Below are 97,991 nucleotides of genomic sequence, written 5' to 3'. Positions count from 1 at the left end.
GCTTGTCTTTGTATGCCAATACTCTCTTTCGAAAATCTAAGCTGTAACCCATCTCATTTTATGCCTTGTCATCTTAGGTTTAGATATTATGTCATATTAATATGATTTAGCTATATGGCTTGCCGGAAAACAAGCGTGAAACGCTAAATCGTACTCAAAAATCGCTTTATAAAGGTATCAACAGTTCACTCATCAATGAAATTTTCGATTTGATGTACACCAAACGATTGAATGGAGAATTGGATGTTGCGTTGTACACCAATAGCGAATTACGGCAAGTACGTCATGTAGCAAAAGAGCCAGATGCGGCTGGGGTACTGGTACTGGATTTAATCCAGAAAGAGCAGGAAGCTGAGTTTTCCCTGACAACAGAAGGTGTAGTGCTTGCTACAGGCTATCAGTATCAACTTCCTGGTTTTATCGAGGGTATACAGCATCTTATCCGTTGGGATAAGCAAGGACGCTATGATGTTCAGCGTAATTACAGTATCGATCAGAACAATGAAATCTTCGTACAGAATGTTGAGCTTCATACCCACGGTTTTGTCACACCTGATTTGGGAATGGCAAGCTACCGTAACTCATGTTTGATTCAAGAAATCACGGGAATTGAACATTATGAAATAGAAAAAAGCATTGCGTTCCAACAATTTGGTGTTGCTAGTGAAGAGGTTATCTAATGTCTACTGTGGCCACTGTATTATTTGAAAAAAAATTTCCTGAACTGGGAACATTTTCCTTGCGTCCACTGAACCTGACAGAAGATATTGTGATTGTTACTGATTGGGTTAATCGGGATTATGCCTATTATTGGGGTATGCAGGGGCAGACTGCACAGCAGGTGAGCGAGTTTTATCAAGACCTGCTGAATCGTCAACCGAATTCTGTCTTTATCGGGATATACCAAGGGCAACCTGCTTTTCTGCTGGAATGCTATCACGCACAAGCGGATCTGATAGGAAAATATTATACGGCTCGCCCAGATGACATGGGAATGCATATCCTGGTTGCCCCGCCAGAACAGAAAATCAGGCAATTCACTTGGGGAATTTTCCAAACAGTGATTGGGTTCATTTTTAGTAATCCGGCTGTCAATCGAATTGTCGTTGAGCCAGATATCAGAAATGAAAAAATTCACCGTCTTAACTTACGGGCGGGTTTTGTTTACGAAAAAACAGTGCAGTTACCACATAAAACTGCAGGGTTGGCCTTCTGTACAAGGGAACAATACCAAATGGCATTAGATACAGATGTATTATCGGGGTTAACTAACCAGAATCACCCTTTTGTTAGCCATTTACATCCAGTTACTTGGCAGAAAATTAACCGTTTGCATTTGCGGAAAGCTATTTCGGAATTTGCCCATGAGTGTTTATTGGCTCCTGAACAATTGACAGAACAGGCTGATCAAAAGGGATATCACAGCTATCGCTTAGATAACCATGATTATTCCGTTAATTACTATTTTCGGGCGCGTAGATTGGCGTTGGATCACTGGTTGATTGATACTGATTCGTTACGGAAAATGCAGGCTGGGGATTGGGTCGAACCAGATCTCATTGCTTTTGTCATTGAATTTAAAAAGCAACTGGGCATTAGTGATAGTGTGATGCCAACTTATTTGGAAGAATTGACCAGTACGCTCCATAGTAGCGCGTTTAAGTATCACCGCAGTGGTATCAATGTGGAAGATTTGGTCAATGCTGATTTCCAGACAATCGAAGCAGAAATGATGGAAGGACATCCCATTTTTGTTGCCAACAATGGGCGTATTGGCTTTGATGCGGAAGACTTCCAGAGATTTAGCCCGGAATCCGCCTCTGATATGCGTTTGGTATGGTTGGCTGCACATAAGAGCAAAGCACATTTTGCTTGCATTGAACAACTCAGTTACCAACAACTATTAGAGCAAGAGTTGGGGCGCTCTGAGGTTGATAAATTTACTCACCAACTTATTCTTTTGGGGCTGGATCCGGAAGAATATCTATTGATGCCTTTCCATCCTTGGCAGTGGCAGAATAAATTACCTTCTGTGTTTGCCCATGATCTTGCCAGCCGTAAGCTGGTGTATTTGGGCAAAGGAACTGATGTCTATCAGGCGCAGCAGTCAATACGAACCTTGTTTAATCGTAGCCATCCTCAACGTTATTATGTCAAAACTGCTCTTTCGATCCTTAATATGGGTTTTATGCGGGGATTATCGCCTTATTATATGGCGACAACGCCTGGTATTAACGATTGGCTATTTGATTTGGTACAAAAAGATGATGTCTTACAGGGATGTGGTTTCAGGATTTTGCGTGAAGTGGCCAGCATCGGGTTCAGAAATAGTTATTATGAGCAAGCCATTCAGGGGGATACACCTTATAAGAAAATGATGGCGGCTTTGTGGAGAGAAAATCCATTACAGTTGATTGGATCAAACCAAAATGTAATGACAATGGCCGCGTTGTTACATCACGATCAACGTGGGAAAGCTTTTTTACCTGCATTGATATCAGCATCAGGATTACAACTTGAGGAATGGATACGCCGTTATCTAAATTGCTATTTCGTACCATTATTACATTGCCTATATGCTTATGATCTGATGTTTATGCCTCACGGCGAAAATATCATTATGGTGCTGGAAAATCACGTTCCACAATATGTCTTTATGAAAGATTTGGCAGAAGAGATTCTGGTCATGAACCCTGAAGCAGAATTGCCGGAAAAAGCCAGCCGAGTGAAGGTCAATATGCCTGAGGAAATGAAAACATTGACGATTTTGTCCGATGTATTCGATGGTGTATTTCGTTATCTGGCGGCAATTCTTGATGAACAGGCAGGATATGCGCAGGAACAATTTTGGCAAATGGTGGCGGATTGTATTTTGAGCTACCAATCCCTTCACCCAGAGTTTAGCCAACAATTTGAACGTTATAATCTGTTTACCCCAGAAATTAAACGGTGTTGTTTAAATCGATTGCAAATTGCCAACAATCGTCAGATGCTCGACCTATCTGATCCCGCCCAGAGTTTTAAGTTTGCGGACAATTTAGTGAACCCAATTGCTCAGTTTGCTAACAAGCCTGAAAGTATTATGTAATTGAGCAATTGCGTTTCTTTGAAATCTCACTGGCAGAGAAGTTTTCTTGAATTTAGACACAAGAAGTGACCTTTGAAGTGAGAAGCCTCGGCCGATAGAGGGTATCGTAAAAGCTCATGTTACCCATTAAGATCTGCGCTCTTCCTTTAAGCGCAGATCTTTTATAAATATCAGGGTAAAATTCCATACTTCTGGAATGATTACTTACATTAAACCTCAAATCACTGCCGAATATTACCGTACAAAGAGTTTTACCCTGAGAAAATTCAGCAATAGAAACAGGCTCTTTTGTAGATGCCTGCCCGCGATGATAAGGCGGTTCTGAAACAGAGCCAAAAAGAAAATAACCAACTGAAACGTGAACTGGCCCACAAGGACAAGATGCTAGCAGAGGCGGCAGCGATACTGGTTCTGCGAAAGATGTTACAGGCACATTTGTAAGGAATACTCTGCGATGACGAGAGAGTATTGTTTCCGACAATATTTTTCGTAACGGGAGCAAACACTCCCGTTAAGATCACTAGATTCAATGTAACAAGTTTAATGCGCTCCTCCAGGATCTTTGCCTTCGGCAGAAAAAGGCGGTTTTGCCAGCCAGATCAATAACGTCAAAACAAGAAATATACCTGCTGAAAGCCAAAAGATCTCATTGGCAGATATAATTAACCCTTGATGAGTGATCTGTTTTGCCAGATAAGCGGATATTTGTTCATCATCCATACCCAACTGAGCCAATTGCTGGTGTATTTGCTGGTAATTAGGATTATATGGATTGATGTACTCCGTAAGGTTTGAGTGATGCATAGATTCACGCTGTGTCCACATTGTGGTTGTGAGGGATGTCCCGATTGAACCCGACAATATACGGGTAAAATTTGACAGGCTAGAAGCTGAGGCCATTCGTTCTGGCCCTAGCCCTGATAATGTGATGGTTGTCAATGGCATAAAGAAACATGCCATGGCAAGCCCTTGAACAAATTGAGGCCAAGCAGTCGCAGAGAAATCCATGTCTGGTTCAAAGGTATATGCCCGCCAATAGAAGCAAATAGCATAAGTGATGAAACTAAATGTCACGATATAGCGCATGTCTATTTTATGGCCAAACTTGCCAATGACGGGTGACAGTAACAGTGGCAACAATCCTATAGGTGCGGCCGCAAAGCCAGCCCAAGTTGCGGTATAACCATAAACTTCTTGCAATAGTTGTGGCAGTAAAACAATCGAACCGAAATACATCATGAAGCCGAGACTAATACTCAGTGTACCAATGGAAAAGTTGCGTAGCTTGAACAGGGATAGATCGATTATCGGATGATCATCAGTCAGTTCCCATATTATCAGGAAAATAAGCGCGATAATGGCAGTAATAGTAAGGACAATAATCTCGGTGGAATTAAACCAATCAAGTTCCTTGCCTTGGTCAAGCATAACTTGCAAGCTGCCTACACCGATCACCAGTAAAAACAGCCCAATAATGTCAATAGGGCGGATTTCTGTTTTCGTTTCCCGACCACGCAATAGCTGCATAATGATAAAAATAATTGCGATACCAAGAGGGATATTGATGTAAAAGATCCATCCCCAGTGGTAGTTATCACTGATATAGCCGCCAAGAATAGGTCCGCAAATGGGAGCAACAACGATCATTATCGACCACAGTGCCAATGCCATGTTGCGTTTCGCGGGTGGATAGTTATTTAACAACAAACTTTGGCAAAGGGGGAGTACGGGGCCTGCGGCCAACCCTTGCATAACACGGAAGAAAATTAACATACTAAGACTGTTGGAAAGGCCGCACAACCACGATGAAAGAGTAAAAATCGCGGTAGACCAGAGGAACAGTTTCACTTCACCAAAGCGTTTCGCTAGCCAACCGGTAATTGGAATGGAAATTGCATTTGCGACACCGAAGGAGGTAATCACCCATGTTCCCTGTGAGCTTGACGCACCCAGATTACCAGCAATCGTCGGTATGGCGACGTTGGCAATGGTAGAGTCGAGAACAAGCATGAACGTCGCCATTGAAAGAGTAATGGTCAAAAGGGCGAGTTTCGCACCTGTAAACGGTTCTCTTGTTACCATGACTCCCCCTTAAATTTGGTTTCCTGCATTACTATTAATAATGTCAGTAACTATTTTGTTTGCAGGAGCCATATCTATCGTCAAGGCTTTGGTCTGATAGGCTGGAAGGGTACGTCCGGTGGTTGCCAGTACAGTTCCATCGGTGTTCGCTGTGTCCACGGTGACTTTTGTTGATAACCCAATTCGCAATGGATGTTGTTTTAATTGTTCAGGATCAAGTTCAATACGGACTGGCAAGCGTTGTACGACCTTAATCCAGTTTCCGCTGGCATTTTGCGCTGGCAATAGAGAAAAGGCACTACCGGTTCCCATATCGATACCTGCAATCTTGCCAGTATAAACAATATCGTCACCATAGAAATCGCTGACGATTGTAGTCGGCTGTCCAATCCGCATATTTGCCAGTTGGGTTTCTTTGAAATTGGCCTCAATCCACATATTGTTGGCGGGTACAATCGCCATCAATGGTGTTCCTGAATTGATACGAGAACCTACCTGAACGCTGCGACGAGCGACATAACCATCAACAGGGCTGACAATATTAGTTCTCTGCAAGGCGAGCCAAGCATCACGGACGCCGGAGGCCGCTTTTTCGATAGCTGGCTGTTTTTCCAGCGGAGTATCCAAAATAATGGCCTGATTGCTTTTATATTGAGCTATTGCAACATCCAGATCAGCTTGGGCAGCAGAAACAGTTTCGCGCATATGTTGCAACTCTTCTTTACCAATCAAATCCTGAGTACCTAATATTTCCCTTCGGCTGAGATCATTTTGAGCTTTTCTGAGAGCAATTTTTTTCAGCTCAATGATGGCTTGATATCTTTTACTGTCAATCAGGTGTTGATGAGTGATTCGGACAGTATTGGCTAATTCATTTTTGGTTCTTTCCAGGGCCAATTCGGCGTCACGGGGATCGAGTTGAATGAGAGGCTGGCCACTTTTCACAAAATCAGTATTGTCAAAATTGACAGTCACGACGCTGCCCGCAATTTGCGACATGACTTGTATCTGATTACCTGTAACATAGGCATTATCGGTTTCTTGGTGGTGACGTAAAATGAGAAACCAGTAAATGGTATAACCTGCCCCAAGCAGAAGGAAAAATAACGTCAATAACGTAATGATATGGCGACGTTTCTGTTTCTTAGTATTATTTTTTGTTTTTACCTTTGCAGGAGATTGTATTTCGCTTGAGGATAGCGTTTTTTCGCTAGACGGAAGCAGTGTTTTCTCACTAGTACTCATGGAGAGTCTCCGTATTTTTTCTTAACTTATTATTAATTGTGTGGCCGCAACAGGACGCAATACATCTCCAGTAGTGTGCGTTTACACTACTGGAAAGGACGAACGATATGGATTTAAGTATTATCTGAAGATAATAGTCAGCCATACGAAGTATCTGATGATACAGGCTAGTAGAAAAGTTTTTTTAGATCATATTGCTATAACATGTTTTCTTGGTTCAAAGCCGTTTAGAAAGAAGGGGAATCACTTACTTAAACAATCCCCAATATTATCTAATTGCCCCAAAATTTTTCTCATCAATTTTTCTAACTGTTTTTTCTCCTCGGAATCCAGAATAGACCAAAGTTTGATCAGGCATTCGTGCTGTGGTGGAAGTAAACTGTTCAAAAAGTTTGAACCTTTTTCTGTGAGATGGAGATGGAGGCAACGACGATCGTTATGGCTCTCTTTTCTCTCTATCCAGCCTTGCTTTTCTAATTCATCTGCAATTCGGGTTGCATTTGTACGGGAAGAGCCCAATGCAGCACTAAGTTCTGATGGCTGAATGCTACGACTTTCTTTGGTATCCAGAATCATCAGAGCCATAAACAAGGTTTCATTGATTCCTTGTGCTTTCAGCATGTTGTTGCGATTTTCCAGAAGCTTGCTCTGGACATGCATGGATAAGCGAGTCAGTAATATCTCTTGATAGGGTAAACTTTTTTGCTGTGCTACACGGCAATTAAGTAACTCTTCTGTGGGAGTGAATGAACTTTCCATTGTTTAGATACCTTATTAGTTTCAACCGGTAAAGTAACTTTTGTTAAAAACCATACAAATACTATATTAAAAGTTAAATTTAGCAATTATAGTTATTTATTATCATCATATTTCTTTAAATATTGATACCTAATTCATAAATACTTTGAATATTATTCCAAAAACTACAGCCCCAGACAGTGTTGAAATAATGATGCTTCGAGTTTTGTAGAAAAACAGACAGATGGTTAGGTAGCCAATTAGAGTCGGAAAAAGTTTGCTGTGCTCCTTCATGACGTCAGGAATGCTGGAGACGATAAGGAGTGAGCAAATTGATGCAATACCAATGCTGTCGAGTATGACGCCCATTTTGCCTTTTTTTTCTGTCGGTGAGTGATTGACACCCAGGCGCAGAGGAAGATAACGGAATAAAAAGTTGGCAGCACCTACAATAAGTCCGATAAGAAGTATTTTATTATCAATCATATAATGAGCTAGTTATGTAATATATTAATTATGTAAGGTACTAATCATGCATTTTTAGTTTGCAGAAGTGCCGCTAAACATCCACTCATGATCCCCGCAAGAATGGCGATAGGAATTGAAAAAAATATGATTCCCATTAATGCGCCCAATAAAGCAGCGGTAACACAGTAGGTATTTTGTTTTTTGAAAGATGCTAACAAAAAACTTAAGAATAGAGCCGGAAGCATAAATATCATGGCAGCTTCAATGGCTGGATAAGAGCTCAAATAACCATTACCTAATATGGCTCCAGATACTGTACCCAACACCCAAGAGAGCCAAGAACATATTGCAATGGCGACCATCCAGTTTTCACTCCAGCTCCGTTGGTCTTTAATTAATTTAGTTGTTGCTGCGGCAAAAACTTCATCAGTCAGGCCAAAGGCCCAAATTACGGTTTTCTTTTCCGATAATTTTTGTTTGATGCGATAACGTAAGGCAGGGCCATATAAAATATGGCGGATATCCATTGCCATTACAGTTAGCGCAGAAAACCACAATGACATTCCTGCACTCAGTAAAGCCGTGATGACAAACTGGCTGGCACCAGCATAAATGACACATGAAAAAAATATGGCTTCTATGGGAGTAAATCCCAGTTTAGTGGCGCTTAAGCCAAATGCAAAAGAGACGGGAATATAGCCAATGGCGATTGGGAGACTATCCCAAATACCGTCTTTAAATGAAGAAGTCTTACTTGGTAGAGGATTTTCGGATTCTGATGTATCAGATATTGGTATATCAAGTGCAGACTTATCAGGCATTGGCATGGAATATTTTATTTTTTTGTTAACAGATAAAGTAACATTAACAAAATATGGTGAAAGTGAAAATATAAAATATATAAATTATTTAAATAATTTCTTTGAGAACAAAGGAGTTGATCGTGATAGAAGAGGTGTGTACTGGATAGCCGTGATTTTGTTAATATCTTTGCGACTACCCAGGTACAGAATGAAAGAAAGATGAATTTATGCTTTGTGAGCGACTTTTTTGGCTGCTTTTAGCCAGCCATCTACCGTTTTCCGATGTGTTTTGATCCAGTCTTCAGCTTGACGTTCAATATCAGCTTCTGAAATTTTGGCGTTATGCATGAGCTGATTTTGAGCACTGATATCAGCAATAGGTAAGGCCATAACAGCAAAAAGTTTCGCAGCAGCAGGGTTCTTTTCTGCCCACGTTTTGTTTGCCACGATATGCATGGAACTGGGAGGGAAGCCATAGTTACGACCGTTAGGCAACTGAGTATTGATGGTTTCTCCCTCACCGATAGCAGAAAAGGGGACTTGAAGCCAGACGACATCTTTTCCGGGTTTTAGTACATCACTCACCCAGTAAGGTGTCCAAGTATAATAGAGGATAGGTTTACCTTCCCGATAACGGGCAATAGTGTCAGCCATCATAGCTGCATAATTGCCTTGGTTTTGCTCCACGGTATTCTCTAATCCATAAGCAGCTAAGTGATGATTGATCGCTCTTTCACACCCCCATCCAGGGTTACAGCCTGTCAAGTCTGCTTTTCCATCTCCATTACTATCAAACAGCTTGGCAAGTTTAGGATCTTTCAATTGAGCGATATTGGTAATGTGATATTTTTCTGCGGTTTTTTTATCAATAAGATACCCTTGAGCCGCATTTACAACATAACTTCCCTTGCGATAGAAGATATTATCTCCTCCGGCAGCTTTGTATGGGGCATCATGGAGTGGTACCCAATTGACGGCCATAAATGTGGCATCACCAGAAGCAATGGAGGTGTAAGCGACGTTATAATCAACTTCTTTGATCGGTTTGACGTCATAGCCGAGTTTTTCCAAGGCTTTGCAGACAATCAAAGTCTGAAATGTTTCTTCACTGATTGTACTTTGTAGCGGTTGTACACTGATACCTTTGCCGGGAAGGTCAGTGGCAGATGCTATTGAGGATAATGAGAGGCTTATGAATGCCATGAGAAGCGTTGCAAAAATTATCCCCTTATTCATGATCTTTTTGCATAAGGTGATTATGTGCATGGTTGTTTCCTCCTTTTGTTACCAGGTCGGATATCGTTTTGGGCGTATTATTTTTACTGGCATGATTTTGATGGGCGGCTTTTTTCTTAATTGAGCGAATTGAGAGAAAAAGCAGGTGCAGTAATCCTATTGGCCCAGAGTGATACCAGCGTCCTCCTTTGGTTCGATGATTTTTGCCCAAAGATTGAGTCAGGCGATCAAGGATAATGGCAAGAATGACAATTCCTGTACCGCCAACGGCTGCCAATCCTATATCAAGACGGCCAATACCACGTAATACCATCAGTCCCAAGCCGCCAACCGCAATCATGGAAGCGATAACGACCATAGAAAGTGCTAACATCAATGTTTGATTCACACCCGCCATAATTGTAGGCATCGCCAACGGTAATTGAACTTTGAACAGCATTTGCCGTGGGCTTGCCCCAAATGATCTGGCGGCTTCAATTAAATCTGATGGAACTTGTTTTATTCCCAAAATTGTCAGGCGAATAATGGGAGGTAACGCAAAAATGATGGTGACGATGACACCGGGTACATTCCCTATGCCAAATAGCATTACGATGGGAACGAGATAAACGAAAGCAGGAGTGGTTTGCATGGCATCTAGCAAGGGGCGAACAATTTTGGCTAGCCGTTCATTGCGAGCCAATCCGATCCCAAGAGGAAGTCCAATTATAAGGCAGAACAGTAGGGCAGTTAGCACTAGAGCCATGGTTATCATAGCTTCTGACCATGCCCCAATTGCACCGATCATGATCAACGAAATTAAAGAAATAACGCCTATTCCTGCACCAGCAACTTGCCAGGCCAGTAATGCAAAAAACAAAATGGTGATGGGAGGGGGCAGTGTGGTCAGAAACTGTTCAAAACCATTGAGGACAAAATCGACTGGAACGCGGATTACTTGAAAAACAGGCCGGAAGTGTACGACAGCCCAATCGATGATATTAGTCACCCATGAGTCAAACGGAATTAGCTTATGTTGAAAAGGTGACATGAAATTAAAGTGTTCTGGAGGAATATTGGTTGCAGAAGTATTCAGCCAATCGTGGTTTGATGAAGGAGCAGCGGTGCCACTATCCATCCAAGGATCACTGCTGTTGGTGGGATCAGTGACTGTCTGTGGAGAGTTATTGTCCATTGGGTGCTTCCTTATCTAAGGCCTGTAGCAATATTCCTTTGGAAATGACACCTAAATAACGATTATTGTCATCTATGACAGGAACGGCACAGGGAGATTGCGCGACGGTGGATATCAATTCATTCAACGGAATATCTGCCGAAACGGCGGTTGGTTTTTCCAATACAGCATGTTCAATGGATTTTTTCTCTGCCAATGCTTGTTGCAGGGAATTGACAGATACCACGCCAATAAACTTCTGACCTTTTTCGATTAAATAGCCATAGTTTCTGTCTTCATTATCCAGCACTTTCAATGCAGAACGGGGACCAAAACCTGCTGCGGCATGAAGCAATGTTTCTGGCCGACGGCGAGCAATGTCTTTGGCTGAGAAAACATGCCCAACATCCACACCACGGAAGAATGTTTTAACATAATCATTAGCGGGGCTATTCATGATTTCATCAGGCGTGCCGACTTGTACGACAATGCCATCTTGCATGATGGCAATGCGATCACCGATACGCATTGCTTCATCCAGATCGTGGGAAATAAAAACAACTGTACGTTGGTGTTCCCCTTGCAGGCGCAGTAATTCATCTTGCATTTCGGCACGGATTAAAGGATCAAGGGCTGAGAAGGCTTCGTCCATTAACAGAATATCGGGATTGTTAGCCAAAGCCCTGGCTAACCCAATACGTTGCTGCATACCACCGGAAAGTTCATTGGGATAGGATAGAGCGTAGCTTTCGAGATTGACTTGTTGCAGTGTTTCAAGGGCTTTTTGATGACGTTCTTCTTTGGGGACGCCCGCAAGCTCCATACCAAACGCCGTATTTTCCAGAATATTCAAATGTGGCATAAGTGCAAATGATTGGAAAACCATGCTGATCTTACTGCGGCGAACATCCCGTAGCTGAGTTTCTGTGATGGTGGAAATATCTTCGCCGTCAATAAGTACATGGCCTTTGGTAGGCTCTATCAGACGATTGAGAAGACGTACTAGTGTGGATTTACCTGAACCAGATAATCCCATGATCACAAATATTTCGCCTTCTTCAATGGCCAGATTGACATCTTGAACACCGACGGTGAGACCTATTTTTTCAAGTATTTGTTCTTTACTGAGACCAGACGCTAATAACTTAAATGCTGGCCCAGGATTATTGCCAAATATTTTATAGAGATTCTTAACTTCAAGTTTAACAGTCATGGAATAATATTTTCCTGTTGTTGATGATATATTGCGTTCAATTACTCCGCTGATATTTTACCAACATATACCCTAACATATTAAAATGCACTGACAACCCTTTATTTAATATCATTAATAAAAAATTATGTTTTGCTATGACATAATATTGGAGATGGTAAGGTGAGTTTTTTTTGGTATTGATTTGGTTTTTTGGAGCATTATATTGAATTTTATGATTTTTTGTTTTTTTATGCTTGTTTTTGATGTTGATGGTGGAACATATTCTAACTATGAAAAATTGATGAGTTTACATTATCATCATAATATATTTGAGAGATTAGTGAATGTAATTCTATTTTCAAGGTGTCAAATTGAATTTCCCGGTATATAAATAATGCTATAACAATAGCATATGTCATTTATATTTGTTGCTTTTTATAATTGATTCACTGCATGGTATTGAGTTGAAATTTAGTGTCCGATATTTACTTTATGCATTTTCTATGTTTTGAATTTTTTAGATCATTTTTCAGTGAGTTTTTATATTGAACAGAGTATTAATAGATATATAATTTAATATCTAATAATTGGTGAAATAACGAATTGAAATACATTGTGTCTGGTTCATCATTTCACCGCTTTAAGGATGGAAAATAGTCATTGTCGAAAAAAAGAATCAGAGTCTTGAATGCCTGAGAGATGCTTTTCACACAGTTTGTGAGTGAACGCTGTTAATACTTGGATATAACTAGCTTTTTCGCACCATTGAGTTGATTGGTAGCAGTGTAGTGTATCTCTTGGGGAATTAGCCCCCCGATTGTTGTTTTCTAAATGTAGAACCAACCGATGACATACCACTGTGTTTGCCATAAATGATAACACTTCTAGTAAAATTTCTGGGTGTTATATTATTTAATAATAATAAATGCTAACATATGTGTATTATATTGAGATAATTTAATTGTGAAAATTATACTATATATGGTGTTTTATTTAATTATTTTATCTATATATAGTGTTTTGATCTTTTTTAAATAGGTGACATTAAAAATAAAGTGTTATAACTTATTGGCAGAGCCATAATTTTAATTGTCAGAGGGCGCGATGATTTCTTTATCAAATTGTCAGATGTGTAACCGAATTCATCATTGCAAATTGATGGATGAGAGATTTAGGCTAGTACTGAAATTTTTAATAATAAATTAAATGGAGGTAGTTTATGTATCATCATTACCTGAATACTCCAGAAGGATTTCCCAAGCCTTATGTACATATCACTGCGGACGATGAAGGAGTAACCAGTATCTATTTCGTCAACGAAAAGAAAGAATTAGAATCGAAGAGTGTGATAACCAAGCAGTGCACGAAAGAGTTGCAGGAATATTTTAAAGGGAAACGATTAACGTTTACCGTTCCTTTGAGTATGCAGGGAACTGAATTCCAACAACGTGTTTGGCAGCAACTTTGTAAAATTCCTTATGGCGAAATGTGGAGTTATAAACAATTGGCACTAACGTTGGGATCGGTAAATTATTGTCGTGCAGTCGGTATGGCAAATTCACGCAACCCTATTTCATTAATTGTGCCTTGTCATCGCGTGATTGGACATGATGGTAAATTGGTTGGCTATACCGGTGGGCTGGATATCAAAAGGTGGCTACTTAATCATGAAAAGAATAGAAAGGTGAAAAGTAAACAGAATTAAAATAAAACGCTAATTTATTTGTGAAATCACCATTGGCGTATAAAATCAATCAGTGTAATTAAACAAAAAGTATGTTTTTTTACATTCGGTTATATGTTTCGTGATCTATGTTGCAGACAGTGGACTATATTATTTGCTGTACTGTACGTGACACAGAGTTCGTGTCTTTTTTATTAAAGGTAAGTTTTAATGTCAAAAATTAAAGGTAACGTTAAGTGGTTTAATGAATCCAAAGGATTTGGTTTTATCACTCCAGAAGATGGTAGTAAAGATGTTTTTGTACACTTTTCCGCCATTCAGTCTAGCGGATTCAAGACTCTGGCTGAAGGCCAAAAAGTAGAGTTTGAAATTACTGAGGGTGCGAAAGGTCCATCTGCTGCAAACGTTGTCGCAATCTAATTTCGAATCCCGTATTCTGAAAACCCGTTTTGATAACGGGTTTTTTTATCTCATTAGCTTTTAGACATTTATAAGATCTTTATTTATTACCGCAAAAGCAAATGCTGTCATCAACAATGAACCGGTCACATTCGCCAAAATGCTGAACAGTGCCCAACCTATTTTTCCTGCTTGCAATAGATAAACCACTTCAGCAGAAAAGGTGGAAAAGGTCGTTAGCCCACCGCAAAACCCTGTCGTTAGCATAAGTTTCCAAATCGGATCGAGATGTGTGGCTTTGTTAAAATAGGCCAATCCCAATCCAATGATAAATGCGCCAACACAATTAGCCATCAGCGTACCAACGGCAATCGGGGAAGAAGGAGTGTTCAAGCGGAGGCTGATGACCCAGCGTAATACGCTACCCAGGCCACCACCAATAAATACAGCAAATATAATATATATCATGATGGTGGCAATAGATTATTTGACTTCTATGCCTTTGGCCTGTAAGTCAGCATGGTACGAAGAGCGAACAAACGGACCACAGGCAGCATGGGTAAAGCCCATTTCTAATGCGGCCTCTTTCATTTCATCGAATTCAGCCGGGCTGACATAACGTTGTACTGGCAGGTGATGGCGGCTTGGTTGTAAATATTGCCCCAATGTCAGCATGGTGACACCGTGGCTACGCAAATCACGCATAACTTCTAAAATTTCTTCGTTGGTTTCGCCTAATCCCACCATTAAGCCTGATTTAGTCGGGATATCTGGATGTGCTTCTTTGAATTTTTCCAGCAATTTCAATGACCAGTCATAGTTAGCACCGGGACGAACCTGACGATAAACCCGTGGCACGTTTTCCAAATTGTGGTTGAACACATCAGGGGGAGTTGCAGTCAGAATTTCCAGCGCACGATCCATACGACCTCGGAAATCTGGTACTAAAGTTTCAATTCTAATTGATGGGCTTTTTTCACGAATAGCCGTGATACAGTCAGCAAAATGCTGTGCACCACCATCACGCAAATCGTCACGGTCAACAGATGTAATAACGACATACCGCAGCCCCATATCCTGGATAGTCTGCGCGAGCTTGATAGGTTCATTTGCATCGGGTGCATTTGGGCGACCATGGGCTACGTCACAAAATGGACAGCGACGAGTACAGATGGCGCCAAGGATCATAAAAGTGGCGGTTCCGTGGTTGAAGCACTCAGCAAGGTTAGGGCAGGAGGCTTCTTCACAGACAGAATGCAACCCATTTTTGCGCATTGCTGCTTTGATACCCTGAATGCGGCTGGAATCCGCAGGAAGTTTGATTTTCATCCACTCAGGTTTACGCAAGAGTACTTCACGTTCTGTGGCGATTGTCTTCACAGGGATCAACGCCATCTTGTCTGCGTCGCGGTATTTGACACCACGTTCCATCTGAATTGGTTTACTCATAATCGTGCTGGTTCCAGTTATTATATTCTTCAGATTTCGACTTACTGCCTGATAGTTATGAGAAAAATATCGAGGCAAATAAATCCATTCAAATTTTTTTGAAAAATGTTAAAAAATTATATCATCTTTCGTCGATGAGTTGGAATCCCAAGATCTGACAGAATTTTTCCACCAGAATGGGTTGTACATCTTCAATGGTCACTCCGGTGACGAAGTCACTGAGTTGGATCATTTGCATTCCTGCATAACCACAAGGGTTTATGCGTAAAAATGGTTGTAAGTCCATTGCAATATTCAGTGCCAGACCATGGAAAGAGCATCCTTTTCGGATACGCAATCCAAGGGAACATATTTTGTTACCTGCGACATAAACTCCGGGAGCATCTGGGCGGGCAGAGGATCCCACGCCAAAATGCGCTAACGTTTCGATTACGGTATTTTCGATTGAAGTGACCAATTGGCGTACTCCAATTTTTGACCGTTTCAAATCAATCAAAACATACATGACCTGCTGCCCGGGGCCATGATAAGTGATTTGTCCCCCTCTATCTGACTGGATGATAGGGATATCACCAGGTGCAAGTATATGCTCAGCTTTGCCGGCCTGACCTTGAGTAAATACTTTTTCGTGTTGGACAAGCCAGATTTCATCAGGTGTTTCCGCTGTACGTTGCTCGGTGAACTGGTGCATGGCATCAGAAACCGGTTCGTAGGGCTGAATGCCTAACTGGCGTAAAATAACGGTGTTATGTTGCAATGGAAATTTCATCATTCATTAACAAAAAGTGCCCGCCAGTATAACGCTGTAAGATGATTCCCACCAGTTTGAGAATGCCTTAATACAATAATATTGTTAATTAGACGAATATATTTTTATTTTATATTATCATAGTTATATGTTTTGATGATTTACCTTTTAATCCCCTTTTGAGCTAACAAATGGTCAAAAAAAACCAATTTCTGATTGTTGGGCATCTTTGTAGTTTTCTGGTGCTCCTTTATAGCCTCTCAATGCTGATACCGACTTTTGTGGCTCTGTTTTATAAAGAAAAAAGTGTTTTTGCTTTTTTTGAGACATTTGCCATTGGCTTGGTTACAGGTGGAATAGGCTGGTACTTTACCCGTAAAATCAAGGCGCAGCCCAGTACGCAAGATGGATTTCTTATCATTGTGCTTTTCTGGTTGTTGTTCTCATTGCTAAGTGCCTTGCCTTTTGTGCTCGATAAAAGTTTAAACATCAATCTGGTGGATGCAATGTTTGAAGGGATATCTGGCATTACGACCACCGGAGCCACGGTATTGAATGATGTTTCAGCCTTGCCCAAGTCAGTGCTCTATTATCGCGCTCAGCTCAATTTTATTGGTGGTTTGGGTGTCATCGTCCTTGCCGTTGCCATCTTGCCTTTATTGGGGATTGGTGGTGCCAAATTATATCAATCAGAAATGCCTGGTCCTTTCAAAGAAGAACGGTTGACTCCACGGCTTGCGGACAGTGCCAAGAGTTTATGGGTAGTATATTTGTTGCTGGGTGGGTTTTGTTCGGCCAGTTTCTGGGGCGCGGGAATGTCATGGTTTGATGCTATCTGTCATGGTATCTCAACTGTTTCTTTGGGGGGATTTTCTACCCGCAATGAGAGTCTTGGCTATTACGACAGTGCAGCCATTGAAATGGTGGGAGGCATTTTTTCAGTTCTGTCAGCAGTCAACTTTACGCTTTATTTTGTTGCCCTGACGCGTAGGAGCTTAAAACCGTTGCTAAAAAATGCTGAACTACAATTTTTCTTACTGGTACTGGCGGCGATAGTTGTCATTATCTGGTTAGAATTATACCGTTCAGGCATGTATGGTGTGACAGAAGCATTTGTTCACGGTTTTTTCATGACCAGTTCCATGATGACGGATAATGGTTTGGCGACTTCTGATTACGCTCAATGGCCTCCCCATACAATATTGCTATTGCTGGCAGTGAGTTTTTTTGGTGGCTGTGTGGGCTCAACATGTGGAGGCATTAAAGCCCTCCGTTTTATGATCCTGGCAAAACAGAGTGTGAGTGAGATTAATCAGCTCATTCATCCAAATGCCATCTCAACGATTAAAATTGGCAAAGCTGTGGTTCAGGAAAGAGTACTGCGCTCTGTCTGGGGGTTCTTCTTCCTCTATGTTTTTTTTAGTTGTTTCTTTATCTGGGCATTGAACTTGCTCGGTTATGATTTGATGACTTCATTTGCCACTGCTGCTGCTTGTATTAATAACATGGGGATAGGATATGGCGCGACGGCGCAAGGCTTCGGTGATCTTGATCCTATAGCGAAATGGATGATGTGTGCGGCTATGTTGTTGGGACGGTTGGAAATTTACCCAATACTGATTTTATGTTCAAAAGCGTTTTGGCGTTTTTGAGTGATAATTTCTCCCATTTATCATTTTTAGGGTTCCTGATTTGGAAAATATTGACGGTCGTTTCAGGATATCCCGATTTATTTTAATAGAAATAATTATCATTATTATATTGATTTGAATTATACGCCGGTATCCAATTGGTTGAAGCAGGCTAATCCAGGCGATCCTTTACAGATTGTCGCCCCAAAAGTTGATTCCAATGCTGGCTCAATAAATGGGGCTGATGGCTGTGAATGGAAGCTGTTTTTTTATTGACAATGCGCTGACGTATAAATCAGCGCATTGTGTTTCAGCGAATTATATTTCAGTAAATGGTGATTGCACCATTACAGCACAACGCGAACCAACTCCAGCTCACCTAACTCTTCATATAACGTTTCAACTTGCTCAATATGTGTCGCATTGATGGTAATGGATACGGAATGGTAGTTGCCCTTGCTGCTGGGTTTCACGACTGGAGAGTAATCGCCCGGGGCATGGCGTTGAACCACTTCAATAACATGATCCACCAGCTCAGGTTGAGCCAAACCCATCACTTTGTAGGTGAATGAGCAGGGGAATTCAAGCAGTTCATTTAATTTCGTTTTCATGGGCGCTCCTAAAATATTTGCCACGGCATAATGGTTGATTTGCCGTGGCGTGATAATTTTTTAACGATATCTAATTTAATATAGGCTCAATATCTGGCTTTCAAGAGATCAGCCGAACCAGTGATGAAACATCAGTCGAATATAGTCGATCATGCGACTGAAGAAACCACCTTCTTTGACTTCCTGCATCACAACCAATGGACGTTGTTCAATGGTTTTACCATCAAGCTGGAAGTTGATAGTTCCAACAACTTGATCTTTAGCAAGTGGTGCATGTAATTCGGTATTGTTCAATACATAGCTGGCTTTCAGGTCTTTCAAACGGCCTCGGGGAATAGTCAGATAAACATTTTTGTCAACGCCCAGTTGGATCTTATCAGTATCACCAAACCAGATTGGCTCTGAGGCAAATTCTTTACCGACTTGCAGTGGTGAGACCGTTTCGAAGAAACGGAAGCCCCAGGTCAGTAATTTTTTGCTATCGGTTTCACGTCCTTTGGAGGTTGGGCTACCCATCACCGCAGAAATCAGGCGCATATTGCCTTCGGTAGCAGAAGCAACAAGGTTATATCCTGCACCGTTGGTATGGCCTGTTTTAATGCCATCGACATTCAGGCTCTGATCCCATAGCAAGCCATTACGATTAGGTTGGTGAATGTTGTTGTAAGTAAAGTCTTTTTCTTTGTAGATAGAGTACTCATCCGGAACATCGCGGATTAGTGCCTGGCCAATCAAAGCCATATCATGGGCAGAGCTGTATTGACCATTGGCATCCAAACCATGAACAGTCTGAAAATGGGTATTTTTCAGTCCCAAACTTTGCACATATTGATTCATCAAACTGACGAACGCATCTTGGCTGCCTGCCACATAATCTGCCATAGCAACACATGCATCATTGCCAGATTGCAAGTTGATACCGCGGGAAAGCATAGCGACAGAAACTTGGTCACCAGGTTTTAAGAACATCAAAGATGAGCCTTTAAATACCGGATTACCCGTTGCCCAGGCATCTTTACCTACAGTAACAATATCTTCCGGTTTGATTTTTCCTGATTTGATGGCTTGGCCAATGACGTAGCTGGTCATCATTTTGGTCAGACTTGCGGGATCGCGGCGGATATCTGCATTCTTTTCGGCTAATACCTTTCCTGAGTTGTAATCAATCAGAATATAGGCTTCTGAATCCAGTTCTGGTACACCCGGGATCATGGTCTTGAAATTATCATCCGCGTAGGCAGATGCGGAAACGCTGGCAGCCAGAACAATGCCTAACGTGGCTCTTTTAATAAAACGGGAAGTAACTATGTATTTCATGATTGATTAGATAACATCCGTGAGAGAGGGATTGATAATAAGTGACATAATAACAAATGAAAAAAAAGCTGACATTAAACAAAACTGAGTACAGCAGATTTATCTGCCTGCTGACAGGAAAATATCAGCAGGCGGTGATGCTATTTATCTCGCGTTATCGTGATTGTGGCGCATGGATCAAGGAGCAACAATAAACGAGGATTGATGCATCTGATCTGTCAATTTCTTTTGTAATCCCATTGCTTGCTGGCGGCTATGGAATGGCCCCAACTGGACGCGATAGACATTACCAAATTGGATAATACGCCCTTGAACATTAAAGCGCTGGCTCAATGACTGTTGCCATTCTTTGGCTTTTTGTTCAGCACTAATTGCACCTACTTGCACCATGTAACCGTTTGTTGGTTCAGGCGCAGGTGATGTGGTGGAAGAGGGTGTGACCGGCTGGTTCGTTGTATTTTCAACCGAATTTTGTTCAGCCGGTGGTTGCTTCACTGTATTTTCGTCAGCAGAATCGCTTGTTACAGCAGGAGGTGTTGGTGATTGAGAAATGAGATTAGGTCTTTCAGGTAAAGCAAAGCTCTTTTTAACAATCGTTGATCCTTCTGTTCCAAAACCAGAAAGTGAGCCATCAGGTGAAATGAGGATACCATCCAATTTCACTTTGCTTTGTGGCATCAAATTGAGCCGTTCTGCTGCTGCATGAGATAATTCGATGATTTTTCCAGGTTTATTGTAAGGTCCTCGATCATTGATCCTAACAATCATCATGCGTCCGTTGCTTAAATTGGTGACACGAACATAACTTGGAATAGGCAGTGTTGGGTGTGCTGCCGCTAAAGCATAGGGACTCGCTCTTTCACCAATTGCTGTCAGTTTTCCACTGGTTTCTTCACCGAACCAACTGGCATAGCCTGTCTGGGTAAAGTGAGCAGGATCTTGCACTATGTGATAGGTTTGCCCGTCCCGCTGATAGTCTCGGTTGGCACTTGGATGGTAAGGCTCATATTGAGGCTCAGCGCCCAAAACATCACGAGTTGGAACAGGGGAAAGAGAAGATGTCTGAGTGTTATCTGTTGTGGTACAGCCTGATATCAGTACAGCTACGATGCTAAGTATAAGCCACTGTTGACGCATGAAACTTCTCCCTCATAAGCTTTTGGACAATAATTTACGATGCGTGTGTATCGACATGATAATGCCGAACCCCGCCATTAGGACAATTAATGCTGATCCCCCATAACTAATCAACGGCAGGGGAACACCGACTACCGGCAGGATACCGCTTACCATGCCGATATTGACAAAAACATAGACAAAGAAAATCAGTACCAACCCTCCGACCATGACTCGGCCAAAAGTATTCTGCGCTTTGGTTGCAATAAACAATCCACGCATAATAACCAGCAAGTAGAGTACGAGCAAAACCAGGACGCCAATTAACCCCATCTCTTCCGACAGAACGGCGAAAATAAAGTCGGTATGCCGCTCTGGCAGGAATTCCAACTGCGATTGAGTGCCTTGCAACCAACCTTTTCCAAACATTCCCCCTGAGCCAATAGCAATTTTGGACTGAATGATATGGTAGCCTTTGCCCAATGGATCACTTTCTGGATCTAATAGCATCATAACGCGGGCGCGTTGGTAATCATGCATCAGGAAGAACCACAAAATTGGGATGAAACAGGCAAGCAGTAAAACGGCAATACCAATGAGTTTCCAATTCATTCCTGCTAGAAATAGGATGAATATCCCAGAAGCGGCAATCAGAATAGATGTGCCTAAGTCGGGTTGTGCTGCTACCAGTAGAGTAGGGACAAAGATCAAGAGCAGCGCAATGCCCGTATTTTTCAGCGAAGGTGGACAGAGATCTCGATTCATAAAGCGAGCCACCATCAAAGGTACAGCGATTTTGGCAATTTCTGACGGCTGGAAACGTACAATGCCCAGATCCAACCAGCGCTGCGCTCCCTTACTAATCTGCCCAAAAACATCAACGAAGATGAGTAGAACAACACAGACAATATAGAGATAAGGTGCCCAATTTTCGTACATACGTGGAGGAACCTGAGCCAAGACAAGCATCATTATAAGACCCATGATGACCTGTCCTATCTTTCGCTCCATCATATCAATGTCTTGCCCGCTGGCGCTCCACATAATGAAAAGGCTGTAGACCAGTAATGCCAGAACGCATAGCAGTAGTGGAATATCTATATGTAGTCGGGTCCAGAAAGGAACCTTGTTTGATGAGTCTGTCATGGTGTTACTCAATTAATTAGTTTCTGTTCTGGGTCGCTTGATTTACTCCTGCCTCCGCAGAGGAACTGGCAGGAGAGGTGTTTTTGTTATCCCTGAGTAAAATATGATCCAGAATTTGACGAACAATAGTGCCAACAGGCGGCCCAGAGCCACCATTTTCAAGAATGATGGAAACGGCAACCGTCGGGTTGTCATAGGGCGCAAAGGCAATCATCAGCTTATGGTCACGTAGATGTTCAGCAAGTTTACTCGCATTGTAGGTTTCATAACTGAAAACCTGAGCAGTACCTGATTTAACGGCCGCTTTATATGGTGTACCGGCAAAGGCTCTGCGCGCTGTGCCATTTGGGGCATTGGCAACACCGTACATGCCATCTTTAGCAATTTCCCAATATCCTGAATGAATATCCCCAATAGGTTCGCTGGTTGGCGACTGGTAAGGTTGCATTTCGCCATTTACACGAGTATTCATCAAGAAATGGGGTGTTTTCACTACGCCATCGTTAATCAAGATCATTAAGGCTTTTACCATCTGCATAGGCGTTGCAGTCCAGTATCCTTGACCGATTCCAACTGAAATCGTATCGCCTTGATACCACGGTTTTTTATAGCGTTTGAGTTTCCATTCACGGGTAGGCATATTGCCGGGATTTTCTTCTTTCAGATCGATACCAGTGAATTGACCATAGCCGAATTTTGTCATCCATTCAGACAGTTTATCGATACCCATATCATAGGCGACTTGGTAGAAAAAAGTATCCGCCGATTCAACAATCGATTTATGCACATTCAGCTTGCCATGTCCCCAGCGTTTCCAATCACGGTAACGCTTTTCTGAACCTGGCAGTTGCCACCAACCAGGAGAATTGATTGTTGTATTCTTGGTGATGACATCACTACTGAGGGCTGCAACGGCAATAAAAGGCTTCACTGTTGATGCTGGTGGATAAGCACCTTGTGTGGCACGGTTAATTAAGGGACGATTGGGATCATTGAGCAGAGATTTATAGTCCTGACTCGAAATACCATCGACAAACAGATTCGGATCGTAGCTTGGATTGGACACCATAGCCAAAACCTCCCCTGTACGCGGATCGGTAACAACAACACCAGCGCGGCTGGTCGTCAGTATCTCTTCAATATAGGTTTGTAACTCTAAGTCTATTGACAGGTAAATATCTTTGCCAGCCTGTGGTGGTTGTTCATGTAGCTGGCGGATCACTTTACCGCGGTTGTTGACTTCGACTTCTTCATAACCCGGTTTTCCATGCAGGACAGATTCGTAATAACGTTCAATACCCAGTTTTCCGATATCGTGGGTAGCTGCGTAGTCCGCCAGAATACCTTCTTTTTCTAGTCGTTCTACATCCTTGTCGTTGATTTTAGCGACGTAGCCGATCACATGGGTGAGTGCGGAACCGTAAGGGTAATAGCGGCGTTGGTAGCCTTTGATCTCCAGTCCCGTAAAGCGATATTGATTGACGGAAAATCGAGCAACCTGAACTGGGGTCAATGATGTTTTTAGAGGAATAGAGGTAAAACGGCGTGCGCGTTGACGCTCTTTTTTGAAGGTTTCAATATCTTCATCAGTCAGTCCAACAACGGAGCGCAGCTCATTTAATGTCTTATCAAGGTCAGCGACTTTTTGTGGCACGATTTCTAACTGATAAATAGTTCGGTTAGCCGCCAGCGGTGTACCATTACGGTCATAAATGATGCCCCTGCTCGGGGCTATGGGAACAAGCTTAATACGATTTCCATTCGAGCGGGTCTGGTAATCTTCGTGGCGCGTAATCTGGAGATGATAAAGATTGGCAAATAGGATGCTTGTTAAAATAATAATGCCTATAAACGCCACGAATGCGCGGCGTATGAATAGGGCTGATTCAGCCGAATGATCGCGAAAAGGGGTTCGTTGATTCTTCATCCCATTGCTAGAATTCACGGTGTCAGATTACCCAGTTTATTCCCGATGATAAGGGTGGTTAGTAGTGATGCTCCACGCCCGATAAAGGCTCTCCGCAACCAGAACTCGTACAAGAGGATGCGGCATGGTTAAAGGAGAAAGTGACCAGCTTTGTTCCGCGGCTGCTTTGCAGGCAGGCGCCAATCCTTCAGGGCCTCCAATTAACAGGCTGACATTTCTGCCATCCAGCTTCCAGCGTTCAAGCTGTTGTGCCAATTGTGGGGTATCCCAACGAGAGCCAGGAATATCCAGAGTCACAATACGATTACCTTTACCAACGGCAGCCAGCATCTGTTCACCTTCTTTTTCCAGAATGCGCTTGATGTCAGCATTTTTGCCCCGTTTTCCCGCTGGAATTTCAATAAGCTCAAAAGGCATATCTTTGGGAAAACGATTCAAATAATCCATAAAGCCGGTCTGTATCCAGTCCGGCATTTTTGTTCCTACAGCGACCAGTTGTAACTTCAAACTCAGCTCCAGAGTTTTTCCAGTTCGTACATACGGCGGCTGTCTTCTTGCATTACATGAACCATGATTTCGCCAAGATCGACGACTATCCAGTCTGAAATACCTTGCCCTTCAACGCCTAAAGGCATAATGCCGGCTTGGCGGCAGTCATCCACCAGATTATCTGCCACAGACATCAGATGGCGATTTGATGTTCCGGTGCAGATAACCATGCAGTCAGTAATACTGGATTTTCCACGAACATCTATAGAAACAATATCTTGTGCTTTGGAATCTTCAAGTTTATCAATAACAAATTGTTGTAGTTCTGTGCCTTGCAAAAGGATCACCTTTATTTCATAAAATTGGTTGAGTAACGCAGAATAATAGCATGCCAATCTCTATAAAAGTAAGCGAGTTAGCTGCAAATCACCGCATGGTTTCGTTATTTCTTATATATCCCCTGTGAATCGATATAATTTTGTATCGATGAGGGAAGCAAGTCATCACAGCTTATCCCTTGTAGGTGACGCTGGCGAATATCCGTTGCTGAAATGTTTAACAACGGAGTGGCTGCCAGGTAAATATAACCGTATGGTTTTTGGCTCAGAGGGAGTGGCGAATCAATTTGGTGCTTTTCAAGCCACGATTGCATCCCTGAAGCCGAAAGTTGACTTTGATAACCCGGACGGGAGCAGACCAACAGATGACAAATGTCGAGCAATTCTTCCCACTTATACCAAGTATGAATGGCTTGTAATGAATCCTGACCAATGATGAATGCCAGTGGATGTTGCTCGCCGATCTCCTGACGAAAGGATTTCAGTGTTTCTACTGTGTAAGAGGGAGTTTGTCGCTCTAGTTCACGGGTATCTACGGTAAACAGGGGATTATCCCGCACGGCCAGACGAACCATTTCCAGTCGTTGCTGGGTGGTTGCCTCTGGTTGAGGACGGTGCGGGGGAACATGATTCGGTAATAAGATTACCTGCTTAAGCCCTGCTAATTGAGCCAATGCTTCCACAGGACGCAAATGACCATAATGGATAGGATCGAATGTGCCACCGAATAAAGCCTGAATAACCGGAGAATTCCCATTGGTTGTAGAATCAATGGCATTGATTGGGGTATTGTTTGAGGCAATAGTTGTTGAATCAATATCTTGATCGATATTGATTGGATCAATAGGTTCAAGCATTCAGGAAGCTCTCTGGTAATGGTTTTCCGCATAACAACATGGAAAGCGTTTCCAGGTCAGCCCAAATGGATTGGCTATAATCCTGTTTGACGCGCAGTTCCATCTGGGTCAATAAATGTATGGCAGATTGCAGTTCTCGCTGTGACAGGCGCTGTAGTGCGGTTGACAGCAATGTTCTGCGATTTTGCCAAATCTTGTGTTGATCAAACAACGTTTTCAAAGGAACGGTCGTATATTGGCGCTTAAGTACCAAGAGCAGCATTAACTCCCTCTGTATAGTACGGAGCAAAATAATCGTCTCGGTATCTTCTTGTCGAAGTTGTTTCAGTATATGCCATGCCCGCTTTATTTTTCCTGCCAACAAAGCATCAACCCAATGATAGGGAGAAAAGTGAGCCGCATCGTTGACAGCTTCTTCTACGCGAGGAAGTGTCAATCGATTATCAGGATAGAGCAGGGAAAGGCGTTCTAGGGCCTGGGCCATTGCCAATAGATTTCCTTCATAGCAATAGCAGAGTAATTGATTAGCTTCATTTTCCAGCAATAGCCCCATGTTTTTGGCACGTTGTGCCACCCATTGTGGCAGGCGATTTTGCTCAGGCGTCAAACAACTGACATATACCCCATTTTGCCCAATCGCTTTGAACCACGAGCTATTTTCTTGTGCTTTAGTCAGTTTGTGCCCACGCAATGTCAGCAGAATATCTGAATGCAGTAACCCTGATAACTTGGTCAGCCGCTCTGCCATTGCGGCATTTGGGCCATTTTCTGGCAGTAGCAGGTTGAGAGACTGGCGACTGGCAAACAAGCTAAGTGACTGACACAGGCTGAAGATTTCATCCCAATCGGTATGGTTATCCAATGTAAAGGTGAAATGCTCCATAAAGCCATGTTGTTCAGCCACCTTGCGGATGCTGTCTTGACTTTCCTGTAATAGTAATGGCTCATTGCCCCACAACAGGTAGCTGCCTCGCAGCTCTTCATTGAGCTGCGAAAGAAGTTGTTCAGGATACAGTCGGATCATTGCTTCTGTGTAGCCGCAGCTTTTTGGGTTGCCTCGGCTTTCAGGAGTTCTGCACTATGGACGGTCAGCAATTGGCGCATAAGCTGACGGGCAGCCTGTTCGCGCATTTCCTGCTTAACCAGTTCATCTTCTGCATCTTTTGCCAGTGCTTCCAAAGGGTTATCGAAGAATGAACGATCAACCTTTGCCCGCAATGGATAGATGCTACCATCCGGCATCAGGACTTGCGCATCAACATTCAATACCAACAGGCGTTCAGCCGCTTTACCATCCTGAAAGATAGAAACTGTCTCTTTGTTTTCATTAGAGCCAACCAGTTTCAGGATAGGTACTGAAGCATTACCATTTTCAATAATTTTGACATCATTCAGCCGAAGTTGCTGGCGAACTGCCCGTGCCAGAGGCCCATATGGGTCACCAGAACTTAATTGCAATGTTTGCAGTTCCTTTGGTACCTGTGTTGTGCCCTGAAGATGAAAACCGCAGCCAGCGGTGACTAGCACCGCTAACCCGAGCAACAAGGTGTAAATATGACGTCGTAGATTATTTTCTACCACAAATAGGATCTCCTGTTATCAGCCTACAACCAGATTCAATAACTTACCTGGAACATAGATGACTTTGCGGATACTGACGCCTTCAAGATATTTCTTCACACCGTATTCTTGCATTGCCATCTCTTGGACATACTCTTTTGTTGCATCTGCCGGTACTGTAATGCGACCACGAACCTTACCGTTAATTTGGATAATTACCAGTTTAGTATCGTCTACCATTGCCTGCTCATCAGCTTGTGGCCATGCAGCAATGTCTATGTCATCCTCATTACCAAGCGCTTTCCACATGACGAAGCAAGCGTGTGGTGTAATAGGTGAAAGCATACGTACAATCGCAGTTATTGCTTCTTGCATCAAAGCACGATCTTGCTCTTTTTCCTGTGGCGCGCGAGTCAGTTTATTCATTAGCTCCATAATGGCCGCAATGGCGGTGTTGAACGCTTGACGGCGACCAATATCGCCAGTGACTTTCGCGATAGTTTTGTGTAAATCACGGCGCAGATCTTTTTGCTCTGTAGTCAGGTTGCTGACATCCAGTGGCTGGGTGGCTCCTTTATTGTTGTGTTCATGAACCAGACGCCAAACACGTTTCAGGAAGCGGTTAGCACCTTCCACGCCAGACTCTTGCCATTCCAGAGTCAGTTCTGGTGGTGCAGCGAACATCATGAACAGACGAACAGTGTCGGCACCGTATTTATCGACCATAACTTGTGGATCGATACCGTTGTTCTTGGATTTCGACATCTTGCTCATGCCGGTATAAACCAGTTCATGACCGTCTTTATCTGTTGCTTTTACAATACGACCTTTCTCGTCGCGTTCAACAATGGCATCGACCGGAGATATCCAGACTTTCTCGCCGCTGTTGCCAGTGTAGTAGAAGGCATCAGCCAGAACCATGCCTTGGCACAGCAGGCGCTTGGCAGGCTCATCAGAGTTGACCATGCCAGCATCGCGCATCAATTTGTGGAAGAAGCGGAAGTACATCAGGTGCATGATAGCGTGTTCAATACCACCGATGTATTGATCCACTGGCAACCAATAGTTGGCCGCCGCCGGGTCCAACATACCTTTATCATAATCTGGGCAGGTATAGCGTGCGTAATACCATGAGGATTCCATAAAGGTATCAAAGGTATCGGTTTCAAGCCGTGCTGGCTGGCCATTGATGGTTGTTTTTGCCCATTCAGGATCAGCTTTGATTGGGCTGGTGATCCCATCCATCACGACATCTTCTGGCAAAACTACCGGCAATTGCTCTTCTGGAACAGGAACAACAGTGCCATCTTCCAGTGTTGCCATTGGTATTGGAGCACCCCAATAACGTTGACGAGAAACGCCCCAGTCGCGCAGGCGGTAATTGACCTTACGTTGTCCAACACCCATTACAACCAGTTTGTCTGCGATAGCATTGAAGCCTTCTTCATGGTTCAGGCCACTGAATTCGCCGGAATTGACCAGTGAATTTTTGTCAGTAACAGCCGCTTCCTGAACGTTTGGTACATTGCCATCGTTATCAAGAATAACGGCTTTTATTGGCAGGTTGTACTTAGTGGCAAATTCCCAGTCACGTTGATCGTGTCCTGGAACAGCCATAACCGCACCTGTGCCGTATTCCATCAGGACAAAGTTGGCAACCCAGATAGCGAGTTTTTCGTTGGTCAATGGGTGAATGACAAACATGCCTGTTGGCATACCTTTTTTCTCCATTGTTGCCATATCAGCTTCGGCAACTTTGGTATTGCGGCATTCGTCGATGAATTTCTCTAGTTCAGGATTATTTTCCGCAGCCTGTTTTGCCAGAGGATGACCCGCCGCCACAGCGACATAGGTTGCCCCCATGAAGGTATCCGGACGTGTGGTATAAACGGTGAGTTTTTCCTGATTGTCAGCAACGTTGAACGTGATTTCGACACCTTCAGAACGGCCAATCCAGTTGCGCTGCATGGTTTTGACCTGTTCTGGCCAATCTTCCAGTTTATCCAGATCGTTTAGTAGCTCTTCTGCATAATCGGTGATCTTGATGAACCATTGCGGGATCTCTTTACGCTCAACCTGAGTGTCACAACGCCAGCAGCAGCCATCAATAACCTGTTCATTCGCGAGAACAGTCAGGTCATGCGGGCACCAGTTAACTGCGGAAGTTTTTTTGTATATCAGATCCTTTTCGTACAATTTAGTGAAAAACCACTGTTCCCAGCGATAGTACTCTGGCGTACAGGTGGTGACTTCACGATCCCAATCATAGCCAAAACCCAGTTTTTTTAACTGGTTTTTCATATAGTCAATGTTGGAATAAGTCCACGGTGCAGGGGCAGTACTATTCTTGACCGCAGCTCCTTCTGCTGGTAAGCCAAATGCATCCCATCCAATAGGTTGCAGTACGTTTTTGCCCAGCATGCGCTGGTAACGGGAAATCACATCACCAATGGTATAATTACGGACATGGCCCATATGTAGTCGGCCAGAAGGATAAGGTAGCATGGACAGGCAATAGTATTTTTCTTTGCTGCTGTCTTCTGTCACTTTGAACGTTTGCTTCTCTTGCCAATGAAGCTGGACTTGTTGTTCTATGTCTTCTGGACGATATTGTTCTTGCATGGCACCGATAATCCTATGGTGAGTAATAAAGCTACGCCTTTAGCGCGTTTGGTTTGTTTATGAAATCAAAGATTCCATAGCATAGCTGATAAGGGATAGGAGCAACAACTCTTGTTAAAGGAGGAATGCGGAAAATTACTTATTTTTAGGGAAAATTTAAAATCGGCGGCAGTTTTGCCTTCCGCCGATGAGGAAAAATCAGTGCAGAATTTTCGCCAGAAAATCGCGGGCACGTTCTGATTTCGGGTTGGCAAAGAAATCTTCTTTCTTACTGTCTTCGACAATTTTGCCTTCATCCATAAAAATAACGCGATGTGCCACTTTCTTGGCAAATCCCATCTCATGGGTTACCACCATCATGGTCATGCCTTCGTTCGCCAATTCCACCATGACATCCAGGACTTCATTAATCATTTCAGGATCAAGGGCGGAAGTGGGCTCATCAAACAGCATGGCAATCGGGTCCATGCAGAGTGCTCGGGCAATGGCAACACGTTGTTGCTGACCACCAGAAAGTTGTGCAGGAAATTTATCCGCATGGCTGGCTAATCCAACTCGCTCCAGCAGTTTTAAGCCTTTTTCAGTTGCTTCTTTCTTGTCGCGTTTTAACACTTTAACCTGAGCCAGTGTCAGGTTTTCAATGATCGATAGGTGAGGAAAAAGTTCAAAATGCTGAAATACCATTCCCACCTTGGAGCGTAATTGTGCCAGATTGGTGTTTTTGTCATTGACTTTTGTATCGTTTACTCGAATTTCACCTTGCTGGACAGGTTCAAGGCCATTGACCGTTTTTATTAGTGTGGATTTGCCGGAACCAGAAGGCCCACAGACCACGACTACTTCGCCTTTTTTGACTTCAGTTGAGCAGTCAGTAAGAACCTGAAATTGGCCATACCATTTGGATACATTTTTCAGGGAAATCATCAAACAGTCCTTTTCTTCAAATAGTTAACCAGCATAGAAGCGGAAAAACTAATCACAAAATAAACAAAGCCGGCAAACAGAACCATTTCAATCTGGGTTCCATCGCGCTCACCAATATTCGTTGCTGTACGGAAAAAATCCGCCAGACTCAATACATATACCAGAGAAGTATCCTGGAATAATACAATGCCTTGTGTTAGCAGCAATGGGATCATTGCCCGAAATGCTTGTGGCAGTATAACCAGCCGCATGCTTTGTAGTTGAGTCATACCTAGTGCCAGTGCAGCGGAAGATTGTCCGCGGGAAATGCTCTGAATACCTGCCCGAATTATTTCGGAGTAGTAAGCTGCTTCAAAGAGCGAGAAAGCTACCATTGCAGAAATTAAACGGATATCGGTTTTTGGTGATATACCTAGAATATTTTGTAATAAGTTAGGCACAATTAGATAAAACCACAGTAATACCATCACCAGTGGAACCGAGCGGAAAAGGTTAACATATAGGGCTGCAAACCAGCTCAATGCCTTGATAGATGAGAGGCGCATCATCGCCAGAATGGTTCCCCAGATAATGCCTATGATAACGGCTATCACGGTAATTTTTGCCGTTATCAACAATCCATCCAGAAGAAAGGGCAAACTTGGTACAATCGAACTCCAGTCAAACTGATACATTTTTTATCGCCCTCCCATATTGCCGGGTAAACGTACTTTTTTCTCCAGTATGCTCATGGCAAGCATAATCACCAGGTTGATACCCACATAAGCCAATGTGATCGCTGTGAATGATTCATAGGCGTGTGCGGAATAATCCAGTAATTTACCAGCCTGGGCTGCCATATCGACCAAACCGATTGTGGAGGCAATGGCTGAGTTTTTCACCAAATTGAGCATTTCCGAGGTCATTGGGGGAATGATTACTCGATAGGCGTTTGGCAGCAGAACGTAACGGTAGGTTTGTGGCAAGGTTAAGCCCATCGCCAGACCGGCGGCTTTTTGCCCTCTTGGGAGTGACTGGATTGCCGCGCGAACTTGCTCGCATACACGGGCGGCAGTGAATAATCCTAAACAAATGACTGAGGAGATAAAAAATTGAATATTGGGGTCCAGCTCCATTTTGAACCAATCGCTTAGGCTTTTGGGCAAAAACTCAGGAACTACCAAATACCAGGTAAAAAATTGGACAATGAGAGGAACGTTACGAAATAACTCCACATAACAGGTTCCAAGCCCGGAAAGGAATTTATTCGGAACTGTACGGAGAATACCGAACAATGAACCGACAACGAATGCAATGATCCAAGCACAGGCGGAAAGTGCCACCGTTACCTGAAAACCAGAAATAAGCCACCCCAGATAGGTGGTATTACCAAAAGGGGCGGCTTGTAAAAAGATGCCCCAATCCCAATTAGTGGACATAATCGAACTCCCTGATATGGGGTTAGCTGTCATTCATCGAATTTAAATCTGGAAAAAAATGAGGTAGGGAACGACTACCTCATACCCGTCTTGCCAATCACATAGGGACTATAGTTAATTAATTCAATGCGTTATCGTTTGGTGATTTAAACAAAGCTCTCATTTCATCTGACATAGAGAAGTTTAAATTCAGGTTCTTAGGTGGAATGGGTTCTTTAAACCAGCGATCAAACATTTTTTCTGCTTCACCGGAGGTTTGTGTTTTTGCAATAACGTTATCAATCAATTTCTTGAATTGAAGATCATCTTTGCGCAGCATACAGCCGTATGCTTCTTCTGATTGTGGTTTGCCAACAATGATCCATTGATCGGGTTTTTTGGCTTTCGCGCGTTCACCGGCGAGCAAGGCATCGTCCATCATAAAGGCGACGGCACGGCCTGATTCCAGGGTACGGAATGAATCACCATGATCTTTGGCACTGATGATACGCATTTTCATTTGCTTCTCATCATTGAGCTTATTCAACAAGATTTCAGAAGTTGTGCCGGAAGTTACAACGACATTTTTTCCTGCCAAATCATCAAATTCTTTGATGCCTGAATCTTTTTTGGTCAGCAGACGAGTACCGACGGAAAAGATAGTATTGGAGAATGCCGCTTGTTTCTGTCGTTCAACGTTGTTGGTGGTAGAGCCACACTCAAAATCGAAAGTACCGTTTTGTAGCAAGGGAATGCGGTTCTGGGAGGTAATTGGGATCAGCTTAACTTGCAAATTAGGCATATCCAGCGTTTTCTTGACGGCATCAACGATTAGGTTGGAATAATCTTGGGAATAACCAACGACGTTTTGTCGATTATCGTAGTAAGAGAATGGAACAGAAGATTCTCGGTGTCCAACAACGATAATGCCATTATCCTTGATTTTTTTCAGTGTTCCTGTCAATTCCTCAGCATGGGCAGCCCCAACTGCGCTAAGCAACATCATGGTTAACATCAACTTACGCATATACAGCTCCTTTATCTGGCTATTTTTTGTAAAATTGGGTTTTCTTACAGATAATTGTATTTCTGCATGTTTCTACATAAATAAGACTGTTGAAACGATTTTTTTGGTTGTTTTGTTTGTGTGCTGTAAAAAAATAATTCAAAATGTTACTTTTTTGAAACTATAATGTTTCTATTTCGCGACCCACATCGCACTATAAATAAACAATTTCATTTATGTATGGTTAAAAAGCGAATAATATTGAATGTTGTTCACACTTTGCGCTATTTGAAATAATATTCTGTTTTGGTGGGTTTTTTATAGTGTAATATGTAATAAATCTTTGTTATTTAGGTGATTAAATCTATTTTTAAATGAAATCAGGGCATAAGTAATATGCCCTGACCACTATTAACATTTAATTAAAAGAAAATAGAAAATTAAGTTTTGCGACGTTTATTTATAAAAGCAAAGATGAGAAACAGGACGCTCGCACCCCATATTGGTAAATTCCCGAAGCGAAAATAAGGTGTTATTCCTGTGGCTGGCGTTACTTTGGCTTCCAATACCTGCCGGGTAAATTGTGGAAGTTCAGCCTGAATGGAGCCGTCCGGATTGATTACTGCTGTAACACCATTATTCGTTCCTCTTAGCAGAGGACGGCCTAGTTCAAGAGCGCGCATCCGTGCCATTTGGAAATGTTGCCAAGGGCCAATGGAACGTCCAAACCAGGCATCATTAGAAACGGTTAGGAGAAACTCTGTGTCAGGTTTGAAATTATCGCGTACCTGTTCACCTAAAATAATTTCATAGCAGATAGCAGCAGTAATATTGTGTCCGGCAACAGAAAGTTGGGGTTGGATGTAATTACCTTGGCTAAAAGAAGACATTGGCAAATTGAATAAAGGTGCTAGTGGCCGCAGTATTGATGCCAATGGCACAAACTCACCAAATGGTACAAGGTGATGCTTATCGTAACGGGTTAGTGCTGGGTATTGGTAAGGCATCTTATCCCCTAATACGATAATGCTGTTATAGAATTTATAACCTTCCAACGTCGATCGTGCGTCCACAATGCCAGTGATCAAGCTGGTATTATGTTTTCTCAACACGCTATCCAATTTAGTCAGAAAATCACTTTGGTTATATTCGTAATCGGGGATGGCTGACTCTGGCCAAATGATAATTGGTACTTTACCAATGAAAGGACGGCTGTTATCCAAATAAATATCCAACGTTTTTCCAAGAACGGAGGACTCCCACTTAATGGCTTGAGGAATATTACCTTGAACCAAAGCAATATCTGTGGCTTTTTCTGGCTGTAGGGTATACCACTGGTAGGGCCTCATTGGCCACGGTAACAGTAGCAGGATAATGGCGAAAATAGCCGCGGAAATTTTTTTCTGGATGACAGCAAAAACCAGCAATCCGCTGATCATCATCAGCAAGAAGGTAATACCTTCTACACCCAGAATAGGCGCAATGGCTTTCATCGGGCCATCAATTTGGCTGTAACCAAATTGTAACCACGGAAACCCAGATAACACCCAGCCACGCAAGAATTCTGTCAACTGCCATAGCGCTGGGCTGGCTATAACCAGCCTGATGCTATTAGAAGCTGGAAAAAAGCGGTTCAATAAACCAGTAAACAGAGCGGGATAAAGGGCAAGATAGGCAGATAGCAGGATCACCAAAAAGATATTGATAGCGGTTGGCATACCACCAAAGTCGGCGATACTGACATAAACCCAGTTTGCGCCACTACCAAATAAACCAAGGCCCCAGCATAAACCAATAAAGCAAGCTTGACGGGTTGTTCTGTCCAAGGAAAGGATTTGCAGGCCGAAAAGGGAAACAAGTGCAGCAGGCCAGAAATCAAAAGGTGAAAAAGCCAGCGTTCCACTGGCTCCGAAGAAAAGTGCCAGCGCAGCACGTAGCCGCTGGCAGCTCATTAATGAGGCTTTGTTCATCCAGATCCTATTTATTGTTTATCAAGGCTAGGAACGCCAGCATCATCCGGTATTTTTACATGAACCTGAATGATTTTACGGCTATCAGACATTGCCACTTTGAAAAGGTAGCCATCAATGGTGATGGATTCCCCACGTGAAGGCAGATGCCCAAATGCCTGCATGACTAGCCCACCAATAGTATCAACCTCTTCATCGCTGAAATTGGTGCCAAAAACGTCATTAAAATCCTCAATTTGAGTCAATGCTCGCACTGAATAGGAGTGGCGACTTAAAGCACGAATATCGTTATCTTCATCATCATCGTATTCGTCCTCTATTTCACCTACAATCAGTTCCAGAATATCCTCAATTGTGACCAGCCCCGAAACGCCGCCAAATTCATCGATCACAATCGCCATATGGTAGCGTTGGGAACGGAATTCTTTCAGCAGGCGGTCAACACGTTTACTTTCCGGCACGACAACAGCCTGACGAAGTACTTTATCAATGCTGAAAGGTTCTGCATTTGTACGCATGAAGGGTAGCAGATCTTTCGCCATTAATATGCCTTCAATGTGATCTTTGTCTTCGCTGATCACGGGAAAGCGTGAGTGGGCTGAGTCAATAATAACATCCAGACATTCGTCCAGAAATTGGTTGCGTTTTAAGGTAACGATCTGTGAGCGTGGGATCATAATGTCACGCACGCGTTGATCAGCAATATCCATGACACCTTCGAGCATCTCGCGGGTATCGGGATCGATTAGGTCGTTCTGCTCAGAATCACGGATCAGTTCAACCAAATCATCACGGTTTTTCGGTTCACCGTGAAAAAGCTGATTAAGAAGTGCAAAAAAGCCTTTCTTAGGGCCAGGGTTATCGTTACTTGAAGGATGGTCGTCGCTCATGGCGTTTTAATGAAAATTCCCCATATAAAATCGTAGACTATTATGTTTAACATAAAAATGTTGACAATGGTTATTCTTTTTCCGCGAGATAGGGATCAGCATAACCCATTTTTTTTAGGATCTCTGTTTCCAAAGCTTCCATTTCTTCCGCTTCATCGTCTTCAATATGATCATATCCCAGAAGATGAAGGCAGCCGTGAATCACCATATGTGCCCAGTGTTCTTCGACTGTTTTTTGTTGCTCATCTGCTTCTTTTTCAACAACTTGCCGACAGATAATTAAATCACCGAGTAAGGGTAATTCAACTTCAGGTGGCGCTTCAAATGGGAAAGATAACACATTAGTTGGTTTATCTTTCCCACGATAAGTCAGGTTTAAATCGTGGCTTTCTGCCTCATCGACCAAGCGAATAGTCACTTCACTTTCGGCCTGAAATTGAGGCAAAACACCTTCCAGCCAGTGCTGGAAAAGCGCTTCCTTGGGAAGCCCTTCAGGGTTTTCACATGCAATTTGCAAATCTAATATGACTGAACTCATTGTGCTTCCTGTTTGCGTTTCTCATTGAGCGCTTTTTTACGTTCCTGTTCCATCGCTTCCCATGCTTCATAAGCGATAACAACTTTTGCCACCACCGGATGGCGAACAACATCTTCACTATGTAAGAAGTTAAAACTCAGTTCATCAACATTAGATAAAACTTCTATTGCGTGACTCAGGCCTGATTTTTGGCCTCTTGGCAGATCAATCTGGGTGACGTCACCGGTAATGACTGCCTTAGAATTAAAACCAATACGGGTCAGGAACATTTTCATCTGTTCAATGGTCGTATTCTGGCTTTCGTCGAGAATAATAAAGGCATCATTAAGAGTACGTCCACGCATATAAGCCAATGGCGCCACTTCAATGACATTTCTTTCGATAAGCTTCTCAACTTTCTCAAATCCCATCATCTCAAACAAAGCATCGTAAAGCGGACGCAGATAAGGGTCGACTTTCTGGCTGAGATCACCAGGCAGGAAGCCCAGTTTTTCGCCGGCTTCAACCGCAGGACGGGTTAGCAGGATACGGCGGACTTCCTGACGTTCCAGTGCATCAACCGCCGCGGCGACAGCCAAATACGTTTTCCCTGTACCCGCAGGCCCAACCCCGAACGTGATATCGTGATCAAGGATGTTAGCAATATATTGTGCCTGATTGGGAGTGCGGGGCTTTACAACACCCCGTTTGGTTTTGATATTGACGGCCTTGCCGTATTCAGGAACGCTTTCTGCTGCTTGTTCCAGCACCCGGCTTTCGGTAATCGCGAGATGAACCTGTTCAGGCTCAAGATCCGGTATCATGCCGCGTATAGGAGCGGTTTCGACATAAAGGTGACGCAGGATCCCCGCGGCCGCGCTAACACACAATGGTTTACCTGCCAGTTTGAAACGGTTATCGCGGCGATTGATTTCAATACCCAAACGACGCTCAAGTTGTTTCAGATTATCATCAAGTGGTCCACACAGGCTCATCAGACGTTGATTGTCTGCGGGTTCCAGAAAGATTTCTTGGGTTGCTACTTGTGGGTTTATTTGTGTCACTGATTATCTCTATGTTAGGGCCTGTTAAGGCTGATAAAAGCCAACGCCGAGTTCATCTTCCTTGCGAGTACGGGCAATGACTGATTCAGGTGACTCATGGATGCGCAGATCCATCTCATCTTCAGTACGGATGACTTTACCACGCAGGGAGTTGGCGTATACGTCAACAATTTCGACATCAACGAATTTACCAATCATGTCAGGCGTTCCCTCAAAGTTAACTACGCGATTATTTTCGGTGCGGCCAGAGAGTTCCATGATATTTTTGCGTGATGGGCCTTCAACCAGAATGCGCTGTGTGCTGCCAAGCATTGCGCGGCTGTAGCTCATAGCTTGTTGGTTAATGCGCTGCTGGAGCAGGTACAAGCGCTGCTTCTTCTCTTCTTCACTTACGTCATCTGGCAAATCGGCGGCGGGTGTTCCTGGACGCGCTGAATAGATGAAGCTGAAACTCATATCGAAGTTAACATCGGCAATCAGTTTCATGGTTTTTTCAAAATCATCCTGTGTTTCACCTGGGAAACCAATGATGAAGTCAGAACTGATCAGAATGTCAGGGCGTGCCTTACGCAAACGGCGAATAATGCCTTTATATTCCAATGCCGTATGGGCGCGCTTCATCAGGGTAAGGATACGATCAGAACCACTCTGGACTGGCAGATGCAGGAAGCTCACTAACTCAGGAGTATCTTCGTAGACGGCAATAATGTCGTCAGTAAACTCAATTGGGTGGCTGGTGGTGAAGCGAATACGGTCGATACCATCAATAGCCGCAACCAGACGCAATAGTTCTGCAAATGTACAGATACCGCCATCAAACGTAGCTCCGCGATAGGCATTAACGTTTTGACCGAGCAGGTTAACTTCACGTACACCCTGAGCAGCAAGTTGTGCAATCTCGAATAAAATATCATCACAAGGACGGCTGACTTCTTCTCCGCGGGTGTAAGGCACAACGCAGAACGTGCAGTACTTATTGCAACCTTCCATAATGGAAACGAATGCTGTTGGGCCTTCTGCACGAGGCTCTGGCAGACGGTCAAATTTTTCAATTTCAGGGAAACTGATGTCAACAATCGGGCTGCGGGTGCCTTTTACATGATTAATCATTTCGGGCAGGCGGTGCAGGGTTTGTGGTCCGAAAATAATATCGACGCTAGGTGAGCGCTGGCGAATGTAATCCCCCTCCTGGGAAGCCACACAACCACCCACACCGATAATGATTTCAGGGTTTTTATCTTTCAGGCCTTTCCAGCGGCCAAGTTGGTGAAAGACTTTTTCCTGCGCCTTTTCACGGATTGAACAAGTATTCAGGAGTAAGATATCTGCTTCTTCGGCGACATCGGTTAACTGATAACCGTGAGTGGTTTCCAGCAAATCGGCCATCTTGGATGAATCGTATTCGTTCATCTGACAGCCCCAGGTTTTGATATACAGTTTTTTTATCGTCGACATTTTGTGTTGTATCCGGTGTTTCCAGTGGAATGATGCTTCAACACTGAAAAGTGCAATATATTGCACGTAGTGTATTTAGCATAATATTGTTGGTTATTGTAGTCATTTGAGGCACCAGTGACCAGACTGTAACAGCGGATATTCACAGCCGGAAAGGGAAAATTCCGGTAGACTATTTTAATCAATAAGTTAATGACGTGATGAATATGAATAATCCACAACAAAAATTCGATATCGTTGTCGTCGGCGCAGGTATGATTGGCGCTGCGACAGCATTGGGATTGGCGCAGGAAGGTTGGCGTGTTGCATTATTGGAGCACCAGCCTCCTGCATCTTATGATGCAAATAGTGAACCTGATGTTCGTATATCTGCGATCAGCTGTGCTTCAGTGGATTTATTGAAACAATTGGGAGCATGGGAAAACATACTGCGAATGCGCAGTGCCCCTTATCGAAAGTTGGAAACATGGGAGCAAAATGATTCGAACGTCATTTTCGACGCTGAAAGTTTGGGGCTGCCAGAGTTAGGGTATATGGTTGAGAATCGTGTCTTGCAACTGGCATTGTGGCAGGAATTTGAACGTTATCCAAACCTGACATTGATTTGTCCTGCTGTTTTGCAATCTATGCAGCGTCAGCATGAGAATAAAACGTGGCTGGTGACATTGGCAGATGGTACGGAAATTAACACACGTCTGATTATTGGTGCAGATGGTGCCCGTTCTCAAGTCCGTCAATTGGCGGGTATTGGCAGTAACGGGTGGCAATATCGGCAGTCATGTATGTTGATAACCGTCAAGACTGACCAACCCCAACAAGATACAACATGGCAACAATTTTTTCCTTCTGGTCCCAGGGCCTTCTTGCCGTTGTTTGATCAATGGGCTTCGTTAGTTTGGTACGATTCTCCTGCTCGTATTCGTCAATTGCAGTCAATGACGATGGCACAACTTGAGCGAGAAATTTTTCAGGCATTTCCCTCTCGCCTGGGGAAAGTCACCCCGATTGCTGCGGGTTCATTTCCACTGACTCGTCATCATGCCAGCCATTACGTGCAAGAAGGGTTGGTTTTGCTGGGAGATGCAGCTCATACCATCAACCCGTTGGCAGGGCAGGGAGTGAATTTAGGCTATCGAGATGTTGATGTATTACTCAAGGTGCTGACTAATGCTAAAGAATTGTTGGAAGAATGGGATTCTTTGGCAGTCTTGATGCGTTATCAGCGTCGCAGAATGCCGGATAATTTGGTGATGCAGGCGGGAATGGATTTTTTCCATACCGCATTCAGTCATGATTTGCCAGGGTTAAAAACGGTACGAAATCTGGCATTAATGGCAGCGCAGTGTTCAGGCGTCATGAAAAATCTGGCGCTGAAATACGCATTGGGGCTGGGATGAATATTACCTCCTATTAGCCCCTTATGGGGCTAGTTTAGTCGGTTTTATAAGAATATCAGCGGGTATCTCCAGTCTTCCCTCTTGCTTGATGTAAATCCCTTGCTCTATAACCTCCAGAAAACAAAAAGGCCACGCCATGCGCAGCCTTGGAATTTATTTAATAAATTTTAAATCGTCATTCCTGTGTCGCTTTTGTTCCTGATAGAAATTTTCATGAGAACTCAAATTTAACAGATAAAGTTCTATTTTCTCTTCAACCCAGTGATAACCCAGCAATGTTAGCTGGTTACTCAATTGAAATTTGTGAACACGAAGAAAACTCAAATTACCTTTCTTTTGATCGCCAATTTCAGGGTTGTCGATAATTTTTTCTATTTCATCTTCCACAATAGCAAGAAGATTTTCAGGTAACTTAGATAATGCCTTGGAGAAACGTCTTGTTTCATAAACATCAATCTTGGGATTTTTTTGTCCTTCTGACATAACGCGGCACCTTACCATTGTTGACTTCGCTTTTCGCCAGTAAGACATCAAGGATAAAAGAGTATGGCAAATCAGGGTTATCTTCGGCGATGCAGCCTATTTTTGCCCAGTGTTCTATTTGCTTTGGCACACTCCTGCTTGATGCTTCTGCGTGAATCTTGACATCATTCACGAAGTCATCATCTAAACGGATACTAATAGCCATTTTTTGACCCTCGACGGTTGTATTACATGCGGTCAGACACATACGCTTGCGGAAGCGTATTTATAACATGCATCATTTTGTTGAATTATGCAATCTTTTGTCGCATTAAATGGATCCAATAAATGCCATGTTAACCATTAGTCAGATAGTAACTATGGTCTGAGAATAGGGAACATGGGCTTAACAATACTGCCATCCAGACGGTATGCTGATGGTGACCCGATTGATATCCCTGTTGGTCGATTTATTTCCGTTCGTTTCCAGATACCGGAAGATTCGGTGTGGAATATGAGGCAGGGGGAGGGTGATTTGTGGCGTAATGGGCAAAAGTTTTCAGTTGAAAATGATTAGATTTTATTATCTATTGAGGGATAAATGAGGTGTTTTTTGTGGTTCAGAAACAAAAAAACCACCTTAAAGGCGGCTTGCACATCAAAGAATATTCTACCTGTATATTCTTTTTCAACTTGTCACATAATGTAACTTATTGAGAATACTGGCTGGGGTACCAGGATTCGAACCTGGGAATGCCGGAATCAGAATCCGGTGCCTTACCGCTTGGCGATACCCCAACTGAATTTTAAAATGGTGGCTACGACGGGAATCGAACCTGTGACCCCAGCATTATGAGTGCTGTGCTCTAACCAGCTGAGCTACGTAGCCATTTACGATAAGCGTAATGTTTGTGATAAATCTCAGTGAGATGGCTGGGGTACCTGGATTCGAACCAGGGTATGCCAGGATCAAAACCTGGTGCCTTACCGCTTGGCGATACCCCATCTGAGTGTTATCAGTGCAGCCTTTGTTATTCCCAGATTGCTTAGTTAACTTTATATCGTTTTAACTTGTCGTTTCAGTTAAATGGCTGGGGTACCTGGATTCGAACCAGGGCATGCCAGGATCAAAACCTGGTGCCTTACCGCTTGGCGATACCCCATCTGAAACAACACACTAAAACTTAAAATCGTTACTAAAACATATTCCAAGTAACTCGATGAAGAAAATGGTGCGGGAGGCGAGACTTGAACTCGCACACCTTGCGGCGCCAGAACCTAAATCTGGTGCGTCTACCAATTTCGCCACTCCCGCAAAGATGGTGGCTACGACGGGAATCGAACCTGTGACCCCAGCATTATGAGTGCTGTGCTCTAACCAGCTGAGCTACGTAGCCATCTTTTTTCGCTTTGCCTTCATCGGCGGTGCGGGGCGAATTATGCGTATATCAGACAGATGCGTCAACTGCTTTTTTAAAGAAATATGCGCAAAATCGTTTGTTTGTTTGTCTTGTAAACATTTTGTCGACAAAGTCAGCTAAAACGGTTGAAATTATCCTCCAAGAAGATGTTGTAACAGTACGCCATTAAGCATTGCGCGTTTCGTTAATGCGAATGCCCCAATTGCTGAACAGTGATTTAGCTCAGAAACCACTACAGGGAGGTCTTCGCGGAATGCTTTTAATACTTGGGTATTGATGCTGCTTTTGATAGTCGGCAGCAATACCTGTTCTGCTTCAGTGATTTCTCCGGCAATCACCACCTTCTGAGGGTTAAATAGATTAATCGCGATTGAGATAGCCTTGCCAAGATAGAGTCCTACTTGTTTGATGACTTCTGTTGCAAGCAGATCACCCGTATTGGCTGCAAGGCAAATTGCATGGATATTACAATTATCCAAGGCTAGCTGACTTGGAAACCCTTGGCGTAATTGTTGCTGTACCTTAGCTTCTATTGCTGAATTGGAAGCGATGGTTTCCAGACAACCAAAATTACCGCAATGGCAACGTTCACCCAAAGGATCGATTTGGATATGGCCTATTTCACCTAGGTTGCCGCGTTTGTTGAGTAAGATATTGTTGTCAACAATGACACCAGCCCCTGTGCCACGATGGATGCGCACCAGAATGGAATCTTCACAATCGCGTGTTGCCCCGAAATAATTTTCTGCTAATGCAAGGCTGCGAATATCATGACCAATAAAACAGAAAGTATTGAAATGTTCTTTGAGGATCTTAACCAGAGGCCAGTTATCTACCTTAATGTGTGGCATATAGCGGATAATACCTTGATCAGGATCAACCAGTCCGGGAAGAATAACTGAAATTGCAATCAATTCACGGATCCGGCGCTGGTTTTTGTCGATGAAACTTTCAATGGCGTAAATAATTCGATTCTCGACTTCCTGCTGACTATTTTCCCGCACAGGATAGTGTGTTTCCACTAACGTCTTGCCACTCATATCGAACAGCGCCACGGTTACATCATGGCGCCCAAGCCGGATTCCAATAGTGTGGAAATGGCGTGTTTCGGTAATAATAGAGATTGCGCGCCTTCCGCCGGTGGAAGCCTGATGTTCGACTTCTTTTATCAGGCCACGCTCCAGTAACTGACGAGTAATTTTGGTTACGCTAGCAGGGGCAAGTTGGCTCTCTTCTGCAATTTGGATGCGTGATATTGGCCCATGCTGATCAATCAGTCGATAGACTACAGCACTATTTAGCTGTTTGACGAGATCAATATTACCAATTTGCTTCTGTGCGTTCTCATTACTCATCAGTCTTTATACTCACGGTTGTTTAATTTCATTTCCGTTAACAATGGTTTTGCAGATTTTGAAATCGTGAGTAAATGCGGTCAGGTTCGCTACCTTGCCAGATTCAATCGTACCGAGATGTTTATCAATACCGATTGCGCGGGCTGGGTAAAGCGTCACCATTCGCAACGTTTCATCCAAAGCAATACCAACATGTTCCACACTATTTTTGACACAATCAATCATTGTGATTGATGAGCCGCTCAGTGTTCCATTTTCATCAACACATAAGCCATTTCGATAATATATTGTTTTATTAGCGAAGGTAAATTGGTCCATGGCATCGGGAGCAAGCCCGGCAGGAACGATGGCATCCGTTACCAAGATAAGCTTTTCATTTTTTAATCTCTTGGAATTGCGGACATTTGGCCATGATACATGCATTCCATCACAGATTATGCCGGCATAGACTTCTGGGGAATCATAAATGGCACTAACTAGCCCAGGCTGACGGCCAGAAATTGGAGGCATAGCATTATATAAATGGGTAGAGAAAGTAATGCCATTTTGGAAGCCATGACGAGCTTCTTCATAAGTAGCATTAGAATGGCCAGCAGAAACAGTAATGCCAGCTTCGGCTAATTGCTGAATATATTTGCTTTCTACCATTTCAGGAGCGAGAGTGATCTTGGTAATAACATCAGCATTCAGGCACAGGTAATTAACCATTTCAGAGGTGGGTTTGCGGATATAAGCTGTATTATGAGTTCCTTTTTTTATTGGATTGATATAAGGACCTTCCAGATGTAATCCTAATGCCTGATTAGCATTTTTTTGCAGATAGGCGCGCATTACTTCAATGGCTTTTATCATTAATTCATCGGGGCTGGTGATGAGGGTAGGCAGGAAACTGGTACAGCCGTAGAGCTGGTTGGTTTTCTGCATAGTATGTAGAGTTTCTTCTGAAATATCTTCCAATCGTTCGTTAAATTTGACTCCACCACAACCATTCACTTGTAGATCAATAAATCCTGGTGCGAGATTTGCGCCATGTAAATCGTGTTTTTCAATCTCTTCTGGCAATTCGTTGACCGGACAGACTTGTTTAATCAAACCATCTGCAATAATGACTGCATGGTTATCGAGCCTGTCATATCCAGTATAAATAATGCCATTGGTTAATGCGTACATTGATATCTTAACTCCTGAATCAGTTTAGCTGGCGAATTCATTAACGATATTGGCCTCTAACTGGTGGAAATACTTCACTGTCTTTACTTTCAGTTCCATGGTGGCGGGTTCATCACAAACAATAAGTGATTTTGGATGCATCTGGAGACAACTGATTGTCCACATATGGTTGATATTCCCTTCTACTGCGGCTTGCAAAGCTTGCGCTTTATTCATTCCGGTTGCCAAAATCATAATTTCTTCAGCATCCATTAAAGTACCCACACCAACGGTTAATGCATATTTGGGAACTTGTTCTACATCATTATTGAAAAAACGGGAATTGGCAGTCCGCGTTTCAATGGTCAATGTTTTAATTCGCGTGCGTGAAGAAAGAGAAGATGCGGGTTCATTAAAGGCAATATGCCCATCATTACCAACACCTCCCATAAATAAATTTATCTTGCCATAGGATTTGATTTTACTTTCGTAACGTTGACACTCAACATCAATATCTTCCGCATTTCCGTTTAACAAATTGATGTTCTCTTTTGGGATATAAATATGATTAAAGAAATTGTGGTACATAAATGAATGGTAGCTTTGGGGATGATCTTCCGGTAGTCCAACATATTCATCCATATTAAATGTCACAACATATTTGAAGCTTACTTTTCCAGCCTGATATAGGGAAATAAGTTCTTTATAGGTTGTCAGTGGTGTGCTGCCTGTGGGAAGCCCAAGTACGAAAGGGCGTTCAGCAGTTGGATTGAATTCATTAATCTTACTTGCAATATAGTGAGCAGACCATCGACCGACATCACTTGCCGTAGTTAGGGGGATCAGCCTCATGATTACCTCTTAAAAAAGCATTCAAAAATTTAATGAAGATAAATTATGCACAACATACGTAATATTTGAGATATTTTTAATATTAAAATAAGATTAAAAATATGACTAGTTTTTTATCATTATAAGGTCAAAATATGACTTTTTGGTAGAATTTTAAATAACTTTGTTTTTGTTAAAAAATAAGTTTATTGGTTTTATTTTTTAAAAAACAGATAGATGAAGTGTACTTGCTATAGATAAAAAGGAACATACTACGTTCCTTTTTATCCTTATCATCGTAAATTATTCAGTTTTATCTGAATGACTGAGTTTCAACTGAACTTTCACTTGTTCGGCGATGCTTTCGGCTTGTGGTCCGAGGATGACTTGAATACTCTGTTTACCTATTTTTAAGACACCCTTAGCTCCTAATTTCTTCAATTGAGGCTCATCTAATCGAGTATTGTCCTCTACAGTTAAACGCAGTCGAGTGATGCAAGCATCGACAGTACGAATATTGTTAGGCCCACCGAGGGCGCTGATATAGTGTGAGATAGCCTCTTTATCTTGGGATGCCGAAGTTGCTTTATCAGAGTTTGCCTCTTCTCTGCCTATCGTATTCAGATTGAAAATGCGGATCATTAAGGTAAAGACAACGAAATAGAGAACAAAGAATAGGATGATAAGTGGGATCAATATCCATGGTTTTGTTGCTAGTCCCCAATTTAATCCAAAATCAATCAGGCCAGCAGAGAAGCCGAAACCGTGCAAGACACCCAAAGAGTTTGTGATTATCATGCTAACGCCCGCAAGAATTGCATGTAAAACATATAATACGGGAGCTAAAAATAAGAATGAAAACTCTATTGGTTCAGTGATACCCGTCAGGAATGATGTTAAGGCAACAGAAAATAACATCCCACCAATTTGGGGACGACGTGATTTTGGTGCAGCCAAATACATGGCTAAGGCAGCACCAGGTAAGCCGCCCATAAATATTGGATAGGCCCAAGCCATATACACCCCTGCATTGGGATCACCAGCAAAGAAGCGATTGAGATCACCACGAGTAAGGTCACTCGCTATTTGAGTGATGTTTGAACCTTCTATTCCAGGTATCGTTGCTCCAATAGTGAGTGAGTGTACTACATCAGGTGCCAGACAGATATTGTGCATTGCTCCTGCCAGATCATAAGTGATTTTTATACAGTCACCTAAGCTGAACCAGAAAACGGAATGCAGGATATAGTGTAGGCCAAACGGAATTAAGGCACGGTTAAGAACGCCATAGGCAAACCATCCAGCCACACCACTTTTTGAAACCAAAAGGCTAAAATGATCAATGCCATGTTGTACATATGGCCAGATATGTCCGCAAATCCATGCCAGGAAAAGGCAAATAATTCCGGTTATGATAGGGACTAAACGTTTACCAGCGAAAAATGCTAAAAACTCGGGTAATTGGGTTTCAGAAAAACGGTTATAACAGTGGCCAGCAACAATTCCTGAAATAATACCGGCAAAAAACGACATATTGATTTTAGGATCAATAACAGTGGTTGCTTTTGTCAGAATAAAAAAGCCAACGACTCCAGCAAGCGCTGCCGCTCCACTATTATCTTTCGCCAGACCAACAGAGATTCCTAATGCAAATAGTAAAGGCAAATTTTCGAAAATTCCGCCACCTGCACTGGCAATAAAAGCGATATTAAATACATCTGGTTGACCAAGCCGCAGTAGTAACGCAGCGACAGGAAGTGAAGCGATGGGGAGCATGAGTGCTTTTCCCAATCGCTGTAAGTAACTGAATATGCTCATGATGCTCACCTGTTGTAGTAAATATTATTGGAGACGTTTCACTATTAACAATACTTATTTTTAAATGAAAAATAAGAAAAAGCTATAGATAAGTAAGTAATTGTGATCGTTGTAACGATCTTGATAGAAATTAAAATGAGCACTTGGTGTGCTCATTTATCTGAGATTGTTAATCTTTGTGATTATAAATAATGTTTAGATAACGTATGATAATGTATGGTTGTAACTTATTGAAATTTCTTTATAAAATCTATTAACACTTTCTTCAAAAATATCTTTTGATAGCAAAGAACTGATATTTTTTTGCTGTATATCGGATACGAATAATTTTTTATTATGTATGGAAATTATTTTTTTCGTCAGTGAGGTTATGTCGTATTCAAACTTATCTTCTGAAGAGAAATAAGTTGATGCTTCCACACAGCTTAAGTTAGGAACTATCGTATAGACCCCATTTAATGCTGCCTCTAAAGGAGTAATACCCAGCGTTTCGTAGCGTGATGTGCATACAAAAATAGCCTTTTTCTTTACTGCATTAAAAACACTAAATAGTTCTTTATGTGGTAGCTTATGTGAAATTAAAAAGTATTTTCTATATTCTATGGGGATCATGGAGTAGAGTATATCTCTTCTGAAAGTATATTTTTCTTCATCACCTAAAATTAATGTTCTTGCTGGAATACCTTTTTTTAATAAGCGAATAGATGAATTAATTAATAGCTCGATGTTTTTAAAATAATCTAATCTGGCAACAGCAGTGAATAATAAAAATTCATTCTTATCTGTTTTTAGGAAGTGACTTATGTTAGGGTTTAATGATTTTAATTCGTGATTTTCGTGGAAAAACATGGGTGGATTAATTTGTTTTATTTTTTCTCGGTGAACTCTTTTGCTTATTAGATAATCCCCTTGTAGTTTAGAATGTTGTATAACATAATATCCTTTATCAATTAAGGTATTAATACCTATGGATTGTTGTTTATAAAGATGAAGGGCTTTATCTTTATTTTCAAATGATTGATAAGCTTCCTCTTGTGAATAGTGTTTCTGAAAATCTTCAACAAAAGGCCCATGATGTGTTACGCCACATGGAAAGTTTGATGGATGATAACAGAGAAGCGTATCGGTCTGATAATAAGCAAAAATATTGGATTCTTGCTGATTATCTATAGAAAGAAAGCGTAAACCTTTAGCTAAGGTTTCCTTGATATTCTCTGAACTCATCGAAAAATTGAAGAAAATTTTTATATATTTTATTCCACCTATCTTTGATTGTTCAATTTTGGGTACTAATAGAGATTCGTCTCTTTTATAAAGAATAAATCCAGCAAAAATATGTTGCTTAATAAAATAGTCAACCATTTTTAATGTAAATGATGTGGCACCTACCTTAAATCCATCTGTATAGTGATTTAATATATATTTTTCATTAATGACTATAGCTATAATCATCTTTTTATTGCTTGATAATAGATCGTTCATTTTTATTCTCTATTGATATATAGATAGCTTTTAGTATTGAAGTAATGGTAATAAAAAAGGTGAAATTACCAGTTATGCAGATATACTGAAAGATATGCTAATTAAATAACTTTTCACTTATTTTCTGAAGATTATGTGTCTGGCGAATCAATGTCTTTAAGATATACTCATATAGTCATAAAAATTAAATTATATTATATATAAAACGTATATCGTATTTTGCCAGTGATTTATTTTTCAGGGGATGAGTTATTGTTGCTTCTTTGTTAACTGATTTCTTTAATCGGCTAAGATAAGAGCTGTTTTCCCGCTTTTCCGCACTAACTTTACCCATTCCACCATTTCCCACGAACAAAGTATTGTTTCTCGGTTCAGCTTATTAGATTATAGGGGGTTATGTTAAAGCGCTTTTTGCATTGAGGAAAAAAACGATGAGTGAGGCAGATGCCCGTCCGACAAACTTTATTCGTCAGATTATTGACGAAGATCTGGCAACTGGTAAACATACATCCGTACATACCCGTTTCCCACCTGAACCCAACGGTTATCTGCATATCGGCCATGCTAAGTCGATCTGCCTGAATTTCGGCATCGCTCAAGACTATCAGGGACAATGCAACCTACGTTTTGACGATACAAACCCAGTCAAGGAAGATATCGAGTACGTTGAATCGATTAAAACTGACGTTCAATGGTTGGGATTCCAGTGGAGTGGGGATATTTGCTACTCTTCTGACTATTTCGATACTCTGTATCAATACGCCATTGAGTTAATCAATAAAGGTCTGGCGTATGTCGATGAACTCAGTCCTGAAGAGATCCGTGAATATCGCGGTACGCTAAAAGAGCCAGGCAAAAACAGTCCATATCGTGATCGCAGCGTAGAAGAAAACCTGGCGCTGTTTGAAAAAATGCGTGCCGGTGAATTTGCTGAAGGCAAGGCGTGTTTGCGTGCCAAAATTGATATGGCATCTCCGTTCATTGTTATGCGTGATCCGGTAATCTACCGTATCAAATTTGCAGAGCATCACCAGTCAGGGAATAAATGGTGCATCTATCCGATGTATGATTTCACGCACTGCATTTCCGATGCACTGGAAGGGATCACCCATTCCATCTGTACGCTGGAATTCCAGGATAACCGCCGTTTGTACGATTGGGTATTGGATAACATTACGATTGATTGCCATCCACGTCAGTACGAGTTTTCTCGCCTGAATCTGGAATATACGGTGATGTCCAAGCGTAAGCTTAACCAGTTGGTGACAGAAAAGATCGTTGATGGTTGGGATGACCCACGTATGCCGACTATCTCTGGGTTACGTCGTCGTGGTTATACTGCGGCTGCTATCCGTGAGTTCTGCCGCCGTATTGGTGTGACGAAACAGGATAACAACGTTGAAATGGCGGCATTGGAATCCTGTATTCGTGATGACCTGAACGAAAATGCACCGCGTGCTATGGCGGTTCTTGAGCCGGTGAAACTGGTGATTGAGAACATGCCAGAAGGTGAAGTCATTCTGACAATGCCTAACCACCCAAACAAACCAGAAATGGGTAGCAGGGAAGTGCCGTTCAGCCGCGAACTGTATATTGATCGTGCGGATTTCCGCGAAGAAGCAAACCGTCAATATAAGCGTCTGGTTCTGGGCAAAGAAGTTCGTCTGCGCAATGCTTATGTGATTAAAGCAGAGCGAGTTGAGAAAGACGCGGAAGGCAATATCACTACGATTTATTGCCAGTATGACGAGCAAACCCTGAACAAAGATCCAGCCGATGGTCGCAAGGTTAAGGGCGTCATTCATTGGGTAAGCGCTGCACACGGCGTACCAGTGGAATTCTATCTGTATGACCGTCTGTTCAGCGTGGCGAACCCAGGGGCAGAAGATGATTTCTTGTCTACTATCAATCCAGAATCGTTGGTGATCCGTAAAGGGTTTGTAGAACTTGGGTTGGCAAATGCATTGCCAGAAACAACTTATCAGTTTGAGCGTGAAGGTTATTTCTGTGCTGATAGCCGCCTGTCAAGTGCTGAGCATCTGGTCTTTAACCGTACGGTTGGCCTGCGTGATACTTGGGCAAAAATCTCACAAGAGTAATAATCTCACTAAGATAATGTGACCTCGTACATAAGAAAGCGTGATTATTTTCACGCTTTTTTGTGCTTGATAGCCTCGTAACGAAAATTAACTCCTTCAGCTAAGATTAAAAATTGCCTTATAGTCACATATTGTATAGGGTTATTGCCTGGCCAAACTTGTACATTATTTGCCCAAAAATTTACCCATCGAAAAAATAATAAGTTCGGACGAGGTAATTTATGAAACCCATTAAATTACGTACCTTGGCAGCATTCATCACGGCAGTTGGATTTATAGGCAGCGCTCATGCAGAAGTGACATCGCCAATATCACCGCAGCAATCAATGTCATCACAACAGATTGTGGATTTACTCAGTCAGGTAAAAGTCACTTTCAAAGTCATTGATAATCAGGCTGGTTCACATGGTACAGATTGTGCCATTCTTGGCGCTGATTCGGCGGCCTGTAATCGGGTCAACATCATCTTGAGCAATGGTGATCAGGCAATCAATTCTTCTGATTGGGCACTCTATTTCCACAGTATTCGCCAAATACTGAAACTGGACAATGATCAATACAAAATTACCCATATTACGGGGGACTTACATAAACTGGAGCCGACAAAGAAATTTACGAGCATCAAAGCCAATGAAAAGGTCGTGCTACCTATTATTGGCGAATATTGGCAGATTTACAGTACAGATTTTATGCCGCGTTGGTATGCGGTTTCCGGTGATGCTACGCCCAAGGTCTTGGTAAGTACCAATACTGAAAATATCAGCAAATTTTTATCTGATCTGGAAGGTGAGCAGTGGAAACGAACCACAACGGATAACAATATCCTGATGACATCTGAAAATCGCTTTGCAAAAAACCAACAGGTGGCAACAATCAGTGAAGATAAGCTGCGAGGGCAGATTATTCCGACACCGAAAGAGCTTTTCGTTCATTCCCAGGATGTGGATTTATCCCGTGGCGTGAAATTAGAGTTGGGCGGGTTGAGCGGCGAATCTGTTAACGTGATCAGGGAACGTTTCAAAGCCCGTGATATTCATTTAACGGATAACGGTTATCGAATAGCGACTCAAATCAACGCAAGCCAATTTACCAAGCCTTGGCGAATAAAAGGTGCGTATTTATTGGAGATAACCACCAAAGGGGCACAAATTATCGCGTTTGATCAATCTGGCGTATTCTATGGCCTACAATCGCTGTTTTCCTTACTTCCCGCCAATGGTATTCCAAAGATTGCGACATTGATGGCAAAAGATGCTCCTCGATTTGAATATCGTGGTGTGTTCCTTGATGTTGGGCGAAATTTTCATAGCAAAGAAGCTGTTTTGCGTCTGCTTGATCAAATGTCCCACTATAAACTGAACAAGTTCCATTTCCATTTGAGCGATGATGAAGGTTGGCGATTAGAGATCCCTGGTTTACCAGAGTTGACAGAAATCGGCAGTCAACGTTGTCATGATCTGAGTGAAACTCAGTGCTTATTGCCGCAATTGGGATCAGGGCCAGAGAATAACAATATGGGAAGTGGCTATTTTAGCCGTCAGGATTATATTGATATTCTAAACTATGCGAAGGCCCGCCAGATAGAAGTGATCCCAGAAATTGATATACCCGCCCATGCTCGTGCCGCAGTGATGTCAATGGAAGCGCGTTATAAGCGGCTTATGGCTCAGGGCAAAGAGCAGGAAGCCAATGAATATCGTCTGCTTGATCCGACAGATACCTCGAATACAACTTCCGTGCAGTTCTATGATCGTCACAGTTATCTTAACCCGTGCATGGACTCTTCAAAACGGTTTATCGATAAAGTTATTAGCGAAGTTGTTGCCATGCACCAAAAGGCTGGTCTGCCGTTGAACACATGGCATTTTGGTGGGGATGAAGCGAAAAATATTCGTCTGGGTGCGGGATATCAGGATAAAAACGAACCGATAGTGCCAGATAAGGGGATTATCAACCAAAAAATCGAAGACAAACCATGGGAAAAATCTCAGGCTTGTCAGAAGATGATAGCGCAAGGCGCCATTAAAGATGTTGATGAACTTGCCAGTTATTTTGCCATTGAAGTCAGCAAAATCGTCAATGCCCACGGTATTAGCACCATGCAAGCATGGCAGGATGGCCTGAAATATGCCAAATCAGCAAAAGATTTCGCTACTAAACATGTTGCGGTGAACTTTTGGGATACCCTATATTGGGGAGGTTATGATTCTGCCAATAACTGGGCGAATAAGAGCTATCGAGTTGTTGTTTCCAGCCCTGATTATGTCTACCTGGATATGCCATATGAAGCCCATCCGAAAGAGCGGGGCTACTATTGGGCAACCCGTTTTAATGATGAGGCAAAAATTTTCAGCTTTGCCCCGAACAATATGCCACAAAATGCTGAAACCTCGTTGGATCGTGATGGCAATCACTTTAATACTCATAGTAATAAACGCTGGCCGGGGGCTTATGGTATGTCGGGGCAATCATGGAGTGAAACCGTGCGTACCGATGAACAAATGGAATATATGATTTATCCACGCTTATTGCCGCTAGCAGAACGGGCATGGCACCAAGCAGAGTGGGAGCAGAATTATCAGCAGGGCAGGGAGTATAGAGGTGGAATAACACATTATGTTGATACGGCTCTCCTGCAACAAGATTGGGAACGCTTTGCCAATCTGATGGGGCAGCGTGAGCTAGCTAAGCTGGATAACGTCCAAATTTCGTATCGTTTGCCAGTGCCGGGCGGCAGAATTGTTTCTGGAATACTGGAAGCCAATATCGCATTACCGGGAATGGTTATCCAATACTCATTGGATAATGGAAAAACATGGCAAGATTACAATGACAGACAACGACCCCATGTCAGCGGCAATGTGAAAATTCGCTCTGTCAGTGCCGATGGAAAACGTTTTAGTCGCATAGATGAAGTTAAATTCTAACAATTGCGTATGCGGCATGAGGGTAATAAATTGATAAAGCAACTTGCCGATTATCTTGAGAACTCATCGGCAGGTTGCTTATCAGACGAACAACTTATTCAGATGAACAAATTATTTAGATGAACAAATAGCAGAAGCGGATTATTTCAATCACTTCATTGTTGGCGCTTATTTATCGTGTTTTCTCATCATGAAATGCGCTATCTTCGCGGCAATTACCATCAGCACAATGACCATATAAATAAAGACTGTGGTTTGAGAGCTTAATTCCATAACGCTCGGCAATATTTTTCTGACGCTCTTCAATGAACTCATCATTAAATTCAATGACCTTACCGCAGTCGAGACAAATCAGATGGTCATGGTGATGTTGCTGAGTGAGTTCAAAAACCGATTTACCGCCTTCAAAATTGTGGCGTGTGACAATGCCGGCATCATCGAACTGGTTCAACACGCGATAGACAGTGGCGAGGCCAATCTCTTCACCGATATCAATCAGTTTTTTGTAGAGATCCTCCGCACTGACATGATGGCATTCTGGGTCCTGTAGCACTTCCAGAATCTTCAGTCGTGGAAGTGTTACTTTAAGTCCAGCATTTTTCAATGCTTTATTGTTGTCGGTCATGCGGATTCAGTCCTGTAACTTGAGTTAAGTGAACTTATGATACTTGGGGGTATCGTGAGGGAATCATGATTCTGTTTCACGTTGCTGATTATAGGCATGGATGTTAAAAATGAAAACCATGCCTATTTAGATATCATGACACATTATGCAAGAATAATCCTGCCTGAAAGGGCTTTTATCTTCTTATTAAGCGTCTAGAATCTCTGACAGGCTCATTTCAACCTTGATCTGTTGTACCCAGGCTTCAACGCGCTCATCCGTCAATTCTGGTTGACGATCTTCATCAATAGCTAAACCAATAAAATGGTTATCGTCTGCCATGCCCTTAGAGGCTTCAAAGTGATATCCTTGAGTTGGCCAGTGGCCTACAATAATGGCACTACGAGGTTCAATAATATCGCGAATGGTGCCCATAGCATCGCAGAAGTACTCTGCATAATCTTCCTGGTCACCACAGCCGAACAAAGCAACCAGTTTCCCTTCGAAGTCGATCTCTTCCAGTGTTGGGAAGAAATCATCCCAGTCACACTGAGCTTCGCCGTAATACCAGGTTGGGATGCCAAGCAGCAGGATATCGAAGGCTTCAATATCTTCTTTGCTGCTTTTGGCAATATCGTGGACTTCAGCAACATCAGCACCGCCCAATTTTTCTTGGATCATTTTGGCGATGTTCTCTGTGTTGCCTGTATCGCTACCGAAGAATATACCTATTATTGCCATAAAATGGGTTAACCTCTTGTTTTATTTGTGTATTAAATCTATACACATCACGCTGAAATCAGCTAGAAAAATGTCAGTTTTAGTAACATGAAAAGCGTTATTTTGACCAAACATCCATGACAAATCTGTCAGATTTGTGTGGTGATACCGCTTCATTGTGTTTAATAAAAGCCGTTAATCGGCAAGGTGATTTTTTTCTGTCAGTTGGGCTAATAACATTTGTTCAATCAATTCACTGCGACTAATGTTGCGCTGTTTTGCCAGATGGTTTAGTGCATCGACGGCATCTTCATTGAGTTTGAGTTCCACTCGACGCAGCCCTTTGACTTTATCTCGTCGCAATTGGTTGCGTTTATTGATTCTAAGCTGTTCATCCCTGGACAGCGGGTTTGTTTTAGGTCGCCCAGGCCTGCGTTCATCTGCGAACAAATCCAGTGTGGTGCGATCAGTTTGTTCTTTTGCCATAAATTCAATTGATAATGGGCGTGTACCAATAATATAGCGGGCAATAATACCTTAGCTGAACGCGTGTCGCTACTAGTTTCCCTTCCCGTCTTTTGGCGGTGGGAGTACCCTTTTGAGGTAATTTTTCTGTATACAATGTCAGTGATGATATTTTTGTCGATACTCCTGACCAGAATGATATCGGGCTGCTGTTCATGGATGAGATAAGTTTCTTTTTTAGTCATCACTTCGTTTGTTGATGCCAAAGCTGTGCATATAGGCCATTTTGCTGCACCAGAACATCATGTGAACCTGATTCAGCGATTCTTCCTAAATCTAAAACGAAAATCTTATCAGTATGACGGATAGTATTTAGCCGATGAGCAATGCTTATCACGGTTCGGTTTTGGCATATCTCTGCCATATTACTCATGATGGCGGCTTCAGATTCATAATCTAGCGCGGAAGTGGCTTCATCAAGGATCAAGATCTTGGGATCATTCAACAATGCCCTTGCCAATGCGATACGCTGCCGTTGTCCACCAGAAAGGTTGCCCCCTTTTTCGCCAACAGGATGGGCAAATTTATGTGGAAATGCATTGATGAAATCAACCGCGCCCGCTAAGGTTGCAGCTCGATAGACTTCCTCATCGCTGGCATTGGGCTTACACAGGCGGATATTGTCCGCAATGCTGCCGGAAAACAGGATGCTCTCCTGCAAGACCACGCTCATATTACGGCGCAGTGACACTGGGTCGGCAATCGCTAAATCCATTCCATCCACCAAAACCTGACCGTGTTGTGGCACATATAGGCGCTGTAACAGGCGGGTTAATGTACTTTTTCCGGAACCCGATGGCCCCGTAATGCCAATAAATTCTCCGGCCTTAATTTCCAGTGACAAATTTACCAGCACTTCTGACGTATCTGCATGATAGCGGAAGCGTATATTGCGGAATTCAATCTGTCCTGCAAGTTCAGGTGCTGATGCTAGCCCTTGTTTACTGCTTTCCATTGGCTCATCAAGAATATCACCCACCCGTCGCAGGGCAATCAGGGTATGCTGAAAGTCTTGCCAAACTTGTGCCAACCTTAGGATGGGTTGGGTAACATGCCCCGCCAGCATATTAAAAGCAATTAATTCACCAGGGGACAACTCTCCATCAAGCACGCCTCGGACTCCCCACCACAAAAGCAGGGCGGCAACCACTTTTTGGATCAGCTCAATCCCTTGTCCCGCAGCCAGTCCGCTTTTTTGGGCTGTAAAGCGCTGAATTAATTGCTCGCTTAATACCTTTTGCCATTGGTACAAAAAGCGCTTTTCTGTCGCGGTGGTTTTAATGGTTTCAATTCCCGTGACGGATTCTGTCAGGAAGCTGGTGGCATTGGCATCGGCTTCATACTCTTTTTCTACCTTGCGTCGAATAATGGGACCGACGGCTATCCATAGCAAAAAATAGAGAACCAGTGAACTGATTACGAGCCATGTCAGCAGGGAGGAGTAATGAAACATCACTCCCAGAAATAGAATGATGAAAATCAAGTCAAGCAACAGCATAAGGGTAGATCCGGTCAAAAATTGGCGGATCTGCGCCATTTCGCGAACTCTGGCGATAATTTGCCCGGTCTGCCGTTGTTTGAAATAGGGCAGGGGCAATCCTACAAGGTGACGATACAGTTTGCCGGAGAGTTCCGCATTGATTTGGCTGGCCGTATGCCCAAACACGGTATTGCGCAGGAACCCATACAGGGGCTCTGCTAATGCCAGTGCCAGCATCGCCATGCCCAATATATGCAGGCTGGAAATACTCCGCCCAACCAGCACCTTGTCGATGACATTTTCAAATAGCAAGGGAGCTGCCAGGGCAAAAAGTTGCAACACGATAGCAAACAGGAAAATGTCCCGTAACTGGTTTTTCTGCCTGAAAATGGAGGGATAAAACCAGCTTAGACCAAATTTAACCTGCTGCTTGGTCAGAGTTTTATCCGCCACCAGCAGCACTTTGTATTCGTTAGAGTGGCTGCCACTTGTTTGTTCATCGTGCAGTACACGTATTTCATATTTTTCAGTGCTAGGGTCGAACACCGTAAATGTGTCAGGACGGATTTCTGACAATACCCACCAGCGCTGATCCAATTCAACTAATGCAGGTAAAGGTAATGTGGCGGCGGTATCATGTGTCAGGCGTTCAAATTTGCTGTGTAACCCAATGGCATCCGCAGCTTCACGTAGCTGTGGATCTGTCAGTGCAAGAGAGTCTACACCCAGAATATGGTGTAATTGCCCAACAGAAGCCACCTTGTGGAACTGTTTCCCTAAATGGGCGATACAATCCAGCGCATAATTGTTTGCATTTGTACCGACTGTATTGTCGGGTTTTTGGTCTGTATCTGCGCCACAGGTGAAGGAAAAAGTATCAGTCATGATTATTTCTCCCTCAACGCTTCAGATTGATATTCCTGGATTGGGCTGAGCAGATAATCAATGACTCTTCGCTGATCTGTTTTGATTTCCGTAACGATAGACATACCCGCCGTGATTTCAACAGGTTTCCCATCTACCATAATGTTGTTCTGTTTGAGGCTAATTTGTGCGGGAAAAACCAGACCTAACCGTTCATCAGTGGTGGAGTCCCGCGAAATGCTAAGTAGCTCTCCTTCAATTGTGCCATAGCGGGTATAGGGGAAAGCATCGACTTTGACGGTAACGTGCTGTCCAGGCCGGACAAAACCGACATCTTTGTTCAGGATCTGGATTTCAGCAAGTTGTACATGTTCATCAGGAACAATCACCATCAGATTCTGTGCAGGTTGCAAAACAGCGCCGAGGGTATGAACAGTTAATTGTTGAACCGTACCAGTGACAGGAGAGCGTACAACCTCAAGTTCTTCCCGTTCTTGCATTTTCGAAATTTCTTGTTGCGTTGACGCTAACTGGATTTCTGCCTGTTTTCTTTTTTCAAACCATTCCCGCTCTTTGGTTATTTTGATGCCCTTTAAGCGCTCTTCCAGGCTCTTGTACTTGGACATCAGAATACCGAGCTCCGATTTTTGTTGAACAATCAGCCTTTCTGTTTCCAGGAATTCTTTTTCTTGCTCCAGATATTCCACCTTGCTGATGACCTGTTTTTGGCTCAATGTTTTTCTGGCCTGTAAACGCTGGTTGATATTTTCACGCAGATTGGTCAATGACCGTATATCACTATTCCGTGCTTGTTGGGAAGTCAGGTTTTCTTCCATTTCTGCGTGGATACTGGTAATGATTGATTCAAATTCCTGCTTTTCGTGAGCGTAATGCGTCAGAACTCTTTCCTGTTTATCTGCGGATTGCTGCTGGAAAAGCGGCAGGGATTGAGGATCGTGTTTTTCAAGCAGGGCCTGATAACGGATTTCCTCTTCCAGCAGATAATCGCGTTGCTCGCTCAAACGGGCAATATCCTGATTGACGCCCAGCGTATTGAGCGTCAGCAGTGGCGTACCTTTCTCAACGTGCTGGCCATTTTGGACATGAATGGCAATCAGTCGGCTTTGCTCATACGCCTGAATAATTTGGGAACGGCCAGAAGCTATCAGGCGTCCGGTTGCGGTTGCCTGTACATCCAGTTTCCCCAGACAAGCCCATAGCAGAGCAACCAACACGCTAATGCTTAGGGTTATTGCTGTATAACGGGCGAACGGAGAAGGTGGGCGTTGTGACAATGCCAAGTGTGTCGGTAAAAAATCATAATGCGGATTGGCAGTACGTAACTGTTTGATCCCTCTGCGCAAGATAGCCTTAAACATGGGCAGGCTCCTCCTGTATTGTTTCCTGTTTTAATTCTTGTTGTAACTGCCAAAGTTTCCGATAGTGTTTGCCTTGTTGCAGAAGCTGTTCATGGCTACCTTGTTCGATGATTTGGCCCTGGTGTAACACAATGATCCGGTCACATTGGCGTACCGTGGAGAGCCGATGTGCAATGGTAATGACCGTTCTGCCTTGGGCAATCTCAGCCATGTTAGATTGAATGATGGCTTGTGATTCATCATCCAGTGCACTGGTGGCTTCATCAAGGATCAAGATCTTGGGATCTGACAGCAGGGTTCTGGCAATGGCGAGACGCTGTCGCTGCCCGCCTGATAGCGATTGCCCCCCTTCGGCGAGCACCGTGTCATACCCCATCGGTAATTTAAGAATAAAATCGTGTGCTCCTGCCAGCTTTGCTGCTTCGATGACCGCAGATAACGGGGCGTCAGGGCAGGATTGGGACAAATTCTCATACACCGTTTTATTAAATAAAAAGTTTTCTTGCAGAACGATGCCAATCTGCTGCCTGATGGATTCAATATTGAAGTTTTGCAAGGTAATGCCATCCAGCATGATAGTTCCACTTTCTGGGGTATAAAGCCGTAGCAGCAAACGTGCAAGGGTGCTTTTCCCTGAACCAGAGGTTCCGACAACGCCTACAGTTTCCCCTGCCCGAATATTCAGAGTGAAGTGGTTGATAGTGGGGGGGAGATCGGGTTGATAGCGAAAGACGATGTCAGAGAATGAGATTGCCCCGTGCAAGGCGACCTGTTCATTGCCTGATTGCTGCTCTGTTGGCAGATTCAGCATATCTCCCAGCTTATCAATGGCAATGCGTGAACGGATAAATTGCCCCCAGAGTTGCACCAACTTGGCCAGGGGTTGTTGGGTGTGGCTTACCATCATATTGAAGGCGATCAATTGACCAATGGTCATGTGAAGGGAAAGCACTTCCGAAGCGCCCAGCCAGATAATAACAGCACTGGTAACTTTTTGTAGCACCATCACCAGATGACCAGAACGATTGTCCCATTGCTGTGCATCATAACTGGTGCCGACCATCTTTTCAGTCTGACTATCCCAGTGGCGAATAAAGCGAGGTTCAGCGGCGAGGCTTTTTAGTGTCTCGGCACCTGCAACGGTTTCAGTCAGAAAAGAGGTATTCATTGCGGCATGAGTGAACTGTTTTTCCACCGCTTTTTCAATTTTCGGTGTTACCCACCAGGCCAGCAGGGCATAGCAGGGTAGGGTAAGCAGGAAAATCAGGGTCAACATACCGGACAACAGGCTCATGACATAAATAAATACGAACATGAACAAAACGTCGATACACAAGGTGAACATGGAGCCGGTTAAAAACTCCCGAACCGTTTCCAGTTCCCGTACTCGTGTCACAATCGCGCCTACTTGACGGGATTTAAAAAATAGCAATGGCAGGCCAAACAGGTGCTTAACCAGTTTCAGGCCAAGTTTTATATCAATCCGGTTGGCGGTGTGGGCATACTGGTATTCACGTAATCCCCGCAGAATAATTTCAACCAATCCAGCCGCCACCAGCCCAAAAATCAGCACATCCAATGTGGAAAGCGCCTGATGCACAAGAACCTTGTCCATGACAACTTGCACGACCAGAGGAGAGATAAGTGCCAGGATTTGCAGAACGAAGGAAAACAGGAGGATCTCCGTAAGGTTCTTCTTTTGCCTGACAAATTCAGGAATGAACCAGCGAATATTAAATTGGTTGCTTTTTTGTTTTATTTTTATCCATTCACCACTCCATAGATTGATAAATTCTTCTTTACCTAATATCTCAGGTGATTCTTGGTAGGGTTTTTGGATTAATACCCGCTGCTCATCATATTTTGCCAGAATAAAGGGTTGTCCATCATTGCTAAACAAAATGGCAGGCAGTGATATGTTGCCTAACTTCTTATTTTTAGAGTGTTTGTTCTTAATACTAATATTACATTCTTTTTGCAGCTTATTTAGAGTAGAAATATAATCATCACCATCATTTAAGTTTTTATTTAATGTGGTTATATGATCCCTATCAGATATCATTATTATTAAATTTATTAATGATATTATTGTTTTTTCTATTTCATTCATTAAATTAAATCTACTTTAAATAAAAAATCACATTTTTGATGTAAGTAAACAGATAACCTGAAAATAATAAGGTGTTTTATTTATAAAATAATCTTAACAAAATCGCTTAAAAGATATTATCTGCTATCAAAGAGCCTATGAATGTCGGTAATTGGGACAAAATGTAGAGCCTAAACAGACATTTTACTATTTATATGTTGATCTTAGCCAATAAATAGATATATCTTTATCCAACGTTATCGGTAAAACCTCAGTTAGTAACTCATTATCAGTATACCATCTGGATGATAGAACATACTTAAGTTGGCTTATACTTTACTTGCTATTTTGTATTTTGGATAGTGCTTTCAAAAAGAGAGTTATTTTAAGAGAATAACCATTGAAAAATAAGGTAAATGTAACTTACTTTGGCTTACTAAGATAACCGTAGCAGTCAGGTTTAATCATAAATGAAACCATAGTGCATATGGATTCATTTATGATTTAATCATTTTAATTTAATGTGGTTTTAACATTAAATTAATATTTATTTAATGGATAATGCTATGTCTGAAAAATTTGTTCAAACCATCTCAAGCGTTAATTATAACAAAGGCGTATTCTCTCTCTATTTTGTAGGTCAGGAACCGAATCGAATGGCGAATGGTATGCTGGCGGAAAATGATCAGGAATTACAATTAAAACAAGTGATCCATATGCCTGCTTCTGGTTTTATGTATATGGTTTCCATGGTCAAAAGTATGCTTGAAGATCCAAGAATGGAAGCCGAAATCAATAAACTGATTACCGCTGGCTTTTTACCTATGCCTGAGATCAATGAGGGCGAAAAACCTGCTGAAACAGAAGTTGTTGCTTCAGAAGCCGCTGAACCTAAAAAACGTTCAACACGCAATTCTGAAACAGCAAAATAGTATCAGCAAAATTCTATCAGGTAGTTGCTAACCTATGATGATTACACATCAACCGGCAACACTGAGTGCGAATGAAATACAGGCAATGATTGGTGGGGTGATGTTGCTTTGTCAGCACTCCCCCTTGCACCGACGTTATTTAGTTGCTGAATGGCAACAACGTATCTTGCCATCATTCCAGCTTAATCAGTTTTGCTATTACGAAGATGAACATCAACGCCCAGTTGCTTTTTGTAATTGGGCTTTTTTGTCTGACAGTAGTCGGGATGCAATTCTTTCCGGTGAGCGGGAAATTGTGCGGGAAGATTGGCGTTCCGGCCAGCATATCTTTTTTCCAGAAATGATTGCGCCTTTCGGACATGCGCGTGACATTGCCTGCGATCTGCGTCGGCGTGTCTTTGTCGCATGGAAAGGGCAAAAAGCCTGCACAGTCAGGGGAACTCTGGATGTTCCAAATAACCGCTGTATCCGTCGGGTACAGTGGTTCACTGTTTAATTTTTTACCCAATATCAGGATTATTTTATGGGAAAGTCAGTATGGAGAAGTGTTGAATTCGCTTTCACAGGGAATTACTTCGCCGATGATGATGATAATAACATCGTAGCCATTGGATTTGGCGGTAATATCTATGCTTATGGCGGTGATGACCATATTACGTTAGGGGCGTTCGGTGCCACAGTTTATACAGGAACTGGGCACGATGTCGTTGAAGCCGGAGCGGCTTATCTTAAAGTCAATGACACCACCGGAAATCTGACCGTCAAAGGGGGAGCGGGCTACGCAGACATTGATAAAACAGCCAACGGTAGTATCAAATTTACCGGTGTGGCAGGTGGTGTATCGATAACACACACCGGCAATTATGGCGATATCACATACGCGGGCGGGGCAGCTTATAACAGATTGATCCGTAAAGGATTAAAAGGAAGTATCCGTTTCGATGGCGCTGGCGGATACAATGCTCTCTGGCATGAAACCAATCAGGGCAATCTGTCTTTTAATGGTGCCGGTGCTGGCAATGTGATCGATCGTACTTGGTTTGACAAGTATCAGGATTCTCAGGGCAATGTGACTTTTAAAGGAGTGGGTGCTGCGAACGTCATTAGCTCCAGAGTTGAGACGGGGAATATTGATTTTACGGGAGGTGGAGCATATAACCATATCTCTCGTAAGGGTAAGGCTGGCAATATTACGCTGAAAGGTGCGGGGGCTTATAACCGCATTGAGCGTATACGCCAGGCGGATGACCTTTATTCTGAAACCAGAGGTGATATCCAGTTTGAAGGCGCAGGCGGTTATAACAGCCTCTATTCTGATGTTGCGCACGGTAACATCTCTTTCACGGGTGCGGGTGGCTATAACGAGATTACCCGCAAGGGCACCGCCAATGACTTCGGCAGCGAAGGGGTGGAATATGCCAAGGCCGAAGAGGTTGTGCTGACAACGGCAACCATGAGTGGTTCATGGATTGGCAACTCCCATCAGGTGACAGGGTTTAAATCGACGCGGGAGTTGAATACTTACCTGTTTGCGTTTGAAGATGGTACTCACACTAAAATCAACAAGGTTCAGCTCCATAATGATCCCGAAACGGGCAAGCTGAGATACGTTTCGACTGCCTGGTATAAAGAAGGAAAGCATCTTAAAGGGCTGGCAAAACAAGATATCTCGACGCAAGGTGGCTTTAATTCAGTTGGTGAAGATGGCGCATACACGTTGTCAAACCTGACCGTTGAGCAGCGGAAACAGGTAACGGTTTATGCGGTTGAGAAAAAACTGACGGAAAACCAATGGGTGAATTATGGCAATGGTGTCCAGCTCGACGCAGCAAATATCACCTTATCTGATGCCAAAATGGGTGGTTATGCCATTTACCGCGATGGAACCACCGTTGATGTAAAAGCCGTCAAATCCAACCGGATGCCAAACACCTATATTTATGGTAAGCAACTTGGCAAACATACCAAGGTTGTGGTGGTTGAGCTAAGGAACGATCCAAAAACAGGAATGCTGCAATATCTTGCTCGTCCCTTATATAAAGAAGGCTACCATACAGCAAATTTGGCGAATGAAAATATCTCCCCCGCCAATGGCTACCAATATATGGGAACCGGCAGCTACTCGCTGAGTGATCTTCATTACAGTGTTAATGCTGTGCGCACAAATTCCAGTCGTGTGCCTGATATGCATGAATATAGCGATCTTGAGCTGTTCAAATCGGCAACTGGCTATGGTGACAGTTCTGGTGATATTCATTATGCCGGTGCGGGTGGTGGTAACATCATTAAATCTAACGTTACCCGTGGCAATGTCAGCTTTAAAGGTGCAGGCATTGCGAATGTGATTGAACATAGCTCTGAGTTTGGTAACACAGAATTCGATGGTGGTGGTGGGGCAAACGTCATCATCAAAAAAGGCAAAGAAGGTAACCTGAATTTCAATGGTGCCGGCATTGCCAACGTATTGCTGCACCAAAGCCAGCACGGTGATATGAATGTCAATGCGGGTGGGGCAGCAAACGTATTGGTTCGCGTTGGGGATGGCCGCTACCTTGCTCACCTTCTGGCTGTTGGTAATATCTCTATTCATAAAGGCAATGGCAATAGCCGTATCTCAATGGGTGGTGGTTTTAATACCCATACCCAAATCGGTCATGGTAATGCTTTCTGGACTGGCGTTGGTGGTGCTAATGTCCTGACCCAAATGGGGAACGGTGACGTTTCATCAATACTGGTTGGTGGTGCCAATGTTCTGACCAAAGTGGGGGAAGGCAATTTGCAGTCAGCCATGTTTGGCGGGGCCAATATAATTACCCATATTGGCAATAATGATACCTCTTATCCTGGCTCTTCAAATACATCAGCAATTGCGCTGGGTGGTGCCAACATCCTGACTAAAAAGGGTAAGGGTGATGTACAGGCTCTCATGGGCGGTGGCGGCAATGTCCTTACACATGTTGGTGATGGCAAAACCACCGGTATTATGCTGGGCGGCGCGAATATCCTGACCAAAGTCGGCAATGGTGATACGACAGGCATTATGTTAGGTCTGGGTAACGTTTTGACCCATGTTGGTGATGGGCAAACGTTAGGTGTTATGGGGGCATTAGGCAATATCTTCACCAAAGTGGGTGATGGCACAACCATGGCGGCTATGATTGGTGCCGGCAATATTTTCACCCATGTAGGTGAAGGAAATGCCTGGGCGCTGATGGGGGGTAAGGGCAATATTTTCACCAAAGTTGGCAATGGTGACGCACTGGCACTGATGCTGGCATTGGGTAACGTCTACACGCATATTGGCGATGGCATGAGCGTTGCCCTGATGATTGCCAAAGGCAATATTGCGACCAAAGTCGGCGATGGTGATGCGCTGTCTGCCATGATTGGCAAAGGCAATGTCTTTACCCAGATTGGTGATGGTTCCACTTTTGCGGCCATGATTGGCGGTGCAAACGTGTTGACCAAAGTGGGTGATGATCTGACAGCGGCACTGATGGTGGGGGAAGCCAACATTTATACCCATGTCGGAAACGGCACCAGCATTGGTTTGTTTGCAGGTAAAGCCAACATCATGACGAAAGTGGGTGATGGCACAACATTGTCTGCCATGTTTGGTGAAGCCAATATTATGACCCATGTCGGTGATGGCTTGACCGGTGTATTGGCATTAGGCAAAGCCAATATCGTGACAAAAGTTGGTAATGATTTCATGGGCGTTGTGGCAGCTTCCGAAGCTAACGTGGTGACCCATGTTAATAACGAAGGTAATAGCACAACGGCTGCCTTGTTAGCGGGCAAAGGTAATATTCTGACCAAAGTGGGTGATGGAACCGCGGTCGGCCTGTTGATTTCTAAAGTTGGCAATATCATGACCCATGTTGGTGACGGCACGACGGTCGGGTTTGCGAAAGGTGAAGGCAACATTATCACCAAAGTTGGTGATGGATTGGGTATCAATGCCGCCTGGGGCAAAGCCAATATCATAACCCATGTTGGTGATGGTGATCGCTATAACCTCGCCAAAGGTGATGCGAATATCATTACCAAAGTTGGCGATGGCCAGGAAGTTAGTGTTGTTCAAGGGCAAGCCAATATTTTAACCCATGTTGGCGATGGTGATGACTATACCGGTGCCTGGGGTAAGGCCAACGTCATTACCAAAGTCGGCGATGGTCGCAATGTTGTGCTCACCAAGGGTGAAGCCAATATCGTGACTCAGATTGGTGATGGTGATAGTTTCAACGCGTTATGGAGCCAGGGCAACGTTGTCACTAAAGTGGGTGATGGCATGCAAGTGACAGCCGCTAAGGGTAAGGAAAATATCACAACCACGGTGGGTAATGGCCTTAGCGTGACTGCGGCTCATGGCGACCTGAATATCAATACCAAAGTCGGTGATGGTGTTTCCGTCAATGTGGCTTGGGGTGAATTCAACGTCAATACTCGTGTGGGTGACGGCCTGAATGTTTCAGTTATGAAAGGCAAGGGCAATGCCAATATCCGTGTGGGTGATGGCCTGAACATCAATGCCTCTTATGCTCGTAACAACGTGGCAATTCAGGTGGGTAATGGTGATTTCTATAGCTTTGCGGTGGCGGAAAGCAATACCCAGAGCAATAAACTGGATGCGTTGTTTGACAATATCAAACAGACAGTACTTGGTAGCGCGGGCAGCCAGGGCATCAATTATCTGGTAAATGGCGATGAAGCGAATACATCGGGAACCCATAAAGGGCGTGGTGCCATTGATTTGCCAGAAGTTTCTTCCCTAAATGGTTTCAAACTGACAGAAATTGATGAAATTACTTCTGGTTTGGCGAAAGATCTGAAAGGTTCTGTGACAGGCGTTGATGCTCCAGATCTTGCCGGAATCGAAAATGCACTTGGCAATGAAAAACGTCTGAACCCAAATCAGCCACGCAATCTGATTGTTAATGGCGATTTTGAACAGGGTGAGACAGGATGGAAATACACCAATGGCATTGAAGCCAGCTATTCAGCCAAGTCATATGGCCTCAGTGTTGAAGGGCATGGTGAGCGTGTCAGTGAACTTGATGTCAGCGGTAACACGCATCTTTATCAGGATATTCAGAATTTGACGGCGGGTGAAGAAATCACTGTTAAGTTCGATTTTGCAAAACGTGTTGGCAGTTCTGCGGATAATGGGCTGGAAGTGTGGTGGAATGGCGAGGTTGTTTTTGCAGCCGCCAATGGTAACAGTGAGTGGCAAAACAAGACACTGACCTTAACCGCCAAGGCAGGCAGTAACCGACTGGAATTTTCTGGAATCGGCTTAAATGACGGTTTGGGTTATGTTCTGGATAACGTAGTTGCAACCTATGAACTAGCAGACAGTGGTGTTGCTGACCATGTAAAACAGAATAAAGCAGCACAAAATGCCTTGCAGGACAAGGAAAAAGCAGAAGCTGGCCGCCAGCGTTTGGCTCAGGAAAAAGATAAACAACTGGCAGCGATTTCTGGCACCCAGGCACAACTGGAAGCCACCGATCTGGATACTCTGAACGCTAATGGTCAGACGCAGCGTGATGCGATCAAGGGCGAAGCCCAGGCGGTAACAGATGAACTGATGGCGAAAGTCAAAGGTTTGGAAGCGCTGGAAACCCATGCCGCCTATCATGGAGAATCAGGCCAACAATGGCGTGATCAGTTTGCTGTTGGTTTGCGGCAGCGTATTCAGTCCGAATTGAACAACGCTAGCGAAATTGCGCAAAACCAACTGGATAATTCACAAAAAGCGGCAGCGGAACATCTGGATAATATCAAGGATGCCGTCGCTAAATCAGAAGCAGGTGTATTGAAGGCTGATCAAAACCATCAACATGCTGAGCAGGATGTTGAAGAAGCGTTTATCCAAGCCAGAAACAGGGAGAAAGAAGCCCTTGACCGTGAGCTAAGGGCTAGACAGGCAGAACATGATGGCAAGGTAGCTGCGCAGCAATCAGAACAGCGTGGTCGGCATGAAGTCTCCGTGGCAGACAGTAAAACTGTGCAAGTACAAAATGATGCCAAAGGTTCGAAACTGGATGGTAACTATCAGCCGATCCGTACCGGCGCAAAAGGCAGTGGTCTGTCAGGTACTGCTTATGAAACCCATCAATCTGAAAACATTGAAAAATTAGAAAGATCCAAGAGTCACATCCATCCTGAATCGATTATTCAGGCTGATGGTGGGTTCAGTGAAGAATTATACGATCTGGATGAAGATCTGGGTGAACTGAGCGATGCCAAAGAGGCTTTGAATCGCTTGCAAATCAATGCAGGGATACGTACTAAAAAAGCGGCTGGCAGTTTTACCCAGCCATCGATGCAGGGCGAAACCTCGGCCAATCCGCTTGTTAGTCAGTCCACTAATACTGTGACTGAATGGGTAAGGAATACCCCGAAAATTTCGGGATTGGATCTCAGTGGATTGCAAGCACTGGGTGAAGCTTTGGTTCAGCCAGAATCCATTGATATGTCAAAAGTGTCTGCGACGGCAATAAGGGCACAAAAAGTAGCTGATGTTTATCGCTGGCTGGATAGTGACAATGGTGCTGCAACCGATAGCTACATTCCTGTCCCTGGCTTTAACCGTGTTGATGCGGATATTTCTGCTGATCTCAGACAGAAAATGGTGACCTTTGTTGAAGGTTATCTGGATGATCCTAACAACAAAGTACCGAAAGATCAGAGAGCTTCTCTGGCGAAACTGTTTGTTGATGCCACAATTGATTACGACTGGGATAAGCGCGTCGAATTCGTCTCAAGACTGGAAAGCTATGGCTATAGCTTCGAACCTGTACATGGTGATAAGAGCATCGTTTCATTTTGGTCTGGCAGAAACTTCAAGCAATACCGTGAAATTCTTGATGCAGTACAGACTGATGGCAAGAAGGTAGTTTACGATATTGATGTAAAAGGTAACTCTTTTGCCATTGATCTGAACAAGACGCTGATGCGTTGGGGAGGGATATTCCTCGATTCAGACATTGCGGAACAGAAAACCTTGCAATCAGTTATTAAAGCTTCGGCATACAGCAATACCGGATTCTGGAGTTCCCTCTATGCAACCGGATCACGTGATGATGTCTATGTCATTGCGGAGGGCGGATTACGTCTTGGCAACTATTTCTGGAATGTTGAATTACCTGTATTGCGTCAATTGCAGCGTGAAGGCTTGGTAGGGGAAATTCGCCTGCTGGATAAAGCGGCCAAAGAATATCAAGGTATGCCACCTGAATCCATTGGACGCAGATTGACAGAAGCGGGTGTTTCTGTAAAAGCGCGTTTTGATTCACTCAGCTATGCAGAGCAGGAGAAGTTGCTGGCATTGAATCCTGACAAATATAAGCCGGATACATTGGTTGATCTGGATATCAAAACCAGTGCCATCGATAGCCTGCTGAGTCAAACATTGCCATTCTATGGATTGCGTATAGAACGCAATTTGCTGGTACGTGCATCTGATACTAAAGGATTTGAAGTTCGTCCGTGGCCGGGTAATAACAGTGATAGTTTCAAAACTATTATTATGGAAAACCCAGAAGATTCAGCTCAAATTAAATCTATTGAGCGTTTTATTCTCGCCAACTATAGCAATTACGACCAATTGCCTGATGAGTTGCATCTGGTGAAAGATCGCATTGTTTCCCACGATCATGGGCGTACCCATATTATTGCGGAAAAAATCGACGGTAGCTGGAGCTATAAACCGAAAACCGATTTGATGTCTGTAGGGGAGTTGCGGGAAGCCGCTTACGTTAAAGGTAAGATCCTTGGTGACAGCTATCGGAATGTGTTAGATGCCCTCAGTAACTACCAAAATACTTTGCAAAACAGCAAGGATTATGATTTTGAATCAGTGGAAAAATTAACCGACCTGCTTCATCAGGTTGAAAGTTATTTGAAAGGGCATCCAGATTCAAAACGAGTTCCTGCGCTACAAAATTTGTTATCACAAGTGAGTGTCCGTTTGGAAGAATCGCTGGTACTGACGGAACTTACGGTGAGAAGTGGCGAAAAAGTTGCCATTAATAATGATGGTACGCCACCGCGTGACAGAGAACCGTTCAATCCAGTGACTCGTTTCCTGAACGATGAGCTTTATGGCTCCAGAGAAGATCGCCGTAACATTGATAATCACACCCAAATAATATTGGATGCGGCTGTCGCCAAAGGTGCAGCGGATAAGATCACACTACAGGGTGAAGCCGGGCGTCTAACGGGTTATTACCATAGTGGTGCTCAAAAAGATCAGGGTGAACATAGTCCAGCGAAAAAAGTTGTACTTTTCATTCACGGTTCCGGCTCATCTGCGGAAGAGCAAGCCAGCATTATCCAAAATCATTACCAAAAACAGGGTGTGGATATGTTGGCGGTGAACATGCGGGGGTACGGCTCCAGTGATGGTCATCCAAGCGAAAAAGGACTTTATCAGGATGCCCGTACCATGTTCAGCTATTTGGTTAATGATCGAGGCATCAAGCCTGAGAATATTATTATCCATGGCTATTCCATGGGTGGAGCCGTAGCGGCGGATCTTGCCCGTTATGCAGAGCGCAACGGACAGCCAGTTTCGGGTTTGTTGCTTGACAGGCCAATGCCAAGCATGACCAAAGCGATTACCGCCCATGAAGTACCAAACCCTGCGGGGATCACGGCGGGGCTGGCTAAATTTGTTAATGGTCAGTTCTCGTTGGAGAAAAATCTGCAAGGCATCTCGAAACAGACGCCAATCATGCTATTGACCGATAATGAAGGATTGGGCAAAGAAGGGGAAAAACTGCGTGCCAAGCTGATTGTGGCAGGTTATCAGGTATCAGGTGAACAGACCTTCTATGGCCATGAAGACAGTGGATTGATAAGCCAATACGCCGATTTGATTGTCTCAACACTTTCCGAACCTAAGCGTGAAAATGGTAGCGTGAAGGCAGGCTTGTTGGAAAAAATGGTTTATACCCTGTTTGATGTGAAATCAGGTGGAAAAGAGTTGGATAAATACTCATTCCATTTCACTCAGGGAGAGTCCCTGCTAAATAATCTTGAGAAATTAGTACCGGAAATTGGCAATGTACTCCTGACTAATGGAAATCACGTTGAGTCAAAAGAATTTCTGGAAGGTATCTGTTTTGCCTTGTCTGGCCGTTACCTGATAGAAGAGCGAGTACATGGAGTAGGTGGTGGTAAAGCGTATTTATCGTGGCTGACGGATGCGGTCAAAGCCTACAATGACAATAGTGTGAATAAAAAGAGTGATATCAATTCGATTGAAGCCTCTTTGCTTAATCAGTATCGCCGCCAAAATATTGGTCCGGCAATTCAAGATCTGCTGTCAATGCAGTATAGCCAAACGCAAAATATGTCTAATTTGGTAAACCGCAGGAAAGCTAATCAAGCTTACGGCGGCAAACTAAAAGCCAATGGGCTGACGGGAGATAGAATCGACCGTTCGTTGAGTAATGATGTTGCTGGCTATGAGTCTGTCATGGAGCAACTACGTAATGTGGATAAGACGACATATATGTCCTTTATGTCTGAAGATCACGCAATGGCTGTTGTTGTGCATAAAGGGGAAAATCAAACCGTTTGGTCGTTCTATGATCCTAACTTTGGTATCAAGTCATTTGATAACTATAGCGATTTTGAACACTTTATGGACTCTTTCCATAAAGGAATACTAACGGGATATCAATCCAAGTTGGGTTATGAATATGCAGCCAGCAGAGAAGAAAACCAAAGTTTCTATGTTAACTACAATACGTTTGAAGATGGCACCATTACCCATTATGACGGAGTCTGGAAACAGGCGCGTGCAGGTGAACAACAGTACGTATTGCGTGCACTGAAAGAGCAGGGTAAGGCCTTTAAGCTGGGTTCAAATGTCACGGGACGCGTGGTTGATTACGGTAATGATGCCGTGACGTTAGAAGTGACAACGAAGAAAGGTGAGAAAGTTCTGGTTGAAGTTGAAAGTAACAATTTCAGGCAGGCGGCTAACCTTGTGCAGTCGAATATCGATAAAGTCGTTGCTAATTCGGAAAATGGTAAATTCACACTCAAAGCGTCAGCGGAGAATATTGCCAAACAACCAAATGCAGGGCAGAGTGCGACTGATCCGTTTGATGTGAAACCTCAGCCTGATGAATCAGAAATACTCAAGGGCATTAAGAGCGACCTGAAACGCTACGGCGAAGCAATGAAACCACAGCCATCCAGCCAGGGTAAGAAACCGAAAGATATTCGCACAACGGAGGATTTTTTGGCCGGCTACAAGCAGGGCCATGCGGGGCAGGTAGTGGATGGCTTCCGTCCAAACATGAATATCAAGCAATTGGTAGATTTGCTGGTTAAAGGTAACTGGAGTCCAGAACAAAAAGGGGCTTTGGCCTGGGAAATTGAAAGCCGAGCTTTAAAAGTCACCTTCCAGCCAAGAGCTGAGAAATACAATCGTTTGTTCCGAGATGTCGCTTCAACGGGTATTGCTGATACTAAGGCAAGCGAACAACTGGCACCACAGTTGTTATTGTTGAATCTGTCAAATGATGGTTTTGGCGGACGTTGTGATCCATTGTCGAAACTGGTTCTGGTTGCGAAACAACTTGAAAATGATGGTCAGGATGGTGTTGCCCGTCAATTGCTGGAAAAAATGTATTCTGCGGCGGCCGTACTTAGCAATCCAGATCTGTATTCTGCAACTGAGCGTGCCAACGCGGATAAGTTGTTGGGCTCTTTAGCAGCACTCCATGCCAAGAACCCGATGGCAGACACATTTATTAAAGTGTGGAAAGAGAAACTGGAAGACACGAAAGCGCTGACAGTAGATGGCGTTATCCAGAAAATTACCGCTGGCAATACAGAAGGTAAACCCGTGTTGCTTGAACTGGATGGACCAGACCATGCAATGGCGGCGTGGGCCAAAGGGAATAGTGAGGATCGTGTTTATGGTTTCTATGATCCAAACGTGGGGATTGTTGAATTTTCGTCAGCGGAGAAGTTTGGTGCTTACGTGACTCGTTTCTTCGGTGAATCTGATCTGAATATGGCACAAAGCTACAGGTTGCCGAAGAATGCAACAGGGGAAAGCGTTTTCGAGCGTGTAGCAGTCATCGATGGGGAGGTTTTGGCAACTTATCGTCCAAGAGCGGCTGATAAAATCACTATGCGAGATATGTTAGAACTGCCAGTATTTGATGATACCCCAATCAAGAAACCGATAGGGAGTGATGCGGCTGATGGTGTGAAAAAACCATTAAGTGATAACTCACCGGAAAGCCGTATTCACGTGAATAACCAGGATGTCAACTCTTGGCAAGAGATTGTGGTCAAACCACAGCCTGAAGGTAGTGATAGCCGCTTTGCTGGCCAAATTATTATCCAGACAGAAAATGATCCTGTGGTTGCGGAAGCTGCTGCGAACCTGGCGGGTAAGCATCCAGATTCCAGTGTGATCGTTCAGCTTGATGCCAACGGTCAATATCGCGTGGTGTATGGTGATCCGGCTGTCTTGTCCGATAAATTACAGTCCGGCAAATTACGCTGGCAGATTGTTGGGCATGGACGTGAAGAGGCAGCACAGAATCATACGGGCATGAGCGGTTACAGTGCGGATGAACTGGCCTTGAAACTGAAACAGTTCCGTACTGATTTCAAACCGACCGGCACACCAGACCATATCAGTCTCGTGGGTTGTTCTCTGATAGGCGATGACAACCGCAATGGTTTCGCCCACCGCTTTATTTCTGCACTGGATAAGCAGGGTATCCGTACCACAGTATCGGCGCGCAGCAGTGAGGTCGCGGTAGACAGTATCGGCCGCAAATACACCAAAGATGCGCAGGCACAATGGGTGCACAAACTCACGGATAATAAGATCCTGTTAGGGTGGAATGATCAAGGTGAAGTGGAAAGCCACACGGATCGAATCCGTCGCGGTATTTCTGAAAATGATATCAGCCTGTCCCGCGTAGGTCAGGCCGATATTGATGCAAAAGCACAAGGTGCTATTGCGGACAATGCAGAGACATTCCATGCACCCAAAATCGATCATGTAAAAGATGACAATAAATCGGTAATTCCAGCGGAATCATCAAACAAGCAACTGAGTTATTCCGGCAATATTCAGGTACAGGCTGGTGATGGTGAGTTTACGGTCATTAACTGGGGAACGACCAATGTAGGGATCAAGGTCGGTACAGGCGGCTTTAAGTCCATGGCCTTTGGTGATAACAATGTGATGGCTCACATTGGTGAGGGTAACAGCAAACACAGTGTTGATATTGCCGGTTATCAGGCATTAGAAGGTGCACAACTGTTCGTAGGCAACCGTAATATCAGTTTTAATATGGGACGCAGTAACGATCTGATCGTTATGTTGGATAAATCCATTCCAACACCGCCACTGGTCAACCCATTTGGTGGTGCAGCTCGTATTTCGGGTGTATTGCAAGATATTGCCGGATCGTTTAACTCACCAGATTGGCTGGCGACACAAGACCAGCAATGGACATTGGCAAGTGCGAAAAAATATGTCAGTGATCTGTCCGGTCTCGATTTGACCAGCGGTGTGGACTATCAAACCTTGACGGATCTCGGCTCGCAAAATGAACGTAGCAGCCGTGGCCTGAAAAGTGATCTCGAAAGCACCCTGAACAAGCAATACAACCAATGGTTGAGTGGAAAGGGCAATACGCCTGAAATGGGCAAAATCAGTCGGGCAGATAAATTCCGTCAAGCAAATGAAAAACTGGCCTTTAACTTTGCTGTTGGCGGGCAGGGGGCTGATATTCAGGTAACGACCGGTAACTGGAACTTTATGTTTGGTGATAATATCCAGTCGATTTTGGATACCAATATGGGATCGCTGTTTGGTTTGATGACGCAGGGATATACCCCAACGGGCATGGCGAAAAATACGTTTACCTTTAGCCCAACAGACTTGCCTCGTCAGCTCAAAAACAAATTGTTGGGGGATCTGGCAGGCGTCAGCCCGGATACTACGCTGGCGGATATCTTTGGCGTGGATTATACCCCGCAATGCGGCATTGTTTCCCGTTCAGGTCAATCTGTTGATGGCGTTGCCATTCTGCGCGAAATGCTGGAAATCATCGGTGAATTCAGTGGTGATCAATTACAATCCTTCACTGATTCGGAAAAATTGCTCAACAGTCTGAAAGCCAGTTTGAATATGGGGGCTGATGGTGTGAAATCTTTTGTGGAAAGCCACGGTCTAAAAGCAAAAGCACCTGATGAAAAGCAAGAAGAGCTTGTAACCATTACTAAAGAGGGTGATGTAGTACCAGAAACAGCCAACTCTCAGGCAGATCGTGATTTTGGGTTGACTTCCCTGAATCTGCCAAACTTGTTTGCTACCCTGTTCCATCAGGACAAACAGGTCGAAATGAAATCACTGGTCACTAATCTGAAACAGAACCTGACAGCCGACTTGCTGAATATGCAGGATAAAACCTTCGATTTCCTGCAAAAGAGCGGCCATCTGCAAGGTGATGGTGATATCAACATTTCCCTTGGTAACTACAACTTTAACTGGGGCGGTGACGGTAAAGATCTCGGTGCTTATCTGGGAGAAAATAACAACTTCTGGGGCGGTCGTGGTGATGATGTCTTCTATTCCGTAGGCACCTCGAATATCTTTGCAGGCGGTGAAGGCAATGATACGGGTGTTATGATGGGGCGCGAAAACATGATGTTTGGTGGTGCAGGCAACGATGTTGCGGTATTGGCTGGACGGATTAACTACGCCTACATGGGAGATGGTGATGATCAGGTCTTTGCTTTTGGTGAAGGTGGGGTGATCAACGGCGGTAAAGGACGTGACTACATCGTGGCTTCTGGTAACTTCAATCTCATTGATGCCGGAGAAGATCAGGATTACGTTGTGACCATCGGCAATAACAATCAGGTAGATTTGGGAGAGGGTAACGATTTTGCCACGGTATTCGGCAACTACAACTGGATCGATGGCAACACGGGCAACAATTCCATTAAATTGATGGGTTATCACGCTGTCATCAACGGTGGCACAGGTAATGATCACCTGATTGCCGATGTGGTATCGAAGTTCAGCCAGCTTAACGGCGGTGATGGTGATGATCTACTGATACTGGGTGGATACCAAAACCGCTTTAAGGGCGGCACAGGTGTGAATAGCTTTGTAGTCAGCGGTGATGCCATCGATAACGTGGTTGAAGATATCAAGCAAGGTGACAAGATTATTTTCAATGATATCAATTGGCAAAACCTGTGGTTTCAACGCAGCGGTTACGATTTGGTTCTGTTGACCCAGCGTAATGTCAAAGATACCTCTGCACAGGAGCAGTTTGAGGCAATGGGTTCTGTGACTTTCAACAACTATTTTCATGGCAACCGTGCGGATATCATCACCCAAATAGGGGATAAAGATGCACAAGGCGAGCGTGAATATACGGCACTTTCTGCCAATGCGGTAGATTCTCTGGTGCAGGCTATGAGCGGATTCGCGCCTAATATGGGAGACAGCGGCTTTATTGATTCGCTTGATAGTAAATCGAAATCAACCATTGTGACGGCTTGGTCTGATACCATTAATGGAAAATCCAAACTAGTCTAATCGTTTTATTAAATAAATTTGATTAACAAAATGGCCCATATTTATGGGCCATTTTTCAATTGATGTGTTATCGGGATCTTCCTTTTTCGCTGTTGTAGCTTGAAGGAAAATCCATGTTGGGTGGAGCGGTTAAAATTATGCGCTCATTTCCAGCTCTTTTTCAGTATTACTGATAGTTGATGTGACCTGAACATCTGATTTCAGCATATTTTTAATAACCCGATTTGCTATATTCGTGACCACGACGAGGGCATTGGGCACCCATAACCGCTTATGCGCAGGCGTTCCGACAAACCAAATACTCTCTTTTTCCTTAAAGTTAGGGAGGATAGCGGCCATTTCTGGCGAGATCGATATGGCGCGTCCTGACCGCTGGCCGTGAGTATCAATCTCAAGTATCCCGTCCTCGTCAATGATAAAGTCAGGTCGATGATAACCAACCGCAGCGACAATAGCATCAAATGGTTGGTAATCCCGCCCTAAATTGACTAACCAGGTATCTGTTTCTCCTTTCTCTATAGCAACATTTAGAATTTCTCCTTTCTGAATGATCAGAGAACCACTATCCATATAGTGCAGAAGTTTTTGTGCATTGGGTAAAGCAATGGCGGTGATATAGCGATGAAGCATTTTTTCGACGTTGGGATGGAATGAACCGCCGAAATAAGCGTCATCATTTAAATGTACTTCGTTAATGACGTGCATGAAATTGACTATCATATCTTGCCATTGACTTTTTCCTTGCTCGGCAATAGCGATTTCTTCACGAAGACGCTCCCGATAACTATTGGCATTAGAGAATTGCTCTCGCCATGGTATTTTTGTGTATTTGTTGAGTGTGCGGCAGAAATATTTCAGATACGCATGTTTCAATGAATCAGGAAAAATACTTGTTACTTGATTCCCCTTACGGGTCATTATTGACATTATATTTTCATGCTCAAAGAAGGTTCCAGGGCTTCGTATAAACCGTGAACGGACAGCGGGGATATCTCCTGACGGCGATGTCATAGTGACGTTATGGCCTTCACGGCAGAGAAGAATAGCAGCATCGATTGCTGAAAGTTTACTGCCGATAACCAATACCCGTGATTGCGGGGGTATTCTGGCTAACATATCCTTCTCTGGATAGGGGCTGTGCATAAACGTTGAGCGAGTCAAGTAGGGTTTCAACACCTCAGGGAGCCGAGAAGCACCTAAGCCTGTACAGAAAATGACATCAGTCACTTCCAGCGATTGGGGTGTCAGGCTATCACCGTGCCAGAGCGTATAATAACGATGTGAATTGACCTTCAATCCCCTAAACAAGTCAGGTACATGGAAAACCTCAATACCAGCTTTAAGAGCGAGAGTACTAAATTCTAGATATCTTTCATTCAGATAGTTGCCTACCCATTGCCGCGGGACGAAAGATTCTGGTGTAACGCTATGCCCGTGTTTATGCAAATAATCCAGAAAATCCAGAGGATTATCTGCCACGACTGACATGGTATCGACCGAGGTATTGCACAGTACATCGCCATCCAAATTGAAAAAAGCCATCCCTGGGCCAACAGGCCCAGGTTCTATAATATAAATAAATTGTGCCGCACGCTGTTGCACTGCTGCGATGAATGTCGCCACCCCAGCAGCCCCGCCTCCGACAATGGCAAGACTTCTTTTGTGAAAAGACATCACTATTTCCTCAATATATTGTGAAAATAAGGAAGTTTTTACCTGGCTGACTTAATGCTCAGGAACTCATTCGGCAATGGCTTCAACAATCGAAATGTGACAGCCTGTATTAATGACACGATTGAGTTTCAAGCCTGCGTTAGCCAACAATTGTCGTAGTTCATCCTCTGTGCGTTCACGTCCTTCTTCGTAGATCCCCATACAGAGAAGATCCATTTCTTTACCTGCATGTGAAACGTTGCCATTAGGGATTACAGGATCCATCACCAATACTCGTCCATTAGGGGACATCGCTTGTCGGCAGTTACGTAGAATTTGTATACATTGTTCATCAGACCAGTCGTGCATAATGTACTTGAGCATATATATATCGCCCTGAGGACATGACTCGAAAAAGTCGCCAGAAGTAATCTCCCACCGCGTATCGTCACCTAGCGCGCCAAGTTCATGTCTGGCCAGTACGTGTGGTTGGTCGAAAAGAACCCCTCGCAGGGTTGTATTAGCCTGTAATACTTCTAATAACAGGCCACCAAACCCGCCAGCTATATCGACAACTGTTGAGTTTTTCGGGAAATCATAACTGTGCACGAGAAACAAATTTTCCACTTTAGACATTGAGGACATACCGACGTGAAAATCATCAGTCTGTGTGTCCGTTTGCGCCCAATAATCAAAGAAAGGAAGTCCGTAGAGGTGTTTGAAGGCAGGATTACCGCGGACGCTTTCTACAATCTCACCAAGAGGTTGCCAAAATGTCCGGTCAGTCAACATCAATACTGCGGCTCGGAGGGAATGGTGTGTGTCTTTGCGCAAAAACTCTGCGGCTGGAGTGAGTGAAAACCCTTTATCTTCGGTTTCATGAAAGATATTCCGTGTAGCAAGCAGCCGCAGAACTCGGTGTAACTGTTGCTCTTGGGCTCCAACAGTTTTGGCGAGTTCATGCACTGTTTTTGGCCCATTGCTTAAATGATCGGCTACACCGAGAACCGTGGCAGCACGAAGTGCCGCTTGATAGGTATACCCCATTGTTTGATTAAGTAAATGTAAAGCTGCTGATGTGTAGTTAGAAATTGCTGTGTTATTATTAAGTATGTTCATATCGATCTCATTTATAATTTAATATTAAAATTAAAAAAATATAAAATTACTTTATTATTGCATTTACATTATTAATCAGGAATTCGTTCATTTTACAACCACAAAAAATCTTATATACAAGTATATTGTTATCATGATTATTATTAATTAAAGAGTGATGATTAAAGTTATTTTCACGAGAAGATCACGCTGTGAAATTAAGTGATTTTTCTATATGTTAGTGTAACCATTATTTTTATGATAAAACCCGTTTTATGTCGTTATTATATGTGATTTTAAGCTAAATTTAATGTGAATAATAATAGTATTAATGTTGATAACATTGAGATGCAAAGTGATAAATTTACAGTGGAATGTCATATTGGCTTTTTAGGCATAGCAACATCGAATAAATATATTATTATAATAAGTCGCAATGCATAAAATAGAACAGATGATAATGATGATATTGTAATTTCAATTAGTAGGTTCGTTTATAGTATCAGGGTAGCCTCTCCTGTTTCACATAATATCTCTGTCAAAATACAGAATTAATATAGTAATACAGTGCTTGAAGATGGACGGTTAATTTATGGAATAAATTCAAATCCCCCTAATAAAATCACGGGGGATTATTTTATTAGAATTGACAAACGAGGGCGGTATCAAGACAGTTTCTTTGAAAATCATCCCAAAAACCTGGTGGATAACTTTTAATATCGCTCTCCTGCAGCATGACCAAAATCTTCGTAAAGGTGTGCAATGGGATTATATAAGATATTATCTTTCATAATTATTTGTCCTTAATTAAAATCAAGAAGTTTTATTTATCTGTAGGATGTGTTATTTAATATTGGTATAGTGATTACTAATTTTTTTCTTTTTTATATATTAAGTTGCCAGTAATGAATTGGATATAATTATTTTTATATTGGCCATTTATTTTATCAACCCATATTTAGATGGGTTGATATCTATAATTATTTTGTGCCTAAAAAGCGATGAATTGCCCTGAGTACAGCTTCAGGTTTTTCTGCATGTACCCAATGTCCACAACCAGCTACAACCCATGCTGTTGCTTGTGGAAATTGGTTGATAATATCTTCACGATATTCTTCAGTAATATAATCTGAATTTCCACCACGAATAAACAGGGCGGGTTCATACCATGCAGAAATAGTTTCCCAGCCGATAATTTTTTCGTATTCTTTTTGCAAAACGGATAAGTTGAATTTCCATTCCCCTTGACGGAATGATTTCAGTAAAAATTGAATAACACCCTCTTCCCGAATATCCTGGTGCATAATATCTGCTGCTGCTTGTCGGGTTTGTACACCGGCGGCCGCGACTTTGTTCAGTGCTGCGAAAATGCTGTCATGGCGGCGAACCGGGTAAGCGACGGGAGCCATATCAATCACCACGATTTTTTCAATCCGCTCTGGTGCAATAGCTGTCATGGTCATGGCGATTTTGCCACCCATGGAATGCCCAATAATAGTGGCTTTGGGCACACTGAGTTCATCAAGCAGTGTCAGGACATCCTGTGCCATATCGTGATAATCCATATTTTCCATACGTGGTGAAAGACCGTGGTTGCGTACATCGATTTGAATCACCGAATAATGTTGCTGTAAATCACGCCCCAATACTCCCAAATTGTTTAAATCTCCAAAAAGCCCATGAATCAAGACAATAGGAGTTGAAGATTGTGGATTTTCTACAGTGTGAAGATGATAATTTAATTGACGATTTGATTTCATGATTTGCCTGAATTTAATACCATTTATACAATGTTTAATATTAAGATGCTTAATATCATGATGCGTGAATTGTGACAAACTCAACGGGATGAAATAGTTGTAACTAATTGATTTATTTTAAAGGAAAGTCGCTTTCCTAAAAATTCTTAATTTTTTAAAGAATCACTTTAAGTTATTGAAAGTTTAATTGTTTTGTTTTGTGGCATTATATCTTATAATCCCAAGATAATTTTTTCATTAAGAACAGTACTGGATAGAAATGAAAACGATAGAAGTTGATGAAGAACTTTACCGCTTTATTGCAAGCCAAACTCTGCATATCGGTGAAAGTGCATCTGATATTTTACGGCGCATATTGAAGTTAGACGCCGGGCAGCCAGTACAAATTACAGAGCCTGCCAACGACCCTGCACCTGTTGTTAAAACCCCTGTTGCCCGTTCCCGTGATGCTGTCCGTGTTATTCGTGAATTATTGCTTTCTGATGAATATGCTGAAAAGAAAAAATCTGTTGAACGTTTTATGCTGATCTTGTCGGCATTGTATAGCCTGAACAGCGAGAATTTTTCTAAAGCAACGGAAGCGATGCATGGCCGCACCCGTACCTATTTCGCCGGTGATGAATACACCTTATTGGCCAGGGGCAAGCAAACTAAGCCACGTCATATTCCCGGTACACCTTTTTGGGTGATCACTAATACCAATACTGACCGTAAACGTAGCATGATTGAACATATTATGCAGGATATGAAGTTTCCGGCAAATTTGATTGAGAAAGTGTGTGGCACTATTTAATTCAGTTAGTTGCCCTACTATTAATACAATCGCTTAGTTTATTAGTACTGCGCTGGCGATAAGTCAGTGCGGTTTCCCAGGAGAAATAATAAAGTGGCAATTCATCCAAGAGCAGGGCAGCTCGCCCAGCAGCATGATTTAATCAATATTGCTCAGCTCACTTCACAGTATTACACCTTACAACCACATCCTGAAAATCCAGCACATAAGGTCAAATTTGGTACTTCTGGCCATCGTGGCAGTTCTGGACGTAATAGTTTTAACGAAGTGCATATTCTGGCTATTTCGCAGGCGATTGTGGAAGTTCGTTCGCAACATGGGATTACTGGACCATGTTATGTGGGTAAAGATACCCATGCACTTTCAGAAGCGGCATTTATCTCTGTATTGGAGGTGTTAACGGCAAATGGTGTGGATGTAATTGTGCAGGAAAATAATGGGTTTACACCGACTCCAGCCATTTCCCATGCCATCTTATGCCATAACCGTCAGGGAAAAAGTTTGGCTGATGGTATCGTGATTACGCCATCCCATAACCCGCCAGAAGACGGTGGTATTAAATATAATCCGCCTAACGGCGGACCTGCCGATACCGATTTGACGGCAATCATTGAACAACGTGCAAATGAATTATTGGCTGTTGGTCTCAATGGGATCAAGCGCCTACCTTATGAACAGGCATTAAAAAGTGAATATCTGCATCCCGAAGATTTGATCGATCCTTATGTTACTGCACTGGGTGAAGTTGTGAATATGGCGGCGATCCAACAGGCAGGCTTAAAGATTGGTATTGACCCACTGGGCGGCTCAGGGATCGCCTATTGGCAGCGGATTGGGGAATATTACAATCTCGATCTGACAATGGTTAATGATAAGATCGATCAGACGTTTCGTTTTATGACATTAGATCATGATGGCGTGATCCGTATGGATTGTTCATCCCGTTGGGCGATGGCGGGGTTACTGGAGCTGCGTGGTAAATTTGATTTAGCCTTTGCTAATGACCCTGATTATGACCGTCATGGGATTATTACACCGGCTGGTTTGATGAATCCTAACCATTACTTAGCAACGGCTGTCGATTACCTATTCCGTCATCGTCCACAATGGCCGAAAAATATCGCAGTAGGTAAGACACTGGTTTCCAGTGCCATGATTGATCGTGTTGTCGCCGATCTTGGGCGTGAATTAGTAGAAGTTCCCGTCGGTTTTAAATGGTTTGTGGATGGATTATATAAAGGCGAGTTGGGCTTTGGTGGAGAAGAAAGTGCCGGAGCATCTTTCTTGCGCTTTGATGGCACTCCGTGGTCAACCGATAAAGATGGTATCATTCTTTGCTTGTTGGCTGCTGAAATGACCGCAATGACTGGTGAAAATCCACAGCAACGTTACGATAAACTGGCGGCCAGATTTGGCACACCAAGCTATAGCCGTATTCAGGCTCCAGCGACTCATCAGCAAAAAGCATTACTGTCCAAATTGTCACCGGAAATGGTCAAGGCCGACATATTGGCAGGTGATCCGATTACTGCCCGTTTGACCACTGCATCGGGCAATGGCGCTTCCATTGGTGGCTTGAAAGTGATGAGTGATAATGGTTGGTTTGCTGCCCGTCCTTCTGGTACGGAAGAGGCCTATAAAATCTATTGCGAAAGCTTCCTTGGTGCGGAGCATCGTGAAAAAATTGAACAAGAGGCACAGGAAATCGTCAATCAAGTATTTGCCGTGGATTGATTGGTCTCTATTTCTGACCGGAAAAAACACAAGCCGTAGCAGTCGCTGCGGCTTCTTTGCTTTTATCCCAAAGCAACCATCAAGGCGCCTATGGCAATCAATAAGACGCCAGCGGAAGTCACCAGAGAAATTTTCTCGCCAAATAGAATTACTGCCAGAACGACTGCAAATACCACGCTCAATTTATCGATAGGAGCAACCTGGGAAACGTTACCATGTTTGATATTAACGTGTTGTATCAGGGGAGTGAATCATAGGCTAATTTTGTTGATCTGAATATATAGAATTCCATTAAAATGCTAAAAAATTTTTATGCGCTTTATTATTCGAATGGTGGCAAATTTTAATTATATGAAAGTACTATTAATTAAGGATTTTCCAGAGAGTTACAAATTAATTCATGCAAAAAATCAGACCAAATTTTCTTGCAAAATGCCTTTTATGGTGAGCATCACAGAAGGTAACTCATCCTTTATTCTCCTCCTGATATTTATTAATAAAGGATGAGGTGAACTTATCTAATACAATGTTTAATCATTATTTTCATTTTATTAAAAATAAAATAGTTGATGTGATCTTTTTATTAAAAAGGTTTGACTATGAAATCTGACTTTTGGAGAAAGGTTTATCGTATTGTATTCGGTAGTTTATTCATTTTATCACTGACAAGTTGCGTACAAGATAGCTGTATACCAAATAAAAATCATTCGCTCAAAACCCAGGAGGAACTGATGGCACCTAGTTTGAAGCAAATATCTGGTAGTGAACAAATCTACCGTTGTCATTCTGAGTCAGAAATTTCTCAAGCTTCTGCACATTGGGTTGATCGACAAACATTATTATGGCCAGATGGAGCAGGCCAACCTATTGTTCGTTTATATTACAATCATAACAATAAGGTAAAGCCCAATGACCAAGGGTATTTTACCGATAAGTATCTGGCGTTAACACCAACGAACTTAAATCAAGAGACAGCAAAGATATTTCCTCATCTGGCAAAATGGGCAGCGTTCCGTCTACCAGAAGGAACAGATATTGATCTTCTTCTGACCGGAGATTTGGTGGTTTTGGCGGCTAATGAGCAAGGTTTGCTAATATCAGCAACTCAAGTACAAACGGCGGGGGTGTTGGATGATCGTTTCGCCGGTGCTGCTGATAAGCTGGAATATGGGGCACGGATAAATGATAAGGGTGTGATTTTCCGCTTATGGGCACCAACTGCCCAAGAGGTGGACTTGGTTCTTTATAATCAAGATAAGCAAATTATCGCCAATTATACAATGGAACGCGATACCGCGAGTGGCTCTTGGTCATGGCAAGGCGACAAGAAATTGATTGGTGCTTACTATCGTTATGCCTTAAAAGTCTACCATCCATCTTCCCGTCATGTGGAACGTTATGAAGTTACCGATCCCTATTCTTATAGCCTGTCCACTAATTCAGAATATAGCCAGATTGTTAATTTGGATGATGCATCCTTAAAACCACAAAACTGGGATAACCTGTTAACGCCACGCCCGCAAAATACACCAACGGATATTGCCCGCATGGCTATCTATGAAGCGCATATTCGTGATCTTTCCGTTGCAGACAGCACAATACCAGCAAACTGGCGTGGTAAATATCTGGCACTGACTGACAAGAACAGCGATATGTTCAAGCATCTTAAAGCGTTAAGTCAGGCGGGAATGACGCATATGGAGTTATTGCCTGTGTTTGATATCGCTTCCATTAATGAATTTAGCCATCAGGTGGCTGATCTTGATCACCCTTTTAAACATCTATGTCAGGTCAATCCAATGGTGAAAAATAGCCGTTTTGCTAGTTATTGCCATAGCTCATTGACTGTACGGGAGGTTTTGCAGCAATTGCGGTTTGATGACAACATTAATAATCCGCAGGTACAAGAATTAAATATGATGGTAGCAAAGACGGATTCCTATAACTGGGGTTACGATCCGTTTCATTATTCAGTACCGGAAGGTTCTTATGCCACTGATCCAGAAGGTTCCAGTCGCATAAAAGAGTTTCGCTCTATGATACAGGCTATCAAACGGCAATTGGGCATGAATGTGATCATGGATGTTGTCTATAACCATACTGATGCGGCAGGCCCTGCATCCCGAACGTCGGTGTTGGATAAGATCGTGCCTTGGTATTACCACCGTTTAGATGAAATAACAGGCAATGTCGAAAATAATACCTGTTGTGCTGACACTGCGCCTGAACGCCGTATGTTTGCCAAACTGATTGAAGACTCACTGGTAACCTGGGTTAAAGATTATAAGATAGATGCATTTCGATTCGATTTAATGGGTTATCACCCCAAAGCACAAATTATATCGGCACTAGAAAAAGTACGAACTATTAACCCATCGATCTACTTTTTCGGAGAGGGCTGGAATTCTGGGCAGGATGATCGGTTTGAAACCGCATCACAAGTTAATCTTAAAGGGAGTGGCATTGGGACTTTCTCTGATCGGTTGCGAGATGCGGTACGTGGCGGTGGGCCTTTTGATGTTGCTGATAGTATTCGCAGTAATCAGGGAGTAGGCAATGGTGCCGAAATATTACCGAACGAAATTTCTAACTTAGATGTAGATCAAGTTCGTCATTTATGGGATCTGGTACGTCTTGGCATGACTGGTAATTTGGCGGATTTTGTCATGTTCGATAAAGATGGAGAGGTAAAAACAGGCAGGGAAATTGATTATAAGGGCACTGCTGCGGGTTATGCATTAGATCCCACTGAAGTACTCAATTATGTATCTAAGCATGACAATCAAACATTGTGGGACATTATTAGCTATAAAGCTGCTCAAGAGGCGGATTTGGTGACGAGGGTTCGTATGCAGGCGCTCTCTCTTGCAACGGTATTCCTTGGACAAGGTCTGGCTTTTGATCAACAAGGATCAGAGTTATTGCGTTCAAAATCATTTACCCGTGATTCTTATGATGCTGGCGATTGGTTTAATCGTGTTAGCTATGATTATAAAGACAATAATTATGACGTAGGGTTACCTGAACGTGGTAATGATGGCAAAAATTATCCACTGATTAGTCGGGTGAAAAATCAGGTGGAAAAACCAGGCCAAAATGAATTATTACAGATGATGGCGTTTTATCAGGAGCTATTGCGTTTACGTCAATTTTCACCACTGATGACACTTGGTGATGGTGCTGCTGTCAGGCAGCGTGTTGATTTCGTTAATGTTGGTCCTCATCAGAAACTTGGTTTACTGGTCATGACGATTGATGATGGAAATATGACGTCGGGTGATCGTGATTGGCGGTTTGATGGTTTAGTCGTCGTCATTAATGCTGCACCTTGGCCTATGAGTGTCAACGATCTTAATGTCGAGGGGCTGAAATTAAATGATATTCAACGTGAATTAGGCGAAGCGTCTTTGGCTGCGGGAATACAAATAACAGAAAATGGAGAGATCACCATGCCTGCATGGTCGGCAGCCGTGTTAGTTCTGCCACAAGAAGGAATTCGTGGAACAGGTTTGCCTGTTCGTAAGAAGTAACGAAATCAGGTATGTGTTTGAATAATTGAGTTTTGGGGCGGACCCATTTTTATTTACATATTGTTGAGAGCATTTTCAATTTTGGGTGGCTCTTTCAACGGTAGAAGAAAATGAAAACTAGCCCCGCCTTTTTTATTGTTAGCCGCCCATATTTTTCCACCGTGGATTTCAATAATGGAGCGGCAGATCGCCAAACCTAATCCGACACCAGGAATAGCCGATTCTTTGCTGATGCGTGAGAATTTATCAAAAATAAGCTTTTCTTGCCCTTGTGGAATTCCTGTGCCTGCATCCCAAACTTCAATATGTACCTGTATTTTTTCTATTGTAGCTTGTATACCCAAGGGAGTCTGTTCATCAGTGTATTTAATGGCATTTTCCAGTAGGTTGATAAAAACACGTTCCAATAAGGCGGCATCACAATGTAGTAATAAATCGTTAGGTAAAGAAAGTTCAACAGTATAGTGATTGAGGGTATGTTCCAGAGAGTGCAAGGCATTGCCGACAATTTCTTCCAGTGGATACCATTCAAGATTAAGCTGAATGCCACCTGATTGCAGTCGTGCCATATCAAGCAGGTTATTGACCAGTCGCGAAAGGCTGAGAATTTGCTGGCGAATTTGGTTAACTTGTTGGGTATGGGGCGAACTTTCTGTCGATAAATCCAACATCAGTATTTCAGCCTGCCCGAATAGTACGGTCAACGGAGTAAGTAAGTCGTGAGATAGTGCTGCCAATAATGAATTACGCAACTGTTCCCGCTCAGTTTCTAACCTAGCGGATTCTGCTCTGCGAGTCAGGTGCAAGCGTTCCAGCGCATTGGCAATGAGTCCCGTGAAGATTTGTAATAACCGCTGTTGTTCCGGTACTAGTAACTGGCGCTGGTTAGGGGATTCAATAGCAAGTACGGCAAAAACCTGCGAGGGCGTAGCGATAGGCAATAATTGATAAGGGACACCCGGTAATGTATCAGTACCAGCTCCAGCAGGTTGTTTTTTCTCAAAACACCATTTGGCGATCGCTTCATCGATCTGCATTTGACCACCATTATGGGATTTAACTTGATATAAATGCTGGTTGCTATCTGGCAGCAGCAGCCCTGTTTTTGCCTGAAAGCTGTTGGATAGAAAGTGATAGCTAATACGGGCTACGTCTTCTTCGTTCAGAACTTTGCTCAGTGTCCGAGTTATTTCATATAGGTGCCGTGTTCGTTGTTCGCGATAACGAGCTACTCTGGCTTGATAGCGTATACCTGCGGTAAGGTTTCCAACAACTGCCCCGACAATCAGCATTACAGTCAGTGTGAGCAGATATTGTATGTTTTTGACTTCCAATGACCAACGTGGTTGGACAAAGAAAAGATCAAAACTGATGACATTGACAAAAGCAGCAAAGACAGATGGCCAACGACCATAAAACAGCGCGATAATGACAACACCGAGCAGGTAGAGCGCCACCAGGTTGGCTTTATCCAGGGTCAGCAAGAAGGTTCGGGAAAAGAGGGTAATCAGGGCACAGAGTACAATAGCCATCAAAAAACCTTGAATCGGGACTCGCCATTTATCATTGAATGTTCGGTTATCTTTTGGTTCTTTGCCGCTGTTTTTTTTATCTTCCAACGCAACAATAATCAAATCCAAATCAGGGCCGAGTTTTCCCAGACGCTCTGAAAAGTCACGATACCATTTAAAGCCGAAAAAATTTACCTGTGAATTGTAATAGCGGCCAATAAGGATTTTACCTAGGTTATGCTCTCTGGCGTAGCGCAGGATGGCTTTTTCTTCATCAGAGTCGGAGAGTGTTGCGGTTTCAGCCCCCAGATCTTGTGCCAGCTTTAAGGCTTGCAAAATGGTACGTCGTTTGCCTTCTGGCAATCGATGTAGTTTGGGGGTTTCAACGTAAACAGCATGCCAGGTACAGTTGAGTTTTGCTGCCAGGCGAGCGGCTTTTCGAACCAGTTTTTCATTGCCGGCGTTGTAGCCAATACACAGCAGTAAATTCTCTTGCGTATGCCATACGGGTTCTTTTCCTCGAGTATCACGAAAAGCACGCATTTGGTCATCTACGCGATCTGCCGTGCGACGCAACGCCAATTCACGCAGGGCAATCAGATTCCCTTTGCGAAAAAAATGTTCAATGGCACGCTCTGCCTGACCTGAAATATAAACCTTACCATCGTTGAGCCGCTGACGTAGATCATCAGGCGGAAGATCGACTAGAACAACGTCATCGGCCTGATCAAAGATATGATCAGGAACGGTTTCCCGTACGCGAATACCGGTAATACCGCCGACAATATCATTCAAACTTTCCAAATGTTGCACATTGACAGTCGTCAGTACATCAATGCCAGCTTCCAGTAATTCTTCGACATCTTGCCAGCGCTTCGGGTGGCGACAACCTTTAGGGTTACTGAATGCTAGTTCATCCATCAGAATAATGGCCGGATGGCGGGCAAGAGCGGCATCAATATCAAATGCCGCTATCCTGCGTTCATTATGGCGGAAATATTTTGCTGGTAATTGGGGTAAACCTTTCAGTAGAGCTGAGGTCTCTTGTCGATCATGGGTTTCAACAACACCGACAATGACATCTAACCCTTGCGCCAGCAGCCGTTGAGCTTCTTGCAGCATGGCATAAGTTTTGCCGACACCCGCACAAGCACCAAAAAATATTTTTAGCTTGCCACGTGGTTTTTCGTTTGCCAGTGTCAGTAATTCGTCAGGATCAGGGCGTTGTAGTTCATTTTGTTCCATATCTTAATCTGCCTTTTTGGTTCAGATTATCTAACGCCAGATTCAGTTCCAGTACATTGACTATGGGCTGCCCCATATATTCCAGCAGGGGATATTGAATATGTTGCCCAATGAGTTTATGGATGACTGTAAGTGGTATATGACGGGCTATCGCCACGCGTTGTGCCTGAAATTCAGCCGCTTCAGGGGATATATGGGGATCGAGCCCGCTACCCGATGCCATGATTAAATCAACAGGGATTGGAGAATTTTCGGGATGGTTAAATAAACGTACCTGGATAATGTTTTGGTGTATTTTACTGCTCAATGCAGGATTGGTTAAAGCGAGATTACTGCCTCCAGATGACAGAGTGTTGTACGGTTTTTCGGCCGTCATGGAAGGTCGCCCATGAAAATAGATGGCTTTGGTAAAATTTTGACCAATTAATTCAGAGCCAACCAGTTTGCCATTCTGCTCTATTAGCGAGCCTTTAGCTTGATGGGGAAATAAAAACTCTGATATTCCCGTCACCAGTAGTGGATAGGCAATCCCCGTGATTAAGCTAAGAAATACCAGCAGAACAATGGAGGAACGTAACCAGATCATTTTTCATCACCTTATTTGAAGCCCGATTTTTAAATACGCTGTAGTGAAAAGATCGTTAGTTAAACATTAAGGCAGTGAGCAATATATCAATCAGCTTGATACCAACAAAAGGCACCAGCAGGCCACCAAGGCCATATACCCATAGATTCCGGCGCAAGAGTGACAATGCATTCATTGGGCGATAACTGACGCCTTTTAGGGCCAATGGCAGTAAAAAGATTATGATTATCGCATTGAAGATAACCGCAGACAGTACCGCAGATTCTGGAGAGTGAAGATGCATGATGTTCAACACATTAAGTTGTGGATACGTGACCGAAAAGGCGGCGGGAATGATGGCAAAATATTTGGCAATATCATTGGCAATACTGAATGTGGTCAAAGCCCCGCGGGTCATTAGCATCTGCTTGCCGATATGTACAACCTCGATCAACTTAGTGGGATTGGAATCTAAGTCAACCATATTGCCAGCTTCTTTCGCTGCTTGTGTGCCTGAATTCATGGCAACGGCAACATCTGCTTGTGCTAGCGCAGGCGCATCGTTTGTACCATCACCCGTCATGGCAACCAGGCGTCCTTCGGATTGATATTGACGGATAAGGGCGAGTTTCGCTTCGGGAGTGGCTTCTGCCAGAAAGTCATCAACACCAGCTTCGGCGGCAATTGCCGCGGCAGTGAGATGATTGTCACCCGTGATCATGACAGTCTTGATCCCCATTTTGCGCATTTCACTGAAGCGTTCTTTAATTCCGCCTTTCACAATATCTTTTAAGGCAACAACTCCTAAGACTTGCTGATTCTCAGCAACAACCAAGGGTGTTTCCCCCTTATGCGCAACTTGCTGTACCAATTGGTCAATCACATCAGGGAAATGGCTATGATTAGCTTCAATATGGCGGCGAATAGCATCGACAGCACCTTTGCGGATCATGCGATTACCAATATTGACGCCACTCATGCGGGTCATTGCAGAGAAGGGGACAAATGTCGCTTTTAATTCTCGAAGATCACGTTCACGCATATTGAAACGTTGTTTCGCTAAAATCACGATACTGCGTCCTTCAGGGGTTTCATCTGCAAGGGAAGAGAGTTGAGCAGCATCAGCCAACTGCCGTTCTGTGACGCTCGGTGCGGGTAAAAACTGGGATGCCTGACGATTTCCTAGCGTGATAGTGCCAGTTTTATCGAGTAGTAAAACATCTACATCCCCAGCGGCTTCGATGGCTCGTCCGCTGGTGGCAATGACATTGGCTCCCAGCATACGGCTCATGCCTGCAACACCAATGGCTGACAGTAATCCACCAATAGTGGTGGGGATCAGGCAAACCAGTAAGGCACTCAATACAGTAAGTGTAATAGGGACACCAGATTGGTTGGCTTGGACACTGAACAAGGAAAAAGGTAGCAGGCTTATACAGACCAGCAGGAAAATAATGGTCAGTGCAGTGAGTAGAATGGTGAGGGCTATTTCATTGGGTGTTTTACGTCGCTTAGCTCCTTCAACCATTGAGATCATTCTGTCTAAAAAGGTTTCTCCCGGATTGACTGTGCATTCGATGATTAACCAATCTGATAAAACTCGCGTACCGCCAGTGACAGAGGAAAAATCGCCGCCAGATTCGCGGATAACTGGCGCAGATTCCCCTGTAATAGCACTTTCATCAACGGAAGCTCCTCCTTCAAGGACTTCTCCATCACAAGGAATAATTTCTCCGGATTCCACCAGCACAATATCGCCTTTGCGCAAAGTGTCAGAAGTGACTTTTCCTTTTGTAGCCTCACGGCTGGCTGATGTTAGTTTGGTCGCCCAATTAGTTCTTTTTATCCCTTTCAGGCTGGATGCTTGAGCTTTGCTACGTCCTTCAGCCAGCGCTTCTGCAAAGTTGGCAAACAGTACGGTAAACCATAGCCAGAGAGCAATGGCACCGGTAAAGAGCGCGCTGCCCGTTAATTGCCCCATTAATATGCCGATCCATAAAGCAGTGGTCAGACAACTTCCCACATAAACAACGAACATGACCGGATTGCGCCATTGTTGAGCCGGATGGCATTTTTTTAACGAATCGATAAGTGCATGGCGAATTAAAGTTGGTTCAAATAATACTTGTTGTTTATTTTTCATGCGTTATCTCACATTCTCACGGCCAAAGTTGTAGGTGTTCTGCGATAGGGCCTAGAGCCAAGGAAGGAATAAACGTAAGGGCACCAATTAGTAGAATGACCAGAATTAATAATCCAATGAAAAGCGAACCGTGGGTTGGTAAAGTGCCACTGCTAATCGGCTGGCGTTTTTTGTTAACCATGGAACCTGCGATTGCCAGAACAGGCAGAATGATACCAAAGCGCCCAAGAAACATGATGACGCCCAACAATAGGTTGTAAAAGGCATTGTTGGCATTGAGTCCGGCAAAGGCACTGCCATTGTTATTGGCAGCGGATGAGAAAGCATAAAGCACTTCGGTAAAGCCATGAGCGCCGGGATTTGCAATAGCGCTGCGACCTACGTCGATTGAAATTGCCAGAGCGGTTCCCAATAAAACAAGCGAAGGCGTGATTAAAATCGCCAATGCGACCATTTTCATGTCATAAACATCGATTTTTTTGCCTAAGTATTCTGGTGCCCGGCCAATCATCAAGCCTGCAATAAATACGGCAAGTAGAACGAACAGTAATATGCCATAAAGGCCAGAACCTGCCCCACCGAATATGACTTCACCAATCTGCATCAACCAAAGGGGTATCATACCACCCAGTGCGGTAAAGGAGTCATGCATCGCATTTACGGCACCACAGGAAGCGGCTGTCGTCACAACGCTATAGAGAGAAGAGGCAAGGATACCAAAACGAGCCTCTTTGCCTTCCATATTAAAGTGGTTACCGATATTGGAATGTATGAGCTGGGTATTGCCCGCGGTTTCTGCATACATTACAACGCTGGTAGCAATAATGAAAATAATGCTCATTGCCCACAGCAGGGCATATCCCTGTCGATTGTCGCCAACAACCAGACCGAATGCGAAACATAATGCACAAGGGATCAAGAAAATAGCCAGGATCTGGACAAAGTTACTAAGTGAAGTTGGGTTTTCAAATGGATGGGCTGAGTTTGCCCCAAAAAATCCTCCACCATTAGTGCCCAAAAGTTTTATAGCTTCTTGGGAAGCGACTGGCCCCATAGGCAGTAATTGTTGTTGCCCCTCAAGAGAGTGGATGAGGGCATAGGGAGAAAAGTTTTGGATAACACCTTGACTGACAAAGAATAAGGCCACAATAATCGCAAGCGGCAGCAAGAGATATACAGTGATGCGTGTGATGTCGATCCACGCATTTCCCATTGTTTTAGTGCCTTGACGGGAAAACGCCCGCATTAAGGCAAAAGCCACAGCAATTCCCGTTGCCGCAGACAGAAAATTCTGAACAGTCAATCCGGCCATTTGGCTCAGGTAACTGAGGGTATTTTCTCCGCTATAAGCTTGCCAATTGGTATTAGTGATAAAACTGATCGTGGTATTAAGGGCTAGATCCCATCTCATGCCAACAAAATGTTGTGGATTCAGTGGCAGATGACCTTGACTGATCAGCAGTGTAAACAGTAGTAATAGTCCGGCTATGTTGAATATGAGGATGGCGAGAGCATACTGCCACCAGTTCATTTCTTTGACATTACTACCAGGTTTCTTCAGGCCACAACAACGCCACAGGATGGTTTCTGTTTTTATCAACCAGCGAGGTAGTTCTCCTTCGACGAGTCTGGCAATCAGGTTACCAAGAGGTTTACCCAATAGAAACAGTATGAGCAGGAAACTGGCAATTAGTAAAAAAGCGGATATTGCCATTTAGAAATCCTCCGCATTTAATAACGCATAAATAAGATAGCCCAGTAATAGCGTCACCAGAAAAATGCCAAGGATCAGGAAGATATTCATGGTGATTTATCTCCTTGCTTATTTCTTTAAGAAATAATCAGTTACAGCATAGAAATATCATACAAAGAAGTTATTAAAAGAGTTCTCGAAAGCGTAAAAAAATATAAATAATCTGCGGAATTCATCTATAAAGCATCATAAGGCAAGTGTAGCAAACTATGCAGAGTTAATTTTTTGTTTTCAATTTGTTTGTTTTGTTTCTGTTTAAGAATGATTTTGTAATTAAATTACAAAATCATGGAAAAAAGTGATTTATACCACTAAAAAAGTGGTCGGATGAGTAGTAAGTTTTCATTTTATCAGATAAAATTTTATGCATATTACAGGTTAAGCCCATGGGGGGCATCAATGTCTACATATCGTGCATACTCTTGGCATCAGATTCTCTTGCGGCGTATTGGCGCTATATCACTGGGTGTCATTGCACTTCCTGTTATGCTGTTTCGTCGTGATCGTGCCCGTTTTTATAGCTATCTGTATAAAGTATGGCGAAAAACCAGTGATAAGCCAGTATGGCTGGAATGTTCAGAAATGACTTTAGAGACTCGGAATCGCTAAAACGGCATTATGACTGAGCCTAACCGGGCATTTTGAATATAACATCTTGAACTGTAGTATCTTGGATATAGTATCTTGGCACCTTGTCGGTTTATGCTGGCAAGGTGTTTTGTTTTATATTGGATTTATAACCAATCTATTTTGACTTAATCCATAGCAGATATGTATTTTATGATGAAAAAAATGCTAAATGACAAGGGGAATGTGATGAACAATGTTGAATTGGAGCATGTGCTCAATACGGAATTGAGGAACAGTGAATTTCAAGATTACGCTCCCAATGGATTACAGGTGGAAGGCCGCTCCCATGTCCAGAGGGTGATTACAGGCGTGACAGCTTGTCAGGCACTATTGGATGAAGCTATTCGCCTTGAAGCGGATGCTATCATCGTTCATCATGGATACTTTTGGAAGAATGAATCTCCTGTTATCCGTGGCATGAAGCGTCGCCGTTTGCAAACACTACTTTGCAATGATATTAACCTGTATGGCTATCATCTGCCATTAGATGCCCATCCTACTTTGGGTAACAATATCCAATTGGCGCGTCAGATGGGTGTGAAAGTTATCGGCGAAATTGATACTCTTCTTCCTCATGGTGCTTTTGATCAACCTATTACACCGACAGAATTGATTGAACGTCTTGAAAAAAGCCTGGAGAGAAAGATACTGCATTGTGGTGATAATGCACCAGAAGAGATCCGCACACTGGCATGGTGCACAGGCGGCGGCCAAAGTTTTATTGAACAGGCAGCTGAGTTTGGTGTTGATGCCTTTGTGACGGGAGAAGTATCGGAAAAAACTATCCATGTTGCCCGTGAAATGGGGCTGCATTTTTTTGCGGCAGGGCACCATGCGACAGAGCGCTATGGTATCAAAGCGCTCGGTGAATGGCTGGCAAATAATTATGGATTGGATGTGACTTTTATCGATATTCCCAATCCGGCTTGATTTTTTAGCTAATCTATATAGCCCCTGGATTTTATTTCCATTTTGGAAGTTGGGGCTTTTTATCTTGAAAGAGAGATAAAACAATCATTGCGCTCCCACAACATATTAATAGGCTGCCTAATGCCTGACTCCAGCCTGCAAGTGCCAAACCAAACCCCAGCAGCAAATAGTAAAATAACCCAAGTAAAGCACCGGCAGTGCCTAGCCTATCTGAATAGTTGGTTAATGCAGAAGATAAAATATTCGGTATCGCTAGCCCAAAAGCGATGACTATTCCTACCATTGGAAAAATAAAGAGCCAGCTATTTTCGAGCAGGTATACACCGATTCCACTAAATAAACTAATTAATGAGGCAAGGGCAACTAATTGGGTTGATATCCATTGTTGCTTTAACAAATATTTGTTTAATAGCGAGCCTAATACAACGCCGAAAGTTAATAACAGGCCAGTATAACCAAATACTTTCTGTGATAATCCAAATTGTTGGAAACGAAATGGCGCTAATTGGTAATAGCTGAATAAACAAATATTGAAAAATGCGATCAAAAACGCATTTCGCCAAATTGAAATATCTTTCAGCATCATAATTACTGTGCTTAATAAAGCCACTTTTGTTACGTTGATTGGGCGAGTTTCTGGTAATCGGGCAATAGACCAACAGGTCAGGATAATCGCCAGAATAATTAACCCAGCAAAGACTGCTTTATAGCCAGCAAAATAGTTCAATGTTGAACCACTGAGCATGCCAATGGCAGGGCTGATTGCTAAGGCAATTCCCATGACAGAAAAGACACGTGTTAACTCTTCCCCACGATAAGTATCACGCATAATGGTTTGTGTGCCGACAGAGCCAACTGCGGCCCCGAAAGCAGATAACATTCGGGCAACGAGTAATAACCAAAATTGTTGTGTCAATAATGCCAGCAGGGAAGCGAGACCATAGAGTGATAGGCCAGCAATAATAGTTGGGCGTCTGCCAATGACATCACACATACGCCCCCATACGACAACACCAAAGGAAAAAGCAAAAAAGTAGAGTGATAGTGTTTGGGCAGCTTGCTCCGGGTTGACGGAAAATCCAGCGGCGATACTAGTTAATGCAGGGCTATAGGTGGTTTCTACGATCTGCGGGAACATCATCAAGGCGATAGCAAGCCAAAGTGATGGTTTAGTTTGCATGATTTTTTTCTTTTGCTGATAAGTAAGTAATGGCTCGAAAGGTTAGCATTATGGCTATTGTCTTTTTATGATAATAAAGACTATTTATTTTATCGGACATTAGGGTCTGTTGATGTTTTAAGGTCATAATTCATTCAGCCCACATGGGCAACCAGACAATGATAAACGCCAGAGCCAACATACTGGCGTAATTCCGTTC

The 97,991-nt window shown here is 43.3% G+C and carries 73 protein-coding genes, 6 tRNA genes and 2 pseudogenes; 20 read left to right on the top strand and 61 right to left on the bottom strand.

Annotation, left to right across the window (positions count from 1 at the left end):
• Positions 1 to 113: 113 nt before the first annotated feature.
• The 3 genes and pseudogenes from Xentx_RS01485 to Xentx_RS19080 form a co-directional block, all read left to right on the top strand.
• Positions 114 to 680, top strand: a pseudogene (locus Xentx_RS01485) (SidA/IucD/PvdA family monooxygenase); the annotation flags it as partial.
• Positions 680 to 3,088, top strand: coding sequence for a GNAT family N-acetyltransferase (locus tag Xentx_RS01480; protein ID WP_074018483.1), 2,409 nt, complete (start codon positions 680 to 682; stop codon positions 3,086 to 3,088). The pseudogene Xentx_RS01485 and the gene Xentx_RS01480, both read left to right, overlap by 1 nt.
• Positions 3,089 to 3,382: 294 nt before the next feature.
• Positions 3,383 to 3,529, top strand: a complete 147-nt coding sequence (locus Xentx_RS19080) for a hypothetical protein (protein ID WP_167366739.1) — start codon at positions 3,383 to 3,385, stop codon at positions 3,527 to 3,529.
• 99 nt (positions 3,530 to 3,628) lie between these two features.
• Here the strand turns inward: Xentx_RS19080 and emrB are convergent, their stop codons facing one another.
• From emrB to Xentx_RS01455, 5 genes are all read right to left on the bottom strand, one after another.
• Positions 3,629 to 5,170, bottom strand: a complete 1,542-nt coding sequence (emrB, locus tag Xentx_RS01475; protein ID WP_074018482.1) for a multidrug efflux MFS transporter permease subunit EmrB — start codon at positions 5,168 to 5,170, stop codon at positions 3,629 to 3,631.
• A 9-nt stretch (positions 5,171 to 5,179) separates the two neighbouring features.
• Complete coding sequence (emrA, locus tag Xentx_RS01470) at positions 5,180 to 6,415, bottom strand: multidrug efflux MFS transporter periplasmic adaptor subunit EmrA (protein ID WP_074018481.1); 1,236 nt, start codon at positions 6,413 to 6,415, stop codon at positions 5,180 to 5,182.
• A 243-nt stretch (positions 6,416 to 6,658) separates the two neighbouring features.
• On the bottom strand, positions 6,659 to 7,174 hold the full coding sequence (mprA, locus tag Xentx_RS01465; protein ID WP_074018480.1) for a transcriptional repressor MprA: 516 nt from the start codon (positions 7,172 to 7,174) through the stop codon (positions 6,659 to 6,661).
• Between the two features lie 129 nt (positions 7,175 to 7,303).
• On the bottom strand, positions 7,304 to 7,639 hold the full coding sequence (gene ygaH / locus Xentx_RS01460; protein WP_074018479.1) for an L-valine transporter subunit YgaH: 336 nt from the start codon (positions 7,637 to 7,639) through the stop codon (positions 7,304 to 7,306).
• Between the two features lie 44 nt (positions 7,640 to 7,683).
• Positions 7,684 to 8,442, bottom strand: a complete 759-nt coding sequence (locus tag Xentx_RS01455) for an AzlC family ABC transporter permease (RefSeq protein WP_244149801.1) — start codon at positions 8,440 to 8,442, stop codon at positions 7,684 to 7,686.
• Here Xentx_RS01455 and Xentx_RS19475 point away from each other — a divergent pair.
• The gene (locus tag Xentx_RS19475; RefSeq protein WP_244149802.1) at positions 8,324 to 8,647 is read left to right on the top strand and encodes a hypothetical protein; all 324 of its coding nucleotides are present in this window, start codon (positions 8,324 to 8,326) and stop codon (positions 8,645 to 8,647) included. The genes Xentx_RS01455 and Xentx_RS19475 overlap by 119 nt on opposite strands.
• A gap of 2 nt (positions 8,648 to 8,649) precedes the next feature.
• Here Xentx_RS19475 and proX read toward each other — a convergent pair whose 3' ends face one another.
• Genes proX through proV form a run of 3 tightly spaced genes read right to left on the bottom strand, consistent with a single transcriptional unit; the run spans position 8,650 to position 12,026 of the window.
• Positions 8,650 to 9,660, bottom strand: coding sequence for a glycine betaine/L-proline ABC transporter substrate-binding protein ProX (proX, locus tag Xentx_RS01445; RefSeq protein WP_074018506.1), 1,011 nt, complete (start codon positions 9,658 to 9,660; stop codon positions 8,650 to 8,652).
• Positions 9,653 to 10,834 carry a glycine betaine/L-proline ABC transporter permease ProW gene (gene proW, locus Xentx_RS01440; protein ID WP_083600842.1) on the bottom strand — a complete coding sequence of 394 codons (1,182 nt, stop codon included), beginning with the start codon at positions 10,832 to 10,834 and terminating at the stop codon, positions 9,653 to 9,655. The genes proX and proW overlap by 8 nt, the downstream gene beginning before the upstream one ends.
• Positions 10,824 to 12,026, bottom strand: a complete 1,203-nt coding sequence (gene proV / locus Xentx_RS01435; protein ID WP_074018477.1) for a glycine betaine/L-proline ABC transporter ATP-binding protein ProV — start codon at positions 12,024 to 12,026, stop codon at positions 10,824 to 10,826. Before proV ends, proW begins: the two co-directional genes overlap by 11 nt.
• Before the next feature lie 1,201 nt (positions 12,027 to 13,227).
• Here proV and Xentx_RS01430 point away from each other — a divergent pair.
• Both Xentx_RS01430 and cspE read left to right on the top strand, forming a co-directional pair.
• Positions 13,228 to 13,713 (top strand): methylated-DNA--[protein]-cysteine S-methyltransferase, encoded by a 486-nt coding sequence (locus Xentx_RS01430; RefSeq protein ID WP_074018476.1) that lies wholly within the window; start codon positions 13,228 to 13,230, stop codon positions 13,711 to 13,713.
• Between the two features lie 189 nt (positions 13,714 to 13,902).
• Entirely contained in the window at positions 13,903 to 14,112 is a 210-nt protein-coding gene (gene cspE / locus Xentx_RS01425; protein ID WP_047769142.1) for a transcription antiterminator/RNA stability regulator CspE, read from the top strand.
• 60 nt (positions 14,113 to 14,172) lie between these two features.
• Here cspE and crcB read toward each other — a convergent pair whose 3' ends face one another.
• The 3 genes from crcB to lipB all read right to left on the bottom strand — a co-directional run bounded on the left by crcB (position 14,173) and on the right by lipB (position 16,309).
• Entirely contained in the window at positions 14,173 to 14,559 is a 387-nt protein-coding gene (crcB, locus tag Xentx_RS01420; RefSeq protein WP_074018475.1) for a fluoride efflux transporter CrcB, read from the bottom strand.
• A gap of 15 nt (positions 14,560 to 14,574) precedes the next feature.
• The gene (gene lipA / locus Xentx_RS01415) at positions 14,575 to 15,540 is read right to left on the bottom strand and encodes a lipoyl synthase (RefSeq protein WP_074018474.1); all 966 of its coding nucleotides are present in this window, start codon (positions 15,538 to 15,540) and stop codon (positions 14,575 to 14,577) included.
• A 121-nt stretch (positions 15,541 to 15,661) separates the two neighbouring features.
• Positions 15,662 to 16,309 carry a lipoyl(octanoyl) transferase LipB gene (gene lipB, locus Xentx_RS01410; RefSeq protein ID WP_415843317.1) on the bottom strand — a complete coding sequence of 216 codons (648 nt, stop codon included), beginning with the start codon at positions 16,307 to 16,309 and terminating at the stop codon, positions 15,662 to 15,664.
• A 170-nt stretch (positions 16,310 to 16,479) separates the two neighbouring features.
• Here lipB and Xentx_RS01405 point away from each other — a divergent pair, with 170 nt between their 5' ends.
• A complete protein-coding gene (locus tag Xentx_RS01405) occupies positions 16,480 to 17,940 on the top strand; it encodes a TrkH family potassium uptake protein (protein WP_074018473.1) in 1,461 nt (486 codons plus the stop codon).
• 326 nt (positions 17,941 to 18,266) lie between these two features.
• On the opposite strand, the gene ybeD is transcribed toward Xentx_RS01405, so the two are convergent.
• A complete protein-coding gene (ybeD, locus tag Xentx_RS01400) occupies positions 18,267 to 18,530 on the bottom strand; it encodes a DUF493 family protein YbeD (RefSeq protein WP_074018472.1) in 264 nt (87 codons plus the stop codon).
• 108 nt (positions 18,531 to 18,638) lie between these two features.
• Positions 18,639 to 19,847: a D-alanyl-D-alanine carboxypeptidase DacA gene (gene dacA / locus Xentx_RS01395; RefSeq protein ID WP_074018471.1), complete on the bottom strand. Its 1,209-nt coding sequence runs from the start codon at positions 19,845 to 19,847 to the stop codon at positions 18,639 to 18,641.
• Positions 19,848 to 19,903: 56 nt separating this feature from the next.
• Here dacA and Xentx_RS19325 point away from each other — a divergent pair, with 56 nt between their 5' ends.
• Positions 19,904 to 20,041, top strand: coding sequence for a hypothetical protein (locus Xentx_RS19325; protein ID WP_208607522.1), 138 nt, complete (start codon positions 19,904 to 19,906; stop codon positions 20,039 to 20,041).
• On the opposite strand, the gene rlpA is transcribed toward Xentx_RS19325, so the two are convergent.
• The 18 genes from rlpA to miaB all read right to left on the bottom strand — a co-directional run bounded on the left by rlpA (position 20,025) and on the right by miaB (position 39,125).
• Positions 20,025 to 20,984: an endolytic peptidoglycan transglycosylase RlpA gene (gene rlpA, locus Xentx_RS01390; protein ID WP_074018470.1), complete on the bottom strand. Its 960-nt coding sequence runs from the start codon at positions 20,982 to 20,984 to the stop codon at positions 20,025 to 20,027. The genes Xentx_RS19325 and rlpA overlap by 17 nt on opposite strands.
• Positions 20,985 to 20,996: 12 nt before the next feature.
• Positions 20,997 to 22,109 carry a peptidoglycan glycosyltransferase MrdB gene (gene mrdB, locus Xentx_RS01385; RefSeq protein ID WP_074018469.1) on the bottom strand — a complete coding sequence of 371 codons (1,113 nt, stop codon included), beginning with the start codon at positions 22,107 to 22,109 and terminating at the stop codon, positions 20,997 to 20,999.
• Positions 22,110 to 22,125: 16 nt separating this feature from the next.
• Positions 22,126 to 24,036, bottom strand: a complete 1,911-nt coding sequence (gene mrdA, locus Xentx_RS01380) for a peptidoglycan DD-transpeptidase MrdA (RefSeq protein ID WP_074018468.1) — start codon at positions 24,034 to 24,036, stop codon at positions 22,126 to 22,128.
• 36 nt (positions 24,037 to 24,072) lie between these two features.
• Positions 24,073 to 24,543: a 23S rRNA (pseudouridine(1915)-N(3))-methyltransferase RlmH gene (rlmH, locus tag Xentx_RS01375; protein WP_074018467.1), complete on the bottom strand. Its 471-nt coding sequence runs from the start codon at positions 24,541 to 24,543 to the stop codon at positions 24,073 to 24,075.
• Between the two features lie 2 nt (positions 24,544 to 24,545).
• Positions 24,546 to 24,872, bottom strand: coding sequence for a ribosome silencing factor (gene rsfS / locus Xentx_RS01370; protein ID WP_074018466.1), 327 nt, complete (start codon positions 24,870 to 24,872; stop codon positions 24,546 to 24,548).
• A 95-nt stretch (positions 24,873 to 24,967) separates the two neighbouring features.
• The gene (gene nadD, locus Xentx_RS01365) at positions 24,968 to 25,720 is read right to left on the bottom strand and encodes a nicotinate-nucleotide adenylyltransferase (protein ID WP_083600841.1); all 753 of its coding nucleotides are present in this window, start codon (positions 25,718 to 25,720) and stop codon (positions 24,968 to 24,970) included.
• Positions 25,713 to 26,744: a DNA polymerase III subunit delta gene (gene holA / locus Xentx_RS01360; RefSeq protein ID WP_074018465.1), complete on the bottom strand. Its 1,032-nt coding sequence runs from the start codon at positions 26,742 to 26,744 to the stop codon at positions 25,713 to 25,715. Before holA ends, nadD begins: the two co-directional genes overlap by 8 nt.
• Positions 26,741 to 27,301, bottom strand: a complete 561-nt coding sequence (gene lptE / locus Xentx_RS01355) for an LPS assembly lipoprotein LptE (RefSeq protein ID WP_074018464.1) — start codon at positions 27,299 to 27,301, stop codon at positions 26,741 to 26,743. The genes holA and lptE overlap by 4 nt, the downstream gene beginning before the upstream one ends.
• A gap of 18 nt (positions 27,302 to 27,319) precedes the next feature.
• Entirely contained in the window at positions 27,320 to 29,902 is a 2,583-nt protein-coding gene (leuS, locus tag Xentx_RS01350) for a leucine--tRNA ligase (RefSeq protein ID WP_074018463.1), read from the bottom strand.
• A gap of 198 nt (positions 29,903 to 30,100) precedes the next feature.
• A complete protein-coding gene (locus Xentx_RS01345) occupies positions 30,101 to 30,826 on the bottom strand; it encodes an amino acid ABC transporter ATP-binding protein (RefSeq protein ID WP_074018462.1) in 726 nt (241 codons plus the stop codon).
• Positions 30,826 to 31,500 (bottom strand): glutamate/aspartate ABC transporter permease GltK, encoded by a 675-nt coding sequence (gene gltK, locus Xentx_RS01340; protein WP_074018461.1) that lies wholly within the window; start codon positions 31,498 to 31,500, stop codon positions 30,826 to 30,828. Before gltK ends, Xentx_RS01345 begins: the two co-directional genes overlap by 1 nt.
• A gap of 3 nt (positions 31,501 to 31,503) precedes the next feature.
• Positions 31,504 to 32,244 (bottom strand): amino acid ABC transporter permease, encoded by a 741-nt coding sequence (locus Xentx_RS01335; RefSeq protein WP_074018460.1) that lies wholly within the window; start codon positions 32,242 to 32,244, stop codon positions 31,504 to 31,506.
• A gap of 118 nt (positions 32,245 to 32,362) precedes the next feature.
• On the bottom strand, positions 32,363 to 33,250 hold the full coding sequence (locus Xentx_RS01330) for an amino acid ABC transporter substrate-binding protein (RefSeq protein ID WP_139292407.1): 888 nt from the start codon (positions 33,248 to 33,250) through the stop codon (positions 32,363 to 32,365).
• Between the two features lie 419 nt (positions 33,251 to 33,669).
• Positions 33,670 to 35,199: an apolipoprotein N-acyltransferase gene (gene lnt, locus Xentx_RS01325; RefSeq protein ID WP_074018458.1), complete on the bottom strand. Its 1,530-nt coding sequence runs from the start codon at positions 35,197 to 35,199 to the stop codon at positions 33,670 to 33,672.
• An 11-nt stretch (positions 35,200 to 35,210) separates the two neighbouring features.
• On the bottom strand, positions 35,211 to 36,089 hold the full coding sequence (gene corC, locus Xentx_RS01320; RefSeq protein WP_074018457.1) for a CNNM family magnesium/cobalt transport protein CorC: 879 nt from the start codon (positions 36,087 to 36,089) through the stop codon (positions 35,211 to 35,213).
• Between the two features lie 70 nt (positions 36,090 to 36,159).
• Positions 36,160 to 36,627, bottom strand: coding sequence for an rRNA maturation RNase YbeY (gene ybeY, locus Xentx_RS01315; RefSeq protein ID WP_074018456.1), 468 nt, complete (start codon positions 36,625 to 36,627; stop codon positions 36,160 to 36,162).
• A complete protein-coding gene (locus tag Xentx_RS01310) occupies positions 36,624 to 37,601 on the bottom strand; it encodes a PhoH family protein (RefSeq protein ID WP_415843318.1) in 978 nt (325 codons plus the stop codon). Before Xentx_RS01310 ends, ybeY begins: the two co-directional genes overlap by 4 nt.
• Positions 37,602 to 37,694: 93 nt before the next feature.
• Entirely contained in the window at positions 37,695 to 39,125 is a 1,431-nt protein-coding gene (miaB, locus tag Xentx_RS01305) for a tRNA (N6-isopentenyl adenosine(37)-C2)-methylthiotransferase MiaB (protein WP_074018454.1), read from the bottom strand.
• Positions 39,126 to 39,331: 206 nt separating this feature from the next.
• Between miaB and ubiF the strand changes: the two genes are divergently transcribed.
• Positions 39,332 to 40,522, top strand: a complete 1,191-nt coding sequence (gene ubiF, locus Xentx_RS01300) for a 3-demethoxyubiquinol 3-hydroxylase (protein ID WP_074018453.1) — start codon at positions 39,332 to 39,334, stop codon at positions 40,520 to 40,522.
• 153 nt (positions 40,523 to 40,675) lie between these two features.
• Here ubiF and Xentx_RS01295 read toward each other — a convergent pair whose 3' ends face one another.
• The gene (locus Xentx_RS01295; protein WP_074018452.1) at positions 40,676 to 41,005 is read right to left on the bottom strand and encodes a type II toxin-antitoxin system RelE/ParE family toxin; all 330 of its coding nucleotides are present in this window, start codon (positions 41,003 to 41,005) and stop codon (positions 40,676 to 40,678) included.
• Positions 40,974 to 41,210 (bottom strand): TA system antitoxin ParD family protein, encoded by a 237-nt coding sequence (locus tag Xentx_RS01290; RefSeq protein WP_074018451.1) that lies wholly within the window; start codon positions 41,208 to 41,210, stop codon positions 40,974 to 40,976. Before Xentx_RS01290 ends, Xentx_RS01295 begins: the two co-directional genes overlap by 32 nt.
• A gap of 174 nt (positions 41,211 to 41,384) precedes the next feature.
• Between Xentx_RS01290 and Xentx_RS19075 the strand changes: the two genes are divergently transcribed.
• Positions 41,385 to 41,561 carry a hypothetical protein gene (locus Xentx_RS19075; protein ID WP_167366735.1) on the top strand — a complete coding sequence of 59 codons (177 nt, stop codon included), beginning with the start codon at positions 41,385 to 41,387 and terminating at the stop codon, positions 41,559 to 41,561.
• 146 nt (positions 41,562 to 41,707) lie between these two features.
• Here Xentx_RS19075 and Xentx_RS01285 read toward each other — a convergent pair.
• The 12 genes from Xentx_RS01285 to Xentx_RS19070 form a co-directional block, all read right to left on the bottom strand.
• Positions 41,708 to 41,782: transfer RNA gene (locus tag Xentx_RS01285), tRNA-Gln, on the bottom strand.
• Between the two features lie 14 nt (positions 41,783 to 41,796).
• Positions 41,797 to 41,873 (bottom strand) — tRNA-Met (locus tag Xentx_RS01280).
• A gap of 41 nt (positions 41,874 to 41,914) precedes the next feature.
• Positions 41,915 to 41,989: transfer RNA gene (locus Xentx_RS01275), tRNA-Gln, on the bottom strand.
• 83 nt (positions 41,990 to 42,072) lie between these two features.
• Positions 42,073 to 42,147 (bottom strand) — tRNA-Gln (locus Xentx_RS01270).
• A 67-nt stretch (positions 42,148 to 42,214) separates the two neighbouring features.
• Positions 42,215 to 42,299: transfer RNA gene (locus Xentx_RS01265), tRNA-Leu, on the bottom strand.
• Between the two features lie 5 nt (positions 42,300 to 42,304).
• Positions 42,305 to 42,381, bottom strand: a tRNA-Met gene (locus Xentx_RS01260).
• A gap of 155 nt (positions 42,382 to 42,536) precedes the next feature.
• The gene (nagC, locus tag Xentx_RS01255) at positions 42,537 to 43,760 is read right to left on the bottom strand and encodes a DNA-binding transcriptional regulator NagC (RefSeq protein WP_074018450.1); all 1,224 of its coding nucleotides are present in this window, start codon (positions 43,758 to 43,760) and stop codon (positions 42,537 to 42,539) included.
• A 12-nt stretch (positions 43,761 to 43,772) separates the two neighbouring features.
• Positions 43,773 to 44,930 (bottom strand): N-acetylglucosamine-6-phosphate deacetylase, encoded by a 1,158-nt coding sequence (gene nagA, locus Xentx_RS01250; RefSeq protein WP_074018449.1) that lies wholly within the window; start codon positions 44,928 to 44,930, stop codon positions 43,773 to 43,775.
• Between the two features lie 24 nt (positions 44,931 to 44,954).
• On the bottom strand, positions 44,955 to 45,761 hold the full coding sequence (gene nagB / locus Xentx_RS01245) for a glucosamine-6-phosphate deaminase (protein WP_074018448.1): 807 nt from the start codon (positions 45,759 to 45,761) through the stop codon (positions 44,955 to 44,957).
• Between the two features lie 282 nt (positions 45,762 to 46,043).
• Positions 46,044 to 47,558 carry an N-acetylglucosamine-specific PTS transporter subunit IIBC gene (nagE, locus tag Xentx_RS01240; RefSeq protein WP_074018447.1) on the bottom strand — a complete coding sequence of 505 codons (1,515 nt, stop codon included), beginning with the start codon at positions 47,556 to 47,558 and terminating at the stop codon, positions 46,044 to 46,046.
• A 195-nt stretch (positions 47,559 to 47,753) separates the two neighbouring features.
• Positions 47,754 to 49,040: a glycosyltransferase gene (locus Xentx_RS01235; protein WP_074018446.1), complete on the bottom strand. Its 1,287-nt coding sequence runs from the start codon at positions 49,038 to 49,040 to the stop codon at positions 47,754 to 47,756.
• A 184-nt stretch (positions 49,041 to 49,224) separates the two neighbouring features.
• Complete coding sequence (locus Xentx_RS19070; protein WP_167366738.1) at positions 49,225 to 49,374, bottom strand: hypothetical protein; 150 nt, start codon at positions 49,372 to 49,374, stop codon at positions 49,225 to 49,227.
• Between the two features lie 97 nt (positions 49,375 to 49,471).
• Between Xentx_RS19070 and glnS the strand changes: the two genes are divergently transcribed.
• Together glnS and Xentx_RS01225 are read left to right on the top strand one after the other, a co-directional pair.
• Positions 49,472 to 51,139, top strand: a complete 1,668-nt coding sequence (gene glnS / locus Xentx_RS01230; protein ID WP_074018445.1) for a glutamine--tRNA ligase — start codon at positions 49,472 to 49,474, stop codon at positions 51,137 to 51,139.
• A gap of 221 nt (positions 51,140 to 51,360) precedes the next feature.
• The gene (locus Xentx_RS01225) at positions 51,361 to 54,066 is read left to right on the top strand and encodes a beta-N-acetylhexosaminidase (protein ID WP_074018444.1); all 2,706 of its coding nucleotides are present in this window, start codon (positions 51,361 to 51,363) and stop codon (positions 54,064 to 54,066) included.
• 172 nt (positions 54,067 to 54,238) lie between these two features.
• Here Xentx_RS01225 and fur read toward each other — a convergent pair whose 3' ends face one another.
• The 6 genes from fur to Xentx_RS01195 all read right to left on the bottom strand — a co-directional run bounded on the left by fur (position 54,239) and on the right by Xentx_RS01195 (position 61,748).
• Positions 54,239 to 54,691, bottom strand: a complete 453-nt coding sequence (gene fur / locus Xentx_RS01220; RefSeq protein ID WP_074018443.1) for a ferric iron uptake transcriptional regulator — start codon at positions 54,689 to 54,691, stop codon at positions 54,239 to 54,241.
• Positions 54,692 to 54,877: 186 nt separating this feature from the next.
• Positions 54,878 to 55,411, bottom strand: coding sequence for a flavodoxin FldA (gene fldA, locus Xentx_RS01215; protein ID WP_074018442.1), 534 nt, complete (start codon positions 55,409 to 55,411; stop codon positions 54,878 to 54,880).
• A 174-nt stretch (positions 55,412 to 55,585) separates the two neighbouring features.
• Positions 55,586 to 55,876: a LexA regulated protein gene (gene ybfE / locus Xentx_RS01210; RefSeq protein WP_074018441.1), complete on the bottom strand. Its 291-nt coding sequence runs from the start codon at positions 55,874 to 55,876 to the stop codon at positions 55,586 to 55,588.
• A gap of 223 nt (positions 55,877 to 56,099) precedes the next feature.
• A complete protein-coding gene (locus Xentx_RS01205) occupies positions 56,100 to 58,280 on the bottom strand; it encodes a type I secretion system permease/ATPase (RefSeq protein ID WP_074018440.1) in 2,181 nt (726 codons plus the stop codon).
• 2 nt (positions 58,281 to 58,282) lie between these two features.
• Positions 58,283 to 59,638, bottom strand: coding sequence for an HlyD family type I secretion periplasmic adaptor subunit (locus Xentx_RS01200; protein WP_074018439.1), 1,356 nt, complete (start codon positions 59,636 to 59,638; stop codon positions 58,283 to 58,285).
• On the bottom strand, positions 59,631 to 61,748 hold the full coding sequence (locus Xentx_RS01195; protein ID WP_074018438.1) for a peptidase domain-containing ABC transporter: 2,118 nt from the start codon (positions 61,746 to 61,748) through the stop codon (positions 59,631 to 59,633). Before Xentx_RS01195 ends, Xentx_RS01200 begins: the two co-directional genes overlap by 8 nt.
• A gap of 545 nt (positions 61,749 to 62,293) precedes the next feature.
• Here Xentx_RS01195 and rtxH point away from each other — a divergent pair.
• From rtxH to rtxA, 3 genes are read left to right on the top strand one after another with little or no spacing between them, the layout of a single operon-like run.
• A complete protein-coding gene (gene rtxH, locus Xentx_RS01190) occupies positions 62,294 to 62,659 on the top strand; it encodes a protein RtxH (protein ID WP_074018437.1) in 366 nt (121 codons plus the stop codon).
• Between the two features lie 34 nt (positions 62,660 to 62,693).
• Entirely contained in the window at positions 62,694 to 63,155 is a 462-nt protein-coding gene (gene rtxC / locus Xentx_RS01185) for an RTX toxin-activating lysine-acyltransferase RtxC (RefSeq protein ID WP_074018436.1), read from the top strand.
• Between the two features lie 27 nt (positions 63,156 to 63,182).
• A complete protein-coding gene (rtxA, locus tag Xentx_RS19470) occupies positions 63,183 to 77,267 on the top strand; it encodes an MARTX multifunctional-autoprocessing repeats-in-toxin holotoxin RtxA (protein ID WP_083600840.1) in 14,085 nt (4,694 codons plus the stop codon).
• Positions 77,268 to 77,402: 135 nt separating this feature from the next.
• On the opposite strand, the gene Xentx_RS01160 is transcribed toward rtxA, so the two are convergent.
• The 3 genes from Xentx_RS01160 to ybfF all read right to left on the bottom strand — a co-directional run bounded on the left by Xentx_RS01160 (position 77,403) and on the right by ybfF (position 81,778).
• Positions 77,403 to 78,941, bottom strand: coding sequence for an FAD/NAD(P)-binding protein (locus Xentx_RS01160; protein ID WP_074018435.1), 1,539 nt, complete (start codon positions 78,939 to 78,941; stop codon positions 77,403 to 77,405).
• A 66-nt stretch (positions 78,942 to 79,007) separates the two neighbouring features.
• On the bottom strand, positions 79,008 to 80,039 hold the full coding sequence (locus Xentx_RS01155; RefSeq protein ID WP_074018434.1) for a methyltransferase: 1,032 nt from the start codon (positions 80,037 to 80,039) through the stop codon (positions 79,008 to 79,010).
• 959 nt (positions 80,040 to 80,998) lie between these two features.
• Positions 80,999 to 81,778 (bottom strand): esterase, encoded by a 780-nt coding sequence (gene ybfF, locus Xentx_RS01150; RefSeq protein WP_074018433.1) that lies wholly within the window; start codon positions 81,776 to 81,778, stop codon positions 80,999 to 81,001.
• A gap of 259 nt (positions 81,779 to 82,037) precedes the next feature.
• Here ybfF and seqA point away from each other — a divergent pair, with 259 nt between their 5' ends.
• Together seqA and pgm are read left to right on the top strand one after the other, a co-directional pair.
• Complete coding sequence (seqA, locus tag Xentx_RS01145; RefSeq protein ID WP_074018432.1) at positions 82,038 to 82,571, top strand: replication initiation negative regulator SeqA; 534 nt, start codon at positions 82,038 to 82,040, stop codon at positions 82,569 to 82,571.
• 93 nt (positions 82,572 to 82,664) lie between these two features.
• The gene (pgm, locus tag Xentx_RS01140) at positions 82,665 to 84,305 is read left to right on the top strand and encodes a phosphoglucomutase (alpha-D-glucose-1,6-bisphosphate-dependent) (RefSeq protein WP_074018431.1); all 1,641 of its coding nucleotides are present in this window, start codon (positions 82,665 to 82,667) and stop codon (positions 84,303 to 84,305) included.
• A gap of 62 nt (positions 84,306 to 84,367) precedes the next feature.
• Here pgm and Xentx_RS01135 read toward each other — a convergent pair.
• Positions 84,368 to 84,529 (bottom strand): annotated as a pseudogene (locus tag Xentx_RS01135) (EamA family transporter); the annotation flags it as partial.
• A gap of 507 nt (positions 84,530 to 85,036) precedes the next feature.
• Between Xentx_RS01135 and pulA the strand changes: the two are divergent.
• Complete coding sequence (gene pulA, locus Xentx_RS01130) at positions 85,037 to 87,835, top strand: pullulanase-type alpha-1,6-glucosidase (protein WP_074018430.1); 2,799 nt, start codon at positions 85,037 to 85,039, stop codon at positions 87,833 to 87,835.
• A 53-nt stretch (positions 87,836 to 87,888) separates the two neighbouring features.
• On the opposite strand, the gene kdpD is transcribed toward pulA, so the two are convergent.
• The 5 genes from kdpD to kdpF are packed head-to-tail and all read right to left on the bottom strand — an operon-like array spanning position 87,889 to position 95,103.
• Entirely contained in the window at positions 87,889 to 90,591 is a 2,703-nt protein-coding gene (kdpD, locus tag Xentx_RS01125; protein WP_074018429.1) for a two-component system sensor histidine kinase KdpD, read from the bottom strand.
• Positions 90,578 to 91,177: a potassium-transporting ATPase subunit KdpC gene (gene kdpC, locus Xentx_RS01120; protein ID WP_074018428.1), complete on the bottom strand. Its 600-nt coding sequence runs from the start codon at positions 91,175 to 91,177 to the stop codon at positions 90,578 to 90,580. Before kdpC ends, kdpD begins: the two co-directional genes overlap by 14 nt.
• A gap of 55 nt (positions 91,178 to 91,232) precedes the next feature.
• Positions 91,233 to 93,299 (bottom strand): potassium-transporting ATPase subunit KdpB, encoded by a 2,067-nt coding sequence (kdpB, locus tag Xentx_RS01115; RefSeq protein ID WP_074018427.1) that lies wholly within the window; start codon positions 93,297 to 93,299, stop codon positions 91,233 to 91,235.
• 16 nt (positions 93,300 to 93,315) lie between these two features.
• Positions 93,316 to 95,013 (bottom strand): potassium-transporting ATPase subunit KdpA, encoded by a 1,698-nt coding sequence (kdpA, locus tag Xentx_RS01110; protein WP_074018426.1) that lies wholly within the window; start codon positions 95,011 to 95,013, stop codon positions 93,316 to 93,318.
• Positions 95,014 to 95,103: a K(+)-transporting ATPase subunit F gene (gene kdpF, locus Xentx_RS01105; RefSeq protein ID WP_065814091.1), complete on the bottom strand. Its 90-nt coding sequence runs from the start codon at positions 95,101 to 95,103 to the stop codon at positions 95,014 to 95,016.
• A 348-nt stretch (positions 95,104 to 95,451) separates the two neighbouring features.
• On the opposite strand from kdpF, the gene Xentx_RS01100 reads away from it, so the two are divergent.
• Both Xentx_RS01100 and Xentx_RS01095 read left to right on the top strand, forming a co-directional pair.
• Entirely contained in the window at positions 95,452 to 95,661 is a 210-nt protein-coding gene (locus tag Xentx_RS01100; RefSeq protein ID WP_074018425.1) for a YbfA family protein, read from the top strand.
• Between the two features lie 207 nt (positions 95,662 to 95,868).
• Positions 95,869 to 96,612, top strand: a complete 744-nt coding sequence (locus tag Xentx_RS01095; RefSeq protein WP_074018424.1) for a type 2 GTP cyclohydrolase I — start codon at positions 95,869 to 95,871, stop codon at positions 96,610 to 96,612.
• Positions 96,613 to 96,643: 31 nt separating this feature from the next.
• On the opposite strand, the gene Xentx_RS01090 is transcribed toward Xentx_RS01095, so the two are convergent.
• Positions 96,644 to 97,792 (bottom strand): multidrug effflux MFS transporter, encoded by a 1,149-nt coding sequence (locus Xentx_RS01090; protein ID WP_074018423.1) that lies wholly within the window; start codon positions 97,790 to 97,792, stop codon positions 96,644 to 96,646.
• Positions 97,793 to 97,991 lie beyond the last annotated feature (199 nt).

This window comes from Xenorhabdus thuongxuanensis, from assembly GCF_001908095.1.
Lineage (GTDB): Bacteria > Pseudomonadota > Gammaproteobacteria > Enterobacterales > Enterobacteriaceae > Xenorhabdus > Xenorhabdus thuongxuanensis.
Note: the sequence above shows the minus strand (reverse complement) of the source record. Positions and strands in the feature narration are given on the sequence as shown.

Coding starts and splice junctions, on each gene's coding strand:
- Xentx_RS01480 (WP_074018483.1), top strand. CDS start 680: ATGTCTACTGTGGCCACTGTATTATTTGAAAAAAAATTTCCTGAACTG.
- Xentx_RS19080 (WP_167366739.1), top strand. CDS start 3,383: ATGCCTGCCCGCGATGATAAGGCGGTTCTGAAACAGAGCCAAAAAGAA.
- emrB (WP_074018482.1), bottom strand. CDS start 5,170: ATGGTAACAAGAGAACCGTTTACAGGTGCGAAACTCGCCCTTTTGACC.
- emrA (WP_074018481.1), bottom strand. CDS start 6,415: ATGAGTACTAGTGAGAAAACACTGCTTCCGTCTAGCGAAAAAACGCTA.
- mprA (WP_074018480.1), bottom strand. CDS start 7,174: ATGGAAAGTTCATTCACTCCCACAGAAGAGTTACTTAATTGCCGTGTA.
- ygaH (WP_074018479.1), bottom strand. CDS start 7,639: ATGATTGATAATAAAATACTTCTTATCGGACTTATTGTAGGTGCTGCC.
- Xentx_RS19475 (WP_244149802.1), top strand. CDS start 8,324: ATGGCGATTGGGAGACTATCCCAAATACCGTCTTTAAATGAAGAAGTC.
- Xentx_RS01455 (WP_244149801.1), bottom strand. CDS start 8,442: ATGCCTGATAAGTCTGCACTTGATATACCAATATCTGATACATCAGAA.
- proX (WP_074018506.1), bottom strand. CDS start 9,660: ATGAATAAGGGGATAATTTTTGCAACGCTTCTCATGGCATTCATAAGC.
- proW (WP_083600842.1), bottom strand. CDS start 10,834: ATGGACAATAACTCTCCACAGACAGTCACTGATCCCACCAACAGCAGT.
- proV (WP_074018477.1), bottom strand. CDS start 12,026: ATGACTGTTAAACTTGAAGTTAAGAATCTCTATAAAATATTTGGCAAT.
- Xentx_RS01430 (WP_074018476.1), top strand. CDS start 13,228: ATGTATCATCATTACCTGAATACTCCAGAAGGATTTCCCAAGCCTTAT.
- cspE (WP_047769142.1), top strand. CDS start 13,903: ATGTCAAAAATTAAAGGTAACGTTAAGTGGTTTAATGAATCCAAAGGA.
- crcB (WP_074018475.1), bottom strand. CDS start 14,559: ATGATATATATTATATTTGCTGTATTTATTGGTGGTGGCCTGGGTAGC.
- lipA (WP_074018474.1), bottom strand. CDS start 15,540: ATGAGTAAACCAATTCAGATGGAACGTGGTGTCAAATACCGCGACGCA.
- lipB (WP_415843317.1), bottom strand. CDS start 16,309: ATGAAATTTCCATTGCAACATAACACCGTTATTTTACGCCAGTTAGGC.
- Xentx_RS01405 (WP_074018473.1), top strand. CDS start 16,480: ATGGTCAAAAAAAACCAATTTCTGATTGTTGGGCATCTTTGTAGTTTT.
- ybeD (WP_074018472.1), bottom strand. CDS start 18,530: ATGAAAACGAAATTAAATGAACTGCTTGAATTCCCCTGCTCATTCACC.
- dacA (WP_074018471.1), bottom strand. CDS start 19,847: ATGAAATACATAGTTACTTCCCGTTTTATTAAAAGAGCCACGTTAGGC.
- Xentx_RS19325 (WP_208607522.1), top strand. CDS start 19,904: ATGAAAAAAAAGCTGACATTAAACAAAACTGAGTACAGCAGATTTATC.
- rlpA (WP_074018470.1), bottom strand. CDS start 20,984: ATGCGTCAACAGTGGCTTATACTTAGCATCGTAGCTGTACTGATATCA.
- mrdB (WP_074018469.1), bottom strand. CDS start 22,109: ATGACAGACTCATCAAACAAGGTTCCTTTCTGGACCCGACTACATATA.
- mrdA (WP_074018468.1), bottom strand. CDS start 24,036: ATGAAGAATCAACGAACCCCTTTTCGCGATCATTCGGCTGAATCAGCC.
- nadD (WP_083600841.1), bottom strand. CDS start 25,720: ATGCTTGAACCTATTGATCCAATCAATATCGATCAAGATATTGATTCA.
- holA (WP_074018465.1), bottom strand. CDS start 26,744: ATGATCCGACTGTATCCTGAACAACTTCTTTCGCAGCTCAATGAAGAG.
- leuS (WP_074018463.1), bottom strand. CDS start 29,902: ATGCAAGAACAATATCGTCCAGAAGACATAGAACAACAAGTCCAGCTT.
- Xentx_RS01345 (WP_074018462.1), bottom strand. CDS start 30,826: ATGATTTCCCTGAAAAATGTATCCAAATGGTATGGCCAATTTCAGGTT.
- gltK (WP_074018461.1), bottom strand. CDS start 31,500: ATGTATCAGTTTGACTGGAGTTCGATTGTACCAAGTTTGCCCTTTCTT.
- Xentx_RS01335 (WP_074018460.1), bottom strand. CDS start 32,244: ATGTCCACTAATTGGGATTGGGGCATCTTTTTACAAGCCGCCCCTTTT.
- Xentx_RS01330 (WP_139292407.1), bottom strand. CDS start 33,250: ATGCGTAAGTTGATGTTAACCATGATGTTGCTTAGCGCAGTTGGGGCT.
- lnt (WP_074018458.1), bottom strand. CDS start 35,199: ATGAACAAAGCCTCATTAATGAGCTGCCAGCGGCTACGTGCTGCGCTG.
- corC (WP_074018457.1), bottom strand. CDS start 36,089: ATGAGCGACGACCATCCTTCAAGTAACGATAACCCTGGCCCTAAGAAA.
- ybeY (WP_074018456.1), bottom strand. CDS start 36,627: ATGAGTTCAGTCATATTAGATTTGCAAATTGCATGTGAAAACCCTGAA.
- Xentx_RS01310 (WP_415843318.1), bottom strand. CDS start 37,601: ATGAGCCTGTGTGGACCACTTGATGATAATCTGAAACAACTTGAGCGT.
- miaB (WP_074018454.1), bottom strand. CDS start 39,125: ATGTCGACGATAAAAAAACTGTATATCAAAACCTGGGGCTGTCAGATG.
- ubiF (WP_074018453.1), top strand. CDS start 39,332: ATGAATAATCCACAACAAAAATTCGATATCGTTGTCGTCGGCGCAGGT.
- Xentx_RS01295 (WP_074018452.1), bottom strand. CDS start 41,005: ATGTCAGAAGGACAAAAAAATCCCAAGATTGATGTTTATGAAACAAGA.
- Xentx_RS01290 (WP_074018451.1), bottom strand. CDS start 41,210: ATGGCTATTAGTATCCGTTTAGATGATGACTTCGTGAATGATGTCAAG.
- Xentx_RS19075 (WP_167366735.1), top strand. CDS start 41,385: ATGGGCTTAACAATACTGCCATCCAGACGGTATGCTGATGGTGACCCG.
- nagC (WP_074018450.1), bottom strand. CDS start 43,760: ATGAGTAATGAGAACGCACAGAAGCAAATTGGTAATATTGATCTCGTC.
- nagA (WP_074018449.1), bottom strand. CDS start 44,930: ATGTACGCATTAACCAATGGCATTATTTATACTGGATATGACAGGCTC.
- nagB (WP_074018448.1), bottom strand. CDS start 45,761: ATGAGGCTGATCCCCCTAACTACGGCAAGTGATGTCGGTCGATGGTCT.
- nagE (WP_074018447.1), bottom strand. CDS start 47,558: ATGAGCATATTCAGTTACTTACAGCGATTGGGAAAAGCACTCATGCTC.
- Xentx_RS01235 (WP_074018446.1), bottom strand. CDS start 49,040: ATGAACGATCTATTATCAAGCAATAAAAAGATGATTATAGCTATAGTC.
- Xentx_RS19070 (WP_167366738.1), bottom strand. CDS start 49,374: ATGGGTAAAGTTAGTGCGGAAAAGCGGGAAAACAGCTCTTATCTTAGC.
- glnS (WP_074018445.1), top strand. CDS start 49,472: ATGAGTGAGGCAGATGCCCGTCCGACAAACTTTATTCGTCAGATTATT.
- Xentx_RS01225 (WP_074018444.1), top strand. CDS start 51,361: ATGAAACCCATTAAATTACGTACCTTGGCAGCATTCATCACGGCAGTT.
- fur (WP_074018443.1), bottom strand. CDS start 54,691: ATGACCGACAACAATAAAGCATTGAAAAATGCTGGACTTAAAGTAACA.
- fldA (WP_074018442.1), bottom strand. CDS start 55,411: ATGGCAATAATAGGTATATTCTTCGGTAGCGATACAGGCAACACAGAG.
- ybfE (WP_074018441.1), bottom strand. CDS start 55,876: ATGGCAAAAGAACAAACTGATCGCACCACACTGGATTTGTTCGCAGAT.
- Xentx_RS01205 (WP_074018440.1), bottom strand. CDS start 58,280: ATGACTGATACTTTTTCCTTCACCTGTGGCGCAGATACAGACCAAAAA.
- Xentx_RS01200 (WP_074018439.1), bottom strand. CDS start 59,638: ATGTTTAAGGCTATCTTGCGCAGAGGGATCAAACAGTTACGTACTGCC.
- Xentx_RS01195 (WP_074018438.1), bottom strand. CDS start 61,748: ATGAATGAAATAGAAAAAACAATAATATCATTAATAAATTTAATAATA.
- rtxH (WP_074018437.1), top strand. CDS start 62,294: ATGTCTGAAAAATTTGTTCAAACCATCTCAAGCGTTAATTATAACAAA.
- rtxC (WP_074018436.1), top strand. CDS start 62,694: ATGATGATTACACATCAACCGGCAACACTGAGTGCGAATGAAATACAG.
- rtxA (WP_083600840.1), top strand. CDS start 63,183: ATGGGAAAGTCAGTATGGAGAAGTGTTGAATTCGCTTTCACAGGGAAT.
- Xentx_RS01160 (WP_074018435.1), bottom strand. CDS start 78,941: ATGTCTTTTCACAAAAGAAGTCTTGCCATTGTCGGAGGCGGGGCTGCT.
- Xentx_RS01155 (WP_074018434.1), bottom strand. CDS start 80,039: ATGAACATACTTAATAATAACACAGCAATTTCTAACTACACATCAGCA.
- ybfF (WP_074018433.1), bottom strand. CDS start 81,778: ATGAAATCAAATCGTCAATTAAATTATCATCTTCACACTGTAGAAAAT.
- seqA (WP_074018432.1), top strand. CDS start 82,038: ATGAAAACGATAGAAGTTGATGAAGAACTTTACCGCTTTATTGCAAGC.
- pulA (WP_074018430.1), top strand. CDS start 85,037: ATGGCACCTAGTTTGAAGCAAATATCTGGTAGTGAACAAATCTACCGT.
- kdpD (WP_074018429.1), bottom strand. CDS start 90,591: ATGGAACAAAATGAACTACAACGCCCTGATCCTGACGAATTACTGACA.
- kdpC (WP_074018428.1), bottom strand. CDS start 91,177: ATGATCTGGTTACGTTCCTCCATTGTTCTGCTGGTATTTCTTAGCTTA.
- kdpB (WP_074018427.1), bottom strand. CDS start 93,299: ATGAAAAATAAACAACAAGTATTATTTGAACCAACTTTAATTCGCCAT.
- kdpA (WP_074018426.1), bottom strand. CDS start 95,013: ATGGCAATATCCGCTTTTTTACTAATTGCCAGTTTCCTGCTCATACTG.
- kdpF (WP_065814091.1), bottom strand. CDS start 95,103: ATGAATATCTTCCTGATCCTTGGCATTTTTCTGGTGACGCTATTACTG.
- Xentx_RS01100 (WP_074018425.1), top strand. CDS start 95,452: ATGTCTACATATCGTGCATACTCTTGGCATCAGATTCTCTTGCGGCGT.
- Xentx_RS01095 (WP_074018424.1), top strand. CDS start 95,869: ATGAACAATGTTGAATTGGAGCATGTGCTCAATACGGAATTGAGGAAC.
- Xentx_RS01090 (WP_074018423.1), bottom strand. CDS start 97,792: ATGCAAACTAAACCATCACTTTGGCTTGCTATCGCCTTGATGATGTTC.